Raw genomic sequence first — 97059 nt, 5'->3', positions numbered from 1 at the left:
GAGGCTATCACAGGGTTTATCGATGCACATAACAAGGCTCCAAAGCCATTTGTATGGACAAAATCAGTCGATGAAATTTTGGCGAAGGTAGGAAGGGCTAGGCAGGCTCTTGCATTTCAGTAAATAGTTTAATACACCACACTAGGCATTCTACTGCATTTCCAATGACCTTAACCCAGGGCTTAGACTGGATTTATGGTAAGCATGAATAATTTGGGTACAGAAAGCCAGCCAAAATATCTGGCAAACCTGGCTGACCTCGCAATAAATTTTAGCCTTTGCTAGCGACGCAAGCTTTACAAGCTTCCACTGGGAAAGTATCGGAATGGATGAAAGACTGTATTTTAAAGGAAAGATAGGGTTCATTACGGGAGGAGCTTCTGGAATTGGAGCTTCGCTTGCCCGGCTACTCGCTGAATATGGCTGCCATGTAATTGTGGCAGATATACAGGAAAGGCTAGCCGCTCAGGTTGTAGAAGAAATTGAAGCTTTAGGGGGTACTGCTCAATCGGTGGTACTGGATGTGCGAGATCTTCAGGAATTTCACCGAATCGTCAATGATGCGCCTCATCTTGACTTTCTTTTCAATAATGCAGGAGTGGGTGTTGGTGGCTATATATCCGATCACGAACCGGAAGATTGGAGGATAGCTATTGATGTTAATTTGTATGGCGTAATCCACGGTGTTCGTTGCGGTTACGAAGTAATGCGAAAGCAAGCTTTTGGGCATATTATCAATACAGCGTCAATGGCAGGTTTGATTCCTTCACCAGCGATGGCGGCGTACTCTGCATCGAAGAGTGCGGTAGTATCACTTTCAAAATCTCTACGCGCGGAAGCAGCGGAGCTTGGTATTAAAGTGAGTGTCTTGTGTCCTGGCGCTGTGAATACCCCGATTTTAAAGGGGGGTGGCATTAATGGCAGGATGCCCACAGCAATACCACCAGAACAGCAAGCGGCAATATTTGAGTCACTCGGACCGATTTCGCCTGAAGCCTTTGCGAAGAGAGCGTTACAACAAATTGCAGCGAATAAGGAGGTCATTATCGTTCCGTCAAAACTAAAATTGTTATGGTGGTTGGAAAGGCTGTGGCCATCCATGCTCACTAATTTTGCTTTCAAACAAATGCAAAAAATATTACGGCCTCTGGGCTTACAAAGATAAGCTCGTTTTTCGTAACAGAGCTAACAAGGCTGTGAGATGTCGTCCACACAAAATATGGTTCGGGCTCGATAATGCCGCTGTTTACATGGCATTATGAGTCATCGTTGTACTGAGAGGGTCTTATGAATTTTGAAAAATGGAAAGTCACACGAGAGAAAGGTAAGAAAAGGTTTCTTTGGGTTAATGGCGCACTTCAATGGGGTATCACAACAGCCTTGCTGTGGTCTTTGGTCATGCAGGTCACTAATCCGGTTGAACCAATATGGTTTCGCCCGGCAGTGGCATTAGTCTTGTTTCCACTCGGTGGCTTGGTCTGGGCGCATTTCGTTTGGCAGTCCTCTGAGGCAAAGTACAAAGATCACGAGTATAAGGCTAATTCATAATAATCATAGGCAGGTTGCGCCGGCCCTTGGTGGGGTCTGTACGGGCGTTCAGTGTCGGCCATGAATTGTTTACATTGCCAAGAAGGAATAGATCTGGAAAGGGCACTTTCGACAGCTTCTTTTCCATGCTCGACCATGTATACGATGATGCCGATTGGGGTAATATATTGGTGATATACACAGTCATTACACCTAATAATTAGGCTCACCTATTAGTATTGTTGAGCTTAGCGAAGACTTTGCGGACATAGGCCGCAAAGCCCTTTCCAACAGGTTGCTAGAGGGTTCCGGTCAGCGCCATAATAAACAGATCGGGCGGCAATAGCTGGCCGTTGACCTGAAGCTGGCCGCGATTCACTTCGAGGAGCATCTGGAGTTTGCCATCCTGCTCCAGAAGCAGGCCGTATTCGCGCAGTAACAACGCTTGTGCCACCAAAGGCGACTGCAACAGAGCCGGTTCCGCTGCGCTCAGGGTCACGGTGGCCACCAAAGGCTTCAGCCACTGATTGAGGAGGTTGCCGTAACGCTGGCGTGGAGGGCGCTGCATGCCGCGCCAATCAATCTCAGCGTCCACCAGCACCGGACCGTTGCGGGATTCCACCGCCAGTTGTTGTTGCAATCGCAGCGGCGGGCGCATTGCGTTTGGCCAGTCCCTCCGTGCAGACGGCAGCAGGATACTCAGGTAGTGGCCCAGATCCACAGCCCTGATATTCGGCAGTGTTATCTGCTGTTGAACAGAGGTTATTGGAGTGGTCGATTCCACATCCGGCAACTGCAGGTCGCTGATCAGCTTGAGGGTATTTCCGGCCAGTTGTTCCAGGGTCAGGTTCAGGCTGATATTGCGCAGCGCCACCGGGCCGGAATCCGATTCCGTGCTCAGCAGTGACAGGTGTAACTGGGCATTTCCACCGCGGCCGGGTGTAAACTGAAAGGTTCCTTTCAGCGGCTCCACATAGAGTACCTCTGCACCCTGGCGGGTCTGGCGCAGGGTGCCCAGGTCCACACTGCCGGTGAGCACTGCCCCGGTATAGTCGGTTTCCACCGATACCTCACCGCCATCAAAGGCCAGTTCCCCGCGCTCACCGATGTGTTGAAAAGGGGCCAGGCGCAGGGTGTTGAGCACCCGGTTGTCCGCGGTCACCAGGGATTCAAGCACCAGCGGGCTGCCCTGCAGGCTACCGTACACCCCCTCCACCTGTGCGCGCAGCCCTGCCGGTAACTGTTCTGGCTGCAGGCGGGTCTCGCTGTAGACCAGCCCCACTTTGGGGCCCTGCGCAGTGAATAGCAGGGGGCCGTGGTGGATTTCGGTATGCAGCTCCGTCTTGTCGTTTTGCAGGGGAACCTGGGTATGGGCTTCGGCACCAAACCAGCCGCGCTGATAACCGGTGGATACCCCCCCCTGCAGCCTGCCCAGTTGTTGCTTCCAGATTTCCTCCACCTTCGGGCCGATAAACCCGGGTGCCGCCAGGGCGGAGATCACCAACATGGCGAACAGAATCAACAAGAGCGCGCGCAGCAGCTTCATAAGTACTCATTTTTGTGGCTGGAATTTCGTCGATGTTAGCAGATTGTGCGGAAATTGGTGCAATAGGGGCGTATTGCATTCCGCAGGCTGATAAGGGCTTGAAACGGTAACGGCAATCCCGCCTCAGAGACGGACCCAGGCAGGCACCACCGATCAGGCTTCAGGCAGCCAAGCGGCCCGGATTTTAGCCCGACAACCGCAGGGGTTACTGGATGAATAGAGCACGGAAAAACCGCCAGAGTCCGAAGGCGGTCGCAGGGTTTGAAAACCAGGCGGCAGCCTTTGTCCGCTACAGGGTGGAAAACTGCCTATAGTGTGGCCTTGTGGCGGGGAAAATGGCTTTTGCCCAAGCTCTGGCGCTGCCGGCGTATCGCCGGGACGGCACGGCGGAATACCACCCCTTAAACCGCCTCGCGCCACACCAGCTCCCGCTCGCGTGCGTAGTGGGGGACAAAGTGAAATTGCACCTCGGTGCCGCCCTCTTCGCGCCGGCGGATATGCAGTTTGCCGTTCAGGTTGCTGGCGCGCTCCTGCATGATGGACATGCCGAAGTGATTGCGTTTTTCCGGTGCACTGCTGATGCCGATGCCATTGTCGCGAATGCATACATTGAGGGCGTGCTTGTCGGCCTGGGTCAGGCTGATCTCCACCCTGTCTCCCTGGGAGTGGTACACGGCGTTTTGCGAGGCCTCGCGCACCAGCTGCAGCAGGTGGATTTCCTCGTGGGGGGTGAGAGGCACCTCATCCAGGTGGTAATCCAGCAGGATGCTGATTTGCGGGTGCTGCTCGCGGTAGGCGAGGATGGACTGCTCCAGGATACCGCGCAGTCCGCCGGGCCCGACCTGCAGGCGGAAGGTGGTGAGCAGTTCGCGCAGCTGGCGGTAAGAGGCATCCAGGCCCTGTTTCAGCTCTGCGATGATTTCCTCCACTGCGGCTCTGTCCACCTGGTCGCGGCGGTTGGCGCGGTTGAGGCGGGTCACCTGGATTTTCAGGTAGGAGAGGGACTGGGCCAGGGAATCGTGGAGTTCCCGTGCGATAATGGCGCGCTCATCCAGCAGGGCTACGCGCCGGTCCTGGGCTTCGCGCTCGTTGATGGCGATGGCGGCGGTGACGCTGTCGGCGAAGGTGCCCAGGCGCTGTTGCTGCTCTTCATCCAGACTTTCCCCACGGGGCAGGCTGCACATCAACACACCGTAGTTGCGCTTGTCCACTTCCAGGGGAAAGCGGTATACGTGGCTCTCGCCCTCCTCGGAGGGACCGCAGGTGTTCACGCACATACGGCACTCACTGCCGCTACAGTATTCGTTGCCCAGGCCCTGTACCAGGTGTTCATAGGGGGCCTCGCCCTCCGGGGTCATCAGGCACAGATCCAAATTGTTCAGGCTCGCCACATTGGCGAATTCACCCAGCCACTGGCCCAACTCGGCGCCGGGCAGGGGCCCCTCGCTGATGCGTCGCGCCAGGCGGTACTGAAAATCCAGCGCCTCGTGGCTCTTTTGCAGTTGCGCGGTTTTCAGCTCTACGCGGTGGGCCAGGTCCCGGTGGGTGGCGTGTATCTCATCGCTCATATCATTGATGGTGCGCGCCAGCACTCCGAGTTCATCCTTGCTGTCGATTTCCAGAGGGGGCTGATGGAAATTTCCCTGAGCGATGCTCAGGGAGCGGTTGGTGAGCAGTTTCAGGGGCTGCTCCACGGAGCGGTGCAGAATATACAGGGAGAGATATACCAGCACGACAGTGGCGAACAGGGAGCCCAACTGTACCAGGCGGAGTAAATTGATCTTCTCCTCGGCGATGGTCTGGTAGTCGAACACCAGGGTGTCCACATCGGTGATAAACGGTTCCAGGCGCGTGGCCAGTTGCAGGGAATCCATTGCAGATCGACCTGCGGCAATAGAGTCCAATAGTGGGCGGATCTCGCCTTCCCAGCTATCGATTACCTTGCGGAAATTCCGCGCCGCGCGCAGATTGTCGCTGGCGCTGAAGTCAGAAATGCTCAATACCCGTTCCAGGCGCCGCGCTACCCCATCCGTCAATTCGGCGGTGGCCTCGATATCGCCAGAGGGCGCTGTGGCGGCGAGCCGGTAACTCATGGCGCGCAGGGAGCCGGCCAGGTTCACCGCGGCGGCGTCATTTTCTGCGGCATCGGAGATGATATAGGACGCCACCATGGAGCTCAGTGCCACCAGTACGGTGAGCAGCATCAGGGTGCCGATGCGGTAGACGATGGACTCTCGGATTCGGTTCAGCATATCGGGTCGCTTTGCTCCCAGGGGGCTGTAGTCGGGTGCCTCCATTGTGCCGCCCATTGGCGCTCAAATTTGTGGGTACCCACAAAGAGCGCCAGTTTCGCACAAAACTCAACCTTTTGTCTGTTTTTTGATCAAGACCCTTGCCAATAGGGACCCCGCTGCAGATCGGGTTGAGCGCCAGCAGTATTTCCCTACCCATTCGGGGGTAGTTTGCCGCATTTCTACCCACTTTTGATCAGGTGATCCCCAAGGGGTGCGCTTTTATATTCCCCCTAAACCAAGGTTCTAACCGCATACCGATGCCCTGGGAGTACCGCATGAGCCATTTCCTGGACCGACTGAAATACCTGAAAAAACATAAAGAGCCCTTTTCCGGGGGGCATGGGGAAAAAACCGACGATGACCGCAGCTGGGAAGATGGCTACCGCCGCCGCTGGCAGTTTGACAAGATTGTGCGCTCCACCCACGGGGTGAACTGTACCGGCTCCTGCAGCTGGAAGATTTACGTTAAGGACGGGCTGGTCACCTGGGAGACCCAGCAGACCGATTATCCGCGCACCCGCCCGGACTTGCCCAACCATGAACCCCGCGGTTGCCCGCGCGGCGCCAGCTACTCCTGGTATATGTACTCGGCCAACCGCCTCAAGTACCCGAAGATCCGCAAGCGCCTGGTGAAACTCTGGCGCCAAGCCAAGCTGAACCACAGTGATCCGGTGGCGGCCTGGGCCAGCATCGTCGAGGACCCGGCCAAGGCGAAATCCTACAAAGAGCGCCGCGGTATGGGCGGCTTTGTGCGTATCAAGTGGGATGAGGCCAACGAGTTGATCGCCGCCGCCAACGTCTACACCACCAAGCAATACGGCCCCGACCGGGTGACCGGATTCTCGCCGATCCCCGCCATGTCCATGGTGTCGTACGCTGCCGGCGCCCGCTACCTGTCCCTGATCGGTGGCAACTGCCTGAGCTTCTACGACTGGTACTGCGACCTGCCACCCGCCTCTCCGCAGATCTGGGGCGAGCAGACCGACGTGCCCGAGTCCGCCGACTGGTACAACTCCAACTACCTGATCGTGTGGGGCTCCAATGTGCCGCAGACCCGTACCCCGGACGCGCACTTCCTCAGCGAAGTGCGTTACAAGGGTGCCAAGACCTGTGTGATCACCTCCGATTACTCCGAGTGCTCCAAGTTTGGCGACACCTGGCTGGCTCCGCGCCAGGGTACCGATGCAGCCCTGGCGATGGCCTTTGGTCATGTGATCCTGAAGGAATTCCACGTCGACAAGCCCAGCGCCTACTTCACCGAGTATGTGCGCACCACCACCGATATGCCGATGCTGGTGACCCTGGAAGAGCGCGACGGCAAACTGGTACAGGGCCGCTTCCTGCGCGCCTCCGACCTGGCGGATAACCTCGGCCAGGAAAACAACCCCGAATGGAAAACCATCGCAATCAATCACGATGGTCAGCTGGTCTCTCCGCAAGGGTCAGTGGGCTACCGCTGGGGAGAGCCCTCAACGAAAGAGGGGCGCGGCAAGTGGAATATTGAGCAACGCGACGGCCGCAATGGCGAAGAGGTGACACTGAAGCTCAGCCTCAAGGACTGCGCCGATGAGATTGCGCAGGTGGCCTTTCCCTACTTCGGTGGCCAGAGCCACGAGCACGACTACTTCCAGCACACCGATCACGATGACGTGATCGACTACAAGGTGCCGGTGAAATTCGTGCAAAACAAGGATGGCGAGATTCTCAAGGTGGCCAGCGTCTACGACTTGACGCTGGCCAACTACGGCGTTGAGCACGGCCTTGACGACCCCAACTGCGCGCAAAGTTACAACGAAGACAAGCCCTATACCCCCGCCTGGCAGGAAAAGGTGACCGGCTGCCGCCGCGACAACGTGATTCAGGTAGCGCGGGAATTCGCGCATACCGCCGACAAGACCCGTGGGCGCTCCATGGTGATTGTGGGCGCCGCGCTCAACCACTGGTACCACATGGATATGAACTACCGCGGCCTCATCAATATGCTGATGCTGTGCGGTTGTATCGGCCAGAGTGGCGGCGGTTGGGCCCACTATGTGGGGCAGGAGAAATTGCGCCCGCAAACCGGCTGGACCCCGCTCGCCTTCGGTCTCGACTGGCAGCGCCCACCGCGCCATATGAACGGTACCTCCTTCTTCTACAACCACGCCAGCCAGTGGCGCTACGAGAAGCTGGAGATGGAGGAAGTGGTATCGCCGCTGGCGGATAAGCGTAAGTGGCAGGCTTCCATCATCGATTACAACAGCCGCGCCGAGCGCATGGGCTGGCTGCCATCGGCGCCGCAGTTGGGAGTGAACCCGCTACAGCTGACTAAAGACGCCGCTGCCGCCGGCATGTCCGCCAAGGACTACACCGTACAGCAGCTCAAGCGCGGCGCGCTCAAGTTCGCCAATCAGGACCCGGACAACCCGCAAAACTTCCCGCGCAATCTATTTATCTGGCGTTCCAACCTGCTCGGTTCCTCCGGTAAGGGGCACGAGTACATGCTGCGCCATCTGCTCGGCACCAAGCACGGCCTGATGGGCAAGGACCTGGGCGAAGCCGGTGGCAAGAAGCCGGAAGATGTGACCTGGCACGACATCCCCAGTGAGGGCAAGGTGGACCTGTTGGTGACACTGGATTTCCGTATGTCCACCACCTGTCTCTACTCCGACATCGTATTGCCCACCGCCACCTGGTACGAGAAGGACGATCTCAATACCTCCGATATGCACCCCTTTATCCACCCCCTCACCAAGGCGGTGGACCCGGCCTGGGAAGCGCGCAGTGACTGGGATATTTTCAAGGGGGTAGCACAGAAATTCTCCGAACTGACCGACGGCCACCTGGGGGTGGAGAAGGATCTGGTGACCCTGCCGATCCACCACGATACCCCCACCGAAATCGCCCAGCCCTTTGGGGTGAAGGCCTGGTGGAAGGGCGAGTGCGATCTGATTCCCGGCGTTACCGCGCCGAGCATGATCGAGGTGGAACGCGACTACCCCAATACCTACAACCGCTTTACCTCCATCGGTCCGCTGCTGGAAAAGCTCGGCAATGGCGGCAAGGGCATCAGTTGGAACACTGATGACGAGGTGGACTTCCTCAAGAAACTCAACCGCACCTGGAAGGACGAGACTGCCCGCGATGGCCGCGCGCGTATCGACAGTGCCGTGGATGCCGCCGAGATGATCCTGTCGCTGGCACCAGAAACCAACGGCCAGGTGGCGGTGAAAGCCTGGGAGGCCCTGGGCAAGATCACCGGTCGCGATCACACCCACCTGGCCAAGCCCAAGGAAGACGAGAAGATCCGCTTCGCCGATATCGTGGCGCAGCCGCGCAAGATCATCTCCTCACCCACCTGGTCCGGCCTGGAAGATGAGCATGTGAGCTACAACGCCGGCTACACCAACGTGCATGAGATGATCCCCTGGCGCACCATCACCGGTCGCCAGCAGTTCTACCAGGATCACGAGTGGATGCGCGATTTTGGCGAGAACCTATGTGTGTACAAGCCCCCCATCAACCTGAAAACCGTACAGCCGGTACTCAACCAGAAGCCCAACGGTAATAAGGAGATCCTGCTGAACTGGATCACCCCGCACCAGAAATGGGGTATCCACAGCACCTACTCCGACAACCTGCTGATGCTCACCCTGTCCCGCGGTGGACCCATCGTGTGGATGAGTGAGCACGACGCCAAGCTGGCAGAAGTTGAGGACAACGACTGGATCGAGATTTTCAACGTCAACGGTGCCATTGCCGCCCGCGCGGTAGTGTCCCAGCGGGTGCCCGACGGCATGGCCATGATGTACCACGCCCAGGAGCGCATCGTGAATACACCGGGCGCGGAGACCACCGGCACCCGCGGCGGTATCCACAACTCCGTCACCCGCGCGGTGATGAAACCCACCCATATGATCGGCGGTTATGCGCAGCAGTCCTACGGTTTTAACTACTACGGCACCGTGGGCTGTAACCGGGATGAATTTGTGGTGGTGCGAAAAATGAACAAGGTCGACTGGCTGGATGGCGAAGATGTCAAAGAGCCGGCGCGAGAGGAGGTGTAGCATGAAAGTGAGAGCCCAGATCGGCATGGTGCTGAACCTCGATAAATGTATCGGCTGCCATACCTGCTCGGTGACCTGTAAAAATGTCTGGACCTCCCGCGAGGGGGTTGAGTACGCCTGGTTCAATAACGTCGAGACCAAGCCCGGTGTCGGCTATCCCAAGGAATGGGAGAACCAGGACAAGTGGAACGGCGGCTGGACGCGCAAGAAAAACGGCAAACTGCAACCGAAGATCGGCGGCAAGCACCGGGTGCTGGCAAACATTTTTGCCAACCCGGATATGCCGGAAATCGACGACTACTACGAGCCCTTCGACTTCGATTACCAGACTCTGCACAAGGCGCCGGAGCAGAAACACCAGCCGGTGGCCCGCCCGCGCTCGCTGATCAGTGGCGAGCGCATGGAGAAGATCGAATGGGGCCCCAACTGGGAGGAGATCCTCGGTACCGAATTCGACAAGCGCAAGAAGGACAAAAACTTCGAGCAGGTGCAGGCGGATATCTACGGTGAATTTGAAAACACCTTTATGATGTACCTGCCGCGCCTGTGTGAGCACTGCCTCAACCCCGCCTGTGTGGCGGCCTGTCCCAGCGGCGCAATCTACAAACGCGAGGAGGACGGTATCGTCCTGATCGACCAGGACAAGTGTCGCGGCTGGCGTATGTGTGTGTCCGCCTGCCCCTACAAGAAGATCTACTACAACTGGAAAACCGGTAAATCCGAGAAGTGCATCTTCTGCTACCCGCGTATCGAGGCGGGCCAGCCCACCATCTGTTCCGAAACCTGCGTGGGCCGTATCCGCTACCTGGGCGTGTTGCTCTACGATGCCGACCGTATTGAGGAAGCGGCTGCTGTTGAAGACGAGAAGGCGCTCTACCAGGCCCAGTGCGATATTTTCCTCGATCCCGGCGATCCCAAGGTGCAGGAAGCCGCCCGCGCCGAGGGCATCCCCGAAGCCTGGCTCGAAGCTGCGCAAAAATCACCCGTATATAAGATGGCCATCGACTGGCAGATCGCCCTGCCGTTGCATCCGGAATACCGCACCCTGCCCATGGTCTGGTATGTACCGCCCTTGTCACCGATCCAGAACGCGGTGCAGGCCGGCCAGGTGGAAACCGTAACCGTGGGCCGCGGCGCCGAGATCCCGGATCTCTCCACTCTGCGTATCCCGCTCCAGTACCTGGCCAACCTGCTCACCGCCGGCGATGAGAAACCGGTAGCCCGTGCTCTGGAACGCATGATTGTGATGCGCGCCTATATGCGCGGCATCCATGTGGACGGCATACAGGAACGCGAGCTGTTGGAGGCGGCGGGATTGAGTGTGGCCCAGGTGGAAGAGATGTACCGTTATATGGCCCTGGCTAACTACGAGGACCGCTTTGTGGTGCCCACAAGCCACAAGGCCTACGCAGAGAACGCCTACGATATCAAATCCGCTTGCGGATTCAGCTTTGGCAACGGCTGTAGCACCGGCAACGACAGCACCAATATCTTTGGTGGCAAAAAACAGACGGTGCGCGAAGTCATACCGGCCAAAGTGGTCGACTGAACGGGGGAGAACAGCTAATGAAAGTGTTAAATGTGATTTCGCGGTTGCTGGACTACCCATCCGACGAACTGGTGCGCAATCTGGACGTGCTGACTGGCTGGGTGGCGGAATCCGACGATCTGGATGCGCCTCTGCGGGATAAACTACTGGCCTTTATTTCCCACTACGAGCGTATGGACCCCCTCGATTGGCAGAGTGCATACGACGGCCTGTTCGAGCGCGGGCGCGCTGTGTCCCTGCATATCTTTGAGCATGTGCACGGCGAGTCGCGCGATCGCGGCCAGGCCATGGTGGACCTGTTGGAACGCTACCGCAGCGCCGGCCTGGCACTGAGTGAGCGCGAACTGCCGGACTATTTGCCCATCTACCTGGAGTTCTGCGCCACCCAGGGCGATGCGGCCTACGAGTGGGTACACGACATCACCCATGTGATCGCCCTGCTGAGCGCACGCCTGTCCCAGCGCGAGAGTCCCTATCACCTGTTGATGGACGCGCTGCTGCAGATGGCTGGAGTTTTCGTCGACTTGGCAGCACTCAAAGAAGAAGTGGCCAATGAGGAGCGTGACGACACCCCAGAGGCGCTGGACAAAATCTGGGAGGAAGAGGTGGTCAGCTTTACCGGCGCCAGCCAGTGCGACCAGTCAATAACGCGGCCCGGCACTGCACAGCGCCGGGATGGCCAGCCCCTCACCTGGATCGACGCCGCACAAAACTCTGCCCAGTCTGCACCACAGGAGTAACACGATGCATTATTTGAATACGCTGCTCTTTGCCATCTACCCTTTCATCGCCCTGACGGTGTTTCTGGTGGGGAGCCTGATTCGCTACGACCGTGACCAGTACACCTGGCGCACCGGCTCCAGCCAATTGCTGGAGCGCAAACAACTGCGCGTTGGCAGTTACCTGTTCCATATCGGGGTCATCGCCATCCTGTTGGGGCACTTTGTCGGCCTGCTTACGCCCAAGGCGGTGTGGCACTTCCTCGGTATCGAGGCCTCCACCAAGCAGCTGATGGCGATGGGGATTGGCGGCTTCTTCGGGGTGATCTGTTTTATCGGCCTCACCATCCTGATCAAGCGCCGCCTCACCAACCCGCGGGTACGCGCCACCACGTCAAAAATGGATCTGACCATCCTGCTGATGCTCTACGCCCAGTTGATCCTGGGGCTGATCAGTATCCCGGTATCCGCCGGGCATATGGATGGTGCCGAGATGCTAAAGCTGATGGCCTGGGCCCAGTCCATTGTCACCCTCGATGGTGCCGGTGCCGCCGCCGCCATCAGCGAGGTGAACATGATTTACAAGCTGCATATCCTGCTGGGCATGACTCTGTTTCTGATGTTCCCCTTCAGCCGCCTGGTGCATGTATGGAGTGTTCCGGTGCAGTACTTCCATCGCAATTACCAGGTAGTACGCGCCAGGGCGGCGCGCTGAACGAGATAAGTGGACAGGTGCAGCCCTTGCGTGGAGTTGAAACATGAAGACAGTATTGGCCTCAGACGCCCTTGGGCGCGATTTTGAATTGGCCGAGGCGGTGGCCGTCAACGGCCGCGAAGTTCCTGCAGATCTGATTTACCAGGAGATGCAGTATCAGAGTGCCGATTCGCCGCGCCAGGCGGTCTATCGCGCCGCGCGTGCCCTGGTGATCGGCTGGCTTTTGCGTGAACAGGCTGCCGGGCTGGGGCTGTGTGCTGCCGATGAGGACCTGCACAGCGCGGTTTTCGACCGCGCTGTGGCAGATCTGCTCAAGGGCAAGTTGGTGGTGATCCCGCCAGATGAAACCGAGTGCCGCGCCTACTTTGAAGCCCACCGGCAAAAATTCTGCTCCGACCCCCTCGCCGAAGTGCGCCATATCCTGATGCCGGCTGCCCCGGGCGATGCCGATACCCGTGCCAAAGCGCGCGCCGGTGCCGAGGCACTGCTGGAAGAAATCCGTGCTGACGCCAATCCGTTACAGACCTTTGCGCGCCTGGCCGGATTCCACTCCGCCTGCTCCTCCGCCGGGGCTGGCGGCAGCCTTGGCCAGGTGGGCCGCGGTGATACAGTGGACGCCTTCGAGCGCGCGGTCCTCACCCAGGGTACCGGTCTGGTGCCCTCGCCGGTGGAAACCCCCTACGGTGTGCATCTGATTTATGTGGAGCAGTGTGAACCCGGTCGCCCGCTGGAGTACACGTATGTGGCTGAGCGAATCCGCGATTATTTGCTGGAGAAGCGCCGCCGCCAGATGACGGGTGACTACCTGAACAGGCTGGTGGAAAGTGCGGAGATCACCGGGCTGGATTTGTCTGGCCCGAGGGTTCACTGAGGTGGTGGCAGTCTACCCGCGGATGTGCGGAAAGGTTAGGGGGGACTGCCTGATCTGGTTCTGATACGGTCGCAATCACGCGCTCGCCGCGCGCATTGTTGTGTTATCCCTGTTTCCCAATACAACACCGAGCACAAGGAACAGCAGGTGAACACTCAGGGTGATAAACACAAGGGTATTCAGTGTGGGAATGGGGTTACTGATAGGTGTCTCGTAGATCAGGGCTACCCTAACCACAAGGTAAATCCAAAACCCTATAAGCAAACAGGACACTGCTGCAACAGGCGATAGAGGGAGCCGTTTGCTGATGAAATAACCGGCTGCCAGAAACAGAAACCCGAAGCCAAGAATCTGTTGAACAATGGTTATCAGGACAAAACCAAGATCCAGGCTAAAATGGTCCTGAAACCACAAAAAGAATGCCTTGGGTATGGCGACAGCGGCAAGGTAGCCTGTAACAATCACACCGACTGCTGAAACCAAAATGCCAATACCAATGGCTACAAGCAGTTTACTGTATATACCCATGGGTATTCCTTCTTACGTATAATAGGCAAAGCAGTAATGCGAAGTATATTCTGTGTCTGGTAGACCGGACAGATACTTTTTAAGTAGCCATTCCTTCGTATCCACAGGTGTACAGTATGCATTCCCTGAGTGTATCGTCATGATTAATATTATATCTTCTCAGAGCATATCGAAATTTCTCGGTATTTTGCAATTTTTCTACGAATCCGCTCCGTTATTAAGGGAAGAAAGAATCCATATAAGGAATGCTGGAGCAGTGAATCCCTCAACTGGGGCTGAGAAATAGCCTAGGGCCTGTGCACACTGTTTAAAGTATCGACAATTCGCACAAAAGGAATAAAAACATAAAAATCACATCCAGTTTGTCAAAGCGAGAGAAAATTCTTCTGGAGCCCTTCAGGTGTCGAAACAGTCTCTCCACTTTATTTCGCTTTTTGTACGCCTCTACGTCGTATTCCCAGGTGCTCAATGGGTTACTGTTCAGTGGTACAACAGATGCCATGCCCAGATCAAATACCAACTGCCGGGTTTCATTGCCCTCGTAGGCCTTGTCCATATTCACTTTGGCACCATCCCAACCGCAGTTCTCAAGGCTTTTCAGCAGCTTTCGGCCCTCCGGAGGGTATCCAGCCTGTCTCAAAGACAGAGAAAATACTACGGCGCGAATATGGCCGGCTGAAACCCTATGAATTTTGGTGGTTCAGCCTGCTAGTGATTTGCCGATAGATTGAGGGGCATTTTTTAACGCGCCAGCGCTGTCTGGATAAACTTTAATAGCCGTAGAGTCAACAGAGATATGATTGACCTGAATATTGATCACATCACTTTTCTGGAGGGCCAGAAGGACTCCACTCAGCACACCTTGCTTGCCCTTACGGTTCGCCCGCATGTAGGCGCTGTGCCAACGGCCGAATTTCTTCGGCAGGCTTCGCCATTTGCAGTCATGCTCGGCTATGTAAAAAATGGCGTTCAGCACTTGTAGGTTGGATATTTTCACGTTGCCGCGCTGGAGAGGCAGAAAGTCTTCGATAATTTTGTATTGTTGTGCTGTGATTTCCATGCATCGATTATACAGGATTTGGTGTGAACAGGCCCTAATTCAAATAAAGCCCTTTGAGGGCATCATCTTATAAGTCCCCGTCTTTGTCGGGAGCCATTTAACTGTCAAGAAATAAAAGCTGCGCTGTCGAATAATAGGTTTGATGAAATATTCAGGTTACTAACAAGGCGGAAGGTAAGAATGATCTTGCCCACCAACGACGGACACTCTCTTAAGCGATAAACTACGCGACAGAGGTGACCCATGGCAAGACCAAAGAAATCAACCAAAACCACTCGCAAGCAATACTCCGAGGAGTACCGGTCAGAGGCCCTGGCGCTGGCGGCTAAGGTGGGCGTAAGCGCTGCAGCCAAACAGCTCGGCCTGCATGCCTCCCAAATCTACGGCTGGCGGAGTAAGGCTAGATTACACCAGGATCGAGGAGATGCCGAGAAACAGCTAGCGGCTGAGAATGCCCGGCTGAAACGGCAGCTGGCGGAGCAGGCAGAGGAACTGGCAATCTTAAAAAAAGCTGCGGCGTACTTTGCAAAGAGCCTGAAATGAGGTACGCCTTCATGCAAGAACACAGGCAAGAGTTCAGGGTCAAGGCAATGGTGCGGGTTTTGAACGTATCCCGCAGCGGCTTCTACGACTGGGTAGCCAGAGGAACACTCTGTTCCAAGCGACAGCAACATCGGGACCAGCTGGATCGCCAGGTACAGGAGTGTTTTACGGCCAGCAAAAAACGCAGTGGCGCACCGCGGCTGACAAAGGAACTGGCAAGCCGAGGTAATGTGTATAACCGTAAGACAGTTGCTGCCAGCATGCGGCGGCAGGGGCTGCGGGCTAAGGCAGCCAAGAAGTATAAGGCCACTACCTCCTCGAAGCACAATCTGCCGGTGGCTTCCAATCTACTGAAGCAGAACTTCAATGCTACGGCGGCGAATCAGAAATGGGCTGGGGACATCACCTATTTATGGACAGAAGAAGGCTGGCTATACCTGGCTGTAGTGATAGATCTCTACAGCCGCCTGGTTGTCGGCTGGGCGATGTCAGAGCGAATGACGGCCACACTAGTCTGTGATGCTTTGCGTATGGCCCTGAGGCGAAGAAAAATGCCTAGGGGAGTTATCGTGCACTCTGATCGGGGGAGCCAATACTGCTCCCGAGATTATCAGTCGCTGATCAAAGCGCATAATCTGGAATGTAGCATGAGCGCGAAGGGAAACTGCTACGACAACGCTTGCGCAGAAACATTTTTCCACTCACTAAAAGTAGAATCGATTCATGGCGAACGCTTTCCAACAAGACTGGCGATGCGTGAAACGGTGTTTGAATACATAGAAGTAGATTACAATCGAACCCGCCTTCACAGCGCCAACGGCTACCTCAGCCCAGAAGCGTTTGAGGCACAGCAAGCTGCTTAATGGCGTGTCCGTTGCTGGTGGGCAAGATCAGAATACCCTTATCTCGGGACCGTATGAGGCATGGATGCCGATTACGAGCGTACAGGGAGGTATTCACAGCGTGTCCCGAGAGGAGGGTACTCTTTGCTTCCGACCCGGTAGTAGGTGCACTCGGTGCTTACTATTGGGTACACATCAACACTGCAGCACTTTCCTGCTTTAACGAACTCCTGACCGTGGGCATCAGCCTGCGGCTGACCGGAATAGCCTGGCCATCAGTAAGCTGAAGATGATAGCCACCGGCTTCGCTGACAGTTTTGCCACTGAGTGCCACCACCTGCTCAAGGTTAACCAGAAAAGAGCGGTGTACCCGGATAAAGGTATTAGGTAATTGATCCTCGAGTTGTTTTAAGCTGCCTGAATAGAGTTTTTCACCCTGCTCAATAAGATGTAACTCCACGTAATCGCCGGCCGCTTTGCAGTAAAGGATGTCGCTGACCGGCACCCAAAGGGTTTTCCCTGCGGAGCTGACTTCCAGGCGCACTGGTGTGTCGGATTGGCTGTTTTGGGCCAGTTTATATTCCAGCTTGGCAATCAATTGCTGGTCGTTCTTGCTCTGCTGTTGTTGAAGGCGATATTCCTTTGCCTGTTGCACAAACAGGTACATCAGAAGCATTGCGATGATCAGGAAATGGATGATTTCATGAAAACTGGCTTGATTGGCTACGATGGTAATAACAACCAGCAACTGCACCAGAAACCAGCCCAGCCTGGCTTTTTGCCGCTGGCGGCGCCACACAATCAGCAGCTGTATCAGACTAACCAGTAAGGGAAAAAACACACCTGCGGTGGTTTTACTGTCAAAGCCCGGGGCCAGTAAAACAGCCGTGACTGTGACCAGCAAACTCCCATAGATCCAGTGCAGGGCATGACCAGCCATGGTTTTGTAGGAGCTGTAAACCAGGACCGACATGCCAAACAGTAGGGACAGGATGGTGACTGTGACCAAGCGCACGTCATGCCAGGGGTAGGTATAGGGGACCAGGCCCCGGGACATTTCCGTTAGCAATTGTAGTGCGGCTATCAGACACATGGCCCCAAACAACTTCTGGTGGCGATGCCCCAGCCGGCCAAAGCTGGCGGTAAAAAAGTACAGGGCGCCAAGTAGAAAGGCGCCGGTCAGAGTCAGCCCCAGCCCTCTGTATTGTTGCACAATAAGCCTGGGATCATGGTAGTGACCAAAGCCGATAAAGTGCAGGGGATAACCCAATTCCATCAGGCTATGCTGGGCAGACAACTCCAGAATCATTTCATTGCCTGTGTCTTTGAGCAGAACTTCGGGCAGATAGAACACCGTATCCATGGTGCCGGGAACTTCCTGCTTGTCAGCCGCAGGCGTGCCATTATTGCCTAGCAACTGACCGTTGAGGTAGACCCGACTGGCCGCCTTGCCCAACACAAATACCCCGTAAGGCGGAGTGAGTCGTTGCCAGTGCGAACTACGATCGAAGGTGAGCCTGAGCCACAGATAGGTGTGTTGGGGGTTAACCTGATAGATGGGTAAATCCCGGCATCCCGGGCCGTCAAAATCCGGCACCCCTTCCTGCATATCCAAAGGTTCGCAGATGCGGACAATATGCGCAGCATCAAAGAGGGTGGGAGCCTTGGCCAGGGTGTCGAATGGGCTCATCCATAGCAGCAGGCATAGTAAATACTGCCAGGGAGCAAAAAGACCGGATTTCAACGTATTCCCTTGTTGCCGTTCATCGAAAAAACACTACCGCTGAACGGTACAGGCCAGTAAAACCACCCGCTCGGCGAATAACGCTGGGCATCAGGGCGATGCATACGACCTAATGGCGTCACCCATTGATAAGGAGTCATAGTATGCGATTTATACGTTCTTTAGTAGCCACAATCCTGGCGATATCTGTGCTGAGCGCCACGGCCCGGGAAGACCATCCTGAATCGACCGGAACCCAGGTTTACGCCAATGAAACCCCGATAACCTTTACTGCCAATGATGGACAAAGCACGGAGGCCCTCTCAGGTCATTTCTGGGTACCCGAGAATCGCAACAACCCACAAAGCCGCAAAATCCGCATTAACTATGTGCGCTTTGCTGCTACCGGCGACGTCCAGGGGCCGCCCACGGTCTACCTGGCAGGAGGGCCCGGCGGCTCAGGGATAGGGACGGCCAAGTGGAGGCGCTTTCCATTGTTTATGGCAATGCGGGAATTTGGTGATGTCATCGCCCTGGATCAGCGCGGCACCGGCGAGTCTGAACAGGCGCCGGGATGTGATTCTTCCGTCACCTTCCCTCTCGATAAGGCGGTCAGCGAGAAGGTATTTATTCTGGGATATCAGCAGGCAGCGCGCGAATGCCTGGCCAGGTGGCGGGAACAGGGTATCGACGTGTACGGTTACACCACGGTACAAAATGCCTGGGACATCAACGATTTGCGTCAGCACCTGAACGCCAGGCAGGTTAATCTGTGGGGAATTTCATACGGTAGCCACCTGGCACTCGCAGCAATGAAACTATTTCCCGAACAGATTAACAAAGTCATCCTAGCCAGTGCGGAAGGCCTGAATCAGACGGTTAAGTTACCTGCCCACACAGATGCCTATTTTGCTCGTGTTCAGCAGGTGATCGACCAGCAACCCTTGAAGTCCGCTGTGGCCGATTTGCCGGCGTTAATCAAACGAGTGCATCGACGTCTTCATAAGGCGCCCCTGAAGTTGGCCATCCCGAAAAAAGATGGTAGCGAGCAGAACATGCTGTTTCAGGCACAGCACATGCAGGCCCTGGCTGGTATGATGATTGCCGATCCCAACCAATACCTGGCAATGCTGATCCACACCTACAACGAACTGGATAAAGGCAAAACCCGCACCTTGATAGGTGTTCTGCAGCGCGGTATTTTCGATGATAAGCCGGTGAGTTTTCGTCTGATGTCTCTGAGCATGGACGTGGCGTCTGGTATTACTCCTGCACGCCTGAAACTGGTGACGCAACAGGCCGAGTCGAGCCTGCTGGGGAGTTGGCTGAACTTCCCGATGCCGACACTGAACAGACTGGATGCAAAACTGGACCTGGGGGATGCATTTCGCAGCGCACCGCAATCATCGATCCCTACTTTGTTATTTACTGGCACACTGGACGGGCGAACTTACCCTGAAGGGCAGAAAACTGCGGTACGTGGCCTCAGTAACCTGACTCAGGTAAAGGTGGTGCATGGAGGACACAACTTGTTTATGTCGTCACCCGCTGTGCTGGAAAACATGCAATTTTTTATGCAGAACAAAGCGCTTCGTAACACCACCATTACCCTACCGTTACCCAAACTGAGCTTGTAGAAAATTATCCCCGGTTGGCTCTCTGGTCGTAGTGAGTTTATCCAAAAGCGGGTTTGTTGAATGGCCACAAGTTTAATATCATGGCAAAAGGATTCTGGGAGAGAAGGAAAATCCCTGAATCCGGATTTGGATTCCGATGCATGCTCGGGGAAGCCGTGTACCTATTTTAAGGCAACTAATCAAACAGCCCGAGCAGGTGTTCTTTGGCTGCCGGTGTTATCGTTCGATTTTTCTTCCTCCCTCAAGGTCAGTACCTCACAGCCACGGTCAGTGACCAACAGGGTATGCTCCCACTGTGCCGATAATTTTCCGTCCCGGGTAACCACTGTCCAGCCGTCTTTTTTGACTTTGGTCTTGCGATTACCCTGGTTGATCATGGGTTCAATGGTAAATGTCATCCCCTCGCGCAGGACAAGCCCGGTGCCGGCACGGCCATAATGCAGTATCTGGGGCGCCTCGTGCATTTCCCGGCCAATGCCGTGGCCACAGTATTCGCGGACCACACTGAATCCCCCACGCTCTGCATGATTCTGTATCGCGTGGCCGATATCGCCCAGTGTTGCGCCGGGTTTGACGACGTGGATACCCGCCCACAGGGCGTTATAGCAACAATGCACCAGTTTTTTTGCACGCGAGGTGACACGGCCAACCATGTACATCTTGCTGGCGTCGGCGATATAACCGGACTTTTCTAGTGTGATATCCACATTGACGATATCGCCATTGCGCAAGCGCAGGGATCGCTGTGGCAGGCCGTGACAGACTGCGTCATTGACAGAGGTATTGAGGGCGTAGGGATAGTTGTACTGCCCCTTACTGGCCGGTCGCGCCCGCAATTGCCCGACAATAAACGCCTCTGCCCGGTCGTTGATTTCCATGGTGGAGATACCGGGTGAGATAACACTATCGAGCATGGCAAAGACACGGCTTAAAAGCCTGCCGGCATCGCGCATCAATGTTTGCTCCCGGGCAGTTTTGACCCTGATGTTATTCATGGGCCAGCGCTTCCAGGGTGAATGGCTGTGTGCGCAGCAGCTTTTTGCACAACTGGTTGTAATTCAGCTCCGGATTCAGCTCGGCCAGCAGGCCGATCTTGATCCAGTACTCGGCCTGGGCGTTGATTGAGCGGGTCCAAATTGTGCTCGCCTTGCGAATTTCGTTGTGCAGGCTATCGGAGATTTTAACAATACCCATTTTATATATTCCATATATGTTTCATTAATGAGTTATATAAATCTAATTCAATGAGGGCAAGACGAAACAAACCGCAGAATATGCAACTTATTGCATAAGAGCCATAGGCGCGCTATGGTGAGAAAATAACAACAATAGTGAAGGTGCCACCATGACAGACACTGGAAATAAGAAACGCAGTGCCCCCAAGTCGAGCCGCCTGCGCATCGGCCGACGCTACCGCGCCAGCCGCCTGGACGGGCCCTATGATGCCTTGGTGATTGGCTCCGGTATTGGCGGCCTGACTACAGCAGCCATGCTCAGTGCCACGGGTAAGACGGTTGTGGTGCTGGAACAGCACTATACAGCGGGGGGTTACACCCATGCCTATGACCGCAACGGCTATGAATGGGACGTGGGCGTGCACTATATCGGTGATGTGGGTGAACATCCCACCATGACCCGCAGGATTTTCGATTTTATCTCCAATCACCAGCTGCACTGGGCGCCCATGGACGACACCTATGACCGAATCTGTATCGGCGAGGCGCAATTTGATTTGCGTGCCGGACGTCGGGCCTTTGTCGATGCCCTGGTAAAAGACTTCCCCGATGAGCGCGAAACGATAGAGCGGTATCTGCTGTACCTCGATACGGTGGCCAAGTCCATGCGGCGGTTGGCGATTGAAAAGCTGCTGCCTTCCTGGTGCGGACCGGCTGTGCGCCTGTGGAGAAAGCTGCGCGATCCGGCCTGGCTAAACAAGACCACCCGCGAAGTGCTCAACTCGCTGACCCGGAATGAAAAACTGATTGCGATTCTCACTGGTCAGTGGGGCGACAATGGCATGCCCCCGGCACAGAGCAGTTTTATTATTCATGCGTTGATTGCCAAGCACTACCTGTATGGTGGCTATTACCCGGTGGGTGGGGCCAGCAAGATTGCAGAAACGATTATTCCCCGCATTCAGGCCGGCGGCGGTGAAGTATTCACCTATGCCACGGTGGAAACCATTCTCCTGGAAGGTGATCGTGTGCGCGGTGTGCGCATGGCAGATGGCACTGAGATAGAGGCTCCGCTGGTAATTTCCGGCGCCGGTGTTTTCAATACCTTTGCCAGGTTGCTGCCCCAGAGTGCCAGCGAGCGTATGGGGTATCTGCATCGCCTAAAAAGCGTTAAGCCCTCCATGGCGCATATTTGTTTGTACATAGGTCTGGAAAAAACAGCGGAAGAGTTGCAGCTGCCAAAAACCAACTACTGGCTCTACACCAGCGAGCATTATGAGCGGGATATGCACGATTTCCTTGAGGACAGCAGCAGGGAAATACCGCTGACCTATATTTCCTTCCCCTCGGCCAAAGATCCCACGTTCACCCAGCGTTATCCGGGCCGGGCCACGATAGAAATTGTGGCGCCGGCCAATTACGAGTGGTTTGCCCAGTGGCGCGACAAGCCCTGGGGCAAACGCGGCGATGATTACGAGGCACTCAAGGAAATATTCAGCCAGCGCCTGCTGGAAAGTTTGTTCCATAAGTTTCCCCACTTGCGGGGACAGATTGATTACTATGAATTGTCAACCCCGCTTTCCAGCGAGTACTTCTGCTTTTACCCGCGCGGGGAAATCTATGGGCTCGACCACGATCCCAGTCGTTTCGAGCAGCGCTGGTTGAGGCCCAAGACCCGGCTCAAGGGCCTGTATTTAACCGGCCAGGACGTGATGAGCTGTGGCGTTGCGGGTGCAATGATCTCGGGAACCCTGACTGCGCAGAGTATTCTTGGCTGGCGTAAGGGTGCAAAGCTGATGCGCCGGGTACTGGGCAATACATTGAGTGTGACAGACGCCAAGCGCGTTGAGGGATCCATAAAGGCCACCGGCTGAGCGCGGTATTGTTTATGATTTCAATGGCAGCGATGCTGGGTGAAATTTTTCCTGTGCAAAAGCGCAAAGATTGATTTCCCGCCGCACCCGGTCAGCGCCGCGGCAGTTGGCTGGGAATCCGGTCGAAGTTCAGTACCCGAATTGCCAGGCGCCGGTTTTCCTTCTGGCCGGTTTTACTGTTGTTATCCGCAATGGGGTCGGTATCGCCATAGCCCTGGGCCTGTAGCCGCTCTTCGGATATGCCGCGCTCTATCAGAAAATGTTGAACCCAGTCGGCGCGCCGCTGGGACAAATTCAGGTTTTTCTTCGGATCACCGGCATTGTCGGTATGACCCTCAATGGCGATTTGCAGATCGGGAAAGTCGCGCATGATAACCAGCAGCGCTTCAAGGTCGGCAATGGTCTCCATGCGCGGCGCAAAGCCTCCGGGCTCGAATGCCAGGCGCAGGATAAAGGTATCGCCCCTTTCGCGTGCGTTCCCGCGCAGAAAGCGCACCAATGCATCGGCAAAAGGGGCTGCCTGCCGTGCCGCCTTTTCGCTTTCCCCCGACTGCACCTCGGCCGCAGGTTGCAGCGCATACTTTTTGTTGGGGTCGTGGCAGCCAATCAAGAGCACCGTCGACAGGGCGAGATAGCAGACGGATGGGAATTTGCCCACCATAACAGGATTACCGGTTTCTCGACGTCAATTCCAGTGTAGAACAAGGGCCAGGGCCTTTATCCCGTGTACAGGTGTGCCGTTGGGGGAGGGGAGTACGGTAGAGCAAAGGGCGGGCGCCGGGGGTATCGCCTGTCCGTTTGACGGGGGATTAAAGAAAATCCAGCACCGCCATCATATTGTTGATCACTTGCGCGCCAGCCTGTTCCAATAGGGGCGCGCGTGCCGGTTGGGCGAAGCCAACCACCCGCATCCCCGCCGCGGTGGCCGCCCGTACACCGGCAATGGAGTCCTCCACTACCAGACAGTGTTCGGGTGCAGTTCCCATGGTGTCTGCTGCGTAGAGGAACAGCTCGGGCCAGGGTTTGCCGCGGGACACATCCTCGGCACTGAAAATCCTGCCGTCGAAGTACTCGTAGAGCCCGGTCTTGCGCAGGGTCAGCTGCATTTTCTGGTGGGAACCGGAAGAGGCCACGCAGCTCGGTAATCCCATCTGCACAAGCTGTTCGAGCAGGCCCTCTATTCCGGCCACAGGCTGCAATTCTGCGTGAAAGGCCTCGCGAATACGTCGTTCGGTATTACCGAAATAGTGATCCGGCAAGGGTCCGCCATAGCGCTTTTCGATTTCCAGCAGGCAGTCCCCGGCGGGGCGGCCGCTGAACTGTTCATCGAGCTCTTCTGCGCTGGCCGGCATACCCAGCTTGTTCATCTCTTCAGCCAGTATGCGACAGACGATACGCTCGCTGTCTACCAGCACACCGTCGCAATCGAAAATGATCAAATTTGTGGAGGGCATAATATCCAATAGGCATTAGCGTGCAGAGAGCAGCATCAGGCCGAGTACCACGCCGATAATACCGCTGATGCGCAGGAAATTTTCATTGCCGCGGGAGAGTTTAATCGCCAGCGCCTTGCCGCGTTCGAAACCGATTTGCAGCATATAGGCGCCACTTAGCAACACCAGTACGCCGAGTGCATTGAACAGGATATACCAGTGTCGCGTATCGGCAATAAGTAGCAAGACCAGGCCCACTAAAATCCGCGCCCAGGCGGAAAAGGCGTATCCGGTTTTATTCAGTCGCTCACTGAGATTGCGCGCCAAATGTGGCCGCGCAATAATCGCAACAGACAGTGTGATGATGGCGATGCCCATAAGCCACACAATCGCTTTGATCATGATTTTCCTTCCTTGTCGTACACCGGTATCAATTTTCGCGGATATTTACCCCATACTGTCGGCTGTATGGGGCGCAGGCCGTTAAAATACAAGACACGCTGCGCAATGTACCAGTATCCCATGGGCGATGATCCGGTCGCCAGGGGAGGCCGGCCCGATCACCGGGTAAAAAACCGCTGCCTACAGATCGCCCCACTGGAACTGCAAGACGGAGAGTGCAGCAATGGGGGCGGTCTCTGTGCGCATAACCCGCGGTCCAAGGCGCAGCGGGATAAAGTCACGGGCCAGCGCAGTGTCGATTTCCACCTGTGACAGGCCGCCCTCGGGACCCACCAGCAACAGGGCGGAATCGGGCTTTCCGTGTTCGGCCTGCCACTGGTGCAGATCCAACCGGGTGCGGTGATGCAACACCAGTTTGGCTGCCGGGGCGGTCTTTTGCGTGAGGTTCTGCAGATAGTGCGCCAGTTTCACCGGTTCGGCAATCTCGGGCAGCAAATTCCGCCCGCACTGCTCGCAGGCGCTGATGGCAATCCGGCGCCAGTGGGTGCGTTTTTTCTTCAGGCGCTCGCCGCTTAGCTTCACCTCGCAGCGTTCGGTCAGCAGTGGCTGGAGTACAGTGGCTCCCAGTTCGGTAGCCTTTTGCACCACCCAGTCGAAGCGCTCCCCGCGGGAAATGCCAATGGCCAGCGACAGCGCCAGGGGGGACTGACGGTTTTCCGCCAGAAACGTCTCAATGCGCACCCGCGCACGTTTGCCTGTTGTCGTCAGCCTGGCACTGTACTCTCCGCCGTGACCGTCAAACAGCGTGAGTGGATGGCCGCTGCCCAGGCGCAAGACTTTCACCAGGTGCCGCGAGGCGGCTTCGTCCAGTTCAATGTCCCGGAGTTCAGAGAGTGGTTGCCCGGAGAAGATACGCGGGATGCGCATAGAGGGGGAATCCTGTGAAAACGGCACAAAAAGCCGACAGGGCGCCGGCTTGGGTGGATATTTTAGGCAAGACTGCTCAAACGGCGCAATGACCGCTTAAGCCCTCGCGCATGATACAAGCAGCCCTGCGCAAGCGTGCATATTTTCCGGTTGGCAGTCAAATGGGACACGGGGGACCCATTTGGCTGTCGGGTTGGATTCTGATCAAACCGTCTCCAGGGAGACCGGTGCATCGGGCCCTTCTACACGTCTGCGCTTGGGCCGGATCACCTCGATCACCTTGTACAGGTTCGGTACCAGAATCAGGGTGACGGCGGTGGCGAACAGCACGCCAAAGGCGAGGCTGATCACCATCGGGATCAGGAACTGCGCCTGGATGGAGCGCTCGAACATAATCGGTACCAGCCCGATAAACGTGGTAATGGAAGTCAGGATAATTGGGCGGAAGCGGTCGCGCCCCGATTGGATCACCGCGTCCATCACCGCCCACCCCTGGGCGCGCAGTTGGTTGATACGATCCATCAGTACCAGGTTGTCGTTCACCACAACGCCCGCAGCGGCGAGAAAGCCGAGCATGGACATAATACTGATATCGTGCCCCATCAGCAGGTGCCCCACCACCGCGCCGAAGAAGCCGAAAGGCACCGCGGTGAGGATCAGCAGCGGCTGCGAGTAGGAGCGGAAGGCAATCGCCAGCAGTGCGTAAATGGCGAACAAGGACAGCACAAAGAAAGCCAGGATAGCCCCGTTGAACTCCTCTTCTTCCTGCATCTCTCCAGCGGTTCTCAGGGAGAAACCGGGGAACCGGCGCTCCAGTTCTGGCACCAGACTTTCGCGCATATCCTTGAGGATTTCCTGCGTAGAAGAGGTGTTTGGCGTGATTTGTGCGGAGACGCGCACGGTGCGCTCGCGGTTATTGCGGCGGATAGTGGTATAACCGGGGACATAGACCGCTTCGGCCACCGCCGAAAAGGGCACCTCGCCCGCATTGGTGCGAATGCGGATGCGATCCATCTGCTCTTCGCTGGCGCGTTCGTCTTGGGGATAGCGCACCATCACCCGCACATCTTCGCGGCCCCTGGGAATACGTTGCACCTCCTCGCCGTAGAAGCCCTGGCGCACCTGCCTGGCGACATCGGCGAGGTTGACTCCCAGGGTGGTGGCATAGGGCTTCAACTGGATTTCGATATCGCGGCGGGCGCTGGTGAGGTTGTCGCGCACATCGTAAATACCGGTGTAAGTATTCAGCTTCTCTTGTACTGCGTCCGCGGCGGCGCGCAGTTCATCCATATCCCCCGAGGCGGTGCTCAGGTTCAGGCTCATGCCATTGCCGCCATCATTGATGGTGGAGTCGATATTCAGGTCCTCGACACTGGCGGGAAGCTCGCCGATCAGTGTGCGCCAGCGCAGCGCCAGGGTCTTGGAAGTGACATCGCGCAGTTCGCCATCCACCAGTTGCAGTATGACGTAGATGTTACCGCGCCAATTGAACACCAGTGAATTTTCCAGGAAGGGCTGGCCCTGGTTCAGTGCCAGCATCTCCTCGTCCACCGCGAGCTTGTCCGCCGCCGCGAGTATCTGTTCCATCACCCGTTCGGATTCGCGAAAGGGCTCACCGGAGGCCATGGTGGCCTGCAGCTCCAAGAGGTCAGAAGGTACCTGGGGGGCGAAGGAAGAGCCCACATAGCCACTCAAAAATACCGTAATCGAGAGTCCCAGGGCCAGCAGGAAGCCCATAACAGTGGTGCGGCTGTTACCGAGGGATTTTTTCAGCAGCGGCAGGTAGTAACGGTCCCCGGCGGTTTTCATCGCCCCGGCAAAGTGCCCGCGCAACGTCTGCAGCTTGATACCCAGTGTGGACCTGGCGGGCTTTTCCGGTTTCATGCCCACCAGATGCGCCGGCAGGATCAGCAGCGATTCCACCAGGGAGAAAGCCAGACACAGCAGCACCACCACGGGTAAAGACAGCATCATCTGCGCGGTGTAACCGGGTAGAAACAGCATGGGGATAAAGAACACCATGGTGGAAGTCACGGCAAAGATCACCGGTGCAGAGACCTGTTTTACCCCCGCCTCCGCAGCCGCCAGGCCGGTAACCCCACGATCGTGGGCGGCATGCACCGCTTCCCCCACAATAATCGCATCGTCCACCACAATCCCCAGAATCAGTAGGAAAGCGAACAGCGAGAGCATATTCAGGCTGACGCCGGTGACCGGCAGCAATGCGAGGGCGCCGAGGAAGGCCACCACAATCCCCACGGTGACCCACAGGGCAAGCGCCGGGCGCAGGAACAGCATCAGCAGAATGAAAACCAGGGCGAAGCCACTCAGCGCATTCTTGGTGAGCAGGTTCATCCGGCCCTCAAAAGACTTGGAGAAGTCGAACCAGATATCGAACTCCATGCCCGGCGGCAGCTGCGCGCGGTTTTCCGCCATAAATGCCTTGATACGGTCCGCGGTACCCACCACGTCCAGGGGCTCGCCCTGGCTCACGCGCAGGTTCATGGCCGGATTGCCATTAAAGCGGATGACGTTGTTGTACTCTTCGAAGCCGTCGCGCACGGTGGCCACATCCCGCAGCAGCAGTACAGAGCCGTCGGCGCGGCTGACAACCGGGATACGCTCGAAGTCCTCGGCGGTATAGGCCTGGCCGCGGGTCTGCACCTGGATATCCCCACGATCCGAACGCACCATGCCTGCGGGCAGGTCCAGGGAGGAGCGCCGCACAGCGCTGGCGACATCGTTAAAACTCAGGTTATAGCGGCGCAAGTCCAGTTCGGAGACCTCGATCGACAGCTCATCCGAGCGATCGCCCCAGATATCCACCCGGCGCACGCCGGGAATCAGCATCAGCTTGTCGCGCAAATCCAGCGCAGTCTCCTTGAGCTGGTGCTCGGAGACAGGCCCACCCACGGCGATCATCATCAACTGGGTATCCCACTCCTGCAGGTGGATAACCGGGCGCTCGATCCCCTCGGGAAAGGTGTTGATACTGTCCACCTGGGCCTTGATATCGTTCAACAGGCGCAGTTGGTCGTAGCCATCCACTGCCTGGATGTCCACCGAGGAGTGGCTGCGGCGGGAGGCGGAATTGACCTCTTTGATCCCCTTGACCTCGGAGATGGCCTCTTCCACACGCACCGTCACCTGCTGCTCGACTTCTGCCGGGCCGGCGCCGGGGTAGGAAATCTCTACCGCGACGATGCCCGGTTGAATCGCCGGGAATACCTCCCGGTCTATACCGCTGATGCCGAAAAAGCCACCGATAATAATCATGATCATCAGCAGGTTGGCGGCCTTGCTGTTGCGTACAAACCAGGAAATGATACCGTTCATCAGCGACCCCCGGGGTAGGTATTGTCTGTGGCGGTCCCGGTCACCGCTGTGGCCGGGGACTCAGCCTTAGCATCAACGCTGTTGGTCAGGTGCGTGGGTTTTGCGTTTAACGGATTGGGCGTGAGGACCATCCCTTCGCGGGAATAGCCCAGGCTGGAGACAATCACGCGATCGCCAATGGCGATATCGCCGCGCAGCCACACCTTGTCCGCAACGCTCTGCAGCAGCTCTACCTCTTTGAAAATCAGTTGGTTCTCTTTATTCAAAACCAGCAGGTGGTTTCCCTCATGCAGGGCCTGGCGCGGCAGTATCACCACGTCCTCGAAGGTTCTGCCGGCAATATCCGCCTCCACAAAGAGGCCGTTCATCAGCGGTGCCGCGCCCTGGTAGGGATTTTGTACCTGTGCCACCGCGTAAATAAAGCGGCTGTTGGGATCGATGCTGGCCTCGGTGCGCACCAACTGTGCGCGCCACTCGTGCTCGCGCCCGGCCACGACAGCCCTTAGTCGTACGGCAGGGCTGTTTTTGAGAGATTGCCCCAGGGGCAGATTCAGCAGTGCCAGCTGCTGATCCGTCAGGGGCAGGCGTACTTCGGCGATACCGGTGCTGTGAATCTTTGCCAGCCTGGTGCCCGGAGCGATATATTGGCCCAGGTCGACATAGGTTTCTACCACGCGACCGGCGAAGGGGGCTGTGATGGTGGTACGCGCCAGGTCCAGCTTGGCCTGATCGCGATCCGCCCGCGCTGCCGCCACGGCGGCTTCCGCTGCGGCCAGGTGGGGTTTGCGCAGGAACAGGGCATTGGCGGTCTCGCTGCCCAGGTCACGCCACTCGCGCTTGGCCTGCTTTGCGCGACCCTGCTCCTGGGCGAATGCGGAGTTGGCATTGGCCAGTTGGGATTCGGCGCGGGTGACATTGTGCACATAGTCCGCCTGCTCAAGCTGCAGCAGGGCCTCCCCTGTCGAGAAAAAGCCACCGGGTACGAAGGCTGCATTCACACTTTCAATCACACCGCCGACACGCGCCACCACCTCAATCTCATGGCGGGCATGTACGCTACCCTGGCTGGGCACCAGCAGGGTCTGGGGGCCGGGTGCTATATAGAGGATATCCGCCACCGGTGGCACCACCGCCTCTGCGGGCTTTTCCTGCGGTTTTGGCTTCAGGAGCACCGTTGCAGCAATGGCAATCGCCCCAACGGCTACAACAATCATTAACAGCTTGTTCTTGTTTGATACTTTCACCGGCTCCCTCTACCCCATTTCATGATGGAAGTTGGTTAAATTTTGATTAGCGAGCATTTTACTGGAGTTTGATGCAAATACGAGGGGGTTTCGCTGCAGGTCGCCGCACACCCGGGTGCCCTGTCGCAAACCTTCCTCGCCGTGCTCGCCTGGCGCATAATGCCCACCCAATTTACCCTGATACAGGCGGGGCAGTGGGCGGTCACAGCCATGAAAACAGATGGCCCGCGACCCGCCTGAATGTCGCTCCCAGAGGTATGAGCCCTCTCGCAAAACGGATGTACACATCACATGCTGGATATCAACGTTCGCATCGCCGAAGAACTCAATGTGCGCCCGCAACAGGTCACCTCCGCAGTCTCCATGCTGGATGAAGGCGCTACCGTGCCATTTATCGCCCGTTACCGGAAGGAGGTAACGGGCGCCCTGGATGATACCCAGTTGCGCACCCTGGAAGATCGCCTGCGTTACCTGCGGGAGCTGGAGGAGCGCCGCGGGGCCATCCTGAAAAGTATTGATGAGCAGGGCAAACTCACCCAGGAACTGACCCGGCAGATCAACGACGCCGAGACCAAGAACCGCCTCGAAGACCTCTATCTCCCCTATAAGCCCAAGCGACGCACCAAAGGGCAAATCGCCATTGAGGCGGGCCTTGAGCCCCTGGCCGATGCCCTGATCAAGGATCCCGGCCTCGACCCCGCCGCAGAAGCCCAGCAGTACCTTAACCCCGATCACGAAGATGCCTCTCTGCAGGTAAAAGACAGCAAGGCCGCCCTTGACGGGGCCAAGTTTATCCTGATGGAGCGCTTCGCCGAGGACGCGGAGCTTCTTGGGCGTCTGCGGGATTTCCTTAAGCGGGATGGCCAGGTCAGATCCAAACTGCTGGAAGGCAAAGAGGAAGAAGGCGCTAAATTCCGCGACTATTTCAACTACGCCGAGGACTGGTCCCAAGTGCCGTCCCACCGCGCCCTGGCCATTTTCCGCGGCCGCAATGCGGGCATTCTGGCGGTCAGTGTGGGCCTGCCGGAGGAAGCGGAGGCACCTGCCGCCGCTGGCCATCCCTGCGAGGTCATGGTCTCCAAACATGTCGATATCTGCGATCAGGGCCGCCCCGCGGACCGTTGGCTCGGCGAAGTGGTACGCTGGACCTGGCGTATCAAGCTAGGCACGGCGCTGGAAACCGATCTGCTCGGATCTCTGCGCGAAAAGGCCGAGGAAGAGGCCATCCGGGTCTTCTCCCACAACCTCAAGGATCTGCTGCTGGCGGCGCCCGCCGGACAGAAAGCCACCATCGGCCTGGACCCGGGCCTGCGCACAGGGGTCAAGGTCGCCGTGGTGGATGCCACCGGCAAGCTGCTGGATCACACCGCCATATTCCCAACCCCGCCCCAGAACCGCCTACAGGAATCTGCTGCGATTATCGCCGCTTTGTGCGGTAAATACCGCGTGGGCCTGATTGCCATCGGCAACGGCACCGCCAGCCGTGAGACCGACAAGTTTGTCGGCGAGACCATCAAACAATACAAGCTTAGCGCCCAGAAAGTGATGGTGAACGAGGCCGGCGCCTCCGTATACTCGGCCTCTGCATCTGCCGCGCGGGAATTTCCCGATCTGGATGTCACCATCCGCGGTGCCATTTCCATCGCCCGCCGCCTGCAGGACCCGTTGGCCGAACTGGTGAAAATTGAACCAAAATCTATCGGCGTCGGGCAGTACCAGCACGACGTCTCCCAGGTTCAACTGGCGCGTTCTTTGGATGCGGTGGTGGAAGACTGTGTCAATGGCGTTGGTGCCGAGCTGAACTCCGCCTCTGCCCCGCTCTTGGCCAGGGTTTCCGGACTCACCGCCACCATCGCTGGCAATATTGTCAGCTTTCGCGACCAGCATGGTGCCTTTACAAACCGCCAGCAGCTGCTGAAAGTGTCGCGCCTGGGGCCCAAGGCCTTCGAGCAGGCCGCCGGCTTCCTGCGCATCGGCAATGGCGAGAACCCGTTGGACAGGTCGGGTGTACACCCGGAAGCCTACCTGGTAGTCAGGCGTATCGCCGAGAAGAACAACCGCGAAATCAACGCCCTGATCGGGGACGCCGCCTTTCTGCGCCGGCTCAACCCCGCCGACTACACCGATGAGCAATTCGGTGTTCCCACAGTGACCGATATCATTGCTGAACTGGAAAAGCCCGGTCGCGACCCGCGCCCGCAGTTTCGTACCGCACGCTTTGAAGAGGGTGTGGAGGGCATCCAGGATCTGCGCGTTGGTATGGTGCTTGAGGGCACCGTCACCAATGTCACCAATTTCGGTGCCTTTGTGGATATCGGCGTACACCAGGACGGTCTCGCGCATATCTCCGCACTGTCGGAGAAGTTCGTCAAGGACCCGCGCGAAGTGGTCAAAGCCGGCGATATCGTCAAAGTCAAAGTGATGGAAGTGGACACAGCGCGTAAACGCATCGGCCTCTCCATGCGTCTCTCGGACGAGCCCGGCGCGCAGGATGGCGGCACTGTCCAAAGGGGCGATCAGCACGAGAACCGCCAGGCCCAGCGCTACAACAGGCAACAAGGCAACCGCCAGCAACAGGGTGCTCGGGGCAGTATGGGTGATGTGTTGATGGCGGCGATGAAAAGCAAGAAATAGGATTTACAAACATTGAACAGGGCGGTCGGTGAGCGCCCTTTTTACCTGCCTAGATATCACCAAAAACTACCATTAAAAACCAAAATACTAGCCTATTTTGTCTTTAATTTATATTTTTGTAGGCTTTTATTCCCTATTGTCGAATTTCTGATCCATTAAAAAATAGCTTGGCGCAGCTGGGGAGTGAGTACCCCGGCCTGCTTGGCAGCCCTTAGTGACTACTGAATCCCCTTGTTATTGGAAGCTGATACGAATAATACTGCCCCCTAGAGGGCCCCCTAAAGTTAGCTCAGGTCTTTTGGACTTATGATATTTGTAATATTTTTCAAAAATAAGATACATTTAACTAAATAGCGCAGTTATAAGAAACATTTATCATTTTAATGCTATTTTTTTGTGACAAATGGTTTTATTTTCCTTGTTTTTTACTACAGAGCTCGATACAAATATTCGTTGACGTTATTATCGACAAAATCCTGCAAAAATAAATGACTCATAAAGTAAAGAAGTCACGTAGGAATATTTAATACATATATAAAAATCCTTGGGAGGGTTAGATGGAGCACAAATTCAAAAAGAGTATTCTTAGTCTTGCAGTGGCGGGGACATTTTCTCTGGTGTCCTTTCAGGGTTTCGCTCAGGAACTAGAAGAAGCAGAGGTTGTATCACAGGAGACTGCTTCTGAAGCTAACAGTTATGACGTTGAAGTGGAAGAAGTAGTTGTAACCGGCTCGCGTATCTCGCGCCCGAATGCGGTTACTACAGCTCCGGTAACCTCGTTGACTGCTGAGGACCTTAGCCGGAGCGGCGAGGTAAATCTGGGTGATTTCCTCAACAAGCTGCCCCAGTTACGCTCTACCTTCTCCAGTAACAATTCCGGCCGTTTTATCGGCACCGCTGGCCTAAACATACTCGACCTGCGAGGTCTTGGCACAGAGAGGACTCTGGTGCTCCAAGATGGTCGCCGCCATATCGCCTCGTCTATCGGTACCAGCTCTGTAGACATAAACACCATCCCGGAAGACCTGGTTGAGCGGGTAGACGTCGTTACCGCTGGTGCCTCTGCACTGTATGGTGCCGATGCGGTAAGTGGCGTAATCAACTTCATCATGAAGGACGATTTTGAAGGTGGGAAGATCAGCGCTTTCACCAGTGATACCCAACACGGGGGCGGCGAAAGTACTGAGCTGACGCTAACACTGGGTAAAAACTTCTTTGACGGTCGCGCTAACATTGCTGGTAACATCGGATACACTAAAACAGGTGAGCTCAGGGGCCTGCAACGTGGGTGGATCCGTAAAAACTACGGCACTCAGGTCAACCCGAATGATACCGGTCCGCACGATGGTATCCCTGATTTTATCCCGATTGAAAACAGCGTTTTCCCCGTACTCAGTGATACTGGGATACTTTTTGGGCTTGATTCTGACGGGAGGCTCCAACAACTAGATTACATTTTTAACCCTGATGGCAGCTTGCGTCCCACTATCTCTGGCGACTGCGATGTACGAAACCGTTGTATCGGAGGTGACGGCTATACCGGCCTCGAAACAAGCCAGTTGGCTTTGCCTACAGAAAACACCAATCTGTTTGTGACCGGTCATTTTGATGTTTCCGACTCCATGCGACTGTTTGCGGAAGCCAAATATGTGAATCGCGAAGCGGAAAGCCTGAGCACTGCCAGTTTCAGCCGGGACCTTATTGATCCCAACAACCCCTTTCTTGACCCTGCAGCTGCAGAGAAATTGCAAGAGTTTGTAGATCAGGGTCTGACTCCTGGTGCATATCGGATCCATAACGATCTAGGCTTTCGTACTGATGTGACCGAGCGCAGCACCCAGCGTTATGTCCTGGGCCTGAAAGGCGATATCGGCGGCAATTGGGAATATGAGGCAAGCCTGGTCTACGGCCAATACAATGGCGATACCACCTTTCTCAACAACCGCCATAATGACCGTTATGCCCAGGCCCTCGATGCCATTGAGTTGAATGGCGAAATTGTGTGTGCCGATGCTGATGCCCGCGCCAACGGCTGTGTGCCCTTAAATCTGTTTGGCTCGGGTCGCGCTTCTCAGGAAGCGATAGACTACGTTAGTCTACAAAATACCGGCGCAGAAGAAGAAATGACCCAATTTGTGGTTTCTGGATTTATCGGCGGCGAGATTTTCCAGTTACCCGCGGGTCCTCTGTCTGTTGTCGGCGGCCTTGAGTACCGTGAAGAAACCAGCGAGGTCGACTACAGCGAAGTCATCAAAGCTGATTTAACCTTTATGAACGCTCTGCAAAGAACCACAGGCGAGTACGATGTCAGCGAAGCTTACGTTGAAATGTCTGCGCCGTTAGTGGGTGGCCTGCCCGGAATCGAGCTCCTGACACTCGATGCCGCATATCGTATTTCCGACTACTCTACTGTTGGCGACACTAATGCCTGGAATGTGGGCTTCAGTTGGGTAATCGTTGATAGCCTTCGATTCCGTGCCACTACGTCTGAAGCGGTTCGCGCACCAAATATCGATGAGTTGTTTGGCCCCCTAACCGAGAATTTCGCCTTCGTTGATGATCCTTGTGATGCTGACGAGCTCAAAAATGCACCGGACGTAGCCCAACGCAGTGCCAATTGCGCTGCCCTCGGCCTGAGCCCAGATTACCAGTCACCCTGGAATGAAGGCGCAACACTTGGCTACTTGAGCGGTGGAAATCCCGATCTAGGCGTAGAAACTGCTAAAACAACGAGTTTTGGTTTAGTTTTCACCCCGAGTTTTGCCGATGGTTTGACCGTCATAGTGGACTACTGGGATATCGAAATCGAGGATGCGATTAGTGCTTACGGGGCCCAAACAATCCTCGATAAGTGTGTTGACGCAGCCTCCATCAACAACGTCTTCTGCGGGAACATCGGGCGCTTACCAAATGGAGACATAGCCGAAGGTGCCTTAATTAGCTCTGCTTTAAACGCCGCTGCCCTGACTGCTCGGGGTATCGATTATGAGGTACGCTACCAGTTTGCACTGGCTGATCTATTCAACACTTCTGATCTGGGCAGTTTGACTCTTGCTGTGACCGGCAGCCATTTGAAGGAGCGTATCGATTACTCCTTTCAAGACGAGCCCGATGAAGGTGATCGCATAGACCGTGAGCTGGGTGACCCCACTAACAGCTTTAACACCGACGTAACCTATGACTACGGTAACCTGTCGTTGAACTGGCGTCATCGGTATGTAGGCGACATGGCGCTGTACGACCTTGGAAATAGGCCTCCGGAAAGTGTTGCAATCAGCAATACCGGTTCGGTAAATTACGATAATTTGCGCGCTGCCTATGTGTTCAATGATGATCTCGAAGTCTATGGCGGCATCAATAATATAGGAGATCAGGAACCGCCTGCTAATTTGTCAGGCGCGGGTGGTGGGTCTGCTATTTACGATGTCTATGGCAGATCCTTTTATGTAGGAGCGAATTACACCTTCTAAGTGAGAAACTAGATACATTCCTCGCCACATTGAAAAAAGTACAGAGGAAATCACACAAAAAATCCCGGTAAACACCGGGATTTTTTATATGCTCAAATTCAATGCTTTTAAGGTTTTCAAGAATGTCGAATTTTTTTCCTGATCAAAAAATAAAAATAAAAATAAAAATAAAAATATGAATCTGGATTGTAGGAATCTTAATTCTATGCATCACCACCGTGCCAGCAACAAATTTATCTTTTGAGTCGTAGACGTCATCCACGGCTTGTTGGAGTATTCCGCATGTACTTCGGCTTAGTAGCTTTGTCACCTTGAAAACACAACAAAGGTATTCTTTTCCCAAATGGCATACTCTATGGTGATTGCTTGGCGACAACAAATCAGCCAGATATGCCACTTTCTTTCAAATTCTCAAACACTAGATACAGTAATATTTCTTTGCCGGTTGCAAATGTCTTTTGCCCTGAATACTTTAGCTGTTACTGTATACCGGGTGGATGCAAAATCCCCTTCAGGCCGAGACTCAACAAATAGGCATTCACGGTGGTTTCGATTTTCTCGGCGCAATCCATACAGATGACCTGCTGTAACAGCCGTTCCATATCCGCCTGTCGCACTGCCCGCAATGTGGCTTTGACACGCGGCAGGTTGGTGGCGTTCATCGACAGCATATCGTAGCCCATGGCCACCAGCAGCAGGGCGCCGCCGGGTTCTCCGGCCAGCTCACCGCAGATGCCCACCTTGCTGCCCGCAGCGTGCGCTGCAGTAACGATTTCCTGCAGGGCCCGCAACACAGCGGGGTGCAAGGCGTGGTAAATATTGGCCACGCGGCTATTGCTGCGGTCTACCGCCAGCAGATACTGGGTGAGGTCATTGCTGCCCACCGAGATAAAATCTGCATGCTCGGCCAGTTCGCGCACCTGGTAGACCGCAGAGGGTACCTCCACCATAACGCCCAGAGGGGGCATGTTGATATCGTAGCCCTCTTCCAAAAGCTCCCGATAGGCTCTTTCTATCAGTTTGCGCGCGGCTTCCAGCTCGCCGAGTCCGCTGATCATCGGCAGCATAATGCGCAGGTTATCGAGCCCCAGGCTGGCTTTCATCATGGCGCGGACCTGTGCCAGGAATATTTCCGGGTGGTCCAGGGTAACGCGGATGCCGCGCCACCCGAGGAAGGGGTTGGTCTCTTCTATAGGAAAGTAGGCCAGGGATTTGTCACCGCCAATATCCAGGGTGCGCATGGTAACCGGCAGGGGGGCGAAGCTTTCCAACTGTTCCCGGTAAATCTCCCGCTGCTCCTCCTCCGAGGGGAAGCGGTCGCGCAGCAAAAAGGGCACTTCGGTGCGGAACAGGCCGACACCCTCGGCACCACGTTCCCTGGAGCGCACGACATCGGCCATCAGCCCGGTGTTGACCAACAGGCACACCCGGTGGCCATCAGTGGTTTCGGCAGGCAGACTGGCTGTATAGTCCAGATTGCGGGCGAGCTCCTGCTCTTCGGCCACAATGGCTTTGTAACGGCGTTTGAGCTCTTCGCCCGGGTGGATATGCAGTGCCCCGCGATAGCCGTCCACAACCACGGATATGCCATCAATGGTCTCGTAGGGCAGGTCCTGCACGCCCATAACCGCAGGCAGCCCCATCGCCCGCGCGATGATTGCCACATGGCTGTTGGCGGAGCCCTTTACAGAAACAACGCCGATCAGTTTTTGCCGGGGAACTTCGGCCAATACCGCGGCGGTGAGTTCTTCGCCCACCAGAATGGTGTTTTCCGGGTAGTCGCGTTCGCTCTGCTGTTGTTGATGCAGGTGAGTCAGCACCCGCACGCCGAGGTCGCGCACATCGGCGGCTCTATCGCGAAAATAAGAGTCGGACATGGTTTCAAAGCGCCGTACATGCTCCAACATAACCTCAGCCCAGGCCCTCGGGGCACACAATTGCTGTTGCCGGATGCGATCGCAGACTTCGGTGGCGAGGGTGTTGTCGTCCAGTATGCTGATGTAGGCATCGAAAAGTGCGGACTCTTCGCGGCTGAGTTCGCTCTTGAGGCGCTCCCCCGCCTGGTGGATTTCCTCCCTGGCGGCGGAGAGGGCCTGCTGGAACAGGGCCAATTCAGAATCTACATCCAGGCACAGGCAATAGGGCACCGTGGCCAGGTTGGCCTGGGGCGTGACGATGCGCACATGGCCAATCGCAACTCCGGGGGATGCGGCAATGCCGCGAAAGTGGGTTTCGCGCTTCTGCTTACCCATGCTCGCCAGTATCCCGGTGGCTTCCGCATGGGCAATCACACCGGCGAGCTGGGCCGAGAGGGTCACCAGAAACGCCTCTTCGCCCTCATCGAAGCGACGCTGTTGCTCCTGTTGAACGACAAGAACCCCGAGTACGGTGCGGTGGTGGATAATCGGTGCGCCGAGAAAAGCGCAGAAACGCTCCTCCCCGGTCGCGGGGAAATACTGGAAGGCGGGATGGGACTTGGCCATATCCAGATTGATGGGTTCCTCGCGGGCTACCACACTGCCCACCAGCCCTTCGCCCGGCGCCAGGTGTACCTGACCGACAGCATTGGAGTGGAGGCCGTCGGTGGCCATCAGCACATAGTTTCCGGACTGCTTGTCGCGAAGGTAAACAGAGCAGACCCGGGTGTGCATCACCTCACGCACACGTTGCACAATAATGTTGAGCACCGCAGGGAGGTCCCTGGCGGTGTTGACTTCCTGTACGATACTGCGCAGAGATCCGAGCAATGGCCTGTCCTCGCCAATCAACGGAGAAAGTTCAGGCCCGGAACCGGTGGGTGCTCCGCTCGGGCCTTTGGTGTTCAGACACAGGGAAGAACCCGGCAGTCCCTTTGGACACCGGGCTCATCACTGGCGAAAGGGGCGCGCTATTCGTCCTGTTTGCGCAGCCAGCGCCTCTCCAGCTGTATCTGCTGTGGGGCCAGTTCGGTCAGCGCGCGCCGATACACCTCGCGCTTGAAGGTCACTACCCTGCTGAGCGGGTGCCAATAGCTCACCCAGCGCCAGTGATCGAATTCGGGCTTATAGCCGTTTTCAAAACTGATGTGGGTCTCCGCCGCCTCCAGTTTTAATAAAAACCATTTCTGCTTCTGGCCGATACACAGGGGTTCGGCACGCCGGCGGATCATCCGCTGTGGCAGGCGATAGCGCAGCCAGCCGCGCGTACAGGCGATCAGACTGACCTGATCGCGGGTGAGACCGATTTCTTCGTAAAGCTCCCTGTATAGTGCCTGTTCCGGGGTTTCGCCTGGATTAATGCCGCCCTGGGGGAACTGCCAAGCGTCCTTGCCACCGACCCGTCTGGCCCACAGCGCCTGGCCGTGGGCATTCAGCATAATGATACCGACGTTGGGGCGAAAGCCCTCTGCATCTATATTACTGCTGTCTTCGCCACCCTGCCTCTGCCTCCTGTTGTTAAGCGCAGGGGGATTGTTGCGATTGGATTGCTTGTTGGGCCTACGGCGGCTTCTTCTCCCGGCTTGAGCCGGCTTGCCGTCGTCCAAAATAATACCGTCCTCAATACTGTTGCGTGCTGCTGTGCGCCGCACTCGCTTGCCCCGTATTGTTCCACAGAGGGGGGTTTACAGCAATTCGGTGACGCAGTCTGTGTGATGCGCGCGAATGCAGGGTAAAATTGTATGACGCTGAGGTGGCAGTAGCTGGATTTTGGCGGTGGAATTTCCTTTGCGAATCGATGGTAACGGGGCTGATTAGCGGTGCACTTGGCAATTTTTGATCTCGACAATACGCTTATCGGCGGAGACAGTGACCATGCCTGGGGCGAGTTTCTGGTACAGCGCTCGCATGTGGACGGCGAGCACTACCGTACGGCCAATGACCGTTTCTATCGGGATTACCAGCGGGGCGAATTGGATATCTCTGCTTATCTGGAGTTCGCACTGGCGCCTCTGTCCCAACTGTCCCGCGGACAGTTGGCAAGCCTGCAAAGTGAATTTATGCAGGAAGTTGTCAGTGCGCTGTGGCTGCCCCGCGCCCAGGCGCTGATCGGGGAACATCGCCACAAAGGGCACCATATCATGATCATTACAGCGACCAATCGCTTTGTTGTGGAGCCGATTGCTGCACACCTGGGAGTGGATACCTTACTGGCCACAGAGCCGGAGGAGCTGGAGGGGCGCTTTACCGGGCGCGTGGTCGGCGAGCCCTGTTATCAGGCCGGCAAGGTTGTGCGCTTGCACCAGTGGCTGGCACACAACACTGTCTACGCGCGTGCACAGAAGTGGTTTTACAGCGACTCGATCAATGATTTGCCGCTTCTGACTGAAGTAGAGCATCCGGTCGCTGTGGATCCGGATGCCCGCCTGCGCACAGAGGCGGAAGCGCGGGGCTGGCCGGTAATCAGCCTCCGGTAACCTGCAAACTCTGGCAAAGTGCAACACGGGGAATTGTGTGAACGGAGATACCTTACGGCAAATAGCCTGCGGGCTGTTACTGGCCAGCCTGGGGGCCGTGTTGGGATGTGAACAAAAATCTGCAGCGCCGCCAAAGGCCGTGCGTGGGGTTGCGCTACAGCCCGTCAGTGAAAAGGCGGCCTCGGATCTCTCCCTGGCGATATGGCAGGCGGGCCAGGCACAGGTAGTGCACACCCGCGGCCACGCGGAGACCCTTCAGCGCACAGTGGTGGCATTGCTGGAGCAGCCCGGAGAAGACCGGCTGGAAAAAGCCAGGCTGGCCTGGCTGGATGCCCACCGGGAGTTCGCTGCGACACTGCCCTACATCCAGTTGGCCTTTTCACCGGTGGCTTTGCGCAGCCAGGGCCGCGAACTGCTGCTGGCTCTGGACAGCTGGCCTGCGCAGGCGGGTTACCTGGATACGGTGCCGGGCTATTCGGACAGCGGCATAGTCAATGACACCGCCATTGAGTTAACCCTGGCAAACCTGCGCAAGCAGCACCGGCTCACTGCCCACGAGGAGGCGAGCATCGGTTTCCACGCGCTGGAGGTCATGCTTTGGGGCCCTACCAGCGAGCGTATGGCGGCACAGTTTGCCGCCGACTCCAGAGGGGAAAAGCCCGAAGCCCTGGCGACCAATCGGCGCCGCGCACTGACCCGCCTGATCGCCCGGGGTATTGAAGAAGATATGGGTGGTCTGGCCCGCAGTTGGCCCAGCAGCGCCAATAATCTGTCGCGCCGGTATCTCGCCCTTGGCCCTGTGGCACGGTTGCAACAGATCCGCGCTGCCCATACCCAGGTAATCGACGAGTTGCTGCTGTCGCGCCTTCCCGAGGGCTCCGAGAGCGATGTGGAGAGTAGCCTTGCAGCGGACTCCAAGCAGGCGCTGTTGGCGGCCATGGCCACTTTACAATCCAACTGGATACCCACAGGGGGAGGCGGCCTGGCGGAATTGTTGCTGGATCGTCACCAGGTGAGTGCGCTGGAGCAGACCTTTGCCGATCTGGAAGCCCTGTTATTGGAGATGGAAGACCCGTTTGAACTAGCGGAATTGGGCCAGCTGGCCAAGGCGCGCAAATTGCTGGAGAAGATGGCGGGCCTGATGGCCGGTACTACCCAGGTCCCCGCTTCCGAAATGAATATTATGCCTGCTGTTCTGCCGGTAGAGTAGGGCGCAACAATATAAAACCCCGGTACAGGCCGGGGTTTTATATTGGGTAGAGGGAATCCCTGAAAGCGCTTTACCAGCGGCGCACCGGGCCGGTGTCCACGTGAACGAAGTTGCTCTTAGGGTAGTAGCCAACGCCACCCGCTTTCAAATTCAGGGCCGCCTGCCGTAGTTTTGATAGGGAAACACCGGGCATACGGATGTCCATGGCCATACCGCGTGTATGGTAGCTGCGCTTGGCAACACCGCGGCCTGCGGCGCGCAGCTTGGCATTGGTCTTGGCCGAGCGATATCCGGAGATAATCTCAACAGTGCCTTTAAAATTGAATTTTTCCTTCAATTTATACACGATATCCAGCAATTTCGGGTCCATTCGGGTCACTTCGTTGGCCCGGTGGTCACGCAACAGCTTGTTGAACTGCTTGAGACCACTGCTACTGTAGTCTCCATTGCTCCAGTAGGCGGCCTCCAGCTTCTCCCCGGTGTGCAAGTTGCGCATTTTTAGGGTGCGGGAGCTGCCTACTTTGGCAAAAGTTGGCCCGGCGCTGACCGCCGCCGCCGTTGCGCAGGTCACTGCCAGAAACCGACGTCTGGATGGATTCTTCATAATTCCGCCTCGTCGTTTGGGTGCGCCAGTGGGTCGGCGCATCCGGGTACAGCGGAAAATGTACAAAAAATAACCAGATGTTACAAACCGCAAGCTGTTAATTTGAAAAGATTCGAAGGCTTTGGTTGGTAAATAGTTGCTTCTGAACTAGGGCCCAGGCTCCACCCTGGAGCTATTCCGATGCCGCCGGGCGGGTGGCGAGGACAGCGTTGTCATTTTTGAACACAGCATAAAAATTCATTTTTTTGTGACTGATTGGTTCTTTTCTTGCGCTGGAGCGCCGGGGATGGGGGGCGGAACTAGTCTTCGGCTGGGGGGCTGGTTTTCTTGTCGCGGTGGTAGATATCGCGCCGGAATTGTGGGCGCCCGTCGCGATCCAGCCAGGCGGTCATATAAACGATATAGAGGCGGGGCGCAGGCTTGATGCGCACGTTGTGGGCCTGGTCTCCGGTCGCTGCCTGAGCAATCTCAATCCTGTCCCAGCCCTGGGGCGCCAGTAATGCGTAGGCCAGCTCTTCCGGGTGCTGCAGGCGCACGCACCCGTGGCTGCGCGCGCGCACCTGCAATGAAAACAGGCTCTTTGCCTGCGTATCGTGCAGAAAGATGGCTCGCTTGTTGGGCGTGACAAATTTTACCTTTCCCAGTGTGTTTCCGGGACCACTGACCTGGCGCAGGGTGGCGTGACCGCCTGCGGCGCGGGCAAGGCCCTCAGTGGTAATCGGGGAGGTGGCCCCACTGTGGTATTGGATAACCCGATACCCGCGCCGGTGCATGGCAGCGGGGTTGTGGCGCGCTTTGGGCAGAAGCTGTGTGAGCAGAATACTGCGCGGTACCGTCCAGGTGGGGTTGAATATGATATGGGTGATACGGCTGCGCATATCCGGTGTGCGGGTACTGCTTTTGCCCACTACCGTTTTCATATCGAGCACGACCTGATTGTCCTCCACCAACCGCAGCCGGTAGTCGGGCACATTGACCAGTACGTAGCGGCTCTCGGTGGGAAGAGACAGCCTGTCCCAGCGCTCGGCGTTCAGGGTCATTTGTTCGGCCCGCTCCGAGGGAGGGACAGCCAGTGCAGCGAGGGTCTCCCCTTCTGCAACGCCGCTGGGCGCGAGTCCGTGCCGGCGCTGGAAATGCTCCAGGGCGGTCTGAAGGGCCCTGTCGAAGCGCAGGGAGTCTCCCGCGGGTGCGGCGGTTGGCCCCGGTTGCCCTCGATAGTCTCCGTAGAGTTCCAACAGCTTGCGCAGCTGCAACACCCGTGCATTTCTATCGCCGGCCTGTAGCGGCCCGCCCCGGGCGATTGGCTGCCAGTGTTTGACCAGTTCCCGGTAGCGGGCGGCCGCTCTGCGCAGCTGTTCGCCCGAAGTTGCCGGATCGAGTGCCTGCTGAACCCTGGCTGCCAGCAGGGCGCCACCGCTTGGGGCCGCGGACGCGATCACGCACAGCAGCGCGGCGAGACCGAGTTGGCGCAGGTTACAGGCCACGATGAATGCCCGTAGATGTACTTGGGATTAGCCACGACCTGCTCCTGCTACGGGGTTGTCGCGGCGATAGATATCCGGGCGGAATTGCAACTGCCCCTTTTCATCTATCCAGGCAGTCCAGTAGGCGATGTAAACGGGTACTGGTTTTTTCAGCGCTACGCCGTGGGTGCGGCTGCTCCCCAGGGCGCGGTTGATACGCGCGTTACCCCAGCCGTTTTGCTGTCCCAGCATCATTCGGGCAAACACCATCGGCTTTTCCAGGCGAATACAACCGTGGCTAAAGGCCCGTTGGGACTTTTTGAACAGGTGTTTGCTTTTGGTATCGTGCAGGTAAATGGCATGGCGGTTGGGGATCATAAACTTGACCCGACCCAGGGCGTTTCCCGGCCCACCCCTTTGATGCAGCATAACCTTGCCGCGGCGCACAGCGGCGATATTGCCGCGGGTAAAGGGCACGGCTCTGCCGCGGTGGTTGATCAGCCGATATCCTCTGGCGCCCAGCGCAGAGCCGCCTTTTGGCAGCAGCTCTTTCAGGGCGATACTCGGTGGCACGCGCCACACTGGATTGAACTCAAGTCGTGTCATGCGGGTGGTCAGTTGCGGGGTTTTGTGTTTTGGCTTGCCCACCACCACCTTCATGCGGAATTGTTCACGGTCGCCCTCCATCAGGCGCAGACTGAAATCGGGAATGTTGACCACGATATAGCGCGGTCCCAGATCTTTTGGCAGCTGCTCCCAGCGTTTGAGATTGGCCGCGAGGACACGCACCAACTTGGCGGGATTGGTATTGAGGCGGCTGCGGGTGTGCTCGCCAACCAGTGCGTTCGCTTTCAACCCGTGACGCCGCTGGAATCTGCGCACTGCCTGTTGCAGGGATTTGTCATACACATCGGCGTGGAGGTTGTCCTTCGATCCTGCAGTATCAAAATCACTGGGGCGGTAATCCCCGTACAGCATCAGCAGGCTGCGCAGTTGCGCGACACGCGGACCGCGACTGCCCGGTGCTATCGGTTGCCCGGCACGAAGCGGTTGCCAGTGGTCACTGTCCGCCAGCACCCGGTAGCGTGCCAGTTCCTCACTGAGCAGCGCGTATTGCCGCCCCTCTGGTGAAAAGGGATCGCTGCCGGCAACTGTATTGGTATCAATAGCCTCCCCGGTCTCCGCAGTGGCCGGGTGCAGCCCGGACCCTAGGGTTAGGACCAGCAACAATACGAGGGCGCTGACGTGCACAGGGGCCCTGTGCAGTGTACGTGCAAAGGGCGGACGCTTGCGAATACCCATAAGTCACCCATGTCAGCAATGGAAGGATCGAAGAGACTGAAACACTCTGCTCACATTGGTAACTTGTGACTGCGGAACTCTTTAATATTTTTGAGAAATGCGTTCCCTGGGCTCTACTAGGTAAAAGGAATATAGGGGTGGTGGCCCATGCGGAAACTCAGGGCCGGGTCAGTGGAATGCGGCGGCAGATCTAGAACTGGTTATCGGTGAGGCCATCTTTCGCATAGATATCCGGGCGAAAATTCAGATTGCCCTGGCCGTCGACCCAGGCGGTCCAGTAGGTGATGTAGATGTTCACCAATCGGGTCAGGTCGACCTCGGTGGTTTCTTCGCCGGTGGTGAGCTGGCCGATACGCCACTGGTCCCAACTCCCCTGGGGACGCAACAGGGCCTCTGCCAGGTGACGTGGCTTTTCCAGGCGAATGCAGCCGTGGCTATAGCCGCGGTCCGTCAGGGAGAAGAGGGTGCGGGCGCGGGTATCGTGCAGGTAGACATCATGTTTGTTGGGTATCTCGAATTTTATCCGGCCCAGTACATTCTCCTCACCTCCCATTTGGCGCATTAGATAGGAGCCGGCGCCCGCGGCCGAGAGGTTGCCGGAGGTGAGGGGTAGATATTCACCACTTCCGCTGACCACCCGGTACCCCATGTTTTCCATACCGGTGGGATTCTTGCGGGCCTTGGGCAGTATTTCATTGACGAGAATGCTGCGCGGTACCGTCCAGGTGGGGTTGAATATCACTTTGCTGACCCGTGTGGTGATCTCGGGTGTTGCGTGTTTCTTCTTCCCCACAACCACATTCATGGCCAGTTTGACCTGGCCGTTCTCAACATATTGAAGCCGGTAGGCAGGGATATTTACCTGGATAAAGCGCTCCCCCAGGCTGGAGGGCAAGGCTTCGCGGCGGCGGATATTCATCTCCACAATTTTCGCCCGTGCAGCGGGAGAAAGGTTGAGGCGCTTGCGGGTGGTGCGTCCCACGATGCCATCCGGCTTGAGGCCGTGGCGTTTCTGGAAGCGCGCTACAGCCTGATGCAGGCTCCGGTCGAACCGGTTGTGATCGGCGCCGCGATAGCGGTAGTAAGCCTGGTAGTCGCCGTAGAGAGAGAGTAGATCCCGCAGTCGGCCCACATGGGGGTGGCGGGCCCCCATCGTCATTGCCGGGCCTGGGGGAATTGGGCGCCAGCGTCCACTGGTGGATAGGTTGCGCAATTTTTGCAGTTGGTTTCTCAACGCATAGGCATCACTGCCATAGGGGGTATTCTCCTCGAAATAGCGACCCTCGCTATTGACCGGGGATGCAATAGCTGCGCTGTTGCGCATGCGATTGTCGCGCCCACGATTGTTGCGGTTCTGGTTGTAATAGATCCGGCTGTCGCTGCCACTGGCGCCTGGGCCGCTTTCGCTGCGGTCTCTGTGTGTATTGTGGCGCATCCGATTGAAGCTGCGGGCGGAATTGGCGGCGTTTGAGGGGTTGCGTTCATCGTCGGTGCTGTAGTCCTGGGAATAGGGGTGGCTGTGCGGACTGCTGCCGATGATACGCGCCCGGTCGTAGCCGCGAAAATACTTGCGTCCACTGGGCTCATTTGAGGCTTGTTGGGGAGGCCTGGGCAAAGCAACCATGCGAAACCCCTGGTCTTCACGAAATACCGGGGTAATACCGCGGTGTGGGCGGCTTTTGGGTCTGATGCGATCCAACTGGGTATCCTGGGCGTAGGAGACAAACGCATCGGTCAGAAGGACATCCAGTACCGCGGCCATCTGCAGGCGCTGTGGGGTATCGCGCAGGGTGCGGTCGAAATATCCGAGGTGATAGCGGTAGTCGACCATGCTACTGGGATTGCCGGAGCTGGCCGCAGTGAGTTGCCTGAGCAGGTCGTTGGCGCTGTCGCTCAGGCTGTAATTGTCGAACCAGAGCAGGCGGTAATCGGTGCGCTGGTAAATTTTGCGCACCGCTGCGGGATTGAAAATGGGGTCCTGGGCGGGCCAGGCATTGGGGTTCTCTTCCAGCCAGTGTACCAGGTGGGGGCGCACGGCATTTTCCGGCAGTACCGGCACAGTTTTCTGGTTGGCCGCAAAGGCATAATAGAGAATGGACACACACAGGCTGCCGAGAATCAGCAGGGGCAGAATGGATTTGCGTTTGCGCTGTTCTGGGTTGAAATACGACATGGTACCTCAGCGATACTGCAGGGGCCCGGCGTTGTCTTGTGGATAATCCCGGGCGCCAGATCGTTGTTACCTTCCCAACCTGTGACGAGCCTAACCTGATACTGCTCGGTGTTTAGCGATGGCTCGCACTTGTCATGCGTCCCGCGCGACCTCCTCTTTTCAGACGCCGATTGGCATTGCGCACTTGCGCGTAACTCAACCAATTGCCGTCTGTGAGAGTAAGTATGGCAATAAATGCAGAATTTGCTTGGCGTTTCCTTCTTCTCTTGGGAGTCACCGGGGGGAGGGCGGCAATGAGGCAATAACCGCCGAAGCGCCTGTGGCACGGATGTCGATTTGAAGGGGAATATTTGATTAGCGGGTAAATACTTGAGCGATCAGATACGGCCAATTATTTTGCCATGGCCCTTTAGTTTCAGAAGCAAGGGTACTAGCCGAGAGCGAAGTGACGCAGTGGTCCCTCGGGCTCTCCCTGTGCAAAAGACTGCTCCCACAGCTGGCAGCGCCCCGTTTTACGAACAGCAATCAGGGTGCTGGCGCGAGTGCCATAGCCGGCTTGGTCATTGTCTGGCGCCGCTGTGCCGGGCGAGGAGGATTTTCGGTTGTCTATGTGTACGAATATGGGAGAGAGCGCCCGCTCTCTTGCCGGACCCACGCCAGTGTGCGGGAGTTCTGCCTCGGGCGCCGGTTGACTGTGGCGCAGCAGGGCCAAAGCAGGGCGCACAAAATTGTCCTCGGTGATGGTATCGCCAATGCCCCGCATGATACGCCTGAGCCCTTTCTTTCCCCGCTCAACCTTCGGCCAGGGGGCGTCCGGCGCGCCATTGGAAATACCGTGTACGCCGATTGGAATGGGGAAAGGGGCGTGGCGATTGCCGGCGCAGATCAGTGGTTTATCGGCCTCCAGATCAAAGAGCAGTGCATTGAAGCCGCGATAACGCTGCCCCTGGAGCCCCAGGGCAAATTGGTAGGGTGTACTGTTGCCGGCAAGGAAATCCAGGGGGATTTCCCCGCGGGAGAGCAGGTCTTCGGGCACGGCCCGCCCGGGTTCGCGGATATTGGTCACTGCGGCGACCCGGCCGCGGGCCATTCCCGCCCAGGTGCCACCGCCCTGCAGATCGCGCCCCGCGACCAGGCCGAGCCCTTCCCAGAGCGCTGCGGGTGCGCTGGGCCTGGCATAGTACTCGTCGCGATTGGCGATCAGCAGCAGCGGGTAGTCACAGTGGCAGCGGTAAGCGAACAGCAAAAGGCACATAGCAGTTTTCCAAAGTGGCAGGGCTGGATGCGCCCCTTTCGCTGAGGGGGGCTTTGTGAGCATAATACGCCTTTATCGCTGCCAATCTCGATTCACCCATGCTGATTTATCCTGAAATTGACCCTGTGGCCTTCGCCATTGGCCCCTTTAAAGTGCATTGGTACGGGCTTATGTACCTGGCCGGCTTTATTGTTGCGTGGTGGCTGGCATTGCGGCGCAGCACCAGGCCCTGGTCCCCGGTGATCAAATCTGAAGTGGAGGATTTGATTCTCTACTGTGCCATCGGGGTGGTGGTCGGTGGACGCCTCGGTTATATGTTCTTCTACAACCTGCCGGAGCTGATTGAAAGTCCGCTGTCTCTGCTGAAGGTGTGGGAAGGGGGGATGAGTTTCCACGGTGGCCTGATCGGCGTGATGCTGGCCACAGCCTGGTACGCCCGTAAGATTGGCACGACCTTCCCGGCCCTGATCGACTTTGTCGCCCCCCTGGTGCCTATTGGTCTGGGATTGGGGCGCCTGGGTAATTTTATCGGTCAGGAGTTGTGGGGGCGTCCTACCCAGGGGCCATGGGGTATGGTTTTCCCGAAGGATCCGGAGCTGTTGGCGCGCCATCCTTCGCAACTGTACCAGGCTTTTCTCGAAGGGCTGGTGCTCTTTGCCCTTCTTTGGTGGTTCTCCAGCCGGCCGCGCCCACGTCTTGCCGTTGGCGGTCTGTTTGTACTGCTTTATGGGGTTTTCCGTTTCCTGGTGGAGTTTGTGCGCGCGCCCGATGGCCATATTGGCTTTGACCTGTTTGGCTGGATGACCCGCGGGCAGCTGCTGAGTTTGCCGATGATCGCGGCCGGTATTGCGCTCTTGGTGTGGAGCTACCGCACCCAGCCGTCGCCGGAGGGGCGGGACAGGAGCAGTGCCAGGCAGGCGTGCACCCATTCGAAGGATGGGGCGCCACAGTAAGATGAAGCAGTATCTGGATCTGATGCGCTATGTGCGCGAAAACGGCGCGGAGAAGGGAGATCGTACGGGCACGGGCACCCTGAGTATTTTTGGCTACCAAATACGCTTCGACCTGGGCGAGAGTTTCCCGCTAATTACTACGAAAAAATGCCATTTGCGTTCGATCATCCACGAACTGCTGTGGTTTCTGCAGGGGGAGACCAATATCCGTTACCTGCGCGAAAACGGGGTGCGGATCTGGGATGAGTGGGCCACAGAAGCCGGTGATCTGGGGCCGGTATACGGTCGCCAGTGGCGCTGCTGGCCGGCGCCGCACGGGCATCATATCGACCAGATGGAGCAGCTGGTGCATCAGCTGAAGACCCGGCCGGACTCCCGCCGCCTGCTGGTTACTGCCTGGAACCCCGCTGAGCTGCCAGACGAGAGCGCCTCCCCTGTGGACAATGTGCGTGCAGGGCGCATGGCCCTTGCCCCCTGTCATGTGCTTTTTCAGTTTTATGTGGCGGACGGCAAGCTGTCCTGCCAGCTGTATCAGCGCAGCGCGGATATCTTCCTCGGAGTGCCATTCAATATTGCCTCCTACAGCCTGCTTACCCTGATGCTGGCGCAAGTGTGCGGGCTGCAGGCTGGCGAGTTTATTCACACCTTCGGTGATGCTCACTTGTACGCCAACCACCTGGCGCAGGCAGAGATGCAGTTGCAACGGGAGCCCTTGCCGCCACCAACGATGCACTTAAATCCGGATGTGAAAGACCTGTTCGCCTTCCGCTTTGAGGACTTCGAGCTGCGGGATTACCGTGCCCACCCGCATATTCCGGCACCGGTAGCGGTTTAAGGGGGCGCTGTGGATATGGATATTTCTGTGGCCCTGATTGCTGCAGTGGCGCGCAATGGCGCTATCGGCAAAGACAACGGCTTGCCCTGGCGGCTCTCCGGAGACCTCCAGTTCTTCAAGCAGGTCACCATGGGCAAGCCCGTGGTCATGGGGCGCAAGACCTTTGAGTCCATCGGCCGTCCCCTCCCGGGGCGCAACAATATTGTGATCACCCGTAATACCAGCTGGCAGGCTAATGGTGTTGAGGTGGTGACGTCACTGCAGGCGGGGCTCTGCCGGGCCCGCGAGTGGGCCTTGAAGGCCGGTGCGGCGGAGGTGATGGTGATTGGTGGGGCGCAAATTTACCGCCTAGCCCTGCCCCTGGCGGCGCGCCTTTATATCACTGAAGTGGATGCTGAGGTGGATGCTGACGCCTTTTTTCCAAAGCTGGATGACTCATGGGTCGACACTGTAAGGGAGTGTTACCCCGCTTCAGACAGGAATGAGTATAATTACGCATTAGTTCAATACGACAGATTTAAATAAAAACAATTTGATTAAAAGTTGATCAGTCTGTTAAATTCTTTGACAGCCTGCACAGGGAATGGCGCCGCTGATGTGTGAAAGTGACTCGATCGTGTTACCCGGTTGTTACCTTGTTACCCATGCTGGCCGATGCTGACAATCGGCATTTGAATAATCAAATCGGCTGTTTACAATGTGCGGCTCTTAGCTGTCTTCTAGCCAATGTTTTTAAAACAAAAGGACACCGCGTTTTGGCAGCTAAATCATCGCGACCATGTTGTGAAATATTGAACCCACTGGGGGGTCTAATGAAAACCAAGCGATTCATGGCTGTGGCGCTGGCCACTGTGCTGTCTGCCGGCGCGCTCTATGGCAGCGTAGCCAACGCGGATACTCTCGATAACGTTCTCGCCGTCGGCCAGCAGAAAACCACTGCGGCCCGGGCATCGCAAAAACGCATCGACAAGATTGCCGAGGAAACCAGCGATCTGCTGCAGGATTTCAAGGTGGTTAACAAGGAAATTGACGGTCTGCGCGTATACAACCGTCAGCTGGAAAAGCAGTTGGCCAACCAGCTTGAAGTGATCAACGACCTGGACGAATCCATCGCCAACGTCACCGTCATCGAACGCCAGATCCAGCCGCTGATCCTGCGCATGCTGGAGGGCCTGGAGCAGTTTATTGAACTGGACGCGCCCTTCAAACTGGACGAGCGCATGGCCAACCTGGTAAGCGTAAAAAATAATATGGACCGTTCTGATATTACGGTTGCGGAGAAGTTCCGTGAAGTACTGGAACTGTACAATTACGAAGCGGAGTACGCGCGCAAGATCGCCACTTACGGCGATACCCTGAATGTAAACGGCCAGGAGCGCGAAGTGAACGTGTTGCAGATCGGCCGCATCGCGCTGCTCGCCCAGACGACCGATTCCAATATCTCCCTCGCTTACGACAAGGGCCAGCAAGCCTGGGTTGAAATCGATTCTGGCACTTACCGCCGTGCCCTTATGAGCGGCTTGAAAATCGCCAGGCAACAGGCCTCCACCGACATCATGACCATGCCGATCCCGGCTCCGGAGGCAGCGCAATGAAAACCTCTATCGCCAAACGTATACTAGTGGCAGCCGCGGCTGGCCTGATCAGCTTCTCTGCGGTTGCGCAGGAAAAAGCCACTTCTCTCGATGACCTGTTGAAGATGGTTCGGCAATCCAAAATCGCTGAATCCCAGGAACACAAGCAGCGCGAAGCCGAATTTCGCCGCCAAAAGGCCAATCAGCAGGCGCTGCTGAACAGGGCCAAAAATGTTCGCACCGCTGAGGAAAAGCGCTCCGAGGAACTGGAAAAACGATATCAGGATCAGGAAGGCGCCATTAATCAAAAGCGTGATCAACTGGATGAGCGCCTGGGCTCTCTGAGCGAACTGTTCGGCCATATGTCCTCTACCGCCGCAGACCTGCGCGCAAATATCGATTCCTCCCTGGTCTCGTCGCAATATCCGGGCCGGACAGAATTTATCGACGGCCTGCTTGCCAAGATGAACACGGGCACCAAGCTGCCGACCATTCCAGAAATTGAGCGCCTGTGGTTTGAAATCCAGCGGGAAACAATCGAATCCGGCAAGGTTGTCAAGTTCAATGCCACTGTGATCAAGCCCAATGGTGAGCAGGTCCAGCAGGAAGTTGTTCGTGTAGGTAACTTCAACCTGGTTTCCAACGGCAAATACCTGGAGATGAACGACGCCTATAAAGTGGCTGAGCTGGTTCGCCAGCCGGACGCCAAATTCCAGAAGATGGCGGAGAGTCTGCAGGCTTCCAGCGCCGGCTTCAGCGCTTTCGGGGTTGATCCCACAGGCCCCACCGGCGGTTCCTACCTGAAGGCCATGATCAACAGCCCGGACCTTATCGAGCGCTGGCACCAGGGTAAAATTGTGGGTTATATCATCACTGCCGTGGGTGCCTTCGCCATGCTGCTGGCTATCTTCCGCCTGGTCGTGCTCTTCGGTGTAAGTGCCAAGGTGAATGCCCAACTGCGTTCCGCCACGCCAAATACCAACAACCCGTTGGGCCGTGTACTGGCGGTGGCAGAGGAAAACAAGGGTGTTGACGGTGAAACCCTGGAGCTGAAGATGGAAGAGGCGGTACTGAAGGAGCGCCCAGCGATCGAGACCGGCCTCAACCTGCTGAAGATTATTGCTATGGTGGCGCCGTTGCTGGGCCTCTTGGGGACCGTTACCGGCATGATCATTACCTTCCAGGCGATCACCATCTTCGGTGCCGGTGACCCGAGAGCCATGGCCGACGGTATTTCCTCCGCGCTGATTACCACCGTTTTGGGCCTGTGTGTCGCTATCCCGACGGTATTGATGCACACTATCGTGAACGGTCGCGCCAAGCGTATCCTGCATATTCTGGAAGAGCAGAGTACCGGTATCGTGGCGGAAAACGCCGAGCGTAAATAAGAGGAGGCGGCAACATGCACGCATTAATCGACGCATGGGCCGCTGTCAACGCCTTTATGGCGTCGGGCGGGCCAGTACTGTTCCTGATCGCCGGTCTGACCTTCTTTATGTGGACGCTGATTTTTGAACGGATCTTCTATTTCAACAAGGGGTTGAAAAGTGATGTTCAGGGTGCAGTGGACCAGTGGGAGGGGCGCGGTGAGCGCAATTCCTGGGGTTCCCGCCAGATCCGTTATGCGATGATCTCCCGGGTTTCCGAGAGGATTCAGGACAATATGGACATGATTCAGGTCTGTGTGGCCCTGGCGCCCCTGTTCGGGCTCTTGGGTACGGTCTGGGGCATGATCAACGTGTTCGATGTTCTCGCGATTACCGGTGGTGGTGATGCCAAGCAGATGGCCAGCGGTGTATCTATGGCAACTATCCCCACCATGGCGGGTATGGTTGCAGCGCTGTCCGGTGTTTTTGCCAACACCTACCTTACCCGCAAAGCAGAGCGGGAGAGCCAGCTGCTGGAAGATCATCTGACCATGGATCACTAGCACACATCAGCGAATAGGCCAGCTTATTTGCTGTGAAGGTTTAGCCAAGCCAGAGATTCCCGCCGCTGGGATCCCTCTTGGGGTCCCTCGCGGGAAAAGTTCGCTAAGAGAGTTGCAATGAGCAAAAGACAAAATACGGCAGAAGAAGAGGCAGGAGCGATTGACCTCACGCCCATGTTGGACGTGGTGTTTATTATGCTGATCTTCTTTATCGTCACCGCGACTTTTATCAAAGTGCCGGGTACCGATGTGATAAAGCCGGAAGCGACAACCGCTGAACTCAAAACCGCTTCTATTCTGGTAGCGATCAACGAAAGCAATGAGATCTGGATTGCCAAAGAGAAAGTTGACGAGGGCCAGGTAAGAATCGTCCTGGAGCGCCTCTACTCCGAAAACCCCAAAGGGTGGTTGGTGATTCAACCCGATAAGGGCGCGAATATTGAGAAAATTGCCCTGATTGCGCAAGCGGCCAGGAAGATCGGTATCGAGAAAGTTTCGGTCGCGACAGAGAAGAGTTAGCTATGAATCCGGTAAGACTTCTTGGGGCAGGTACATTGGCAGCCGCCACGACATTTGGCCTCATCTTCACCATGCATCAGCTGATTGAGGCAAATATGAGCGCTCAGGAGGAAAAGGAGCAGTTCAAAGTTGCCGACGTGGTGATGCCCGAACAAGAACTTGAAACGCAGTACGACACCGCCAAACCGGAGAAACCGGAAGACCCGGAAACGCCTCCGCCGGAGATGCTGGAACCGGAATTTGACGATCCAACCATTGACAGCAGTATCAATATCTCGGCCCCCCGCGGCAACGACGGTATCAAGCTGTCTGGATTCAGCTTTGGCGAGGGCGATTATCTACCCATCGTCAAAGTACAGGCCCAGTATCCGCGTCGTGCACAGCAGCGCGGCATCGAAGGCTATGTTATTGTCAAATATACAGTGACCACTAATGGTTCTGTGCGCGACCCGGTGGTGGTTGAGGCCTTTACTTCGAAAGGCAAGCCAACCACTATTTTCAACAGGAACGCACTGAAGTCCGCATTGAAGTACAAGTACAAGCCGCGGGTGGTCGATGGCAAGCCGATTGAGGTGCCCAATGTGCAGACCAAGATCAGCTTTACTATGGCCGAAAACTAAAGGGGAAGCACTATGAAGTTGACAACCATGGCTAAAGGTTTGTCCAGGCTCGCTCTGCGCGTGTCGCTAGCGTTCCCCCTGGTTCTGGCACCGGCAGTCAGTGTTAGCATACTGGAAGCTGCGGGTGTTTCCGCGCCTTTCGCCTCGGCACAGGCGCAGGAACAAAAAAAAACCAGCAAGAAGAAAACCCGCAAGGTGCCGGCCATGCGCCAAGCGGCCTACAAAAAGCTGGAGAAAGCCCAGGAGGCTTATGAGGTAGAAGACTGGGCGGGCGCACTGGCTGCGCTGAAGGACATGGATGCCAGTAAGAAGCGCTACAATGGCTACGAAATAGCGCAGATGTACAACTTATTTGGTGTTGTCTATTACAGTATGGAGCGCTACAAGGAGGCGATCCCCTACTTCAAAAGAGTGTTGAGTCAGGGCGAGAAAAATCTGCCGGTAGCGCTGGAAGAGGGCACTTTGTTTACACTGGCCCAGCTGTATTTTGTGACCGAGAATTATAAACAGGCGGTCAATTACCTGAACCAGTGGATGAAGGTTTCAAATCGCGTCACTGCGGATTCCTATGCGTTGCGTGCCCAGGCCTATCAGCAGACTGGCGATCAGGGCAAGGCGCTTGCGGATATCAATGTGGCGGTATCCATGTATGAGAAAGTAGGCAAGGTGCCCAAGGAGAACTGGTACGGATTGCAGCAGTACATTTATTTTGAGCGCAATGACTACAAAAAAGTGGCTGCTGTTCTGGAAAAATTGTTGCAACACTACCCAAAGCCTGCGTACTACCTCACTTTGGCGGCAATGTACGGCGAGCTTAAGCGTGACAGGGACCAGCTGCATTTGATGGAAGCGGCCTACCTTGCCGGGGCATTACAAAAGGAAAAAGACCTGCTGAATCTGGGCTATCTCTTTATGGGGTTTGAGATGCCCTATAAGGGGGCCAAGGTTATTGTCAAAGGGATCGAGGAGAAGAAAATTCCGCGCAATGCCAAGAATCTGGAAACCCTGGCCCAGGCCTACCAGATGGCTCAGGAGTTGCAAAAAGCGATTCCGCAATTGGAAGCGGCGGCCAAGCTGTCCGACAAAGGCCAAATCTATTCCCGTCTGGCGGGTATCTACCTGGATCTGGATGAGAATAAGAAAGCCGTTGCGGTGGGCAGGAAAGCCCTGGCCAAAGGCGGGGTTAAGCGCCAGGATCAGTTGTATGTCGTGATGGGCATGGCCAATGCCAATTTGAAGCAATATGACGCTGCGCTCAGCAGCCTTAGGAAAGCCCTGAAAGACAAGCGCTCTGAGAGAACCGCCAGACAGTGGATGGCCTTTGTCGAAGGTGAAAAGGCGCGCGAAGAGCAGCTTGCAATTTAATTATTTTGAGTGCTTCGTTTCAAAAAGGCCGTATAGTTCTATGCGGCCTTTTTATTGATATATTACAGCAGTAATGTTTGGGTGTGCGGTGGCAGAAATGCTCCACCATATTGAATAGGAATATACTGCGCTCGCACAGCGTATTGGATAGGTACATGGCTCCATAGGTTTACGTTTTATGGGCGCCGTAAGCCATTACTGTTTCCCCGATGACTCGTTCAAGAACTCTGATATCTTCCCACACTATTCTCCAGAATTACTTCCATACCGCCACAGGATACTGATTCTTTGCATTATGGGTGTCCGTTAGAACGGCAGCAAAAATAGTTGTGAAACCCTCGCCACTGGTTCTGTGTGACCGCTGAGACACCTTGGGGATGGTCTCTCTATAGCGCGGGGAAGTACCACTTTTCTAGGTTAATCAACTGAGTGCCCATTGCGCTTTTTGATGGCACGTTCCAACATAGTGAACAGGTGGTCGAAATCCTCTTTAAGATGTTCATCACTCCATTCGTTTGCATGGAGTGGGTGATGAAAGCGAAATGTTGCAAAAAACAGAGAGCGGGCGGTTGCGGCACAATTATCGATTTCAAACGAACCGTCATCGCAGCCATCGGCCAGGATTCGTTCAACCTGTTTGATCATAATCTCAACATGCGCAAACACGATTTTTTTCGAAGTTTTATTTGCAAGTAATAAATAAGAAGCAAACAGCTCAGGGTCTTCATGCGCCTTGTGCTGTTTGATGGCCATCAATGTCTCAAACCACTCCCGCAAACGGTGCCTGGGACTGGAGGGTTTCCTGGCTATTGTGGCTAAGGGTGAAGTGACCCTCTCAAACCATCTTGTAGTAATGGCTTCATGGAGCGCGGCCTTAGTGTCGAAATGCCGATAGACGGTTCCATGGCTGACGCCAAGTGCGCGCGCGACATCCACTACTGTCGTTTTCCGCGGGCCAAACCGGCGCAATACATCCTCAGCGGCGTCCAGTATCTGTTCATTAGTAAGCATCTTATCGAGTTACCCTTGTCGGGCTTGACTTTCATTGGAATGACAATTATTGTAAATTGTCATTCCAATGTCAATCAGAGCAGTCAACCTGTGATTTCAGCGGAAACGAGTAAATTTTATGTCTTTTGAGCTGAACCCCACTATACCGCGATCCGGTCGGATTAGCCGTATTCTGGCTGGTACGCTTGGCCAGAAAAGGAAAAACCGAATCTGTCCCGCCCACCCCCGCCTCGATGGCAAGAGGGCCTTGGTCACCGGAGGAGCTGCTGGAGTCGGGGAATTTGTTTCACGTGGACTGATGGAGCGCGGAGCCCAGGTCACAACCATGGCCAGGGGCTTGTCCCATGGCAGTGGTTTTCTGCCGGGAGCAGACACTCTGATGGTGGACTTGGGTGATCCGTTATCCATCGTTTCCGCTATCGATTGTTTGGGTGAGACGCCATTTGATTTAGTGATTTGTAATGCTGGACTGCTGCCGAAAAAAGCGGAAAAAACGGTAATGGAACTCGAAAAGACTTTTGCCGTGAACGTTCTTGGTCATCATATTCTCTATCGGCTTTTGATCGAGAGGAACCTGTTGACCCGGAACGCGCGAATTGTAATGACGACAGGTGATATTTACATTTTGGCAAAAGCGTGTTCAGCAGATATTCCCTACGATTCGGCTAATAAGGTATACGCCCGCAGTAAGCTGGGAAATCTCTGGCAGGTGGCCGAGCTTAAAAGACGCTATCCCAATCTGCACCCAATTGCAGTCCACCCCGGTGTGGTTGCAAGTGGATTTATTGGCTCAAAAACCGGTTTTTTTGCCTGGTTGAGAAGCGTTCAGTTGATCTCCGAAGAAGCTGGCGCCCAAGCTTCGTTGATAGGTGCAACGCAAGATCTCCCTCCTGGTGCCTATTGGCACAACACCATGGGTGTTGTTGCTTTACAAGCCGGTGATCCCGCCCTCGACTCCAATGGGGCTTCTTGTCTTTGGGGCCAGTTGGAAAGTCTTGCTGCTCCGTTACTTAAATAGCATGGGCGGGTTGTTTTTACAAAACTATATCGAAATGGGTGTCGCCAGGATGAGGAAATTAATGGTTCTTTTTATCGGCACTTTACTGGCTGCGTGCACGGCAAGCAAAGTGGATGTAAGGCAAAAATCAGCAAATTTCAACGATGGGGTATTTAGTAATACCAATCCGGTCAAAACCAAGTCTTTCTGGGAAATTGTATGGAGTGGGCTTACCACCGAGGCCGAGACGGAGCGTGCTGAGTGGCCGGACTGGGTGGAAACAGAGATGGATACTGCCCCGCTTGAGCGGGTTCAGGGTAACGATGTACGCATCACCTTCGTGAATCATGCTACCTTTCTGATTCAGGTGGGCGGACTCAATATCCTGACTGACCCGGTATTTTCGGAGCGCACCAGCCCCGTCTCGTTTATCGGACCGAAGCGGGTACATAATCCGGGCATTACCATTGACAATTTGCCCAGGGTCGACGCCATTCTGATCAGCCATGATCATTATGATCACCTGGACTTGAATTCTATCAGTACGCTGATCGAACGGGACAATCCACACCTCTATATGGGACTTGGTGTGGGGCGCCGCTTGCCGGTCTCTGAAAAAGTCATCGAGCTGGACTGGTGGGACAATATTCAGGTTGCCGACAACTTCCAGCTCTGGTTCCTGGATGTCCAGCACTTCTCTGGCCGTTCACTGACGGACAGAAACTCTACGCTTTGGGGTGGCTTCCTTTTAGAGGTTGGTGGTAAGAAAATTTACTTTGGTGGAGATAGTGGCTACGCGGATCATTATGTGCGCACTTATGAGCGCTTTGGACCTATAGATGTCGCTTTGCTTCCGATCGGCGCCTATGCACCCAGAAATTTATTCAAACCAGTTCACCTGGACCCGTTTGAAGCCGTCCAGGCGCATATTGACCTAAAGGCCAACCTATCGATAGGCATGCATTATGGCACTTTCCAACTGAGTGCAGAAGCGCGTAAAGAACCCGTTGAACTTCTTGAGCAGGCTAAACGCGAGGCGGGCCTTACTCCCACCGCCTTTATAACGCTTGAGATTGGGCAACCATTCCAGTTGCCCAATCTCGCCGCCTCAGGCACACAACCTACACATTGAATATCAGATACTGGTGCTGTATGCAGTCTTTTAATGACTTTTGGTGGGGGATGGAATTTGTCTCAGAAACAGCATTGCTCAACAAATGCAGTCATTAATTGTTCAGTGGTAATAGAAAAAATGACATGAAAAATGGGTTGCCCAGGCAGATCCATAACTGGATGTGCAACAAAAGTCTCAATTTCGAAAAGGGATTTACGAAATCAACGCGGTATATTGATGTATTGATCGTTGGATGACCAGAACACCGGAGGTTTCAGGAGAACCTGATGAGTATTAGAAACACTGCCAGTAATTATGGTGCAATCGCCAAGTGGTTGCACTGGGTAACGGCTGTACTTTTTCTCGCATCCTATGTCAGTGTTTATTATCGACATTGGTTTACGCAGGAAGAGACCCCTGAAAATTGGGTTGCTCTCCAGATGCATTTGTCCATAGGGGTTACGATTGCTGTCGTTGTAGCGCTTAGAATTCTCTGGCGTATTGGCAGCCAAATACCAGATCCAGAGCCTGGAACGAGATTAGAGCATGTGCTTGCACATACAGGGCACTATATCTTATATGCCATCATGATACTCTTGCCAATTACCGGGTATATGGGTACTTCTGTAAATACAGAGTATTTTTTCCTTTTTGATATCCCTAAATTCGAAAACACAGGCCTATACCAGTTCTTAATTGCGGATGGACTGGGCATTTCCTTCGAGGAATTCGAAAAGCCAATAGATTTTGTCCACAAAAACCTGCTGGGAGCATGGCTGGCATGGATCTTGATATTGGGGCATATCGCAGCGGCGTTATACCACCACCTCATCAGGAATGACAGAACGCTGCAAAAAATGACAACAAAAGGCAGTATCCAGACTGTTAATGCAGCGGGTAAGGCTCAGATGCAGTTGGACAACAGAGAGATAATTTAATGGGCACTGCAGGTAGGTTTTCCGTGGATGCAAATCTCCCCCCTAGGTGAGATTTCGGTTGTCCAGAGGTTATGCAGGCTGTCAGTTTTGAACTACAGCGCCATAGATCACAGTGAGTGCGCACTGACATTGACCGGATGGGTTTAGAAGAGTTGTTAAAAGCCCTTTTGAGGAAGGTCTCCTGTTCAAAATCGATATTGGGTTACAGGTCCACTTCCCGTTCGTTCAGAGAGGGGAGTTGATAGGCCCACAGATCTATTCGGGCGAGCAGGTCTTCCCGGAATACTCTCTGTTCAGAATTCTGTGTTATTTCTTTATTATGTGCAAAAAACAGATGATTTACTACCAGGTCGGAAGGAAAGAGTACCCCCTCCTGCTTGACTAGTATGACCAAGCCTACCTTCGTTATGGATGTCACTGTCAAGGCGCTGCGAGAGGACAAAGATTTTAATGGTAAAGACTGATAGGTTTCACCAACGACCTGTCGCGCAAGCTCCCCCGCTTTGTGGACACCCGGCATCTCTGCCTCAGGCCGGTGTGCCGGTGCCACTGCGGGCGATCAGTTCGAGGCCGGGGTGATCGCACCAGTAACCATCGACGCCGGGGGGCAGTAGTTGCGGGTGCAGATCGCCGCGTCGGGCGCGGTCGAAAGCGTCAATCACCTGCTCCATCTGTTGCCATTGCGGTGACAGCCGCAGGATGTCAATGCCCCGTTCACACAGCTGCGGGAAGTGGTGCAGCAGATTGAGCGGCTTTCCGGACAGCGTCTGTATACCGTTGATCACAAACAGCGCCTCGCCCTCCTGGGATTCCAGTGGCAGGCCGTGCGGGTATTCCATGCAGCGGTAGGCACAGTTATCCTTGTCGAGGCCGAGGTGGCGGGCAGTAAAGCAGCGCGCAGAATAAGCCAGTGGCATATGGCCGTAAGCAAACAGCTCGACTTCAGGTTTCTTTTCGCAGGCGTTGAGCACCGCTGCCAGTTGTCGCGAACTCATTTCCACCGGCACCGTCCAGCGCACCATACCGAGTGACATTAGATACGCCAGTGTGTGCTGATTGTAGATATTGACAGCCGGGCCGCAGGCAAACGGCAGGCGTGCCTCCGACAACAGCTGTACCGCCGACATATCATTGGCCTCAACCAACAGCTTGCTGTTACTGCAGATTTTTCGCACCCAACTGAGGTCGGCATTGGATTCCAGTAATGTCAGTGTCGACAGAACTATTTGCTTGTCGGAAACCTCTGCCAGCATCTGTGCCAGCTCCAGCCAGTCCGGTGCCCGCAACGCGTGTCTCTTGCCGCACACCACTTCTCCCAGGTAAATACTATCCAGCGGCGTGGAAAGCATGGTTTCATAAAAGTGATTGATGTCGGTGCGTTGCCAATAGTATTGCACTGGTCCCAGAGCGAGCCGCATTGTGTATTCTCTATTGCCAGGGGCGGTCATAAGCGCCCAGTGTTGTTTGCTTGCCTTCGGAATTTTTCGCCAGCGTCTTGCGCCAGCGGTCATTTACCGAAAAATCCGCACCAGGCTCTAGCACTGCATCGATTGCCTCTCGCCAGGTACGCACCACCTGTGCCACATAAGCGGGGCTGCGCTGTCTGCCTTCAAGCTTAATGGCCTGAATACCGGCCGCTTTAAGCTCTGGTAGTAGTGCCATGCTGTTCAGGCTTGTCGGTTCTTCGAGCGCGTGCTGGCGTTTGCCATCCACAATAAAACGACCCTTGCACAGGGTGGGATAGCCGGCGTTTTCATGTTCCGCAAAGTGGTCGATCAAGACGCCGTTCAATCGCGTCTCCAATCCACTCGCGGTGTTTCGCCACTCCACCGCCCTGGCTGGGGAACAGACGCCGTTCTGATTGGGCGACTCGCCGGTAACATAGGAGCTCAGGTGACAACGCCCCTCGGCCATGATGCAGAGGCTGCCGAAGCCGAAGACTTCCAGCTCCACACGACTTGCAGCTGCCAGTTGCTGTACCTGCTTGAGGGACAACACTCTCGGTAATACCGCACGACGGACACCGAATTGCTGTCGATAAAACTCCAGTGCCGGTCCACTGGTGGCAGAGGCCTGCACAGACAGGTGCAGGGCCAGATTGGGGTGCTTCTCGCGCGCATAACAGATCAGGCCGATATCCGCCAAAATGACCGCGTCGGCACTGAGACCGGCTGCGCGATCAACGGCGGCCTGCCAGCGCGCGAAGCTGTCCGGTTTTGCATAGGTATTGATGGCCACAAACAGTTTTTTGCCGCGAGCGCGTATACGCTCCAGGGCGCGCAGCGCATTTTTGTCGTTGAAGTTGAGGCCACCAAAATTGCGCGCATTGGTTGCATCGCTAAAGCCGATATAAACCGCGTCTGCTCCATGATCGAGTGCGGCTTCCAGGGCCGGAAGGCTTCCGGCGGGACATACCAATTCCACAGTGATTCCTTGCTAATTCGCAACAATCGCTGCCAGTTCGGCAGCAGTCATTTCCAGCCAGCGCTGGGCCCATTGCGGTATACGGCTTCGATCAAGCGCATCCAGACGGTTTTTCACCGTGAGCCCGATTTCGGTCTGTCCGCCGAGGCATAACCTGCGCTGAAAAAACAGCGTGTCCGGGTCCTCTTTGCCACTGGCAATGGCGAGAAAGTCGCAGATACTGGCAGAGATGGTCGAGTCGGCCGGTGCACCCGTAGGTGCGCGCACGAAATAGGCATCGCGCTTGGAGATACGAAGGCATACGCCCAAATCCGTCACCGAGACCTCCAGGACTTTGCTGTCGAGGAAATCAAACAGTCCGTCCTGCAGCTCTTCTGACAGCCGCTGATTGAGCAGCTTGATAAAGACAATTTCGCCCGGCCAGTTGGGCAACAGTGGCAGTAGGTTGCAGCCGAACCGGTAGCCTATGCGGGCAATCGATCTTCTGACAAGCAATAGTCCCCCTCCCTATCCGCAATAATGGTGACAGCCCGGCTCCAGCCTCGGCGAAGCGTGTGGCGTGGTCCGGGAAGCGTTCCGGGCACTTGTAACCCTGATCCGTCTTGCCATTTTCAAAGGCGGCAGGGTTTTATACAGGTGCGCTCTCTGCAGTCGCTTCTGCCCTATGGCAAGGCGCTACTAATACCTGTAAATATCCGGCAATGCAGATGACTCACTGCCCCTTAAGTGCGGCCAGCCGCGGGGTGACCACCGTCTGGTAGATACGCTCTACCTCTTCCGCTGCCGGATACGCATGCATTTTTTTTCGAACCCCCTCCCGGGACAGGTCCACATGCACCTCCGGTTCAATCCCATGGCGCCGAAGGCAATTGGCCGCACAGTGCAGCGGACAGCCATCCAGGACTATTTTCCGGCGAGTGGACTTGGCAATTTTTACCAGCGCTTCCACATCGCCGCCCACACCGGCAACACAGGACATTTCTGCCTGTTTGTTATGATCGAGCCGCACGGCCAGTGCGTTCGCTAACTGCGCGGCACTGGAACAACCGGAGCACGCATAAACCAGCGGCAGCGCCCGGTAACCCGTTTTGTTATTCACTGACGATTGTCCTCTTTTTTTTGCTGCAGCCGACGGAGTAACCCCTTCAACAATCTTTTGGGTAAGCCTGATCCATAGCGATTCCCGAGCGGTGAGCGACCTGCAGGTGTGATAGCGGATCGAGACTCTGCTGCGGACATCAGTTTTCCTCTCGTGGTGATCGTCTCTCGAGGTGCTGCATTGGGTGTGGGAAACCGCTGACGCAGTGACCAGGGGCCATCGAAAAATCGTTAGAGCCCCGGTGGAACCGGGGAATATAAAAGGGACTGTCGGGGGGAACACCTGACCAGAGTGGGTAGATCGGAAGAGGCTACCCCGGAAGAGGTAGAAAATAGCCGTGGCAGAGACGGCTTGGTGACACCCAAACCGAATACTAACGGGGGCTCTGGGGTACCCACAGAAAAGCGCACAAATTTTGTGTGAAAATCACAATCTTTGTGGGTACTACTAAATACATGGAGGTGTGCGTAAAAAAACTTCAGCATCCAGACAGCTCAATAAGCAGTGGGCGGGCGATGCCGAACCAACTCAGCCAGCCCATTGTCTGCTGCAATCCACTGACCCGAACAGGGAGGTTCGGACTATAACTCCAGCAGTGAAAAGCTGAAGTTATTAGCAAAGGATTGCCCATATGCACTGCAAACCCGGCGCAGTGCACAGGCTTCCCCCTGCAGGGTTGGAGATTCGAGGGGCCCTCAGCACCGTTATACGCCCGCTATCGGCACAGCGCGCGTTTTGCTACGGAATACTCTGGGCCTGGAGTGGGGGAAAAGACTCCGTTGGCCCCTGTGCAATGTCGGGCAGGATTACAGAAAAAAAGCAGCCGCCAGTGGCCCTTGCACAGGGTAAATACAGTGATTTCAACCAGGAGTTACTGACAGCAGCGGGGAATGATCAACCCCAAGCGCTCATTTTTCCCAAGGAGATGTCCTTCCCTGGACAGGGAAATGCGCAATCCGGTGCAAACTCAGTCGAGCTCCCCGGCTTCGCACTGTCTCCAGTCACCAAAGGTACCATCATCTGCACCTACCCAGTTTTCATAAATAAAACTGAGTTCGGGCAGCTCCTTAATATTGAAGGAAAAATGAAATCCCTCCGCTTTGTCATCGGTGCGGATACAGGGCACTGCGGGTAACCAGGTGCGGAAATTGAGAGACGCCCCTTTCTTGATCACCTGGCCTTCTGCAAGCCCTTCAAACCAGGGCGTCAGGCTGGCCAGGCCACCGTTGATATGGCGTATTTGAACATTCTCGATGGTGTAATCCGCATCCACAGCAGTCATAGACCACTGGATAGATTGCTCTTCAGTGGCAGAGAGGTCCCAACGGAGTCCGGAGGGGGTGGCATAGGGCGGAATATTTTCATATGGCATCGGCCGCCACAAACTCCCTCTGCTGGAAATACTCCGCAGACGTACGCCCCTGGCCTGGCTCAGTGGTTCCACCTGTACCACAAAATCATATTCCGGTGCATCGTCAATAAGATCCGTGGCGTAGTAACGGAAGGTATAGGTACCCGGTTTGGTAAATACAAGACCGTAGGCATCCTCACAATCCTCTGAATTCGGGTCACTTGTAAATTCTCCACCATCCGGTGCACTGACCAGTTCCTCATGGGTGAACACCTCATCGCCATCGGGGTCAACCACCACAGGGCGGTGCAACAGCGACATACACGGCAGTATTTGAAAATAGTCCTCTCCCGGTGACAGTCTTCCCCAGTTGCGCGCCCAGACTACAGAGCGGATTTCCGGTACGGCATTGGAAACCTTGGCAAGCCCGTCATCCTGGGAGTAGGTCCTTGCATACAGGCCCCGGTTATCACTCACGATCAGGCGGGCAGTATAGGAGCCCGGCAGGTCAGTGACCACTTTGGCACGGCGGTACTCCTGGCTTTCCGGCTCAATGACAGCCTCGATCACGGCCTTACTGCCATCCGGTCTGTCGACCAGTTCCCAGTGAAAGTCCATGGGATCGTCGTTGGGGTCGCTGCTGGAAGCATCGAAAATCAGGGCGTCACCCACCAATACCGATTTGGATTGTGCCTCGACACCCCGGGTATGGGGATGGCCATTGACATTGCCCACCTTGGCCTGCAGGGTGGCTTCGGTGGTTATTGCATTGACGCCATCGGAAATGGTCATTTGTACGCGGTAGCTACCCGCCACATCCAGGACCTGGATTTTTTTGCCCATGGGTTTCCAGGAGCCAATATCCTGCAATTCTGCCGTACTGCCGCTTGGCTTTTCCACCAGCACAGCCTCGATAATTTGCAGCGCCTCCCCTTCGGGATCGTAGCCGACAAAGTTAAACTCGGCACGTTCCCCTACCTCTTGCTCACCGATACTGTAAGAGGGGAAATACCCGGTTGCTTCCAACGCCCCGATTGGGGCCTTGTTGTCCTCCGCTTCCGGGTCCCTTTCAACCACAACCGTCACCTCCCGCTGTGCACTTTTTCTGGCGCCGTCAAAAACGAACAGGATCAGGTTATAGGTGCCGGCGGCAATCGGGGTAAATGTCAGGGTGGAGCTGGTTGTGCCTGTGAGATCAGGCAGCGGCACACCATCCGGATCAACCGGGCTGGATGTCCATCTCCAGCGGTATTGCAACGGTTTGCCCTCTGGATCGTAACTTTCATCGGCATTCAGCACTACCTGTTCACCCAGAATAACGCTGGCATCTTCGGCAATTGCAACCGGGGGGGCATCGCCAGAGGACACGGTAACAAGGACCTCAGCCGGTGCACTTGTGATTCCGTTAAAGGTCACAACCAGCTGCAGTTTATATTCGCCTTTGACATCCAGGTGCAGGGTCGCCCTGCTCCGGTCGCTGTTGGAGAGATAAGCGGCACTTTCGGCGGGTTTCTCTATCAGAACCCAGAGGTATGCCAGGTCTCCGCTCTCCCCGGTGGGCGGTGTACTGAAGCTGCCATCCAGGCCGAGGCTGTCTGTGCCCAAAGCGACACTGTGCACCGGCTCGGTGATCGCCACCGGAAAAGGACTGGTGGCGGTGAGCGTTAAACGGGAAGCAACACTGGACGCAGTGCCGTCATCCACGATCAGGCTGACAACATAGTCGCCCGGTAAATCGGCAGTGAATCCTGTGTGTGCATCATCGGCACTGCTCAGCGCGGCCTCGCTCAGTGCCGGGCGTTCAATCAGCTCCCAGCGATAGCGCAGGGTTGCATTGCGCGGGCTGCTGCTGTCGGTGCCGTTTAAGTTAACTGTCACGTCGCCATCCTTTAGGGAAAACGTATTGTCGACAGGCGCCAGCAGGCTAATGCTGGCGGTGGGTTTTTCCGGTGCGCTATCTGCGTCACTGCCGCCACCCGAACCACCACTACAGGCAGCGAGCAGGAAGGACAGATACAGTAAGACCAGTAAGCCCATTGAGCTTTTCATCGGTGTGACTCCCTCGTTGAATATCGCAATCAATTAGTATTGATAGGTAAAGCTGAGTTTGGCGGTGCGTCCTGGAGCGGGTACCAGCCCAAGGCTCAGGGCATCCAGGTAATATTGATCGGTGATATTGTCGACCGTGAAATCCATCGACAAATTGTCGTTGAGTGCCAGGCTGGTGTAGATATCCACCAGGTTGTAGCTGTGCCACAGTACCGGCTTGTTGAATCCGGTGGGGGCGTTGTAGCGGGGAATGGAATTGCGCTCACCCATAAAGGTGCCTCGCAGTCCCATTTTCAATCGTTTTTGCAGCAGGCGTACCCCCAAATGCGCACTGGCATGCCAGTTGGGTGGTATCATGTTATTGATGTAACTTTGCGGTATGCCCCAATCGGTACAGTAATATCGAACATAGCTGCCCACATTGCAGACCTCTATATGCTCGTAGCGGGTACCGCTTATTTCAGCAATCCAGTATCGGGTTTCATAGCCAAGATTCAGCTCCCAACCCTCAAGATCCAGGCTATCGATATTGCGCAGGCGGAAGAAATCCAGACCATCCTGTTCCTGTTCCCAGGCGTTGGGCTGGGTGCGGGTAAGATAGTCATCCACGTGATTATCAAAATAGGCAAGCTTGAAACGCAGCTGATGTGCGCTGTGGAATACATCCTTATTCAGGTAATTCATGCCCAGCTCGTTATTGGTGGCGTGCTCCGGGTTTAGGGGAATATCCAGTGCGGGGCTCACCGACCAGCCGGAGGTATTTTCGAACAGGCTGGGCATACGCAGGGCTTGCGCATGGCGGGCATAAAATTGCAAACCCTGAACGGGTTCCCAGGTCAGGGCTATGACAGGCGCGTTACCGGCATGCTGGTTGCTGTAGTGCACCGGCAGGCAGCCACCCTGCCCATCTGCGGTACAGGCCGGATCATTGCGGTCCAAAGGCAGTGGATTATTGTCTTTTGAATGAAAGCGGGTATGGCGAATGCCCGCTGCCAGGGTCCATTGAAGCCAGGGGCGCCATTCCACCGCGGTAAATGCACTGAATTCCCTGCGCCAGCCGCTGCGGGAGCCCAGGTAGAATCCCTCAGTGGCCGGGGTATCCGTATCCATCTCCTCCCACTGTCCTGAAACGCCATACTCCAGTTTCAGTTCACCCAATGGATAAAAGCGCATACTGTTGGCGATATCCACGCCCCAGCGCTGGTAGTCGTCGGTACGGGCAGTATTGTTCTCCAGGTCGATAGAACCCACACCCGGAGTGTTTAGGTTGGTTGTGGCATCGGTGTGCCAAGCATTGGCCCGCAGGTCGGCCCAGTCATAGGCTACTGGCTGCCAGTGGTAGCGCGCGGTATAGGTGTGGTTGACCACTGCACTATCGAGCCACTGTCTCGCCTGCCCGAATGCAATGATCTGGGAGGGCATCATTTCCCCATAGGTACTGTCGTAGCGGATATAGCCCAGTTCGAGGCTCTGGTCACCGGGCAGTGCCAACTCGCTTTTTAGCAACCAGGAATCACTGGAGTAGTGGGTATTGGGGATCTGCTCCCCGGCACGAAAGGGGGAAGCCCCCTCAAGCGTAACCGGTGTTTCTGTATACCAGGCCAGTTTTTCCGGTTTGCCGATGAGGATCTCCGGCACCGGTCCCTCAGTACCGGCATAATAATTACCCTGCTCGCGCCGGGCGTGGGCCAGGACCAAATCGCCCCAGTCAAAGCGCCGGGCTCCGGCAATACTGGCTGCATAGCCTTCAAAATCCAGCAGGTTCGGCCTGTCCATGCCATGTTCGGGGGCAAAGCGATCGGGCATCAAATAGTTGTCGGTACAGTAGATGGAAAAGCGGCAATCGGAGCGATAGGCGTTGCGCGGCAGATAATAGCCGGCATAGGTGCCGGCTTCCGGTGCAGCGGAGTTATTGCCGATACCACTGACACGCAGGCGCAGCCCAGACAGCGCTGACGGTTTCACAATATCCTCGGCGCGCAGGGTGTTTACACTGACAACGCCGCCCGTGGCCCCGGTGCCCTCCGCTGTTATCACAGGGCCCTTGTCGATGCGCAGTGTGCTAATCAGGTCCGGATCAATATAGCTGCGGCTGGAAATACCGGCATAACCGCGATAAATCGTTGTCTCCTGGCGACTGCCATCAATCAACACCGGTACCCGACCCTGTCCCTGCATACCGCGAATATTTATATCGAGACCACCGGAATTGCGGTTTTCACTAATCAGGACACCCGGCGTACTCTGGAAAATATCTCCGACACTGGTACCGCGAAAACGCTCGATATCCCCTTGGTTGATAATATTGACCGAGCCGGCTTCGCGGTAGGCCTGGTCTTTACTCTTGTCGCTGCGGCTCTGCACCTGAATGCTGTCCAGCACCATCAGGTCTTGTTGCGCAATGTTTTCTAACAACCAGGCGCCGCTGCCCACAGGTACGGCGCGCAGAGGGGTGCCGCGCAACAAGGTGCGCAGGGCCTCCTCGGCGCTGTAGCTGCCAAACAGTGCCGGCACTGAAATGCCCTCTACCAGGCGCTCATCAAAAGACAGGGTAATGCCCGCCTGGCGGGAGTACAGGTTGAGTACGTCACCCAAGTGGCCGGCGGGCAAGTTGAATGCAATCAATGGTGCAGGACTGCGTTCTGCCTGGGCCACACCGGTTACAGGAAATAAAACCAAGAACAAGACAAACAGGGCCGGTAGAAAATATTTCTCGGTGCTGGGCTGCATGGGACAAGCTTTCTCTTTTCAAGCATTTACCTGTAGATCGAATAAAATGAAAAAAACCGTAATCACAATAAGAATTACTATATTTTTTTGCTCGATAGTGACGAAGACTCTGGAAGCAAGCTATTTGCAGAGAGTTGTCAGTCGCCCATGGATAAAAATGCAGCGAGCCAAGTCGCACACTGGAGTCTTGCTGCACACAATAAGGGCGATTGAACAGGGAGTTTCATCAGCCTGGCTGGATTAAGATTGTATTAAATGGGTCATTACAAAGAGCACTGTCACAACGCAGCACGGGTTGTTCAACAATCGACCCGGGGCCGGCGCGAACTTTATAAATAGGGGTAATTCCGTCCTGATCAAAGAGATTGCAGAAAGGGACAACCAGAAATACCGAACATGGCCATGGGCTTTTTTGAGCCGACGGGTCGAAGCCAAATTGCCCCTGTGCTGCAGGGTGGGAAAACGGTACCGGCAGTCAAACCGGTGAGTGCTCGTTTTCTCTTAGATAACTTATTGAGTGTTACCAGGCACAAGTGGGTTACAGTATTTTTTAAATAATTTGTGAGTGGGTATGAAAGAAAAATGCCTAACCCGGTTATTGTATTGTTGCCCACCAGGGGGTCAAATAACGCACCTCGCCGCCGGCAGAACGCGCCAGGGTTTTGAGGGTCAAGTCCAGTTGCTGCAACTGGAATACCCCGGATATCCGCTGGGTTTCAAGCCTGGGATCACAACGTAAAAACCCCCGAAAATAACGTGACAGCTCCTGCAGAAATTCCCCCAGAGGCATGCTGCGAACAGAGAGCATACCATCCACCCAGCCACTGTAATCAAACATGCGACTGTCCAGCACTTGCACGTCTCTATCGGTAATTCGAAAGGCCTCCCCCGCGTTGACTTGCATGGGTGAGGCCCCATGGCGCGGCCGCATTTCCACTTGACCCTGCACCACTTGCAGCAACGTATAGTGGTCGCCATCTCGCACAAAAAAGCGCGAATCGCGGGCAGTGAACAGACTGCCGGCCACGGAAACGTGCAGGGGGCGCGGATCGGGTGCGCCGGCCAGGTGTATCTCCCCGCTGTACAGCCGGACCCGGCGCCTTGCCCCACTGAAATCCAGTTCAATGGCGCTGCCAGAATTCAGCCAGATTTGGCTATTGTCCTGTAATGTGTAGTGGCGCGGCTGCCCCTGGGCAGAGTAATCTGCCTTGAGGTGATGAAAGACACCCTGGTGATGCCCGATCCAGCCGGCGGCAAGCATACCCAGGCTGGTGCCACCGACCGCTTTTAGCATCCGGCGGCGACTGATCTTGCGCATGTCCTTATCGGTTTTTATCAAAGTGGCAGAGGCGAGTCCGGGGGCCTCGCGATTGAGCTTGTGAAATGCCGATTCCATTGCCTCAAGGCGTTGCCAGATACGTTCGTGCTCGGGGTTTGCGGCACGCCATGCCCGCCACGCGATCTGTTCCGACTCCTCAACTTCCCCGGAGGCCAGTCGGATACGCCATCGAATCGCATCACCCACAATCGCGTCGGGGAACGGGGCAGGTTCAGATTCCGTTACGGATGTCATGTCAGCGCAATACCATTATCAAAAAATCACTGTTCACCGGGACAGCATTCGCGCTTGATCAGCGCTGGAATGGTGTCTGTGAAGTCGCCCTTTTAGCGTTGTTGTCCTTCCGGGGTTGGCACCTGGCGGCAGGGGGTTGCAACCCCCGGTTCTATGACCGGATCAATAGCGGTCCCCATAGGTGGCGGCATAGCATTTGAGCATTGCCTTGGCGATGTATTTTTCCACCGATGACAGGCTCAGTCCCTGACTTTCCGCGACCTGTCTATAGGTCATACCATCCAGCCGCGCCATTAAAAATACCGTTTTTTCAAGTGGTCGCAGGCCGCTTAACAACTGGTCAATGTGCTCCAGCAGACCGAGCAGCTCCCATTTGTCTTCCGGTGACGGGTATGTCGCTTCGGGCAGGTTCTCCAGCACAGCGAGATAGTTTCTTTCCAACACCTGGCGGCGAATCTGGTCAATCAGCAGGTTGCCGGCCACCTTGGTCAACCAAGCTCTCGGGCTGCGAATGGCCTCGGGCAGCCTGGGGCGATCCAGCAGCCGTACAAAAGTGTCCTGGGCCAGGTCCTGGGCATTATTCCCACCGGGGTTGCGGCGGGCTATCCAATGCACAAGCCACTCGTGATGCGACTGGTACAGTTCATTAAATCCCTTGGAGTGGGTATTGACGGCCAATGCGGGGACCTCACGCTGGATACTGCTGCAGGTGTAAAATATTTTGCAACTATAAATGATTAACATTCTCATTTAAAGAAAAGCTTTGTATACTCCCCTGCCTCCATCGAGATGGGTTAAGTGCAGTTTGGTCCGTCACCAGTTACAAACCCACCAGATAAATGTGAGGAAGCCCTGATGACCTTGCTGGGAGTTGCCTGTGACTGAACCCGCTGAAACCCTGTCTGACCCATTCCAGGTGCCGGCACTTTCCGCCTGCTTGAAAGCCGGCACACACTCGATCCATGAGCGCCTGGATACACGCATTATGTCGCTGTCGGTATTCTCCAGCCGCGAGCGCTATGCCCTGTTTGTGCGCACCCAGTCCCGTCTGCACCACGCTGTTGCCCGCTGGTTTGAAAATGCCCGGTTGCAAAACTGGCTGCCGGAGTTACCGCAAAGAAATCGCCTGTGGGCAGTGGTAGAAGATTGCCGGGATATCGGGTTGACACCCGAAGCCCTGTCAGAGGACAGGGAAGTGGCGGCACAAGTGCAGATTCTCGATATCTACAGCGCGCTGGGCTGGCTATATGTGGTTGAAGGGTCCAATCTGGGCGCTGCATTCCTGCTGAAACAGGTCAAAAAACTCGATCTGTCGGAGACGTTTGGTGCGCGCCACCTGGCCGCAAACGAAATGGGGCGGGGATTACACTGGCGCAAATTTAAAAATGCCCTCGACGCCCTTGAACTGGCCGGCGAGCAGCGGGAAGCCGCCCTGAAAGGCGCAATTGCCGCGTTTGCCTTTGCCCGACAGAACGTTGAGCAGCTGCTCGCATCCCCTGAAAATTAATTCAGCCAAGAGCTTGGCAGGAGTTGGCAATGGAGTTCCGGACCCTTTTGTTATGGTGTTTGCTGGGTGGCACTTTTGTGCAGTTGCCGGCCCTGGCGCAGGATAACCAGGCGGCAAATGCTGCGTATCAGTCCTCTGCCCCGGTTTCAGCCTCTTCCCCGCAAACCGAGGTGTTGGTGGGCGGGTCCTTCAATCAGGCCGCGGGCCGGGGCACAGAAACCATCGGTGATACGGCTTTCAGCGGCCACGACCTGTCACCCTGGGGCATGTACCAGGCAGCGGACATTGTGGTAAAGACGGTGATGATCGGTTTGTTGCTCGCGTCGGTTTTGACCTGGGCTGTGTGGTTGCTGAAAACGGTTCAGTTGCGTCTGGCCCGCCGCCGCGCCCAACGGCTGCTCACACAACTGGTGCAGAGTAACAGTTTCGCCAGGGCACACGATGGCCTTGAGGGACTGCCTGGCGATGCCTTGCTGCTGGCCGAGGCCTGCCGCCATGAACTGGAACTTTCCTGCGATGGCCCGACATCGGATGAGGGGTTGAAGGAAAGGGTGGTGGCCCGGCTTGAACGCGTGCAGGCTTCACTGGTGCGGCGTATGAGCCAGGGCACCGGTATGCTCGCCACCATCGGTTCCGTGGCGCCTTTTGTCGGTTTGTTTGGGACGGTCTGGGGCATTATGCACAGTTTTATCGGTATAGCCCAAACGCAAACCACGAACCTCGCCGTGGTTGCGCCGGGGATTGCGGAAGCGCTGCTGGCAACCGCAATCGGCTTGGTGGCAGCGATTCCCGCCGTGGTGATTTACAACTACTTTTCCCGAACTATCGGTAATTACCGCGCGGTACTTTCCGACATTGCCACGGCAATTCTGGTCTTGATCAGTCGCGATCTTGACCGCCACCACCCACAGGCCCGGCCAATGGATGATTTGATCACAGCCGGCAAACTGCATTCGGCGTCTCTGGCCCGGGGTACCCACTAATGGCGATGAACCTGCAAAAGGATCATGATGAGGCGCTGACGGAACAGCATGAAATTAATGTCACGCCCTTTATTGATGTCATGCTGGTTCTGTTGATTATTTTTATGGTGGCTGCGCCACTGGGGACGGTGAGTGTGCCTGTGGCGCTCCCCTCTGTCGAGGCGGCCTCACAACCCCGGGAGGATGATCCCCTGTATATCACTTTACAGAAGGATTTGACCCTGACCCTGGGGGAAAGCCAGCCGGTGACTCGCAATAACCTTGTCCAGCAGCTGAATGCCAAAGCCGCCGATACCGGGCAGCGCATCCTGTTGCGGGCGGATATCAAAGTGGAATACGGCGAAGTCATGGCCATCATGCGCCTGTTGGCGGCTGCCGGCTATCACAAAATTGCCCTTGTGGGGCGGGAGCAGCCGGCGGCAACCGCATTATGAGCCAGTTGGCAGGGCCCGGCCATGGATTCGCACAGCGCCAGCAATGGCCCTGGCTAGCAGCCATTGCCGGTGCCCTGGTGATGCACGCAGCTGCAGCGCTTTATTTCTTCCGACAACCGGACACACAGCGGGCGCTGCCTCCAGCGGCGCTGCCGCAGCTTGTTGACATCAGCCTGGTGGCCGCACCGGTGGCTCCCCTCCAGCAGCTCCCGGTTGGTCCCCAGCAGCAGGAGTCCTCACCCGCGCCCCGGCAGCACAACACGCCACAACAACCGGAACCTGATCCGCTGCCGGAACCCCTGCCGGAAAGTGTCTCCGAAGTTGCCATCCGGACTGCCCAGAAAAAGGCGCAGCGCGAACCCCGGCAGCAGGTACCGCAACAGCCAGTTGCGAAGTCGCAGGAAACCCGGCGGGAGGACGCCACTGGTGAAGCCAGCGGAGACCGTTATGTAGAGGAAGCCAGCGCGCCTGTGACTGCCCGGACCCGGGATGCCGAAGTGGCTTCAGCCCCCACAGAAGGCGCACTGAATGAACGGCAACTAGAGGCCAGACTGACCTGGCAAAACCGGCTGCAGGTGCACCTTGAGCGCAGGAAGCGTTACCCGCGCAGGGCCCGGGTCCGCCGCCAGCAGGGCACGCCCTGGGTGCGCTTTACCATGGACCGCCAGGGGAAGGTACTGGCGGTCAAACTGCACCGCGCCAGCGGTGTGGCCACGCTCGACCGTGAAGTGGTTGCCCTGGTGCGTCGCGCTGAGCCCTTGCCCAGGCCACCGGAAGAGGTTGTTGGAGACCCGCTCACGATGGTTGTGCCAGTCGATTTCTTTATACGCTGAACCACAGGGTTCACTGCGATTGCAATTCCGGCAACTATAAAATGCTACAGTAGCGGATCTGTGTACGAATCTTCTCGAGGCACTCAATGAAAGAAACCACCGAGGAAGGCCTGCCGAAGTATGCAGTCAATTTGGCCCCGGGCTGGCTGCGTTGGTTGTGGGGTGGACTCGCCTGCTTTTTTATTGCCCTCGGGGTCATTGGGGCCATTCTGCCCGGGCTGCCATCGGCAGTGTTTATTGTACTTGGCGCCTGGGCAGCCTCCCGCTGCTCCCGGCGCCTGCACCAGTGGATTGAAGAGCATCACCTGTTTGGACATTGCCTGGAGATCTGGCGCAGCGGTTACATCAGTCGTCGCACCAAACTGGTTGCCAGTGTGACCATGGCGTTGTCCCTGGCCATTGCCGTGCACCATGTCAACAACGGGTACCTCCTGGTATTCACCATCGCTGGCCTCGGTTGCGGCGCCATTTGGATATGGTCCCGCCCGGAGCCGAAGGGGGCACGCGGCCATCGGCATTCGGTTAAAAGCTAGCCCTTGCCTCGATACGGATATCGCGCCCCGGCTCCGGCACGCCGGCAAAGCCCCCATAGGTGAAACTGGTCTGGTCGATATAAAATTCATCGGTCAGGTTTCTGGCCACCAGTGCCACTGAAAATGTGCCATTGTCCGATGACCAATCGATTCTTGTGTCGTGAACCACATACCCTGCTTTTGGCGTGATCCCCTCTGGCAGCCGGGTCAAATCCTCCACCGCAGTCATTATGTAGCCCAGGCGGAATCCTTTTCCCAATTCGACTTCATTGTTCCAACGCAGCCGGTCACCGCGTGCCGCTGCCAGGCTGCGGACTTCGAGAACCGGAGTGCCATCGGGATCATTCAGCGCAACCAGGCTCAATGCCAGCGTCGATCTCAGTCTGGAACCCATCCACCCGATCGTCGCGGAAACCCCCTGCGATGTATAATCACCGGATGCGTTGAAGACCTGGCGAAAAGGGGCACCCCTGGCACCACCCTCAAAAACCACCACATCGCGCAGGTGCACCTCAAACCCTTCAACCTCCACAAACAGCTGGCCGTCCTGGGAAAATGGCGCATCCCAGGTAAAATTTGCCCCTAGGGAAGCCTGCCTGGCCTGCTCAGGCCGCAGCCCCTTGTGTGGAAAAATCGTTTTCCCGGAAGTGCGCCCCGCGCGACTGGCCGGGAGTGTGTTGGTCGCCCGATAAGCCAGGCCATAGCCGGCGAACAACGCCAACTGAGGGGTCAATGCGAAGGTGCCCCGAAGTGAGGGCGACAACTGAATATGATCGAAGCTTTTTTCGTCATAGTCTGTTTGCAAATACTCCGCCCTCAGACCGGAATTAAGCTGTAGGCTGCCCAGATCGAAATTGACATCGGCAAACAGCCCTGCTGTTACGGCATCGTTCTCATTGTCTGAACCCTGGTATTCGGTTTTGTACTGTTCAAGCCGCCCGTCAATACCGGTTGTGATCACTGTATGGATATCACCAATACTGCGATCAAAAGTCAGTGTAAATCGGCCACCGTATCGCATCTGCGTGTGTGCATCCCCATGGTCTTTATCAGCAAGGGTGGAATCCGCAGCGTAAATGAGCGCATAGGGCGAGCCCGGACCTGAACCCTGATAGCGTGCGGACAGCGATAATTCCTCCAGCGATTGCCGAACCGGGCCACCACCGGCACGGCCCTGTGAATACTGGCGCTCATAAAATTCTGTTGGTAGATCACCGGCTCCGTAGGGGAGCAGCCCGGCATTTTTTCCATACAATGCAGAGACATCAAATGTGTGATCAGCGCTCGGCTGGAATTGTACTTTCATATACCCCGAAGTATTCTCGGAGGCGGAAAGGGACACGGTGTTGCCCTTGCCATCTTTGTAATCATCAAAGTCCTGATAGGATGCAAACGCCACCGCGGATACGGTATCACTCAGTCGATAGGCGGTTGTCGCTGAGCTGCCCAGGGCATCGTTTGTGCTAGCGCCTGAAAAACTAACCCCGAAAAGCCCCGGTTTTTCTTCGGACAGCAAGTCGTCCAGGGAAACAGAGCGGATTTCCAGGGCGCCCCCCAGGGCTGCCGGTCCATCACCGGCTGCAACAGGCGCCGTTTTGACGGTAACAGAATCAATCAGTGCTGGATCAATAATCGATACGGCACCACGGTGCTGGAACAGGTCTCCGGCGCTCGGCACCCCGTCAAATGTCACCGCAAGTGTCGTTGCTTCGAGTCCGCGTAAATAGTATCTGGTTGCATTCGGCCTCGGCCCGCCGACATCCACTTCCGGAGAGAGCTTGAGCACATCGGTCAAACCCTGCGGCGCTACCGAGAGGATGGCATCGTTTTCCAACCTGTCTGGTGCATGGGTATGTTGACTGCCCTGGACGATGATGATTTCCATATTGTTCAAGCGGTCATCCCCCCTGGCAGACGCGCTCTGTGCAATGGTTTCGGTAGCTGCCGTTGTGCCGCAAATCAGCAGTGCCTGATACAAAGCACAACGACGAAAACGGTTTTTCTCCATGCCCCCCTCTCAACTACTTGGATGATAATGATTACTATTATCGGAAATGCTATTGAAAAGAAAACAGCGGATCAATTCGTATTCCCTGAGGTGGGACCTCCAGATAACAGAGGGCAAACGCACCAGATAATCTCTGGGAACCTGGGCTGGGCAATGCGGGCTTGGAAAGTGCAACCTGCAGTTTTCAAGAAACGCTTTTGGCTAAAAATATAACTGCGCTAAAGTGCGCGGGGGGATTGGTTCAACATGCAAACCCATTGCTTATTTTATACAGCGCATCCCTTTGCCGGTGAGGCCACCGGGCACGGGTTTTTCAAACAATGGCATCACAACCCCAGTTACGGGGATGCGACAGGGTGAAACCGGCCCTCTTGCAAACACACGACCTGATCGGCGATATGGCGTGTCGCGGGCAGATCATGGGTAAACACAATGAGGGCGATGCCCTGCTCCTTTTTCAGTCTGTCGAAACAACTGAGCATGTGGGACTTGGACAGTAAATCCAAAGCCGCGGTGGGCTCATCGGCCACAAGGTACCGTGGCTGCAGGATGAGCCCGCGGGCAATAACGAGTTTTTGCGCTTCTCCACCGGATAGCTGGGCGCTGCGACGCTGCAGGAATTTTGCATGGGTTGGCAGCCCGACCATATCCAGCACCTCCTGTATCGTGAGCGTGCCCTTTTTTGAACGGTGCGGGTCACCGACTTGCCGGCGTCGCTGCGCAAATCGCAGTGCCTCTTTCAGTACTGCCTGCACCGTAAAATGACGGGCCATAGCCCGGTGTGGAAGCTGTGGAACAAGTGCCGCATAGTCATACAGGCCATACGCGGTTTCAGGCCCTGTGTTTAAATGGCGTGTCCCGTTCAGGTTCTGCGGGGATTGGCCCCATGACCAAAAGACACGACCGTGCTGCTTTGCTTCAAACCCTGTCAGTATGCGGGCTAAAGTAGACTTGCCCACCCCAGACGGACCGGTGACGACCAGGCACGACCCTGCCGGTACAAAGGCCGACACGGACTTTAGGACAGGCCGGTCGCCATAGCGATGGGACAGGCCTTGTATCCGCAGTCCGGCACCGGGGCGGATATTCACCGGTCTGTTGGGGGTGCGGTGCGCAATCGGGGGATTGGGACTCGGGCGTTTTCCGCCCAGAAGCCGTCTCGTGTAGGGGTGTTGTGGACGGCTGAGTACCTCATCCGTTGTGCCGGATTCGACAATGCGCCCTTTGTGAAGCACGCAAACCCGATTGGCGATTGACGCTATCAAATCCACATCGTGGGCAATCAGGAGTTGGCAGCGCCTGTCCGCACCCTCTTTGAAGGTCTGCACAATCTGCGCCTGGGTGACGGCATCCAGTGCTGAAGTCGGTTCATCAAAAATAAGGTACGGTGGTCTGCACACACAGGCCAGCGCCATCAGAACCCGCTGTATCTCACCACCACTCAGTGCCGCCGGGTACCGGTGGTAGAGCCGCTTGGGGATATGGCATTGTTCACACAGCAATGGGGCATCAGCACCATGTAGATTATGTACACCGATAACCTCATGCACATGTTGAATCACCGTGCGATGCGGATTGAGTGCATCAGACAATCCCTGCATGAGCATGCCTACCCGGCTACCGCGCAATGCGCGTATTGCCGATGGCTTTGCACGCAAAACATCCACACCATCGATCCACGCGCTGCCTGACCAGCGAAACTGTCCTTTCGCAGGGGGCTGGCGGTTTTGGGAATCGGCCAAGCGGCCCGGAACCAGTCCGAGCAGGAGCTTTGCGAGGGTTGACTTGCCGGCACCGGAGGCGCCCAGCAGGGCGACCGTTTCCCCGCAGCGCACGTCAAAGGATAGCTTGTCGAGCACTGTGTCTTCGCCGGTAGAGAGACACAGCTGGTTGATTGCAATCATACCGACAGCCTGGCCCCTGTCATCACGTAGCGTTCGAATCTCTGCCCAAACGTAAGGCAGCCCCAGAGAAACAGGCAAAGCACCAGTGTCGGTGGCAATAGCAGCCACAGCCAGGCGTCCGTGTACAGATAGTTGAGGGAATCCTGAATCATGGAACCCCAGGTGACCAATCGCGTATCTGTGATCCCGAGGAAACCGAGCCCCGCAGTCATCAAGGCTGCGCGGCGGATATGCTGGATAAACAACCCCACCAACACAGGGGATACCGCCGGTAAGACGTGCACGGTCATACAGTAATACCCGCTTTCCCCCCCGATCCTGGCATAGCGTACATTTTCCCGTGTCAGCTCCCGCAAAAACACGGCACGCAAGACACGCACATCGTCATACCAGCCGGTTGCAACAAGCAGTACAACAAGCGCAATCATGCCGGGGCTCAACCAGACTGAAACCAGCAGTATCAGGAGAATGGAGGGTATGGACTGAAGGATGTCGATGAACCTCAGTACCAGGCCAGACAGTTTTCTGCCTGCAGTCGCCACAAAAATACCAACGCCAATGGACAGCAGCAAGGTCAACAGCGCAGCGATGACAGCAATACCAATGGTGTTCGGTGTGGCAATGAGCAGGCCCGTGAGAATATCCTGGCCAATATCATTGGTGCCCAACCAGTGCTCGAGACTCGGTGCTGCCAGTGTATCCAGGCTCGTTTGATAGCCCGGCAGAAAATAAACCACCGCTGGCAGCAAACAAAGGCCCAGGGTGAACAGGACAATGAGTTTAACCTGGACAGGCCGTATCATCCGATTCTCCGCCATAGCCTATCCTCTCCGGGAATGAAGCAGTACAAGGGTGTCGATTATCCAGTTGAAGCCCAGTATAAATACAGAGAGCAGCAGTACGGTCGATTGAATAACAATATAATCCCGCTCACCAATGGCCTTATAGAGCACGAGGCCAATGCCCGGATAGGAAAAAACGATCTCGACAAATAAGGCACCGCTGATCAATCCTGAAAAAGCATCGCTCAAGCGCGATGCAATAGCGGGAAAAATATTTCTGCCATAGTAGTCAACCCTTTCACGCACTCCATAAATTCCACGCGCCCGTGCGTTCAAAAGGAAAGGCCGGGTCGATAAACTGATGGCTTCGCTGCGGGCCACGAAAAAAAATCTGACAATTTCATGCATCGCCAGGGCGAGGGCGGGTAATAGGGCATGACGGAGAATTTGTATCGCATGCGCAACCATACCCTGGGCCGGAAACAGGGGTTGAGCCCCGCTTGCCGGCAGTATCGGCAACAGAATGGCAAATACCAGTAGCAAGCCGATCGCCATAACGAAGGGGGGGAGGCTTGCGAGCAGAGTCATCGCGCCTGTGAGAAACCGATCAATCCCACCATGGGGTTGACGCCCCGCTTCAATCCCGCAGGCAACGCCGGTAATCAGAAAAATCGGCAAGGCGAGCAGGATCAGAAACAGCGTCCACCCCAGCGGTTGGATAATAATATCGGCAACCGGGGCAGCGTGTCGGAATGAGTAGCCAAGATCCCCGTGTAAAATACCAAAGCCGTAGGCTGCCAGTTGATCGAGCCACGACCCCTCGAACCCCATGTGAATGCGCAGTCGTTGTATTTCCCCTGCATTCAGCCCACGGGTGTATTCCGAGGCGACCATGACCTCCAGTGGATCGCCCGGCAGCAGGCGGGGCAGATAAAAGGTAATGACGAGTAAAAGGGCAAAGATCAATAATCGATTGACGAATCCAATCAATACCATGGTAAAAGTCGCTAAAACAGCTGGATTGCCCATATCGTTACTGCGAAAAGCCCGGCTATTACCTGGATCTGCTCAACCCCGAACACACCGCGGTCAACCCACAAGAACCGATTTGTGGACGGAGGTAGGAATACCGATGGCGACACCATCGGGTAAAAAGCGCGGTGCAATCTTATGATTGTGTGCCGTGGCGTAGGTTGGGTTAAACAGCATGTAGGAAGGCAGTTCATAGGCGTAGAGCGCCTGGAATTTCGCCAGCAATGCCTTGCGTTGGTGAAGACTCACAACCTGTGCCTGCTGCTCCAAAAGCGCCGTCATCTCCCTGCTGTCGGCAAAGTAATCACCGTTCCAGAAATCACCCGCAAGGTAACGCACCAGATCGCTGGGATCTCCCATGGTGCTTGTGGACAGCAGTGACAAGTCGAAATTACCCGAGCGCAAGGCCTCTCGCAGCGCTGTGCGCTCAAGAATGCGGACATCAACCGACAGGCCGATACTTTCCAGCTGTTCGGAGACAACAACCGCCTCGCGCCTTAATGGGGTATCTGTCACCAGTGTCAGCTTGATCACCTCTCCATCCGAGCACCACCGTTTGTGTTGATCCCTGCTCCAACCGGATTTGCTCAGCAGGGTTTGTGCCTGTTGCGGATCAAAGGCGTAGGTAGGCAGTGCAGTGTCTCCCCCCCAGGGAGAATTTGGCTGAAAAAACCCGGTATCGGCCGGGGCTGCCTCGCCCTGGCGAACGGTTTCAATCAACGCTTTTCGATGGATTGCAAACGCCAAGGCATGGCGCCTGTCACGATCCTGAAACCGGTTTCGGTTGTTAAAGAGCAAGCGTACCACGTGATTACTCGCTGCCGTGACAACCTGAAACCCCATGGATCTGGCTTGTGTGACTCTGTCATAGGGCAAAAATGGGATGAGATCGACCTCGCCGGAGCGCATGGCGCGCAGTGCGGCGTCTGGTCCCATAGTGACGATAGCCATCTGGTCAAACAGGGGATCACCCCGGTAGTAATCGGTATTGCCCTTGAAAAAATAACGACCCTCCGCCCGGTCGTAGCCTGAAAAGCGATATGGCCCGCTCCCCATCAATGCCGAACCGCTGGTAAATCGCTCTGGCGAAGCGTGCCCGGCATAGAGGTGTTCAGGCAGTATGGGGAGGTTGAGGAGGGTACCCGACAGCAACCCGGCATCGGGCTCCCGCAAGAGGATGTTCAGCCGGTTTGCACTGAGTGCAACTGCCCGCGCTATTTTTACTGTCGAGACAAACAGGTAGGGATGTTTTGCCATATAGGCAACAGTAAACACCACATCCTTTGCGGTCAGAGGACTCCCGTCATGCCAGCGTATATTGTCCCGAAGGGTAATCGTGCAATTCAAACCATCGCTGGACAACTGCCAGGCACGGGCAAGGCCCCCAACCAGTTTACCGGTGCGGTCTTGCGCAATCAGGGTATCGAAAATATAGCTGGTATAGAGATAGCCAATCCCATCCTTATGGTGCAAAAAAGGGGCCGGAAGGCCGCGATCCCCCCCCTCATCGGCAATGACAAGGCGGTTTGCGCGTCCATTGGCACCTGTAGGGGATAGGGCAAAGCCCAGAAACGGCCATAACGCCGTGTATTGGATTAATGCTCTGCGGCTGAATGGCATTGGCATTTGTCCGGGTTGCTGCTGGGGTGCTGGGAGTTTTCCACCTTGTCCCCTTCAGTGCCCGGATAGTCCCACCCTATTTTTGCCTCTTCAATCCTGTCGTCAGCGGGAATATACGGTTTGATATCCACCACCTTGGTGCCATCCAGGCAGTCGAGGCCGCTGACGGTGAGGCGAGTGCCCTCAATACGGATCAGCTTGACCGGGCTCAGTGCAATGGGGTTGGGTCGATTGGGGGACCGGCTCGCAAAAACACCGCGGACATCCTTGCCGTTTCGACCACACCGCTGCAATTGCGTCCGATCAGATTGATCAAACCAGTATAAAATAAATAAATGCGTGGCAAACTCGATTTTGTACAGGCCCTCCAGATACTGCGCATCAATTTCAATGACCGAGTGGTTGGTGTTAAACCGGCCTGAGCGTGGGCATTGCCCCAGGGCATTGAAATCCGTATGGATCGTACCAATAGGATGCAACGCAATAGTGCCCGGAATGTTTGCCTTCATACTGCTTGACTCCATAGTTTCTTTTCCTTGCAAAAAAAGAGACCCGAACGGGATCACATTATCTTTCCATCCTCCCGGTCCAACAAATTGCATTTTGTGAGGGCTAACCTCAGCATTCCTGAGCCAGTGACCCTGGCCAGTGGTATCGGCACCGAAAGGCCGGCACGGTGAAAGAACCCGGTAATAGCTTCAATGATTGCACAATGCTTGGAATTCCCAGAGATGCCTTTGGAAGGCAACACAGCCCCCCATTCTGGCGGTTCGTGCTGATTCAGCAATCGAAAAGGTGGTGCTGGCATACACTCTGTAGCGATTTTTCGGGAAAGCCAAATGCATCTAAAGCACCGCGCAAAAAGGACGTTGTGCGTAATCACTATAATGAAGGGGGTGTAGTTAAACCGATGCCCAGCATTCTAACGAGCTGGATACCAAAGTTATACTCTACATGAGCGCCTGTAGCTCGGATAAAACAGGCGTGCTGCACTCTCAGGGAGGTATAACCCATTCTGGTGCTTGAGGGCTTGAAAGAAAGCAGCGTATCTGAAGGACGGCGAGCCAGCAACCTTCCGCTCAGCTTTTTGTAATTTTTCGAAAAAGCGCTCAAACAGCAGTCTCAGTTTGCGTAATACCGACAAATCCAGCAAGTGCACTTCGTCAATGGGAATATAACTGGGGTTTTACACAGATCTACGAAAAACCAACAATCTTATGGAAAAACCAACTCCCTTAACTCTTTATCTGATAGTTCTGCCAACCATTTTTCACCACTGGCCACCGTTAGGTCAGCCAATGGGTGGGGCTGATCACCGAAGGGGCGACAACAACCGTTTGCTATTTTCTCATTGCTGCTTTTGTAGCAAAAGCTATAATGCCAATACCAATAATGAGCAAAACAACTAGAATTGAATTTATAGTTGAAGATGAGATATCCATTTCAGGTATTCCAGACCTAGGCAATGATAGGTAATAGAGCGATAAAAGTGTAAGAGGAATAGCGAGAATAAGCCCTGCAACCTCGATAATGAATAGTGTTATAGGCATCTTATCTGGGGATACAGGAAAAATCTTCGCTAAATCCAAGGCATAGACCAGAAAATAGGATATTCCACATATAGCGGAAGCAATGAGCGCAAGATTACCTGCACCAATGGAAAAATAAGCTAAAGACAAGCTGGCAATGCCTAACACGGTTAAAAAAGTATTAAACATACCGAGTATTGCAGGCGCTATATGTGAAAAATTTCTGTTCTCAATTGGACCACCTGGAATTAGCAAGCCGAGTAATACCGCCGATAAGACTAATAACCCAGATATTGCATAACCAATAAAATTTTCCATAGTATCTCCCTCAGGAATTTCTGAATAAATGGCATTGGCATTTGTCCGGGTTGCTGCTGGGGTGCTGGGAGTTTTCCATCTTGTCCCCTTCAGTGCCCGGATAGTCCCACCCTATTTTTGCCTCTTCAATCCTGTCGTCGGCGGGAATATACGGTTTGATATCCACCACCTTGGTGCCATCCAGGCAGTCGAGGCCGCTGACGATGAGGCGAGTGCCCTCAATACGGATCAGCTTGACCAGGCTCAGTGCAATGGGGTTGGGTCGATTGGGGGACCGGCTCGCAAAAACACCGCGGACATCCTTGCCGTTTCGACCACACCGCTGCAATTGCGTCCGATCAGATTGATCAAACCAGTATAAAATAAATAAATGTGTGGCAGACTCAATGTTGTACAGGCCCTCCAGATACTGCGCATCAATTTCAATGACCGAGTGGTTGGTGTTAAACCGGCCTGAGCGTGGGCATTGCCCCAGGGCATTGAAATCCGTATGTATCGTACCAATAGGGTGTAATGTAATAGTGTCCGGAATGTTTGCCTTCATACTGCTTGATTTTATGGTTTCTTTTCCTTGCAAAAAAAAAGAGACCCGAACGGGATCACATTATCTTTCCATCCTCCAGGTCCAACAATTTGGATTTTGTGAGGGTTAACCTCAGCATTCCTGAGCCAGTGACCCTGGCCAGTGGTATCGGCACCGAAAGGCCGGCACGGTGAAAGCACCCGGCAATAGCACCAGTAATGGCATATTGGGCGAAATTGCAGAAATGGCTTTGCGGGACATGACAGGCTCGATCCGGTGGTGTATGCGGATTGGGCTGTCGTAAGGGTGGTGCGGGCATACGCCCTGTGGTGATTTTTTAGGAAAACCACGTGTCTCCAAAGCACCGCGAAAAGAGGCGTAGTGGTAATGGCCACCAGGGTGCGTTATCAAGCTCCAAACGGTGCGCCCAATCGCTGTATTACAGGCCGGTGTCCGGCATCCTCACTCTCTGAGCGCCTGCCGCTAAAGGAAGGACAGACGGGCAGTACTACCCGGGCGCTTTGCTGCGCAATATCGAACTGGCAATTTCAAGCAGGGGGTCCTGCTCTCTTGTGGGCAGGTAGGCAAACAGAACCCGGACGGACTTGTGGACCTCACAGATTAAATCGATTTTTCCGTTATTGAGGGTTTCACGGGCAGTGTCGGTATGCAGCAATCCAATGCCAACCCCGCCGGCAATCAATGTGCGGATCACGTTTTCCCTGTCCACCTTGATGATCTGCTTGGGGCGAAAATTGTGTAACTTGAACAAATTCTCTGCCGCCCGCCCACAACAGGTGGCCGGATTGGGAGAAATCCAGGGCATTGCACTGAGGCTCTGCCAATTCAGGGGCTGTGAATTCACCACAAGCCCGGCCGGTGCCGCCAGAAATATGCCGAATCGGGAGACTTCCAGCGTGTGAATGTCGGGGGCAGGGTCATTGGGCTCATTATAGAAGCAGGCATCTAAAGTACCATTGCGCAAACTTTTGAGCATCTCAACAGACTGCTCAAAATATTGAAGCCTGACATCCACTCCGGGGCAGCGCTCTGATAAACTCGAAAGGAGGTGGCCAATGGCCGGTGTGGAGGATTCACTCCCGGCACCAACAACCAATTTACCCGTCAGTGCGTCTTTCATGCGAGACGACTCATCAATAAAGTCCCGATGCGCAGCAAGGATTTTTTCTGCCTTGTTCAGCAGTCTTTTGCCATCGTCAGTCAGGCGCATGCCTTTGGTATTGCGTTCAAATAAGACCAGTCCCAGCTGTTCCTCAATGGCCTTGATATGTGCGCTCACCGCAGGCTGGCTGAGATACAGGCACTCTGCCGCCCGGGTAATACTGCCCTCTCTGGCCACGGCAACGAACGTTTTGATTTGATAAATTTCCATGCTGGACAACGCAAGTCAAATTGACGGAACAGAAATTCCCTGGTTTTCAGCCGGTATCAATCACCATTTAAAAGCGAAACTTTGAATCGCAGGCTTCTGCCATACGGGTATGCAGCGTATCACTTGAACAGGGAGGGGCTCTGGGTATCGTATCGAACATTCATGCCTGTCAGGCTAGCAGAAAGTCGTCAATGCATCAATTTTGGAATCTTGAGGTCTGCACTCAGGGAATCTGAGTAGGGACTATAGTATGCAGTATGCGCGTTTTATTGAAAGTTTAGGAAATAAAATCCTGTAAAGTGACCTGATTCTCCCCACTGAATGGGTCATGCCACACAGCTGGGAAACACTGGGTCAAAATAGACAATCCAAATACCATAAAAACCGAAGAAGATTGCCACGAAACCACGGCAGGCAAAGGGGGTGATGCGGCCAGGTAGTATCCTGTGGACTGGAGACGCCGAATGCCCAATGCCGCACAGACCGCCCATTGCTGCAATAAGCAGCAGGGTGGGTTCTGTCAGACTTCGTCGGGGGAAACTGCCTTCCGGATCGGCAGCAGGCCGTGCAAGATAACACGCGAATTAAGGCCGGGCTGTTCCTGGACAGCCCGGAGTGGGAATCCTGGCGGACCCGGCGGCAGATGCCAATCCGGGCTAGGGGGTGGTGGTACAGATAGGCACACCCCGGATGGCCGGTGTGACGGGTTCGGGCGGGCCCTCAATTGCGCCTCCGGCACCGGTGAGGGTGATGGGCACATACTCTAATAACGCATTGATTGTTAAGTAGGGTTCAGAAACAGGCCAAGCGAAGGGCGGTGCGCCGAATCCTGCCACCAAATTGGCATTGACAAAAGAGGCCGAGTCAGAGAAGGGGGGTGTGGGGGGAGCGCCACCAAAGGCGGTGAAACAATAGAGTATCATGTCATCAAAATCGAGTTTGGCAAACTCCATACCGCCTTCAGTAAAGGTCTCCAGGGAAGCGAAGGTTCCCGTAGCCTCTACTTGGGCACGTGTCGGTGCACAATAAAAAGTCTTCGTCACCAGATTGCCGTCCACATCCTCCTGCGTTCCCTGGTAAGAGGCGATATTGCACAGGGCGACGACCGTGACCGACACGGTATTACTGACAATGCCCCCCTGGCTGGCAAACACACTGATAGTCCCGACCCCCACGCCTGTGACCTCGCCCAGGCTGTCCACCGTGGCGATTGCGGTATTGTCGCTGTGCCAATCCACGCTGGTGGTGATATCGCTACTGCTGCCATCGCTGAAATTACCCAGGGCGGTGAGTTGCTGGCTACGCCCCTGGGCCAGGTCCACCGCCGTCGGCGTCACCTGAATACTGGTCAATACGGCACTGGTCACCGTGACCGACACCGTATTGCTGACAACAGCCCCCTGGCTGGCAAAAACGCTGGTGCTGCCCACCGCCACCGCCACCACCTCACCCAGGCTATCCACCGTGGCAATTGCGGTGTTGTCGCTGTGCCAGTCCACGCTGGTGGTAATGTCGAGGGAACTGCCATCGCTGAAATTGCCCAGGGCCGTGAGCTGCTGGCTGTTGCCCGCGGGCAGGCTCACCATCGCCGGCGTCACCTGGATACTGGTCAATACCGCGCTGGTTACGGTGACCGAAACCGTATTGCTGACAATAGCCCCCTGGCTGGCAAAAACGCTGGTGTTGCCTACCGCCACCGCCACTACCTCACCCAGGCTATCTACCGTGGCAATTGCGGTGTTGTCGCTGTGCCAGTCCACGCTGGCGGTAATGTCGAGGGAGCTACCATCGCTGAAATTGCCCAGGGCCGTGAGCTGCTGGCTGTTGCCCGCGGGCAGGCTTACCACTGCCGGGGTGACCTGGATACTGGTCAATACTGCGCTGGTTACGGTCACCGAAACCGTATTGCTGGCAATAGCCCCCTGGCTGGCAAAAACACTGGTGTTGCCCACCGCCACTGCCATCACCTCGCCCAGGCTATCCACCGTGGCAATTGCGGTGTTGTCGCTGTGCCAGTCCACGCTGGTGGTAATATCGAGAGTGCTGCCATCGCTGAAATTGCCCAGGGCCGTGAGCTGCTGGCTGTTGCCCGCGGGCAGGTTCACCACTGCCGGGGTCACCTGGATACTGGTCAATACCGCATTGGTCACGGTGACCGACACCGTATTGCTGACAATGCTCCCCTGGTTGGCGGAGACACTAGTGCTGCCCACCGTCACCGCCACCACCTCGCCCAGGTTATCCACGGTGGCAATTGCGGTGTTGTCACTGCGCCAGGCCACACTGGTAGTAATATCGAGGGTACTGCCATCACTGAAATTGCCCAGGGCCGTGAGTTGCTGGCTATTGCCCACGGGCAGGCTCATCACTGCCGGCGTCACCTGGATGCTGGTCAATACGGCATTGGTCACGGTCGCCGACACCGTATTGCTGACAACAGCCCCCTGGCTGGCAAAAATGCTGGTACTGCCCACTGCCAGCGCCACCACCTCACCCAGGCTATCCACCGTGGCAATTGTGGTGTTGTCACTGCGCCAGGCCACACTGTCGGTGATATCGGCAGTACTCCCATCGCTGAAAGTTCCCAGAGCCGTGAGCTGCTGGCTGTTGCCCTTGGGCAGGCTCACCACCGCCGGGGTCACTTGAATACTGGTTAGGACAACACCGCTCACAGTGATCGGCGCTCGGTTGCTGACAATGCCCGCCAAGCTGGCGAAGATACGGGTACTCCCAGGGGCTACGGCCGTGGCCACACCGCTGTTATTGACGGTCACCACTGCGGCATCTTCACTTCGCCAATTCACACTGTTGCTAATATTGGAGCTGGTGCCATTGCTGAAATTGGCCCGGGCAATATATTGTTGTGTCTCGCCCGGCGCCAGGGTCAGGTCGCGCGCGGCGTTTTCTGCGGGAAATATTGAGATGGATAGCAGGCTGGGGATCTGATTGTTATTGTTATTGGAGTCGCAGCCAGCCAGAGCGGCACCGAGCAAAATAATCCAAAAGAGTCTTAAAGCCATGCCCCTGAACCCCGTTGCGCCAATTTAAAAAATTAAGGTGCCAGGTCACGCCCTGGCACAAGTGTTACAAGTTTTTTATTGAATAAATACACCAGTCATGGCGCAGATATATTGATTTAGAGATCTGCCAGTGCTGGGAAGGGCAATGCCTTGATGATCATTATTTTTTGATCAGCAGTTTCGATAAAGCCGGAAACAAAAACACGAAAGAAATGCTATTACCGAGTGTATAAGAATGTAGAAAATACACAACCCGGCAATACGGCGCCAGCCTATCGCGCATGTCACTGACTGGGCGGTAAAAGACCTCCCGCTATAGCGCAGCGCTTAGGGGTTGGGCGGTATGGCAATCCCTGGCAAGCAGCAGGGTTGCCGTTTTGAGGGAAGCCAGGGAGAGAGATAAACAAATAGCATTGGAGTTCAGGAAAGTTTCGGCGCTCTAAAAATCAGCCCCTTTAATAGTGATATTTCAGGGGTTATGCCCGTTTCATATAGGTAGTCATAGGAAAGTACAAGACATAGCGGCTGTGTTTGAAAGTCCTTATTGAGTTTGTCTGCGGGGGGGCAGTCGTGCGATCGTGTTTCAACCGTGCAACGGCCCAGGCAATGAAGCGCTTATACAGCTTACTCCAGTCTACGAAGTCCTTCGGTTAACCTCTCTATGGGGAGCCGGTACGCCTATGTTAGAAAATGCTCACAATGGTCATCAAGAGACCGGAGTGTTATATCGCAAAATTCTCTACAGTTTTGGCCAGTGCTGATCGCTGAGCACTAATCGGGGCATTGCAAGCTCGCTTTGTTAGAACCTCAACAATGCGAGCCTGCCCTTATTGAGCAATAGGGGAGATCCAAACGGGAACAGCCCTAGCAAGTGGAAAATAATCCCGTGACGCAATGCCATCAATGAGGCGCTTTTCGTGTTTATACACCCTTGACTGGCCATCTTCGTCTGCTCCCAAAGGGGACGTAATGTGGACTCCACTCTTGAACGTGTCTTGACCGGTGCCTCCATCAAGCCAATCGCCTCCGGCTTTACCACTGTGTCTATTGTTTTCGGCAAATAAAAATATCCTAGTATTGCCATCCTTGGCATTGATACTATTGGTGATTTACTCACCCTGGTCGGTTCCAGCACAAACGTTGCTGCCACCGTTATCCAGTGTCACAGGTTCTCAGGTTTCGAAATCCACTAAACGCGAGTAAATACCACTCATGGAAATTATATCGAACTCAAACCGATTGTCGTCAACGGCCCGTTCAGAATGGCCGAGTAGCTCTATTTCATTAGCCTCGTCAGCGAAGTGATCCTTGATACGAATCATTTGTTGCGAGTCTTGATCAAAGCGAATGACTAGGTCATCGTCTTGCTTCAGGTATTCGATTCTTTCGTCGAATGCCGTGATGCCACCGCGCAGCACGAGTATATCATTGCCATGTTGTTCGATAATCACATCCAAACCATCCCCCGGGTGGTGATAGTAACGATCATCGTCATCGCCCCCTTGTAGGATATCATTGCCTGAACCACCGCTCAGTTGATCATTCCCACCCTGGCCGACTAATGTCTCTGATCTGTCCCGGTAGCCGAAAAGAATATCGTCACCAGGCGTCCCCAGATAGATGATGTTATTTTCTACATCGACATCACTCCAGATAGTGCCGTCGTGAAAAACAAAACGGTTGACTTTAAAATAGTCTTGATCACTGTTACTAAAGCCTAAAAACCAATGAGTAATGGTAATCTTATCGCCTGCTTGTGAAAAACGCAGCTCCAGATTTTCACCAATGCGATAAAACTCAACGTCTTCGGTTTTAATATTCGGGCCGAATACCAGGCTGTCGATCGAGGCTTCAAAGTTGCTATAGGCTTCATCGATTTTGGTTTCGGTCAAGATGTCTTCACCATCACCCCGGTAATAATAATAGGTATCACGGCCATAACCGCCATAGAGAATGTCTTTTCCCGGGCCACCGGTAAACGCATTATCACCGTAATCAAAGGGCGTTACATCGCCTTGCAAGATATCGTCACCAGTTCCGCCAAACAATTGATCATTTCCATCACTACCGTATAACTGATCATTGTCAGCGCCACCATCGAGTCGGGATGCAGATTCAGCGGTCAGCGTATCATCGCCGCTATCGCCGTAAAGTTCCCCTCTACCGCTCAAGCTATCATTGTCTTCATTGCCATGCAAAACACCAGACCCGGCTATAGTGTCTGCGCCAGCGCCGCCATTGAGTTGATTGTTGCCAAAATAGTCGTTGAGAATGTCATTGCCCGCTTCTCCATGAATAATATCATTACCCCTGCCACCATCGATCTGATCCTGTCCGTTGCCGCCGTTGATAACATCGTCTTCTGCATGGCCCTCAATACTATCGTCAGCGTCATAGCCCTCAATGGCCTTGATAAAAATCGTTTGGTAATCCCAACTCATACCACCGTCGAAGGTGATTTCTTCCAAGGCACCAGCAGAGACCTGGCCGGCGGTATAGCTGAAATGGGAATTGATCCGAACACTGTTTTCAGTACTGCTGTTGGAACCCAAAAAGGTGACAAGCAGGTCATTCCCCCGACGCCGTAATAGAGTTTGCGAAGGCGAAATATTCATAAGATTGAGGAGGTCATAACCCTGGGTATCGAACACACGATCATTACCGTCGCCGGCTTGGTAATAATATTGATCATCGTCGTCACCGCCGTGCAGTTCATCGTCACCAGTTTCACCATAAAGGTGGTCACTGCCTGAGTCACCATGAAGCACATCATCACCCTCACCGCCGAGCAAAGTGTCATTGCCACCTCGTCCGCTCAGGATATCGTTTTCAGCAAAACCCATTAACGTATTATCGTTATAAAATCCCGTGAGTACATTCTCCTGTTCGTCCCCAATGATCTCCACAGGAGGTACCAGTTTGACGTCGATCACAAGGCTTTGGCGTTCCGTGGGATCGTTTACGGAAGATGCGGTGGCAACCCAGGTAGTGACCTTATTCCATTCCGCCGCCCGATCAATGGTGACCAAAACCTCAAGAGTGTGGCTCTGATTGGCCGGAATTGTCACCGTAGCTGGATATTCCAGGGTTACAGATTCTGCCCCGGAAAGATTAAACTCAATCTCTTGTGCAGTCGCAAAGCCGTTGGTGATTTCAAATTTAAGCACAGGTTGATTCAAAGCAACCAATGTGCGCTGATTGAGATCCGACTCTTCATTGCCCAACAAGTCCAGGCTCAAGTGCTCCGGTTCAATAGTGGCGGCGACACGGGCAAAAGCCTCTCCCAATTCCGTGTTGCCCTCGGCCACTAACAAGAATGCTTCATCCGGTACCGTAAAGGTGGCACTGATAACCCTGCCATTGGTGTCCAACACCGTTGCCGGTTGTGCTAAAACCTGGCCCTGCAAATTACGTACACTCAACCTGGCTTCGCTGACACTTTCAGATAACCCGATTTGCAAGGCCAATGACTCGCCACTCACCGGAATACGATCGAGTATCAGCAAACCATCTCTGGCGTTAAGCCCATTCGTTAGGCTGGATAAGCGGATATCTTGTGTCTGAAGAGCACTGTAACTGTAAGCCTGCAGGCGGGCTTCAAAGGCACCGGTAAGATGCAGTTTCCACAGGCCCACCTGAGGTGAGTCAATTTCAATAATATTGGCAGAGCCCAGGCGCTGTGGGTTTAATTGAGGATCTGATATATCCAACAACTGCCCGGCGGGGTCTTCGACACTGATATCCGGAAACTCAGTGTTTTCATCGCTGGTAAATAATAGCTGCAGTTTATCACTCAGAGAATCATCGACAGGAATGACAATCATCAGTGTGTCGGTTGCCTGCGTGTTGATCACCTGTTCTGAAATTAAAGCGCGATTGGCATTATCCATTTCCATTAACAGCTCAATGGCAGCTTCCGCCCGCGCTTTATTGACCCCGAGAAATATACCGCCGGTTTCTTTGGCAATAGCCCCATATTGGGCATAGGTGGAAGCGGAAGTCAGAGGATCAGGAATACTATCTGCCATCTCCATCGCTGACAAAGATCTAGCCTGCGCTGAACGCTGATCACAGGAGGTATCAACGGTGGCAATCGTATTAATCCTAATGCGCTTTTGCCGGGCCAACTGCACAATCTGATAGCCAAGGCTAGGGTTATAGGCTGGCTCATCTGAAGCGAATATTATCGATCCGCCAGGCACATACATATCGCTGCGACCGCGAGGAAAATCCCTTAAAGCAGAAAGCAGTGCTCGGTTCGAAGCCTCACCGCAGCCGCTCCCTCCGCCCGCCTCCAGTGCATTGACTTCGGTTAAAATTTCATCCAGATCACAACTGAACCCGGTACTGTCTACATGATCGGCAAAGGTGACCAGTCCGAGTTTATGAGATTCCTCCGGGTTGGTCTTCATGTTGGCTATTTCACCGGCCAGGTAACTTTTAACGCCAGAAATTTCCGTATCCATACTGCCCGATACATCAATAACAAATGCCGTGCGACGCATACGTTTCTTGAGAATTTTAATCAACTGCTGCGCCTGCTCCGGTGATGAGGCGCGAGCATTTAATTGCTCAACAACACTATCTAAAAACGCCTGTGTACCCTGCTCTGCCGCACTATAGGCCGCTGCATGCTGGTTGCCGTTTGGTTCACTGGGGCTATCTTTGTTGAGTTCTCTGTGACAACACATACCATCGGGCATACCCCGGCATTGGTTGCCACTTAAAATTCCGGAAAGCGAAAAATATCCCGTTACAAGGCCGTCTGGAGCAAAATTATTATTGCTGTCACACTGGTATTGACTTCCGTTTGCTAATTCAAAGATATCCCCCACTGGGATATTGTTGTCAACCGAATTGGAATGAGAATAGATATCCTGCACTGTGTGCAAGGCGCGACCCAACTGATCCAGGGCTTCCCGCTTATCGCACTGTAACAGGGCCTCAACAATAAGATCGCGTTTTTCTGCCAACCGGGCAGATGCCGAATCCAGGAGGTTGTTATCTGCGTGGGCGCTGGGGTCTAGCTGTTCTTTGACATCGGTATACCAGTTGGCATCCCCCGCTTCATCAGAAGATTGCCGGTCAAACTCCTGTTGCTGCAGGAGTTGTTCGGTCATTTCTTCATGATATCTTTGTTTGAATGCTAAAGATTCACTGCTCCACAGCAGCCCCCAGGATAAAGCAACTATAGTTGCCAGCCTCTCAATCGTAAGACCCATAACTACTCCATGTAACTTTGAATAAAGTCAGTCTATGTAAATGGAAACCACCAGGCAAAAATGGCCATAGTCAGTGGTTTCCTCTATCTATCATTAAGTCGTATCGTGCTCATGATATTTATTGTCAACGCATCATTTTTCAGTTTCCTGCTTAAAGATTGTAATATCTATCAGTTATTCTCTAGGCCATAGTTATTTCAACTCAAAGACACGCAGATGATAGGTACCCCCAAGGTAGTAGGCAGCTACCAATTGATTTTCACCAAATACTTCCAAAACTTTTACCCCCGGTGTGCCGCCCTTTTCGAGGCGTATTCTCTGTATCAGCTCCATGGTTTCGGCGTGATACAGGCTGATATCCAGCCATGTATCCCCTCTGAAATTATCGCTTTCCAGTGCCACCAGCCATTGATCATCAATCAATACCATAGAGTCGACCACCCTCGGGATACCAAACCAAATACCCCGCCGATGGGTTTCTATTTTTGCCAGATGCTGCCACTGCCGTTGGCGATAGTCATATTGATACCAGCCTCTGAGTTTTTTTTCGCCAAAAAGTCTATAAAAAAGTAATCGATCTTTGCCGGGCCAATAAATTTTTTTACTCGTATTTACCAATCGCTTGAGATTTCCACTGAGAGGCGGCTTAACAGTGTCACCGGTCTTTCTCGAAAGCACGGTTCCATCTGACAAATAAACAAACCGTGCTCCACTATTGGATAAATACTGACCAGGCGCTAACTGAAAAGAGCGCTCAGATTGAGGGCCAAATAGCAGGCTGGTATAGGGTTTGGAGTTTGCACAGCGCTTTTCTGCGATTTTCGGTGAAAGTCTCAAAATCTTTATTTTACAGCCATGGCTATCTGATATTATTTGAGTAGATTGATAATCAACTCTCGAATTCTTAAAAACGGGTTTATTGCCATGGTAAGTGACAGTACCTTCGGGTTTGGGAATTATGTGATGATGTTTTAAGTACAACTGAGGTGGCAGGGTTTGTTGGGCAAAACAAACCATGGACAAGCACAATAATAGGCCGGTAGTGAGCAGATGCATCTTGGTCATAACAGAATGCTATACCGGGGGATATAGGCGGGCAATAGAATTTTCTGTGATGGCAAATTCTTGTGAACTTAATCACCCTGCCAGCAATACGAAAAAAATTGATATATTACCTTCAGATGATCAAAGCGCCTCCAGCATTTTTGAACTGCTTCAGCCGCTGGAACAGACGTTCTATTTCATTCTGCTTTTATACATCTCCTGATCAGCTTGCCAGGGCGCCAATCGATAAATTTTTGGGGCACAACGGGTATCTTACCCAGAATAAGTACCGGCTACCGCCTGTGATCTCCCCCATGGGGCTTGCCTATCATACAGCTAGTGGTCTGTTTAAAAATAAGGTAACAAATTGGAGTCTGTAATGAAATAAGGTACTTTGGGCTGAACTTGTTTGGATGTAGCTTATGGATTGATAAGAATTAGCGCACATTGTTGAAGTTCTGGCATCGCGATAAAGTGAGCGTGCAATGCCCGGATGAATATTCAGTGATCCATACCGGTCAAAACTGGGGGGAGGTTTTTACAATATAATACGTGGTTTCGGTTTGATTCTTATGGGCAGGTTTTATCCAGCCCGTACCGATTGCCCCTGGAGCAATCTACCAAAAGGCTTCGGATATTGAGATACGCTGTACTGTAGTGGCATAGTAAATTTGGCCACCTGACTTTGGGTGATAACATCACTCACAACGAAGATCAGGTGAATAAATGACCAGCACAAAAAGAAAATTTAGCCCAGAGTTCAAACTGGAGGCGGCTCAGCTAGTTGTTGACCAGGG

71 protein-coding genes and 2 pseudogenes are annotated in these 97059 nt (G+C 55.2%); 32 read left to right on the top strand and 41 right to left on the bottom strand.

The genetic code is table 11. The features are described 5' to 3' along the window. The 3 genes and pseudogenes from ACL7TT_RS13975 to ACL7TT_RS13965 form a co-directional block, all read left to right on the top strand. Positions 1-123 (top strand): annotated as a pseudogene (locus tag ACL7TT_RS13975) (IS630-like element ISCARN69 family transposase); the annotation flags it as partial. 202 nt (positions 124-325) lie between these two features. Then, positions 326-1165, top strand: a complete 840-nt coding sequence (locus tag ACL7TT_RS13970) for an SDR family NAD(P)-dependent oxidoreductase (RefSeq protein WP_413396253.1) — start codon at positions 326-328, stop codon at positions 1163-1165. Between the two features lie 122 nt (positions 1166-1287). Continuing rightward, positions 1288-1548: a hypothetical protein gene (locus tag ACL7TT_RS13965; RefSeq protein WP_413396251.1), complete on the top strand. Its 261-nt coding sequence runs from the start codon at positions 1288-1290 to the stop codon at positions 1546-1548. A 277-nt stretch (positions 1549-1825) separates the two neighbouring features. Here ACL7TT_RS13965 and ACL7TT_RS13960 read toward each other — a convergent pair whose 3' ends face one another. Together ACL7TT_RS13960 and ACL7TT_RS13955 are read right to left on the bottom strand one after the other, a co-directional pair. Then, positions 1826-3073 carry a DUF945 family protein gene (locus tag ACL7TT_RS13960; protein WP_413396249.1) on the bottom strand — a complete coding sequence of 416 codons (1248 nt, stop codon included), beginning with the start codon at positions 3071-3073 and terminating at the stop codon, positions 1826-1828. 401 nt (positions 3074-3474) lie between these two features. Then, positions 3475-5325 carry an ATP-binding protein gene (locus ACL7TT_RS13955; protein ID WP_413396248.1) on the bottom strand — a complete coding sequence of 617 codons (1851 nt, stop codon included), beginning with the start codon at positions 5323-5325 and terminating at the stop codon, positions 3475-3477. Positions 5326-5642: 317 nt separating this feature from the next. Here ACL7TT_RS13955 and ACL7TT_RS13950 point away from each other — a divergent pair, with 317 nt between their 5' ends. From ACL7TT_RS13950 to ACL7TT_RS13930, 5 genes are read left to right on the top strand one after another with little or no spacing between them, the layout of a single operon-like run. Beyond that, on the top strand, positions 5643-9413 hold the full coding sequence (locus ACL7TT_RS13950) for a nitrate reductase subunit alpha (RefSeq protein WP_413396246.1): 3771 nt from the start codon (positions 5643-5645) through the stop codon (positions 9411-9413). A 1-nt stretch (position 9414) separates the two neighbouring features. Next, positions 9415-10962, top strand: coding sequence for a nitrate reductase subunit beta (narH, locus tag ACL7TT_RS13945; protein WP_299947349.1), 1548 nt, complete (start codon positions 9415-9417; stop codon positions 10960-10962). 17 nt (positions 10963-10979) lie between these two features. After that, complete coding sequence (gene narJ, locus ACL7TT_RS13940; protein ID WP_413396244.1) at positions 10980-11702, top strand: nitrate reductase molybdenum cofactor assembly chaperone; 723 nt, start codon at positions 10980-10982, stop codon at positions 11700-11702. Between the two features lie 4 nt (positions 11703-11706). Then, the gene (narI, locus tag ACL7TT_RS13935; RefSeq protein ID WP_413396242.1) at positions 11707-12396 is read left to right on the top strand and encodes a respiratory nitrate reductase subunit gamma; all 690 of its coding nucleotides are present in this window, start codon (positions 11707-11709) and stop codon (positions 12394-12396) included. 43 nt (positions 12397-12439) lie between these two features. Further along, entirely contained in the window at positions 12440-13267 is an 828-nt protein-coding gene (locus ACL7TT_RS13930; protein ID WP_413396240.1) for a peptidylprolyl isomerase, read from the top strand. Positions 13268-13342: 75 nt separating this feature from the next. On the opposite strand, the gene ACL7TT_RS13925 is transcribed toward ACL7TT_RS13930, so the two are convergent. Then, the gene (locus tag ACL7TT_RS13925; protein ID WP_413396238.1) at positions 13343-13795 is read right to left on the bottom strand and encodes a hypothetical protein; all 453 of its coding nucleotides are present in this window, start codon (positions 13793-13795) and stop codon (positions 13343-13345) included. 287 nt (positions 13796-14082) lie between these two features. Then, positions 14083-14855 (bottom strand): annotated as a pseudogene (locus tag ACL7TT_RS13920) (IS5 family transposase). Between the two features lie 243 nt (positions 14856-15098). Between ACL7TT_RS13920 and ACL7TT_RS13915 the strand changes: the two are divergent. Next, positions 15099-16261, top strand: a protein-coding gene (locus ACL7TT_RS13915; RefSeq protein ID WP_413396237.1) for an IS3 family transposase whose coding sequence is annotated in 2 segments (ribosomal slippage) — positions 15099-15369 and positions 15369-16261 — 1164 coding nt in all. Because the reading frame shifts where the segments join, the coding sequence is not laid out codon by codon here. A gap of 160 nt (positions 16262-16421) precedes the next feature. On the opposite strand, the gene ACL7TT_RS13910 is transcribed toward ACL7TT_RS13915, so the two are convergent. Next, positions 16422-17930, bottom strand: coding sequence for a LytTR family DNA-binding domain-containing protein (locus ACL7TT_RS13910; protein WP_413396235.1), 1509 nt, complete (start codon positions 17928-17930; stop codon positions 16422-16424). A 197-nt stretch (positions 17931-18127) separates the two neighbouring features. On the opposite strand from ACL7TT_RS13910, the gene ACL7TT_RS13905 reads away from it, so the two are divergent. Then, positions 18128-19600 (top strand): alpha/beta fold hydrolase, encoded by a 1473-nt coding sequence (locus ACL7TT_RS13905; RefSeq protein ID WP_413396233.1) that lies wholly within the window; start codon positions 18128-18130, stop codon positions 19598-19600. A gap of 179 nt (positions 19601-19779) precedes the next feature. Here ACL7TT_RS13905 and map read toward each other — a convergent pair whose 3' ends face one another. After that, the gene (gene map / locus ACL7TT_RS13900) at positions 19780-20595 is read right to left on the bottom strand and encodes a type I methionyl aminopeptidase (protein ID WP_413396231.1); all 816 of its coding nucleotides are present in this window, start codon (positions 20593-20595) and stop codon (positions 19780-19782) included. Beyond that, positions 20588-20794, bottom strand: a complete 207-nt coding sequence (locus ACL7TT_RS13895) for a ParD-like family protein (RefSeq protein ID WP_299939660.1) — start codon at positions 20792-20794, stop codon at positions 20588-20590. Before ACL7TT_RS13895 ends, map begins: the two co-directional genes overlap by 8 nt. Positions 20795-20945: 151 nt before the next feature. Between ACL7TT_RS13895 and ACL7TT_RS13890 the strand changes: the two genes are divergently transcribed. After that, a complete protein-coding gene (locus ACL7TT_RS13890; protein WP_413396228.1) occupies positions 20946-22649 on the top strand; it encodes a phytoene desaturase family protein in 1704 nt (567 codons plus the stop codon). 91 nt (positions 22650-22740) lie between these two features. On the opposite strand, the gene ACL7TT_RS13885 is transcribed toward ACL7TT_RS13890, so the two are convergent. From ACL7TT_RS13885 to ACL7TT_RS13860, 6 genes are all read right to left on the bottom strand, one after another. Next, positions 22741-23310, bottom strand: coding sequence for an OmpA family protein (locus ACL7TT_RS13885; protein ID WP_413396226.1), 570 nt, complete (start codon positions 23308-23310; stop codon positions 22741-22743). 148 nt (positions 23311-23458) lie between these two features. Next, a complete protein-coding gene (locus ACL7TT_RS13880; protein ID WP_299939652.1) occupies positions 23459-24103 on the bottom strand; it encodes an HAD family hydrolase in 645 nt (214 codons plus the stop codon). A 15-nt stretch (positions 24104-24118) separates the two neighbouring features. After that, a complete protein-coding gene (locus tag ACL7TT_RS13875) occupies positions 24119-24484 on the bottom strand; it encodes a hypothetical protein (protein WP_299939649.1) in 366 nt (121 codons plus the stop codon). A gap of 180 nt (positions 24485-24664) precedes the next feature. After that, positions 24665-25411, bottom strand: a complete 747-nt coding sequence (locus ACL7TT_RS13870; RefSeq protein WP_413396223.1) for a 16S rRNA (uracil(1498)-N(3))-methyltransferase — start codon at positions 25409-25411, stop codon at positions 24665-24667. Between the two features lie 204 nt (positions 25412-25615). After that, on the bottom strand, positions 25616-28747 hold the full coding sequence (locus ACL7TT_RS13865) for an efflux RND transporter permease subunit (protein ID WP_413396221.1): 3132 nt from the start codon (positions 28745-28747) through the stop codon (positions 25616-25618). Beyond that, positions 28747-29991 (bottom strand): efflux RND transporter periplasmic adaptor subunit, encoded by a 1245-nt coding sequence (locus tag ACL7TT_RS13860; RefSeq protein ID WP_413396219.1) that lies wholly within the window; start codon positions 29989-29991, stop codon positions 28747-28749. The genes ACL7TT_RS13865 and ACL7TT_RS13860 overlap by 1 nt, the downstream gene beginning before the upstream one ends. 291 nt (positions 29992-30282) lie before the next feature. On the opposite strand from ACL7TT_RS13860, the gene ACL7TT_RS13855 reads away from it, so the two are divergent. Continuing rightward, on the top strand, positions 30283-32625 hold the full coding sequence (locus tag ACL7TT_RS13855) for a Tex family protein (RefSeq protein ID WP_413396217.1): 2343 nt from the start codon (positions 30283-30285) through the stop codon (positions 32623-32625). 557 nt (positions 32626-33182) lie between these two features. Continuing rightward, complete coding sequence (locus ACL7TT_RS13850; protein ID WP_413396215.1) at positions 33183-36095, top strand: TonB-dependent receptor domain-containing protein; 2913 nt, start codon at positions 33183-33185, stop codon at positions 36093-36095. A 479-nt stretch (positions 36096-36574) separates the two neighbouring features. Here the strand turns inward: ACL7TT_RS13850 and ptsP are convergent, their stop codons facing one another. Then, the gene (gene ptsP / locus ACL7TT_RS13845) at positions 36575-38842 is read right to left on the bottom strand and encodes a phosphoenolpyruvate--protein phosphotransferase (RefSeq protein WP_413396213.1); all 2268 of its coding nucleotides are present in this window, start codon (positions 38840-38842) and stop codon (positions 36575-36577) included. A gap of 140 nt (positions 38843-38982) precedes the next feature. After that, the gene (locus tag ACL7TT_RS13840) at positions 38983-39663 is read right to left on the bottom strand and encodes an RNA pyrophosphohydrolase (RefSeq protein WP_459564497.1); all 681 of its coding nucleotides are present in this window, start codon (positions 39661-39663) and stop codon (positions 38983-38985) included. A 168-nt stretch (positions 39664-39831) separates the two neighbouring features. On the opposite strand from ACL7TT_RS13840, the gene ACL7TT_RS13835 reads away from it, so the two are divergent. Then, entirely contained in the window at positions 39832-40488 is a 657-nt protein-coding gene (locus ACL7TT_RS13835; RefSeq protein WP_413396211.1) for a histidinol-phosphatase, read from the top strand. A gap of 37 nt (positions 40489-40525) precedes the next feature. After that, positions 40526-41698, top strand: coding sequence for an imelysin family protein (locus tag ACL7TT_RS13830; protein ID WP_413396209.1), 1173 nt, complete (start codon positions 40526-40528; stop codon positions 41696-41698). 70 nt (positions 41699-41768) lie between these two features. On the opposite strand, the gene ACL7TT_RS13825 is transcribed toward ACL7TT_RS13830, so the two are convergent. The 5 genes from ACL7TT_RS13825 to ACL7TT_RS13805 all read right to left on the bottom strand — a co-directional run bounded on the left by ACL7TT_RS13825 (position 41769) and on the right by ACL7TT_RS13805 (position 48495). Further along, positions 41769-42302, bottom strand: coding sequence for a DUF882 domain-containing protein (locus ACL7TT_RS13825; protein ID WP_299939629.1), 534 nt, complete (start codon positions 42300-42302; stop codon positions 41769-41771). Between the two features lie 299 nt (positions 42303-42601). After that, positions 42602-43786 carry a L,D-transpeptidase family protein gene (locus ACL7TT_RS13820; protein ID WP_413396206.1) on the bottom strand — a complete coding sequence of 395 codons (1185 nt, stop codon included), beginning with the start codon at positions 43784-43786 and terminating at the stop codon, positions 42602-42604. A gap of 27 nt (positions 43787-43813) precedes the next feature. Further along, a complete protein-coding gene (locus ACL7TT_RS13815) occupies positions 43814-45067 on the bottom strand; it encodes a L,D-transpeptidase family protein (protein WP_413396205.1) in 1254 nt (417 codons plus the stop codon). Positions 45068-45257: 190 nt separating this feature from the next. Beyond that, positions 45258-47240: a L,D-transpeptidase family protein gene (locus tag ACL7TT_RS13810; RefSeq protein WP_413396203.1), complete on the bottom strand. Its 1983-nt coding sequence runs from the start codon at positions 47238-47240 to the stop codon at positions 45258-45260. A gap of 430 nt (positions 47241-47670) precedes the next feature. Beyond that, positions 47671-48495, bottom strand: coding sequence for an NRDE family protein (locus tag ACL7TT_RS13805; RefSeq protein WP_413396201.1), 825 nt, complete (start codon positions 48493-48495; stop codon positions 47671-47673). 98 nt (positions 48496-48593) lie between these two features. Here ACL7TT_RS13805 and lgt point away from each other — a divergent pair, with 98 nt between their 5' ends. The 9 genes from lgt (at position 48594) to ACL7TT_RS13760 (ending at position 56291) form a co-directional block, all read left to right on the top strand. Continuing rightward, the gene (lgt, locus tag ACL7TT_RS13800; protein ID WP_413396199.1) at positions 48594-49448 is read left to right on the top strand and encodes a prolipoprotein diacylglyceryl transferase; all 855 of its coding nucleotides are present in this window, start codon (positions 48594-48596) and stop codon (positions 49446-49448) included. A 1-nt stretch (position 49449) separates the two neighbouring features. Beyond that, a complete protein-coding gene (locus tag ACL7TT_RS13795; protein WP_413396197.1) occupies positions 49450-50283 on the top strand; it encodes a thymidylate synthase in 834 nt (277 codons plus the stop codon). Between the two features lie 15 nt (positions 50284-50298). After that, on the top strand, positions 50299-50808 hold the full coding sequence (locus ACL7TT_RS13790) for a dihydrofolate reductase (RefSeq protein ID WP_413396195.1): 510 nt from the start codon (positions 50299-50301) through the stop codon (positions 50806-50808). A 287-nt stretch (positions 50809-51095) separates the two neighbouring features. Continuing rightward, on the top strand, positions 51096-51878 hold the full coding sequence (locus ACL7TT_RS13785) for a DUF3450 domain-containing protein (protein ID WP_413396193.1): 783 nt from the start codon (positions 51096-51098) through the stop codon (positions 51876-51878). After that, entirely contained in the window at positions 51875-53245 is a 1371-nt protein-coding gene (locus ACL7TT_RS13780; RefSeq protein WP_413396192.1) for a MotA/TolQ/ExbB proton channel family protein, read from the top strand. Before ACL7TT_RS13785 ends, ACL7TT_RS13780 begins: the two co-directional genes overlap by 4 nt. Positions 53246-53259: 14 nt before the next feature. After that, positions 53260-53787 (top strand): MotA/TolQ/ExbB proton channel family protein, encoded by a 528-nt coding sequence (locus ACL7TT_RS13775; RefSeq protein WP_413396190.1) that lies wholly within the window; start codon positions 53260-53262, stop codon positions 53785-53787. Between the two features lie 117 nt (positions 53788-53904). After that, a complete protein-coding gene (locus tag ACL7TT_RS13770) occupies positions 53905-54306 on the top strand; it encodes an ExbD/TolR family protein (protein WP_413396188.1) in 402 nt (133 codons plus the stop codon). Positions 54307-54308: 2 nt separating this feature from the next. After that, positions 54309-54926, top strand: a complete 618-nt coding sequence (locus tag ACL7TT_RS13765; RefSeq protein WP_413396186.1) for an energy transducer TonB — start codon at positions 54309-54311, stop codon at positions 54924-54926. A 12-nt stretch (positions 54927-54938) separates the two neighbouring features. Continuing rightward, positions 54939-56291 carry a tetratricopeptide repeat protein gene (locus ACL7TT_RS13760; RefSeq protein ID WP_413396184.1) on the top strand — a complete coding sequence of 451 codons (1353 nt, stop codon included), beginning with the start codon at positions 54939-54941 and terminating at the stop codon, positions 56289-56291. Between the two features lie 417 nt (positions 56292-56708). On the opposite strand, the gene ACL7TT_RS13755 is transcribed toward ACL7TT_RS13760, so the two are convergent. Continuing rightward, complete coding sequence (locus ACL7TT_RS13755; RefSeq protein WP_413396182.1) at positions 56709-57302, bottom strand: TetR family transcriptional regulator; 594 nt, start codon at positions 57300-57302, stop codon at positions 56709-56711. Positions 57303-57420: 118 nt separating this feature from the next. Between ACL7TT_RS13755 and ACL7TT_RS13750 the strand changes: the two genes are divergently transcribed. The 3 genes from ACL7TT_RS13750 (at position 57421) to ACL7TT_RS13740 (ending at position 60351) form a co-directional block, all read left to right on the top strand. Then, positions 57421-58320: an SDR family NAD(P)-dependent oxidoreductase gene (locus ACL7TT_RS13750; protein WP_413396180.1), complete on the top strand. Its 900-nt coding sequence runs from the start codon at positions 57421-57423 to the stop codon at positions 58318-58320. Between the two features lie 49 nt (positions 58321-58369). After that, positions 58370-59431 (top strand): MBL fold metallo-hydrolase, encoded by a 1062-nt coding sequence (locus ACL7TT_RS13745; protein ID WP_413396178.1) that lies wholly within the window; start codon positions 58370-58372, stop codon positions 59429-59431. 269 nt (positions 59432-59700) lie between these two features. Beyond that, a complete protein-coding gene (locus ACL7TT_RS13740) occupies positions 59701-60351 on the top strand; it encodes a cytochrome b (RefSeq protein WP_413396176.1) in 651 nt (216 codons plus the stop codon). Between the two features lie 527 nt (positions 60352-60878). Here the strand turns inward: ACL7TT_RS13740 and ACL7TT_RS13735 are convergent. The 8 genes from ACL7TT_RS13735 to ACL7TT_RS13700 form a co-directional block, all read right to left on the bottom strand. Then, positions 60879-61769: a U32 family peptidase gene (locus ACL7TT_RS13735; RefSeq protein WP_413396174.1), complete on the bottom strand. Its 891-nt coding sequence runs from the start codon at positions 61767-61769 to the stop codon at positions 60879-60881. Between the two features lie 10 nt (positions 61770-61779). Next, entirely contained in the window at positions 61780-62775 is a 996-nt protein-coding gene (ubiU, locus tag ACL7TT_RS13730) for a ubiquinone anaerobic biosynthesis protein UbiU (protein WP_413396172.1), read from the bottom strand. Between the two features lie 12 nt (positions 62776-62787). Then, positions 62788-63270: a ubiquinone anaerobic biosynthesis accessory factor UbiT gene (gene ubiT / locus ACL7TT_RS13725; protein WP_413396170.1), complete on the bottom strand. Its 483-nt coding sequence runs from the start codon at positions 63268-63270 to the stop codon at positions 62788-62790. A 217-nt stretch (positions 63271-63487) separates the two neighbouring features. Then, a complete protein-coding gene (locus ACL7TT_RS13720) occupies positions 63488-63874 on the bottom strand; it encodes a putative zinc-binding protein (RefSeq protein ID WP_413396168.1) in 387 nt (128 codons plus the stop codon). 967 nt (positions 63875-64841) lie between these two features. Further along, positions 64842-67274, bottom strand: coding sequence for a PKD domain-containing protein (locus tag ACL7TT_RS13715; protein WP_413396166.1), 2433 nt, complete (start codon positions 67272-67274; stop codon positions 64842-64844). A gap of 33 nt (positions 67275-67307) precedes the next feature. After that, positions 67308-70004 (bottom strand): TonB-dependent receptor, encoded by a 2697-nt coding sequence (locus tag ACL7TT_RS13710; RefSeq protein WP_413396164.1) that lies wholly within the window; start codon positions 70002-70004, stop codon positions 67308-67310. 595 nt (positions 70005-70599) lie between these two features. Further along, positions 70600-71577, bottom strand: coding sequence for a FecR domain-containing protein (locus ACL7TT_RS13705; RefSeq protein WP_413396162.1), 978 nt, complete (start codon positions 71575-71577; stop codon positions 70600-70602). Positions 71578-71739: 162 nt separating this feature from the next. Continuing rightward, positions 71740-72255, bottom strand: a complete 516-nt coding sequence (locus ACL7TT_RS13700; protein WP_413396160.1) for a sigma-70 family RNA polymerase sigma factor — start codon at positions 72253-72255, stop codon at positions 71740-71742. A 199-nt stretch (positions 72256-72454) separates the two neighbouring features. Here ACL7TT_RS13700 and ACL7TT_RS13695 point away from each other — a divergent pair, with 199 nt between their 5' ends. The 5 genes from ACL7TT_RS13695 to ACL7TT_RS13675 all read left to right on the top strand — a co-directional run bounded on the left by ACL7TT_RS13695 (position 72455) and on the right by ACL7TT_RS13675 (position 75867). Then, positions 72455-73084 carry a biliverdin-producing heme oxygenase gene (locus ACL7TT_RS13695; protein ID WP_413396158.1) on the top strand — a complete coding sequence of 210 codons (630 nt, stop codon included), beginning with the start codon at positions 72455-72457 and terminating at the stop codon, positions 73082-73084. A 29-nt stretch (positions 73085-73113) separates the two neighbouring features. Next, positions 73114-74067, top strand: a complete 954-nt coding sequence (gene exbB, locus ACL7TT_RS13690) for a tonB-system energizer ExbB (RefSeq protein WP_413396156.1) — start codon at positions 73114-73116, stop codon at positions 74065-74067. Beyond that, the gene (locus ACL7TT_RS13685; protein ID WP_413396154.1) at positions 74067-74501 is read left to right on the top strand and encodes a biopolymer transporter ExbD; all 435 of its coding nucleotides are present in this window, start codon (positions 74067-74069) and stop codon (positions 74499-74501) included. Before exbB ends, ACL7TT_RS13685 begins: the two co-directional genes overlap by 1 nt. Beyond that, a complete protein-coding gene (locus ACL7TT_RS13680; RefSeq protein ID WP_413396152.1) occupies positions 74498-75334 on the top strand; it encodes an energy transducer TonB family protein in 837 nt (278 codons plus the stop codon). The genes ACL7TT_RS13685 and ACL7TT_RS13680 overlap by 4 nt, the downstream gene beginning before the upstream one ends. 86 nt (positions 75335-75420) lie before the next feature. After that, positions 75421-75867 carry a YbaN family protein gene (locus tag ACL7TT_RS13675; RefSeq protein WP_413396150.1) on the top strand — a complete coding sequence of 149 codons (447 nt, stop codon included), beginning with the start codon at positions 75421-75423 and terminating at the stop codon, positions 75865-75867. On the opposite strand, the gene ACL7TT_RS13670 is transcribed toward ACL7TT_RS13675, so the two are convergent. The 12 genes from ACL7TT_RS13670 to ACL7TT_RS13615 form a co-directional block, all read right to left on the bottom strand. Beyond that, entirely contained in the window at positions 75857-77875 is a 2019-nt protein-coding gene (locus tag ACL7TT_RS13670) for a TonB-dependent receptor (RefSeq protein WP_413396148.1), read from the bottom strand. The genes ACL7TT_RS13675 and ACL7TT_RS13670 overlap by 11 nt on opposite strands. Positions 77876-78213: 338 nt before the next feature. Next, the gene (locus tag ACL7TT_RS13665) at positions 78214-79779 is read right to left on the bottom strand and encodes an ABC transporter ATP-binding protein (RefSeq protein ID WP_413396146.1); all 1566 of its coding nucleotides are present in this window, start codon (positions 79777-79779) and stop codon (positions 78214-78216) included. Further along, positions 79776-80582 (bottom strand): ABC transporter permease, encoded by an 807-nt coding sequence (locus ACL7TT_RS13660; RefSeq protein WP_413396144.1) that lies wholly within the window; start codon positions 80580-80582, stop codon positions 79776-79778. The genes ACL7TT_RS13665 and ACL7TT_RS13660 overlap by 4 nt, the downstream gene beginning before the upstream one ends. A gap of 18 nt (positions 80583-80600) precedes the next feature. Then, the gene (locus ACL7TT_RS13655) at positions 80601-81590 is read right to left on the bottom strand and encodes an ABC transporter permease (RefSeq protein ID WP_413396142.1); all 990 of its coding nucleotides are present in this window, start codon (positions 81588-81590) and stop codon (positions 80601-80603) included. A 60-nt stretch (positions 81591-81650) separates the two neighbouring features. Next, on the bottom strand, positions 81651-83213 hold the full coding sequence (locus tag ACL7TT_RS13650; protein WP_413396140.1) for an ABC transporter substrate-binding protein: 1563 nt from the start codon (positions 83211-83213) through the stop codon (positions 81651-81653). After that, positions 83189-83722: a tRNA (N6-threonylcarbamoyladenosine(37)-N6)-methyltransferase TrmO gene (gene tsaA, locus ACL7TT_RS13645; protein ID WP_413396138.1), complete on the bottom strand. Its 534-nt coding sequence runs from the start codon at positions 83720-83722 to the stop codon at positions 83189-83191. Before tsaA (ACL7TT_RS13645) ends, ACL7TT_RS13650 begins: the two co-directional genes overlap by 25 nt. Before the next feature lie 831 nt (positions 83723-84553). Further along, entirely contained in the window at positions 84554-85060 is a 507-nt protein-coding gene (locus ACL7TT_RS13640; protein ID WP_413396136.1) for a hypothetical protein, read from the bottom strand. A 10-nt stretch (positions 85061-85070) separates the two neighbouring features. Continuing rightward, entirely contained in the window at positions 85071-85604 is a 534-nt protein-coding gene (gene tsaA, locus ACL7TT_RS13635) for a tRNA (N6-threonylcarbamoyladenosine(37)-N6)-methyltransferase TrmO (protein ID WP_413396134.1), read from the bottom strand. A gap of 487 nt (positions 85605-86091) precedes the next feature. Next, positions 86092-86976: a LysR family transcriptional regulator gene (locus ACL7TT_RS13630; RefSeq protein ID WP_301416218.1), complete on the bottom strand. Its 885-nt coding sequence runs from the start codon at positions 86974-86976 to the stop codon at positions 86092-86094. A gap of 656 nt (positions 86977-87632) precedes the next feature. Further along, the gene (locus ACL7TT_RS13625; RefSeq protein ID WP_413396132.1) at positions 87633-89996 is read right to left on the bottom strand and encodes a beta strand repeat-containing protein; all 2364 of its coding nucleotides are present in this window, start codon (positions 89994-89996) and stop codon (positions 87633-87635) included. A gap of 1172 nt (positions 89997-91168) precedes the next feature. Further along, positions 91169-95116, bottom strand: a complete 3948-nt coding sequence (locus tag ACL7TT_RS13620) for a calcium-binding protein (protein ID WP_459564496.1) — start codon at positions 95114-95116, stop codon at positions 91169-91171. A gap of 294 nt (positions 95117-95410) precedes the next feature. After that, on the bottom strand, positions 95411-96283 hold the full coding sequence (locus tag ACL7TT_RS13615) for a hypothetical protein (RefSeq protein ID WP_413396130.1): 873 nt from the start codon (positions 96281-96283) through the stop codon (positions 95411-95413). Positions 96284-97059 lie beyond the last annotated feature (776 nt).

The organism is Microbulbifer jejuensis, from assembly GCF_047289955.1.
Classification (GTDB): Bacteria; Pseudomonadota; Gammaproteobacteria; order Pseudomonadales; family Cellvibrionaceae; genus Microbulbifer.
This window is presented reverse-complemented; position numbering and strand designations above follow the sequence as displayed.

Bases quoted from the DNA above. Each gene is read 5' to 3' on its own strand.
- ACL7TT_RS13970 (WP_413396253.1), top strand. From the start codon at position 326: ATGGATGAAAGACTGTATTTTAAAGGAAAGATAGGGTTCATTACGGGA.
- ACL7TT_RS13965 (WP_413396251.1), top strand. From the start codon at position 1,288: ATGAATTTTGAAAAATGGAAAGTCACACGAGAGAAAGGTAAGAAAAGG.
- ACL7TT_RS13960 (WP_413396249.1), bottom strand. From the start codon at position 3,073: ATGAAGCTGCTGCGCGCGCTCTTGTTGATTCTGTTCGCCATGTTGGTG.
- ACL7TT_RS13955 (WP_413396248.1), bottom strand. From the start codon at position 5,325: ATGCTGAACCGAATCCGAGAGTCCATCGTCTACCGCATCGGCACCCTG.
- ACL7TT_RS13950 (WP_413396246.1), top strand. From the start codon at position 5,643: ATGAGCCATTTCCTGGACCGACTGAAATACCTGAAAAAACATAAAGAG.
- narH (WP_299947349.1), top strand. From the start codon at position 9,415: ATGAAAGTGAGAGCCCAGATCGGCATGGTGCTGAACCTCGATAAATGT.
- narJ (WP_413396244.1), top strand. From the start codon at position 10,980: ATGAAAGTGTTAAATGTGATTTCGCGGTTGCTGGACTACCCATCCGAC.
- narI (WP_413396242.1), top strand. From the start codon at position 11,707: ATGCATTATTTGAATACGCTGCTCTTTGCCATCTACCCTTTCATCGCC.
- ACL7TT_RS13930 (WP_413396240.1), top strand. From the start codon at position 12,440: ATGAAGACAGTATTGGCCTCAGACGCCCTTGGGCGCGATTTTGAATTG.
- ACL7TT_RS13925 (WP_413396238.1), bottom strand. From the start codon at position 13,795: ATGGGTATATACAGTAAACTGCTTGTAGCCATTGGTATTGGCATTTTG.
- ACL7TT_RS13910 (WP_413396235.1), bottom strand. From the start codon at position 17,930: ATGAGCCCATTCGACACCCTGGCCAAGGCTCCCACCCTCTTTGATGCT.
- ACL7TT_RS13905 (WP_413396233.1), top strand. From the start codon at position 18,128: ATGCGATTTATACGTTCTTTAGTAGCCACAATCCTGGCGATATCTGTG.
- map (WP_413396231.1), bottom strand. From the start codon at position 20,595: ATGAATAACATCAGGGTCAAAACTGCCCGGGAGCAAACATTGATGCGC.
- ACL7TT_RS13895 (WP_299939660.1), bottom strand. From the start codon at position 20,794: ATGGGTATTGTTAAAATCTCCGATAGCCTGCACAACGAAATTCGCAAG.
- ACL7TT_RS13890 (WP_413396228.1), top strand. From the start codon at position 20,946: ATGACAGACACTGGAAATAAGAAACGCAGTGCCCCCAAGTCGAGCCGC.
- ACL7TT_RS13885 (WP_413396226.1), bottom strand. From the start codon at position 23,310: ATGGTGGGCAAATTCCCATCCGTCTGCTATCTCGCCCTGTCGACGGTG.
- ACL7TT_RS13880 (WP_299939652.1), bottom strand. From the start codon at position 24,103: ATGCCCTCCACAAATTTGATCATTTTCGATTGCGACGGTGTGCTGGTA.
- ACL7TT_RS13875 (WP_299939649.1), bottom strand. From the start codon at position 24,484: ATGATCAAAGCGATTGTGTGGCTTATGGGCATCGCCATCATCACACTG.
- ACL7TT_RS13870 (WP_413396223.1), bottom strand. From the start codon at position 25,411: ATGCGCATCCCGCGTATCTTCTCCGGGCAACCACTCTCTGAACTCCGG.
- ACL7TT_RS13865 (WP_413396221.1), bottom strand. From the start codon at position 28,747: ATGAACGGTATCATTTCCTGGTTTGTACGCAACAGCAAGGCCGCCAAC.
- ACL7TT_RS13855 (WP_413396217.1), top strand. From the start codon at position 30,283: ATGCTGGATATCAACGTTCGCATCGCCGAAGAACTCAATGTGCGCCCG.
- ACL7TT_RS13850 (WP_413396215.1), top strand. From the start codon at position 33,183: ATGGAGCACAAATTCAAAAAGAGTATTCTTAGTCTTGCAGTGGCGGGG.
- ACL7TT_RS13825 (WP_299939629.1), bottom strand. From the start codon at position 42,302: ATGAAGAATCCATCCAGACGTCGGTTTCTGGCAGTGACCTGCGCAACG.
- ACL7TT_RS13815 (WP_413396205.1), bottom strand. From the start codon at position 45,067: ATGGGTATTCGCAAGCGTCCGCCCTTTGCACGTACACTGCACAGGGCC.
- ACL7TT_RS13810 (WP_413396203.1), bottom strand. From the start codon at position 47,240: ATGTCGTATTTCAACCCAGAACAGCGCAAACGCAAATCCATTCTGCCC.
- ACL7TT_RS13805 (WP_413396201.1), bottom strand. From the start codon at position 48,495: ATGTGCCTTTTGCTGTTCGCTTACCGCTGCCACTGTGACTACCCGCTG.
- lgt (WP_413396199.1), top strand. From the start codon at position 48,594: ATGCTGATTTATCCTGAAATTGACCCTGTGGCCTTCGCCATTGGCCCC.
- ACL7TT_RS13795 (WP_413396197.1), top strand. From the start codon at position 49,450: ATGAAGCAGTATCTGGATCTGATGCGCTATGTGCGCGAAAACGGCGCG.
- ACL7TT_RS13790 (WP_413396195.1), top strand. From the start codon at position 50,299: ATGGATATTTCTGTGGCCCTGATTGCTGCAGTGGCGCGCAATGGCGCT.
- ACL7TT_RS13785 (WP_413396193.1), top strand. From the start codon at position 51,096: ATGAAAACCAAGCGATTCATGGCTGTGGCGCTGGCCACTGTGCTGTCT.
- ACL7TT_RS13780 (WP_413396192.1), top strand. From the start codon at position 51,875: ATGAAAACCTCTATCGCCAAACGTATACTAGTGGCAGCCGCGGCTGGC.
- ACL7TT_RS13775 (WP_413396190.1), top strand. From the start codon at position 53,260: ATGCACGCATTAATCGACGCATGGGCCGCTGTCAACGCCTTTATGGCG.
- ACL7TT_RS13770 (WP_413396188.1), top strand. From the start codon at position 53,905: ATGAGCAAAAGACAAAATACGGCAGAAGAAGAGGCAGGAGCGATTGAC.
- ACL7TT_RS13765 (WP_413396186.1), top strand. From the start codon at position 54,309: ATGAATCCGGTAAGACTTCTTGGGGCAGGTACATTGGCAGCCGCCACG.
- ACL7TT_RS13760 (WP_413396184.1), top strand. From the start codon at position 54,939: ATGAAGTTGACAACCATGGCTAAAGGTTTGTCCAGGCTCGCTCTGCGC.
- ACL7TT_RS13755 (WP_413396182.1), bottom strand. From the start codon at position 57,302: ATGCTTACTAATGAACAGATACTGGACGCCGCTGAGGATGTATTGCGC.
- ACL7TT_RS13750 (WP_413396180.1), top strand. From the start codon at position 57,421: ATGTCTTTTGAGCTGAACCCCACTATACCGCGATCCGGTCGGATTAGC.
- ACL7TT_RS13745 (WP_413396178.1), top strand. From the start codon at position 58,370: ATGAGGAAATTAATGGTTCTTTTTATCGGCACTTTACTGGCTGCGTGC.
- ACL7TT_RS13740 (WP_413396176.1), top strand. From the start codon at position 59,701: ATGAGTATTAGAAACACTGCCAGTAATTATGGTGCAATCGCCAAGTGG.
- ACL7TT_RS13735 (WP_413396174.1), bottom strand. From the start codon at position 61,769: ATGCGGCTCGCTCTGGGACCAGTGCAATACTATTGGCAACGCACCGAC.
- ACL7TT_RS13715 (WP_413396166.1), bottom strand. From the start codon at position 67,274: ATGAAAAGCTCAATGGGCTTACTGGTCTTACTGTATCTGTCCTTCCTG.
- ACL7TT_RS13710 (WP_413396164.1), bottom strand. From the start codon at position 70,004: ATGCAGCCCAGCACCGAGAAATATTTTCTACCGGCCCTGTTTGTCTTG.
- ACL7TT_RS13705 (WP_413396162.1), bottom strand. From the start codon at position 71,577: ATGACATCCGTAACGGAATCTGAACCTGCCCCGTTCCCCGACGCGATT.
- exbB (WP_413396156.1), top strand. From the start codon at position 73,114: ATGGAGTTCCGGACCCTTTTGTTATGGTGTTTGCTGGGTGGCACTTTT.
- ACL7TT_RS13685 (WP_413396154.1), top strand. From the start codon at position 74,067: ATGGCGATGAACCTGCAAAAGGATCATGATGAGGCGCTGACGGAACAG.
- ACL7TT_RS13680 (WP_413396152.1), top strand. From the start codon at position 74,498: ATGAGCCAGTTGGCAGGGCCCGGCCATGGATTCGCACAGCGCCAGCAA.
- ACL7TT_RS13675 (WP_413396150.1), top strand. From the start codon at position 75,421: ATGAAAGAAACCACCGAGGAAGGCCTGCCGAAGTATGCAGTCAATTTG.
- ACL7TT_RS13670 (WP_413396148.1), bottom strand. From the start codon at position 77,875: ATGGAGAAAAACCGTTTTCGTCGTTGTGCTTTGTATCAGGCACTGCTG.
- ACL7TT_RS13665 (WP_413396146.1), bottom strand. From the start codon at position 79,779: ATGATTGCAATCAACCAGCTGTGTCTCTCTACCGGCGAAGACACAGTG.
- ACL7TT_RS13660 (WP_413396144.1), bottom strand. From the start codon at position 80,582: ATGATACGGCCTGTCCAGGTTAAACTCATTGTCCTGTTCACCCTGGGC.
- ACL7TT_RS13655 (WP_413396142.1), bottom strand. From the start codon at position 81,590: ATGGGCAATCCAGCTGTTTTAGCGACTTTTACCATGGTATTGATTGGA.
- ACL7TT_RS13650 (WP_413396140.1), bottom strand. From the start codon at position 83,213: ATGCCATTCAGCCGCAGAGCATTAATCCAATACACGGCGTTATGGCCG.
- tsaA (WP_413396138.1), bottom strand. From the start codon at position 83,722: ATGAAGGCAAACATTCCGGGCACTATTGCGTTGCATCCTATTGGTACG.
- ACL7TT_RS13640 (WP_413396136.1), bottom strand. From the start codon at position 85,060: ATGGAAAATTTTATTGGTTATGCAATATCTGGGTTATTAGTCTTATCG.
- tsaA (WP_413396134.1), bottom strand. From the start codon at position 85,604: ATGAAGGCAAACATTCCGGACACTATTACATTACACCCTATTGGTACG.
- ACL7TT_RS13630 (WP_301416218.1), bottom strand. From the start codon at position 86,976: ATGGAAATTTATCAAATCAAAACGTTCGTTGCCGTGGCCAGAGAGGGC.
- ACL7TT_RS13625 (WP_413396132.1), bottom strand. From the start codon at position 89,996: ATGGCTTTAAGACTCTTTTGGATTATTTTGCTCGGTGCCGCTCTGGCT.
- ACL7TT_RS13620 (WP_459564496.1), bottom strand. From the start codon at position 95,116: ATGACCGAACAACTCCTGCAGCAACAGGAGTTTGACCGGCAATCTTCT.
- ACL7TT_RS13615 (WP_413396130.1), bottom strand. From the start codon at position 96,283: ATGACCAAGATGCATCTGCTCACTACCGGCCTATTATTGTGCTTGTCC.